Genomic DNA, 115,343 nt, shown 5'->3' with positions numbered 1-115,343 from the left:
CCGGATAGAGACGAAGGCTGCCGGAATCTTCACCGAAGAGGGTGAGGATCCCGGCTTTCCCGGCCGCTCGCCACGTCTGCGTGCTGTCCTGGCTTGGAGGGTCGGGCTGTTCAGCGGGGGTGGGCTGCGGTGGCGATGGGTTCATGGTCCGGGCGGGAGATCCCGGCGCTGACCGCGCGGATGGCTCGGGCGAGCAATCCGCGGGGCACGGCGGCGATGTGGGTCCGGGATCACCTGGAAGGTCTGTTCACGGACGACGACTTCGGGGAGTGGTATCCCACCGACGGGCGTCGTGGTCTGTCGCCGGCTTGTCTGGCGCTGGTGTCGGTGCTGCAGTACGCGGAGAATCTCACCGATCGGCAGGCCGCCGAGGCCGTTCGGTGCCGGTTGGACTGGAAATTACTGCCTGGGGCTGGAGTTGGACGACCCGGGCTTCGACTTCTCGGTGCTGAGCGAGTTCCGTGACCGGATGGCCGAGGGCGATCGGGCGGACCGGCTTCTGGCGGTGATGGTCGAGCGTCTGGCGGAGGCCGGGTTGGTCAAGCGGCGCGGGCGGCAGCGGACCGACTCCACGCACGTCCTGGCGGCAGTGCGGCGCTTGGACCGGATCGAGCTCGTCGGGGAAACACTGCGCGCGGCCCTGGAGGAGCTGGCCGCCTCCGATGAGGAATGGGTGTCCGCCCTGGTCACCGAGGAGTGGGCCCGACGTTACGGCCGGCCGGTGCGCTACGACCGATTGCCCAGGGAGACCAAGGAGCGAGAGCAGTACGCGCTCAGGGTCGGCGAGGACGGCATGCGGCTGTTCCAGGCCCTCATCGCTCCCGACACCCCAGCCAGGCTTCGGCGGCTGCCGCAGGTGGAGGTGCTGCGGCAGGTCTGGGTCCAGCAGTACTGGTTCGACGAGCACGACGCTCTGCGATGGCGTGGGCCGAAGCAGACCCGTGACAGGCAGAGCCGACGCCATACCGCCCGCCGGACGACTTCCTCGGGGGCGGCAGCCGAGGGCAGACCGGATCCGGCGACGGCACGGGTCCCCTGGTCGTCGGTGGAGATCGTCTCTCCTCACGATCCTCAGGCGCGCTTCAGCCACAAGCCCGGCAAGGCCGAGTGGTCGGCTACAAGGACCACCAGACCGAGACCTGCGACGACGGCCTGCCCAACGTGATCGTCCACGTCGCCACCACGCCAGCGCCAGAGCAGGACATCGACGCCCTGGAGAGGATCCACGCCGATCTCGCAACGCGCGGTCTCGCCCCGGCCGAGCACCTGGTCGACGGCGGATACGTCACCCCGGCCACCATCCACCGGGCCAGGACCCAGCACGGGATCGACCTGGTCGGCCCGGTCCGCCTCGCCCCGACCTCCCGCGCCCACCCAGGGTTCAACAAGGAAGACTTCGTCCCCAACTGGGAGGAAAGAACGTTGACTTGCCCGAACGGCGCGACCAGCCCTCCATGGAAGCCGACACTCTCCGACGGCCAGGAGCGCATGTCGGTGCTCTTCCCCCGCGCCACCTGCCGGGCCTGCGAGGACCGCCTCAAATGCACCGGCAACGTCGACGGCAAGGGCCGGCACATCCTCCTCCTGCCCCAGCCTCTGCAAGAGATCCAGAACCGGGCACGACGTGACCAGCAGACCAGGCCCTGGCGCGAGCGATATGCCCTCAGGTCCGGCTGCGAAGCCACCGTCTCCGAGACCGTGCACGCCCACGGCCTACGCCACTGCCGCTACCGCGGCACAGCGAAAACCCACGTCCAACACGTGCTCACGGCGGCCGGAACCAATCTCATCCGCCTCCACCAGCATCAGCCGGGCAACACCCGGACCAGCCCCGCAACCCGCTTCACACGCCTCTGCCGCCAGACGATCGACCGGACCCAAACCGACAGCTGCTGAAGATCACCAACAGCATCACTTCCTTGCTCCCGTTACGGCTAGTCAGATCTTCGGAGCCATGCGGTGGCGGTTTGGATGGGCACGAAGCCGAGGCGAGGTCAGTTCCAGGGCTCGATTGTCGCGTCCGGCGCTCATGTGGTTGAGCCAGCGTTCGTACCAGTCTAGGAAGTCGGTGGCGGGGGAGACATTGGGGCCCCAGTACCCATCGCTGTTACCGATGAGGATGCGGCCGGCGAGGGGACCGGTTACCGCGATGACGCATACGTCGGTGCAGCCCATCCTGACCGCCGCTCGGCACTCCTTGGCAAAAAGCGCTGCCAGCTGGGCGGTCGCCGGGCAAGGATGCAGCTGTGCGCCATGCCAACACTGACCCTGAGCTGCAGGACCTGGTCCGCCGATTCGTCGCCCCCGGACGGCGGTACCTGCGTTTGGGTGGGAGCCTGCTGCGCTTGAGCGGGCCCGAGCGCGCGGTGCGCGCGCGAGAGTTGGTCCAGGCTGCCGCAGAGGTCACGCCTGCTGAGCTCCGAGTCCTTCTCGAAGGCGGGTGGCGAGAACGCAAGACTGCCTCCTGGCTGGTTGTCGTAGCCGGCAGGACCGAGTTCCGTAGCCGTATCGGCGAGCTTCTACTGGCCAGCGAAGGCCCCTATGCCGGCGCGGCGTACTGCGTTGCCCTCGCCACCTTCGGCAGCCGCGCGGACGCCGATCTCCTGTGCCAATACCTTGATCGTTACTTGCCGCGGCCCGACCTCGACTACGACCAGGCCTTTGCTCTGGGGGCGCTGCTCCACCTCGACACCGCCCTCGGAACCGAGCATGCCTCCCGATTCCTCGACGCAGGTGGCTTGTGGGAGCAGTGGACCGACGCTCCGCCGCGCAGGGGCCGGAACCCGCAGAGGTACCGGGAGGTCGTGGACCAGCTCTGCTCCTTCGCCCACGAGTGCGCTGAACTCTTCGCCTCGCTGGAACACGACCACTGACACGTGACCACTGACCGCCCCGACGGGGGCGGGGATCTCGATGGAGTCGGGGCGATGACAGGAAACCGAGGCCGCTGGCCGAAGACCGACCAGGACAGTGGAATCGAGGACGTGACGTTGCTCATCCTGGAATGGCTGGGTGAGCAGGGCGTGAACGCCATGATCAGGGTGGACGCGGAGCGGGTGGCTGACAACGCGCCGGCGTGGACGTTCGCCGCCAGCGGAGGTCCGCTGGAGCACGGCATGCGTGCGGATGGGAGAACCGTGCAGCAGTGCATGTCCGCCGCTCTGTCCCGGCTGCGCGAAGCCGGATTGTCCGTTCCGTTTTGATCTTCGTTCGCCGCTGACTCCGATCACGGGGTGGGCCTCCTCGCTTCTGCCCGGGTTCGGCGATACGCGCGACGAGGTTGCCGCGGATCTCCTCGATGCGAAGGCGCTGGTCAGGGTACGGCCAGTGCATCGAACATCGCAGGCCGGCTTCTCCGAATTTGGCGGTCAAGGGGTCCGGTGGCCTCAGGCCCCGCGGTGCTCAAGGAAGAGGCGGGCCAGTCCGGGAAGACGGGCCTGCATTTCCGCGGCGTCGTCGAAGGCGAAGTTCTCGCCCATATCGGCCGGCTCGTGGTCGGCGCGGGGTCCGCAGAACCGGTCGTAGTCGTCGTAGAACGTGCAGGCGTCTTCGCCGCCGGTGATGCGCTCGTAGGCGTAGACGGCCGCGTAGTTGACGGATTCGTTGAACAGCGCCTCGTCGCTGCCTTCGGCTGCCGCAGCGATGACGTCCGGATGCTGGGCGAGAACGTCGGGTGCGGTGGCGGCCCGCTCGTACCACTCTCGGCCCCGGGAGATGAGTCCGGCGCGGAAGTCCGTGAAGGCGTCGTCGGAGCAGCCTCCGCCGATCAGATAGCCAGCAGCCCACACGTCCCAGCGGTAGATCGCCCCGTGGAGCTGATCGAACCACTGCTGGTATTCGAGGACCGTCTGCTTCGATGTCGCCGCAAGCCGCTCGACCAGGGCCGATGCGAACGCTTGGCCCGGGTCTTCGGGGGCCGAAGCGGCGTCCGTGCGTGCTGTTTCGATGACGGCCCAGAACTCGTCGATGTTCACGGCCGGACCCTCTCACCTGGCCCTGACAGCCGACTCCGGGGCTGGTCGTGGCAGCAGGTTTCTGGGCTTGCCGGTTGCGGCCTCTCGATCGCCTCCAGGGTCCCGATAGAGCCGGGGCGATGACGACTGGGAACCGAGGCCGTTGGCCGAAGATCGGTGAGGAACGCCGAGGACGTGACTCTCCTGCTCCCTGGAGTGGCTGGGCGAGCAGGGTGTGAACGCCGTGATCAGGACGGACGCCGAGAGGTTGGCCGGCAACGCGCCGGCGTGGGCGTTCGCCGCCAGCGGCGGCCCGTTGGCGAGTGGGATGCGAGCTGACGGGGCGAAGCGAAGAGTCGCACGCCCCGGGCCGTCGTCGGCGGGCGTTCTGGCGTCGGCAGGGGAGGGCTTCCGGGGGACGGGCCGGCTTGGGTCGGGCGTCGTGTCAGGTTCGGGGTCGAGGGGTGAGGGCGGCCGGGGCGAGGATGACGGGGTGGGCCAGCAGGTTCTGGACGGCGACGAGGTCCCGGTAGAGGCGGGGGCGGCTCGGGACGAGGTCGAGGACGCGGCGCAGCGCCAGGTTGGCGGCGTGCATGCCCGGGGGCCGCCGCTCGGTGCGCCAGGCGGTGTCCGAGAGCGCGGCCAGCAGCCAGGGTACGCGGACGATGCCGGCGGCCTCGCGTTGGAAGGTCCGGGCGAGGCCCGGTCGCGGGTCGTGCGCCAGCAGGTCGCGCAGGGCGAGGGCCTGGAGGGCGCTGACGGTCAGGCCGTGTCCGTAGATCGGGTTGAGGGCGGCGACGGAGTCGCCGAGGGCGATGACGTTGTCCGGCCACCGGGGCGTGCGGTGGTAGCCGTTCCAGCGGTTGTCCAGTCCGCCGTACCGGTGCGCCCTGCCGACGGGTGTTCCGCTGTCGATGGCTTCCAGCAGGTGGGGATTGCGCAGGGCGGCGGCGTGGGCGCGGAACCCGGCGGCGTCGTGGGGTGGGCGGGTGCCGTCCGCGCCGATGAGGGTGACCAGGGTCTGCTGCCCTTCGATGACCTGGACGAGGCCGCCCCGCCGGATCGTCGGTGCGTAGGTCGCCTCTGCGGACAGGTGCCAGTCGGCGGCGGGGGCGCCCTGGAACCGGCGGGTGACGTAGGAGAGGCCGGCGAGGACGCGGGTGACCGGTGGTGCGGGGAAGCCTCCCTGGCCGAGCCAGCCGGCCAGCCGCGTGGTGCGCCCGGACGCGTCGACCACCAGGTCTGCGGGGAAGGTCCGTCCTGAGCCGTCCCGCACCCCGGTGGCCCGGTGCCCGGCCCACAGGACGGCGCTGACGGTCGCGGGGACCAGGTCGACGGCGGGTAGGCCGGTCACCCGTTCGCGGAGCGTGCCTTCGAGGAGGGTGCGGCTGCAGGCCAGGTGCCGGACGCCGGTGGGCCCGACGGGGGCCCAGCCGGCGGGGAAGAGGATGCGGGCGCCTTCCCCGAAGTCGAAGAGTGCGGCTCCCCGGGCGCGGAGCTCGTCGCCGATGCCGGGCAGGAGCGCCTCGATCGTGGTGGCGCCGCGTTGGAGCAGTCCGTGGGGGTGGGGCGTCTGCGGTACGCCCCGCCGGTGGTTGTCCGGGCCTGGCCGCGGGTCGCGTTCGATCACGGTGACCCGGGCGAAGGTGTCGCTGAGCGCCCGGGCGGCGAGCAGGCCGGCGAAGCCTCCTCCGATGACCACGGCATGTCCTGGGGCGGTTCTCATGGGCGTTCCTCTCCGTACCCTCGGCGTCCGGGGTCACTCTCGGCGTCCGGGGTCACCCTCGGCGTCCGGCGTCACCGGAGGTGTGTGGGGAGCTCGACCGCGGGCGCACGGGTGAGTGCCGGGATCAGGGCGTAGCCGGCGGCCAGTGCCAGGAAGGCGGTCTGTGTGACGCCGACGACCGCCAGCAGTGCCGTCCAGGGGCGGACCCGTGGTGGCAGTGCCGCCAGCCCGCGGAGGACGGACGCGCCGCGGGGCCGGTGCCGGTGGTGGTGGCAGAGCAGGGCGGGCAGGACGCCGTACACCGTCGCCGCGATGACCATCGCGTAGACGGGGACCTGGTACCAGTGCCCGGCGAAGACGGTCAGCTGGGGGACGGCCCGGGCGTAGACGTACGCGCCGCTGAAGACCATGACGGGTTCCAGCACCACCTCGACGGCCATGGCCGCGGTGAAGGCGATCAGGGTCAGCCGGGCCGCGGACAGCCCGGGCCGGCGGCGTTCGGCGCGATCGAGGACCCAGAGGGTGGGCAGGGCCCACATCACGGCCTCGGCGAGGGCGAACCATCCGACGAAGAGCGGCTGGGGGTGGGTGGCGGGGGAGGGCCCGTGCCACCCGGGGAGGTAGGCGCCCCAGTCGTCGGTCGCGATCAGGTGCTTGCTGTAGGCGGCCACCTGGCCGTGGTAGTCGACGACCGGCATCAGCCAGAAGGCCGACAGGTATCCGAGGAGCACCATGGTCTCGACGGCGAGGGCCCGTTGTCGCAGGCTGTACCAGGCGGACCAGGCCGTGCTGCCGACGGCTCCCGCGATGCTGAGGAGCTGGTAGGCGTCCAGGATCCGGGCCCGGCCGGGGCTGAGCCCGTACGTGCCGGCGGGGAACCACCGGGCACCGCCGACGGCCCAGCGGCCCATCACCCAGGCTTCCGCGGTCAGGAGGACCGCCCCGGTCAGGGCCCACGCCGTGACCGGGGCACGCCACCGTCGTCCGGTCGCGGAGGCGGGCTTCCGGGTGTGTTCGTCGGCGGGACTCGCCGATCGGGACCGGTCCATGGGCGGGCACCTCCGGTGGTGGCGGGCGGCGGTGGGAGCGTGGCGGCGGGTCACTTCCGGACGGCTGAGAGGTAGACCGACTCTTGCGGTTTGAGCAGGCCCTTCATGAAGCCGCTGACGATCCTCGGGAAGGTCCAGGCGATGAGGGGGCCGAACTCCTCGCGCAGGGCCGCCGTTGCGCGGGTGTCGTCCGCGAAGGGGAGGCAGTGCGCGGGCGGGTGGATGTCGAACCGCAGCGGGCGCAGGCCGGCCTCGTCGAGGGCGGTGCGGAAGTCCGCGCCGCTCGGGTACCAGCTGAGGGAGCTGATGAGCGCTCGCCGCATGAAGGGGGAGAACGGCCGGGTCCGGTAGGCGTCGAAGACCAGGAGCGGGCTGCCGGGTTTGAGCATGGCGGCCATCGCGCGGAGGCCTTCCGCCTTGCGGGGCGGGGGGAAGTGCGGGATGACGCCCATGGCGGTGACGGCGTCGGCCTGGCCGGCCAGGTCCTGGGTGGTCCCGGGGGAGAAGACGTCGCCCACCCTGAACCGGACCCGGTCGTGGAGACCGAGTTCCCGGGCGATGCGGCGGCCGATCTCAGCCTGGTCCCGCTCGATGGTGATCGTCACGATCCGGGCCTGCGGCATCAGGAGGGCGAGGCGGGCCCAGCCGTCGCTGAGTCCGGTGCCGACCTCGACGAGGAGGCCGTCGGGGGGAGCGCTCTCCACGGCGGGCCGCCAGCAGGTGTCCACGGAGTTGACCTGGGAGAGGTGGATGCGCTGGAGCGGGTCGGGGAGCTGACGGATCGCGGGGGTGTAGGGCCCCCAGTTCAGCGCCAGCCAGATCGCGGCGAACAGCCGGTTGTAGTACAGCCGGTACAGCTCGGGGACGGTCTCGTCGGTGCGGGTGCCCAGCAGGCGGATCGCCGCCCGCCATGCGGGGGCCGCCGTCCGCGGGGCCCGGTCGCGGGTGCGGGGCCCGTGGTAGAACTCGCGGAGCACCCGGTTGCGGACCGGTAGGAAGGTGTCGAGGAACCGCTGTTGCCCTTCGAGGGTCAGGAAACCGTCCGGCAGTGGACGTTCGGGGGCTGAGGCCATGGGAGTCCTCCTGTGTCGTTCGGTGGAGCGTCCGGTGGGGCGTCCGGTGGAGCGTCCGGTGGGGCGTTCGGTGGGGCGTCCGGTGGGGCGTTCGGTGGGGCGTCAGGGTGGCCCGGACGGGCGCACGGGCGCGTTCGCCCGTGCGCCACGGTGTCGGCCCTATCGCGTGGTCGCGCCCGACGGCGCGTCGTCGAGGGCCATGGCGTCCAGCAGCCAGTCGGCGAGGGACGCCGCCGTGGGCTTGGTCCAGATGACGCCGGGGGCGATCGTGGTGTGCAGGGCGCGGGTGAGGCGCTGCTGGAGCTGGACGGCGCCCAGGGAGTCGAGGCCGAGGAGCACCAGACTGGTGTGCGGGCCGATGTGGCGGCCGGTGGTGCCGAGGAGTTCGTGGACCTGGCGGACGACGAGGTCGGTGAGGATGCGGTGGCGTCCGGAGGAGGTGGCCGCCGAGCGGAGCTCGTCGAGGACGGGCGAGGCGTCCGGTTCGTCGGCGGCGTCGGCGCCCGCCCCGGCGAGGAGGTCGGCCAGGAGGGCGGAGGAGCGCACGGCGGGGTAGGAGGCCGTCCACCGGGCCGGGTCGATCGGGGAGTACGCGACCTGGTGGTGGCCCTCGGCCAGGATGCGTTCGAGCGCGTCCATCCCGTCCTGGGGGCTGATCATCACGAACCCGCGCCGGGCGAGGTGCTGTCCGCGCCCGACCTGTGACCAGGCGCCCCAGTGGATGCCCGTGGCGGGCAGGCCCTGGGCTCGGCGGTGGGCGACGAGGGCGTCGAGGTAGGCGTTGGCGGCCGCGTAGGCGCCCTGGCCGGGGGATCCGAGCAGCGCGGCGACGGAGGAGTAGACGGCGAAGAAGTCCAGGTCCACGTCGCTCAGGTGGCGGTGCAGCGCCCAGGCTCCCTCGGCCTTGCCGCGCCACACGCGGTCCAGGAGGGGGTCGTCTATCCGGTCGAGGACAGCGTCTTCGACCACCCCGGCGGCGTGCACCACTCCGCGCAACCGGCCTGCCTTGTTGGCGAGTTCGACGGCCCGGCGGATCGTTTCGGGCTCGGCGGCGTCGCCTCTGAGCGTCTCGATCACGGTGTCGCCGGCCGCGCGCAGGGCGTCGAGCTCGCGCCGGGTGGCAGCGTCGGGCGCGGAGCGGCCGACCAGGACCAGTCCGCGGGCGCCGCGTTCGGCGAAGCGGCGCGCGGTGAGCAGTCCGAGGCCGCCCAGCCCGCCGGTGACCAGGTAGCTGCCGTCGGTGCGGACGACCTGCCGTTCGGCGCGGGCGGGTGCGGTGGGGTCGGGGCCGGTGCGGATCCGGGCGACGGTGCGCTGGTGCCGGTGCCAGCGCACCTCGACCACGGGAGTGTCCGCCAGCAGGTCGGCGAGGACGTGGTCCAGCGGGGTGTCGTTCGAGAACTGCAGGCTGCTGGCCCGCAGTTCGGGGACCTCGAAGGCGGCCACGCGCAGCAGGCCGCGCAGGCCCGCGCAGGCGAGGGGCTGGTCGCCGCGCCAGGCCACCCACAGGCGTGGCGGTGCGGTGCGGGCGGCGAGCGACCGAAGGGCGGCGAGGGTCTGCCGGACGGCACGGAGGGCGGCCTCCGGCGTGGGGTCGGTGTCCGGGGTGCTCAGCACGAGGAGGACGTCGGTGACCGGCTCGCTGGCCTCGTCCAGGGCGTGGGTCAGCACGGCTGGATCCGGCGGGGCTCCCGCGGGCTGCCGGAGCAGCCGGCAGCCGCCCGCGCGTTCGCCGAGCATGGCGGCCAGTCGGGAGGCCCAGTGGGCGCGCTCGGGGGAGAGGACGAGCCACTGCCGGCCGGTCGCGGTGGGCAGGGCCGGCGCGGGTCCGGGCTGCCAGGCGAGATGGGCGAGGCGGTCGGCGTAGCGCTGTTCCCGGGGGGTGATGTTGGCCAGCCGCAGGCCGGTGATCGTGGCGACCACCGTGCCGTCGGCGTCGGTGAGCGTGCCCGAGGCGGTGCAGCCGAGGTCGTCCGCGTGCGCCAGCGTGACGTCGGCGAACCGGGCCTGGCCGGTGGGGCCGTGCAGGCGGACGGCCTCGAAGCCGGCGACCACCACCGGGCCCGGACTGGTCGCGCAGTGGGCCAGCCAGGCGGCGACCGCGGTCTGCACGAACTCGTCGGCGAGGGCCGGGTGGAGCCGCAGCGCGGCGGCGGAGACCCGGGCGCTGTCGGCGGTGCGCAGGGCGGCGACGGCGCGGGCGTGCTCGGGGTGCAGCCGGATGCGGTCGATGGCCGTGAAGGCGGGGCCGTGGAAGACCTGGTGACGGTCACGGAAGTGGCGGTGCAGCTCGTCCGGGGTGAGGTCGGTCCACTCGTCGGTGGGTCCGGCGGCCTGCGGCGACGGCGAGCGGTCCTCGGCCCCGGGCGCGTGCGGGTGGCCGCCTTCGCGTCCGGCTCCGGATTCGGCGGCGGCGTCGTGGGCCGAGTCGTCGGCGGACTCGGCTCCGGATTGGGCTCCGGATCGGGCTCCGGATTGGGCTCCGTTTTCGGCTCCGGATTCGCCTCCGGCGTCGGCTGCGGAGGCGTCGGCTGCGGAGGAGTCGGGTGCCGGGTGGAGGGTGGCCCGGGCGTGGACCACCACGCCGTCGGAGGAGCGGGTGAGCACCTGGCCGGAGAGGACGCCGTCCTGCTCGGTGAGCCGGGTGACGACCTCGGGCTCGGGGTCGAGGACCAGCGGTGTCTCGATCCGTAGGCCTTTCAGCACGATCCGGTCGCTGCCCAGGACCTCGCAGCCGGCGGCGAGCAGCATCTCGGCGAAGCCGGTCCCGGGCAGGACCGGTGTCCCGGCCACCCGGTGGTCGCCGAGCCAGGGCAGCCGGGCCGGGCTGATCGGCGCCTGCCAGAGGTGTCTGCCGGGCTGCTCCGGGTCGTGGACGTGGGTGCCGAGCAGGGGGTGCTGTGCGGCTGCGGGGAGCCCGGGGGCGACCAGGGTGTAGGGCGTGGTGGGGTCGCCGTGGCGGGAGCGGTTCCAGCAGGTGGTGGGGACGTCGGCCAGCCGGCCGTCGCCGTAGCGGGTGGCGTAGTCGATGCCGTCGAACCCGGCGGCGTGAACGGAGGCCAGGTGGGTCAGGAACGCCTCGCCGTCGTCGGGAGCGTCGCGGCGCAACGAGCCGACCGCGACCACGTCGCCGATCCCGGCCTCGGTGGACGCCTCGATGATCGGCCGGGTGGCGAGCGGGTGGGCGGTGCACTCGACGAACAGGCGGTGGCCGTCGGCGAGCGCGGCGCGCACCGCGCGCAGGAACTGGACGGTGTCGCGCTGGTTGCGCACCCAGTACGAGGCGTCCAGCGGACCGGGGTCGCGCGGCTCGTCGCTGACGGTGGAGTAGAGGCGCACCGCCGTGGGCGGGGTGCCCGCCACCTCGGCCAGGGCGTTCCGCAGCTCGTCGACGACCGGGTCCACCTGGTACGAGTGCGAGGCGACGTCCACGTCGACCAGGCGGGCCACGATGCCGGACGCCTGCCACCCGGCCACCAGGGCGAGGACCTGCTCGGCGTCGCCGGAGACGACCGTGGTGCTCGGAGCGGTGACGACCCCGATGTCGACCCGGTCGGCACCGGCGGCCTCGATGGCGGCGCGGGTGTCGGCGGCGCCGAGCATGACGGAGGCCATCGCGCCGTGGGCGATGCCGGCCAGGATCCGGGAGCGGCGGCAGATCACCTGCACGCCGTCCCGCGGGGTGAGCGCCCCGGCCACCACCGCGGCGGCCACCTCGCCCAGCGACTGCCCGATGACCGCGGCGGGTTCGACGCCCCAGGAGCGCCAGAGTGCGGCCAGTGCCACCTGTACGCCGAACAGCACCGGCTGGATCCGGTCCACGCCTTTCAACTGCTCAGGGTGGAGGATGAGTTCACGCAGGGAGAGGCCGGACTCGGCGCGTACCAGCGGTTCGAGCCCGTCGATCGCGGCGGCGAACGCCGGCTCGCCGGTGAGCAGGCCCCGGCACATGCCCGGGTACTGCGAGCCCTGGCCGGTGAACACGAACACCGGTCCGCGGTGGCCGGGCGGCAGGACCGGCGATCCGCTCACCACCCCCGGCGCATCCGACCCGTCGGCGAACCGCCTTGCACGTCGGGCCAGTTGGCGGGCCCCGTCGGCGACGATGCCCAGCCGGAACTCGGCGTGGCGGCGACGCAGCGCCAGGGTGTGCGCGATGTGACCGGCCGGCACCGACGCACCCTCCGCCTCGGCCCAGTCGGCCAGGCGTCGGGCCGACCCCAGCAGCGCGGGCCGGGAGGCGGCGGAGAGGAGGAACAGGCTTTTGCCCGGGGCCGGTCCGGCCGCCGCCGTGGCGGCCGGTCTGCGGCGGGGAGCGGGCGGTGCCTCCAGCAGGACGTGCCCGTTGGTGCCGCTGACCCCGTAGGAGCACACCGCGGCGAGCCGGCCCCGGCCGGGGACGGGCCAGCGGGTCAGCTCGGTCGGCACGAAGAGCCGGGACCGCTGCTCCCGGTCGATGCTGGGGTTCCAGCCGGTGAAGTCCCGGTTCGGCGGGATCGTGCCGCGCCGTAAGCACTCCACCGCCTTGACGAGTCCGGCGAGTCCGGACACCGGCTCGGTGTGCCCGATGTTCGTCTTCACCGAGCCCAGCGCGCACCGGCCCCGGCCGTCGCGGCCGTACACGGCCTGGATCGAGGAGTACTCGACCGGGTCGCCGACGGAGGTTCCGGGTCCGTGGGCCTCCACCAGGCCCACCTCCCCGGGATCGACGCCCGCCAGGCTGACGGCGGTGCGGAACAGTTCCTGCTGCATCTCGCTGGACGGCGCGGTCAGGCGGGTGGCTTGTCCGTCGTTGTTGACCGCGCTTGCGCGGATCACCGCGAGCACCCGGTCGCCGTCCCGGCGGGCGTCCGCCAGGCGCTTGAGCACGACGGCTGCCGCTCCCTCGCCGCGCACGTACCCGTCCGCCCGTCCGTCGAAGGCCCGGCAGGCCCCGCTCGGGGACAGGAGCAGCGGTGCCTCCATCAGGTGGGTCAGCGGTGACAGCATCAGCAGCACCCCGCCGGCCAGGGCGAGGTCGCACTCGCGCAACGACAGCGCGCCGCAGGCGGTGTCCAGCGCGACCATGCCCGACGAGCAGTGCGTACTGATCACCATCACCGGACCGCGCAGGTCCATCGAGAAGGCGACCCGGCCGGCCGTTGCGGCGGGGAAGTTCCCGAACAGGAAGGGGCTGTTGGGTGCGTCCTCCACCGGGCGGGCCGCCCGGAACAGGTTGTCCGGCGCGTAGGTGCCGACGTACACACCGGTGCGCGAGCCGCGCACCCGGTCCAGGGGGAGGCCGGCGTGTTCCACCGACTCCCGGGCGACCTCCATCATGACCCGCGACTGCGGGTCCACCCAGGCGCGTTCCGCCGGGGCCACCGCCAGCGCCTCCGGCTCCCACGCCCAGACGTCGCCCTCCAGGAAGCAGCCCACGGCCGCCCGGTCCCGGAGCGCCGGATCGTGCTGGGCCGCGAGGCGTCCGGCGTCCCACCGGGACGGCGGGACCGGCCCCGCCGTCCCCCGGCCGTCGGCCGCGAGCCGCCACAGCCCGCCGGGGGTCTCGACTCCGCCGGGAAACCGGCAGCCCATTCCGATCACCGCGATCGGTTCCGCGTTCGATGCCGACATGTTCGGTCCCTCCCGTTCCGAGGCCGCGCTACTCCGCGACCGCTGTGCTGTAGGTCCACTGGAAGACCGGTAGCTGCACGTCGCGCACGGACTCGGTCCTGCGGGTGCGCTCGAAGTGCTGGTGCCGCCCGTAGAAGGTGATGACGACCCGGGAGGGGGCCGGCTGGGCCTCCGGGATCCGGTGCAGGGGCGAAAGCCCGGGCGGGCCGCCGCGCAGGACCACCAGCCCTGCCGGATTCGGCCGGGGCGCTGGGTCGGGCACGGGCGGGGGGTCGGGCATGGCCGGGGGATCGGACGGTTCCGGCGGATCGGACCTGGCGTGGGCAGACATGACCACCACTCGACACTCGAATTGCGCGTCCGCGAACTGCGCGGACGACCACCGCGTCGCGAGCCGCGACGCAACCGGTCACGCTGATCGGGCAGCGGTCCGCACGGGAGACGGCCGGAAGGCCGCGGCAGAGGCCGCCGGCAACGGCGGCACCGAACCCGCTACGGAGAACCGGCGGCGAGACTCCCTGCAGTCAACAGGCGTGACGTGTAAGGGATTTCGCGAAGGCCGGGACGGCGACCCGATGGAGACACCACCGAGGAGCGTGATTGGGGACCATCCAGCCGCACGGACGGGGATTTGGCAAGGGGCCCGGCGCAAAGCCAGTCGGACGTGCCCCCTCTGCGCGCCCAGCCACGCAACTTAGCGCCCTGCTAACGCTCCTATGCGCCCTTGTTTAAGAAAGCAAAATGTGAATACCAGTTGCTGCACCCGGCGTGGTCGAGCAGCCCCACCCGGTGCCGCGAACCGTGCAGGCGGCCGGAAGTCGCCACGGTGACCCTGACCGACTGCCGACGGGGTGTGCCGGGCGGCAGGTCGGGTCCGGGCGGCAGGTCGGGTCCGGGTGGTCGGGCGGGGCCGGGTGGTCGGGCGGGCGGCGCGGCCGACCTCACGAACTCGGCCTGGCGCCGGTCGACTTCCGGCTCGCTGACGCGGGTGAGCAGGCATGCGGCGCCTTCGCGGCCCGGCGGGCAACCCCGGCAAATATTTGCCGATCCGGTAATCTTGCCGAGACGGCAAGATTTTCCTATGCTGCTCTCATGGCACCCACAGACGAGGCCCGCACGACGGGGCAGCCCGGACTCCGGGAGCGCAAGAAGCGGGAGACCCGGGTCGCGCTGAGCCAGGCGGCGATCCGGCTCTGCGTCCTGCACGGCTGGGCCGACGTGACGGTCGACCGGATCGCTGCCGAGGCCAACGTCTCCGTCCGCACCTTCCGCAACTACTTCGCCGGTAAGGCCGAGGCGATCGCCGCCAGCCACCTGGAGCGGATGCTCCGGGTCGCGGACGACCTGCTCGCCCGCCCGGTCGGCGAACCGCTGTGGGAGTCGCTGCTCCACGCAGTCCTGGCCCAGTTCGTGCCGCCGGACAGCTCCGCGCCGCAGAACGAGCGGTGGCGCGAGGGGGTGCGGCTGATGCTGGCCGAACCCGCGCTGGCCGGTGAGATCGTCAAGGCCAACGCCGCCGCCCAGCAGGAGTTGGCCAAGGCCGTCGCGCGGCGCACCGGCACCGACGCCGAACGCGACGTCTACCCGAAGCTGGTCGCGGCCGTGGTCGCGGCCGGCAGCGCCGTGGCCGTCGAGCACAGCCTGCGCGCCGACGAACCCGTGCCGCTCGGCGCGGTCCTGGCCCAGGTCTTCGACCAACTCGCCGCCGGCCTGCCGGTCCCGTAGCGAAGAGCGGCGACCCCCTGACTTCCGGTGCCACCCATTCCCGTTCGCACCAAGGAGACGTGACCGTGACAGCCGACGTGATCATCGTGGGAGGCGGCCCCAACGGGCTGATGCTGGCCTGCGAGCTGAGCCTGGCCGGCATCCGCCCGATCGTGCTGGAGCAGCTCCCACAGCCCAGCACCGAACCCAAGGCCAACGGCCTGCTCGGCCAGGTGGTGCGCCTCGCCGACCACCGCGGCCTGTACGAACCGCTCAGCGGCAGCCCGGAGCCCCCGCTGCCGAACTCCGCCTACTTCATGTTCGCCGCCATGGGCCTCAACCTCGGCCTGCTGGACGACAGCCCCGTCTTCGGCCTGGCCGCCCCGCAGCACCGCATCGTCCAGGTCCTGGAGGAGCGCGCCCGCGCACTCGGCGTCGACCTGCGGCGCGGACACCGGGTCGGTGCCGTCACCCAGGACGAGGACTCCGTCACCCTCGACATCACCGGCCCCGACGGCGACCAGCAGCTCCGCGCCCGCTACGTGGTCGGCGCGGACGGCGCGCGCAGCGTCACCCGCAAGCTCTCCGGAATCGGGTTCCCCGGCGTCAGCTACGACCGCCGCACCAACCGCACCGCCCACGCCACCGTCCCGGCCGACTGGGTCGACCCGGTCAACGGCGCCCTCGTCATCCCCGGCCACGGGCCGGTCCTGCCCTTCCTGCCCCACCGCACCGACCAGGGCGGCTTCTCCTACGCGCCGTTCCCCGGCCAGCCGCCGCTGGTCAGCACCACCGAGTGGGACCAGCCCGCCTCGGACAAGCCGATGACCCTGGCCGAAATGGAGTCGAGCATCCGCCGGGTCCTCGGCGTCGACCTGCCGCTCGGCCCGCCGGACGGAACGGGCCCGCACGTGCTGCGGCGGCTGACCGGCGGCAACACCCGGGTCGCCGACCGGTTCCGCGACCGCCGGGTCTTTCTGATCGGCGACGCCGCCCACGTCTACACCTCCGGCGGCGGCCCCGGGCTGAACCTCGGCCTGCAGGACGCCGCCAACCTCGGCTGGAAGCTCGCCGCCGCACTGCGCGACACCGCCCCGCCCGGCCTGCTCGACAGCTACGACACCGAGCGCCGCCAAGCCGCCCGCCGCATGGTGCTCAACGCCGAAGCACAGTCCGCGCTCACCGCACCGGGCAGCGACACCACCGCCCTGCGCGAACTCTTCGCCGAACTCCTCACCCGCAAGGAGGTCGTCCAGCACCTCGCCGACCTCACTGCGGGCACCGACGTGCGCTACGAGATGGGCGTCACCGATCCCCACCCCGCAGTCGGCTACTTCGCACCGGAGTTGGAGCTGACCACCGGAACGAAGAAGGTCCGGCTCGCCGAACTCGCCCGGACCGCCCGGCCGTTGCTGATAGACCTGACCGAGGACCAGTCACTGGCAGCCGTACTGCCGAAGGAACAGGACGCCGTCGACCTCGTCATCGCGCAGGGCGGCCCGGCCGACCTCACCGGCCTGCTGATCCGCCCCGACGGCTACGTGGCCTGGGCCTGCGGCTCACCCGTCCCGGACCCGGCCGAGCCGGCCGCCCTGCGGGCTGCCGTCGAACGCTGGTTCGCGGTCTGAGCAGCAGCTGCCCGGATCGCCGGCCCCCTCCGGACCGCCGACGCGGGCTCCGACCAGGGTGAGCGCCGAGACGGAGGATCCGCGGACCAGCCCGCCGCGGCTCAGCGGTGCGACCAGTACGGGTCGTCCCTGCTCGGTGGCGTCACGGTCAGCTGGTGCGAGTAGTCGTCCAGCCGGCGGCCGGGCTGGGAGGGGTCCTTCCCGTACACCTCGGTGCCCGCGTACCGGACGCCGTCCACGGAGGCCTGCAGGCTCACACCCGGGGTGTCCATCTCCAGGGTCACCTGGACGCCGTCGGGCGAGGTGGCGGAGATCTGCCGTTCGTCCGTCGGGAAGGTGTCGGTGTTCGCGCCGACGAAGTTCCGGAACTTGCCGACGGCGTAGCCGTGCGCCGTCCAGTACTGGGCGAGCTGGTCGGCGAGGGCTTGGTACTTCGAGCGGTCGACCGGGGCCTGGAGCGACCACATGCGGTAGACGGTGGAGGTCTGCACCGGCTCGCCGTCCCAGTGGTCCGGGTCGCGGACCACGTAGTACCAGCCGTCGGAGTGCGCGACCTGCGGGGTGATGGCGCCCACGGCGCCCTCGAGGGCGCTCTGGATGCTGTCCCGGGCCTTCCCGGCGTCCGTCCCGGGCCTGTCGTGCCTGGCGATCGGACCGTGACCGTGGTCCCAGGCCCATGTCCCGGATGCGACCGCGCCGATCAGGAGGAGAGGGAGCACCATGCCGAGGATCACCGGCCACCTGCGGGTCGTGGTGCGGTCACTGGTCTGCATTCGTTCGCCCCCCGTGTCGGCCGATCTGCTTGCGGTCTTGATCACGACGCTACTGGGGCGCAGCCCTGCGGACCTGAGCATGGGTACTCAGATCGGGGCTCAGGCCGTGCGGTTCGGCGGGAGGCCGCCCGGTTCGGCGGGAGGCCGTGCGGAAGAGGACCTGCCACGGCGGGCACCTCGCCGCGCGGCCGACCCAACCCTCCCGGCTCGGGGCGTTCCGCCGGCTCAACCGATGCCACGAACGCCGACCCGACCATGTCCTCGCCTTCACAGCCCTCGCAGCCACCCTCATCAGACACCCGTCAGCGATGGGCCGACTCACATGAGGCCGACACACTCAGCGTCACCTCGTCACAGAAGTCGGACCAGAACCCGTTCGCATGAGCAGAGCCAACCGCTGCTCGCGCGGCACCGCCAGTCCTCTGGGTGCCGCCGGTATTCCTCCGGGACTGAACGCCAAGAGCTCGAAGTGCCGGGCTGGCACCGCCCTCTGCGACGCGCATAGCCTGGCGCGGGAGAAGGAACGTACGTCAACGCCCGGCATCGGAGGGGGAATCCGTGGAGCAGGGGTGGGTGGTCGAAGGGCGCTACGGTGTGGAGCGGCGCCTGGGGGCGGGCGGCGGGGCCGGGGCGGGGCGGGAAGGGGTGTGGCAGGCCGTCGACACTGCCGCGCAGCGGCCCGTCGCCATCAGGTTCGTGGTCGGCACCGACGCCGCACAGCGCTTCCAGGACCGGGTCCGTGTCCTGTCGCAGCCGTCGCCCACGATCGTCACCTGCCACGACAGCGGCACGACCGCCGGGCCCGACGGGTCCCCCGCCTCCTTCCTCGTCATGGAGCGCCTCGAAGGCCACACCCTCGCCGCCGAACTCGCCGACACCGTGGGCAATTGGGCCCCGCGCACGGCCGGCACCCTGGTCACCGACGTCCTGCGCGGGCTGGAGCACCTGCACGCCGGCGGCCTCGCGCACGGTGGCGTCCGGCCGTCGAACATCCTCCTCACCGATGACCTCGACCGGCCCGTCATCCTCCTGGACGCCGGGCTCCCCGGCCTGCCGGTACCCGCCGCGGACGACAGCTTCTTCGCCGCCCCGGAGCGGCCGGCCGACGCGCGTTCCGACTTCTACGGCGCCGGGCGGGTCCTGGTGGCCATGCTGCACCACGACGACGACGGACGCCTCGCACCTCTGCCGTACCTGGCCGTGGTGCAGCGGCTCACGGCCCGCGACCCGGCCGAGCGCCCCCAGGACGCCGCCGCGTGCATCGCGTTGCTCCGGGACGCCATGACCGACGGCAGCACGCTGCGCCCCGAGATGCGGCCCCGGACCCCCGGGCAACTGGAGGCGCTACGGCGCCGCGAGGAGGAGCAGCAGGCCGACAGCGCGCGGCAGTAGCATTTCACCCGGATGTTCCTCGAAGAGCACCGGCAGATCAGCGCGGCCCAGGCCCGTGCCCGGACGGCAGAGGAGAAGGCGCAGCAGAAGGGCTCGCTGCGTGGTCTGTGGGGATGCCTCACGGGAAAGGGCCATTGAGGCTGCAGCGGCCGGTGACCTGATCTCTCCGGCGCGTCCGGAGCTGCCGGGACCAGGGCGACCAGCGGGTCCACCAGCGCAGAAGCCCAACCACCGTCCGCCGGCCGCCAAGCCGCTGCCCTCGGTGGCCCGCTGCGACCAGTTGCTCCGACACCGTCGCGCCGGCGGCCTACGGACCGGGCATTTGACGCCTGCCGTCGCGGCTCGGAGCCGTCCGCAAGGCCGAACGTCGGTGTGTCAGAGCCGTCTCGTGGTGAACAGGGTGGTCCCGTGCACGGCGTCCACTTCCTTCCGCTCGGTCTCGGTGAACCCGACCTTGGCCAGCACGCGGCGAGAAGCGGTGTTCCAGTCCCAGACCGTGGCCCACAGGCGTTCGTGTCCAGACGATCGCGCCCAGTCCAGAACCGCGAGTGAGGCCTCGGTCGCGTATCCCCGACACCAGACCCGGCGTAGCAGCTCGAACGCCAGCTCCGGTTCCCCTTCCGATCCTCGCCCGCTGTCGACCAGCCCGCAGTAGCCGATGACGTCGCCAGAGGCCTTCCGCTCGACCGCCAGCAACCCGGTCGACCACAGCTGGTTGGTGCGGATCGAATCCTCGAGCTCCGCGACCGTGGGGTGTCCGGCCGCGTCGATTCGGCGGTGCAGCGGCACTCGTGGATCTCGTTCGGTCCACAGCTCACGCTGGACGACAGCCTCGGCTACCCGCCAAGGTCTGAGCAGCAGGCGACTCGTCTCGAGTTCGACTTCGCTGCCCAGAGTCGCGCCGTCTGCCATGACAGCAACCCTCTCACGGGCGAACGCAACCAGGTAGTCAGCACCTCCCGCACAGCGGGGGAGCTCACCGACGGCTCAGCGTGCGGTGGGCCCGGAACAGAGCTCGTCAGTGTCGACCGTCGTCAGCGCCACGCTCAGCGGCACGCCCGTGCCGGCCGCGGCGGCCAGCCGCTCGCGCACCTCACGCGGTGTTCGAGGCCGCCGGCCGGGCCCGGCACAGCAGCTCGAGTGGAACGTAACACCCGCGTTCAGCAAGGTGGTCAACGTCCGCCACCCGGCGGAGTCGCTCCGCTTCGGCACCGCGAGGTCCTGGCCCGCATCGATCGACTCTCCACCGCAGCGCGGGCACCGGACAGCCCACGTGCCGGGTCCACGGCCGCCTGCTGGAACGGCTGCCCGAACAGGTCCTGGGTCACTTCCAGCCCGGTAAGCGGAGCGGCAGCCCCGGCCAGTGTGACCGCTCCTGCCCGCCAACGGCGCGAGAACAGCTTCGGCACCGAGGTCCGGTTGCCGACGTCTCTGCCGAGGAAGACGCCCACATTGCCGGTCTCGGACATCGCACCATTTCAGAGGAGTTTGACTCTGCCTGACCTCAGCTTCGGGTCCTTTCTCCTGCTCGTCACCGGTCTGCAGCGCCCGCGTGCGTGCGTCCCCTGCGAAACACGGATGGGGAACGTCTCGAGTTTCACCGCTCTGCCCTGCTCGGCGGTACGTCCGGACGGGCACATACGGGTGCAGGGCCCCTTGCCCTTGTGGGCGCTCACGCACTTACGGGAGCGCCGACACCGGCCCCTCCGGCAGGATGACCGACATGCCCACGCCTTCGGAACGCACCCGGCTCTGACTGGAGTCGCGCCTCGGTGACCGCACCCGCACCGCCTGGCCGCAGCTGGACCACTGCAGGTCCGCCACCGCGGAGCCGCGCCTATGCGATCTCTGCGAAGACGAGCACCTGGGGTTGACGACGCTGGCCTGGCTGACAGGATCGGCTCGTGCTCAATGCCTCAGTGACCATGCGCGAGCTCGCTGTCGGCGACTGCCTCGCTCTACATGCTTTCTCCAGTCTTCCGGAGGCTTGCCGCTTCCAGGTGTGGGGGCCGAACACCGAGGAGCAGACGCGGGACTTCGTCCAGGGCGCGGTGGACGCCCGGTTGCAGTCCCCGCAGGCGAGGTACGTGTATGCGGCCTGTCTGGACGGTGATCTCGTCGGTATCGGCGAGCTGAAGGTCCGCAGCCGGGCCCACCGCCAAGGCGAGATCTCGTACCTCGTCCATCCCCGGGTGTGGGGGCGAGGGGTGGGCACCGCCATCGGCGGGGGACTTCTCGCGCGAGGATTCGGGCCGTTGGGGCTGCACCGGATCTACGCGACCTGCGATCCTCGCAACCTCGCATCGGCCCGGGTGCTCGCCAAGCTCGGCATGGCCCACGAGGGCCGCCATCGGCATACCGCGTTGATCCGGGATGGCTGGCGCGACTCCGACGTCTTCAGCATCCTCGACGAGGAGTGGGGGCGCATGCCCGGTGCTGGATGATCGGAGCGTCGGTCATCAGGCGCTCGGCAGCCGTCCACCCTGGTGCCGGAACATGCGCCGGACGGTGCCGCCTAAGGTGCCGGCGCTGCTGTTCGGGGTGTCGGCCTCCACCGTCGACCGGGCGGTGGCCGGGGTGTGTCCGCTGCCGGCCGCGCGGGGTTTCGCGGTTCCGCAGTCCCGGGCCGACCCGGCGTACGGCTGAAGACCGTGGCGGACGTGTTCGCCTATGGCGCGGGTGGTGTGGTCGAGGACGGCGTGGGCGCGGGAGCCGTGACGGCGCGCGCACCGGTGCGGGGCGCGGGTGTGTCACCAGGCGGCCGGCAGGTGGAGGGGGCTGCGGGTGGAGGTGCCGTGGCGCCAGGTGATCGCGGTGGTTGGCGTGGTGAGGTGCAGGTTCGGCAGGCGGGCGGCGAGGCGGTGGAGCGCCAGCTGCATTTGGAGGCGGGCCAGCCATGCGCCGGGGCAGAAGTGCGGGCCGGCTCCGAAGGCGAGGGTGCCGGCTTCCAGGGGGGTGAACAGCCGGCTGAGCGAGTGGGGCGGGAAGACGTGGGGGTCTTGGCTGGCGGCGGTTCGGTCGGCTGCGACGATGTCGCCGGCCGGGATGGTCACGCCGCCCAGTTCGACGTCCTCGGCGGTGCGCAGGAGGCTGCCGGGGCGTTCGGGGTTGATGCCCAAGGGGATGCTGTGCAGCAGCCGTTCGGTCGCCAGGGCGGCTGCGGTCTCGTCGGCGCCGATCCGGCGCCAGGCGTCGGGGCGTTCGGTGAGCAGGTAGAACACGGCGTTGGCCAGTGCGGTCGCGCTGGTTTCCTGGCCGGCCACGAGCAGTCCGCAGAGGAGGTGGACGAGCTGGTGCTCCGGAATGTCGCCTTCACGGTCCGTGGCCTGGACGATGGTGCTGAGGAGGTCGTCTCCGGGATCACGGCGGCGCGTTGAGACCAGCTGGGCCGTGTATGCCGTGAAGTCCTTCATGGCTCGGGTCACGTCGTCGGGGTCGCGTTCGGTGGTGGCGAAGCCGAACTCGGCCCAGTGCCAGAGTCGTTCGCGGTCTTCACCGGGGATGTCGAGGATTCTGGTGATCACCGTGGTCGGCAGCAGCCGGGTGTATCCGGCGACGAGGTCGACCGGCGGGCCGGGCCGAACGAGGTCGTCCAGCAGTCGGTCGACCACGGCGGCCACCAGCGGTCGCCACTGTTCGGTCGCGGCGGGGGGTGCCTCTATGAGGTTCGTCAAGGGAATCGGGCTGCGTTCGGCTGGGTTAGCCGGGCAGCATGGCGGGATGCCGGATCTGCTGTGGGACGACGTCAAGGACTTCTTCAACCCTGACCTGATGGGGTCGCTGCCGGACGTGCGTGTCGCAGACACCTCGGTAGAGGACTGGCAGGCGGTGCTTGATCTGGTGCGGTCGCAGGGGTGGTCGTGCGAATACTCCGAGGACGGTGTCGTGGCTCGGCTGCCGCGAGCTGCGGAGATGCTGGTCCGCGGCGAGAGCGCCGACGCGTTGTTGAGGGTCTGGCCCGCGACTGGATTCCTGGTGATCTTTCGGGCTTATGAGGCTGGTTCGATCGACTTCGACGTTGATCTGCGGGAGTTGCGAGGCCAGGACGGCGTCAATGTGCTGTGCCGTCTGCTTCGGGCGATCGGGCGCCGGCTCGGCAAGCCGGTGGTGTTGGCCCCCGAGTCTGATCCGCTCCACCCGGTGCTCGGGTTCGATCCTGAGGCCGATCGCGTGGTGTTGCTGGCGGAACCACCTCTCAGCTGACCGCGCTGGCTGGCCGGGACTGGTAGAGGGTGCCGTCGCGGAGCATGGCGAACAGGACGTCGACCCGGCGTCTGGCCAGGCAGAGGAGCGCTTGGGTGTGCCGTTTGCCTTGGTTGATTTTCTTGTCGTAGTAGGTCCGGGAGGCCGGGTCGCTGAATGAGGCGAACGCGGCCAGGAAGAACGCGCGTTTCAGCTGCTTGTTGCCCCGGCGGGAGGGTTGCTCGCCGCGTATGGAGGAGCCGGAGCTGCGGGTGGCGGGGGCGAGGCCGGCGTAGGAGGCGAGGTGGGCGGCGGTCGGGAACGCGCTCGCGTCGCCGACATCGATCAGGACGCGGGCACCGGTCCTGGTGCCGATGCCGGGCATGGAGGTCAGGATCTTGGACAGTGGGTGGTCGTCGAGCAGTTCCTGGATGCGCTTCTCCAGGATTTTGCGCTGGTCGAGGACGGCCCGCAGGGAGCCGGCCAGGCTCGGCACGATCAGCGCGGCCGCGTCGGTGCCGGGCACGGTCACGGTCTGCTCGTCGAGCGCGGTGAGGATGTCCTCGACGAGGCGCTCGAACATGCGCGGGGCCAAGGGCCGGGCGACGCCGAGCAGGCGGCGGCGTCCGGCCTTGCGCAGGGCGTCCGGGGAGCCGAACTGCTCCAGCAGGGCCTGAACCGCCGGGTGGTCGAGTCTCGGTCCCAGGACGCGTTCCAGGTGTGGGTGGATCTGGGTGAGCAGCCCGCGCAGGCGGTTGGCGATGCGGGTGGCCTCGCCGGCGAGGTCGTCGTCGAAGCCGACGATCATCTCCAGCTCGGCGATGGTCTCGTCGGTGAGCTCGATGCCGCGCAGGGTGAGGCGTCGCGGGCGTCGGTCTTGGCCTCGCCGGGGTAGAGGTCGGCGATCCGTCGCATCGTCAGGCCGGGGAGGTAGGCGACGCGGCAGCCGGCGTCCCGGGCGACCGCGAGCGGCAGGGCGCCGATGGAGGCGGGCTGGTCGACCACGACCAGGACCGTGCCGTGCTTGGCGGTGAGCTTGTCGAGCACCGCCCGCATCTTGGGCTCGCTGTTCGGCAGCCGCTTGTCGACGACCCGCTTGCCTGCCCGGGTCACCGCGGTTCCGTGGTGCTCGCCCTGCCTCTATCAGCGGTCTACCGATGCCTCCGGCCCGGTGACACCACCCCCCGGATCATGCGAACTACAGGGGGGAACAGTCATGCCGGACCGGAGGCCGGGAGCCCCATTGCGGGGCCACCAAGAAGGTAACGGGGGGTGAAGGACCGCTGGAAGACGCGACGCAGCCGGTGGTGCTCGGCGCCGTCCTTGTGGAACATCGAGTCCTGGTTGCTGCCCAGGTTGGGGTTGTCGCTCAGCCGTGGGGCGTCCGGGGCGAACAGCAGGGACCGCTTGTACCGGCCGTCGACGAGCGCCTGGCGTACGTCCGGGTAGCGGGTGACCAGCCAGATCGGTGTGCCGTTGGGCAGGCGGTCGCGCCGGGGCGGCCCCACCGGCGGCAGCTGCAGGCAGTGCATCGGAACCAGCGGACCCCCGACCGGTTCGCCTTTCTCCGTCTCGGGCATGACTCCTCTTTCGCGAACTTCGGTGGCGCGTACCGGGCCACGGCAGTCTTTGGCAACCGTAGACCGGGGCCTCGGTGCTTGTTCGCATGCACGCCGACGACGGCTCGCCACGTTCAGCCTCCGTGCCCTCGCGGGTTTCCCACAGGTCCGGCAGGGCTCGTGGCGAGCGGTGTCGTCGGGCCCGCCGAAGGGGCCGCCGAACCGGCGAACGTGCCCCCTCCGGCCGCACGCGCCGACTGCCCACAGCCCGCGCAGCCCGCGCACCCTACGATTGCCCGCCCGGGGCGCGGCACGCGCCGTCGCCCGGACGTCCCTCGGGCACGCCGGGATCCGTGCCCTGGTCGGCCGCCGCGCGTTGACCGTCGACCAGCGGCTGCGGGCGGTCCTGCCCGACGCTGCTGTCCGCCATGAGGCGGCGGCGCGTTGCCGGTTCACGATCGACGTGGACCGGGCTGCGTCTGCGTCCCACGAATGAATGACACCCCGGTGCGGCGGGTGGAGCTGTCCGGTCCGCGCCGCGAGCATGGGCGAACCGGACCGTGAGCCGCGGTGCCCCGCATGTTCCTTCTCGAACACCCCGCCCGCCTCCCACAGCACCCGGACCCCGGGGGAACTGTGGCATCCACCTCGAAAGGCCACGGCATTGCCCTACGCCATGAGCGTCTGCGAACGTGAAGACTTCCTGGCCGCTCCCCACGTCGGCATCCTCTCCGTCATCGGAATCGCCCCCGACCCCGCGGCCGGCCTGCTCGCCGTACCGGTCTGGTACACCTACCGACCCGGCGGTCTCGTAACGATCATCACGGGCAGGAACTCCATGAAGGGCCGCCTGCTACGCGCAGCAGGACGATTCGCGCTCTGCGTCCAGCAGGAACGGGACCCCACCCGCTATGTCAGCGTGGAAGGCCCGGTCACGGCGATCGACGACCCCACCGACCCGGCCGAACAGCTCGCGATGTTCCACCGCTACCTGACACCCGCCCTGGCCGACGCCTACCTCGCCACCGCCGCCGAGCACCTGGTCGACAACATCACCGTCCGGATGCGGCCCCAGCGATGGAACAGCGCCGACTTCGCAGCCCTCGCCACCGACCTCGAAGCCAGGGTCCTTCCCGCCGAAGGCGGCGTGGGGCCCCGTTCACGACCAGTGGATGCGCCGCCCGGGTGACACCCGAGCCAACCCCGAAGAACGGGGCCGGGCGGTAGGCCGCCTCGATCGGCCGGGCTTTCAGCGCCTGGAGCGGTAGCGGAACCGGCCGTCACGGGGGCCGGGGCCGACAGCCTCCCCGGCTCTCTCCTCCGCCCGAACCGGACCGGGCCCTGGTGGACAGCTCGACGCCGAAGCCGAGTCCACCGCGGCCGCACGCGGAACGTGCCTGGTCGGCAGCTTCCCGGCCGACACCCCAAGTCCTGCTCGCCGGTGGATCCCACCGGGCGATCAGCGAGGTCCGCACCGGCGACCAGGTCATGACCACAGGTCTCAGGACGGCCGGCCTGCACCGGCAGCCGGTGACCGCCACGCTCGCCCATGACACCGAACGGCCCGTGGACATCGGCTTCGCCGACGGCAGCACCCTGTCCACCACCGCCGGCCACCACCTGTACGTCGACGGCGCCGGCTGGACCCTCGCGTCGAATCTGCGAGTCGGCAACAGCCTGCGCGGCGCGGACGGCTCCCTGCGCGAGATCACCTCCTGTACGACCGCTCACCTCCTGTACGACCGCACCGGCCTTGCCCCGCAGCAGGTCCACGACCTCACCGTCGACGGTGGCCACACCTTCTACGTGTGCTCCGGCGGCGGCAGCGGCCAGGACGTACTCGTCCACAGCTGGACCTCGGGATGCGGGCGGCCGTGCCGGCGGAGTGCCAGGGCGTCGGACCGACGCTGGCCGAAGCGGCCGCCACCAGCCTCTACGTCCCACCGCTGCCCGGCCCGGGCCCCGCCCTGCCGGTCGGCCCGCCGTCGGCGGAACCCGTCGCACCCACTGGGCCCGGTTCGGGGCGCCCGCCCGGTCCGCGTCGCATGGGCCGGTCGCGCCCTCGTCGCCACCCGGGCGTCCGTCTGCCTGTCGGGGCCGTCGCCACCGTCCTCGTGCCCCCGGGCCGTCGACGGCGACCGTCGGCGCCGGTGCACCCCGTCTGCTGCGAGCGCAGTAGACCCAAGTGTCTGCGAACGGCCGACGACGAGAGAACGGGGAAGTGCGAGCGTGAGGTCGGGCCGTGATCGTCGGCCCGACCCCATGGCCCCCTGGAAAGGCTCGTCGATGTCCCCTCTCGCCCGCTGGTGCCACCGGCACCGGCTCGCCGTCGTCCTGGCCTGGGTGGGCCTGCTGCTCGCCCTCGGCGCCGGAGTCGGCGTGGCCGGCAGCGACTTCGGCACCAGTCCGACCGCGCAGAACACCGACTCGGCCAAGGCGACGGCGCTGCTCCAGCAGGCCTCGAACAGCGCGGCGGGCAAGAGCGGCCGGATCGTCTGGCAGCTGACGGGCGGCAAGGTCACCAAACCCGTGGCCGAGCGGGCGATGACGGAGGCGTTGGAGCACATCGCCGACGCGCCGGGGGTCGCCGCGGTGACCAGCCCCTACCTGCCCGGGGGCACGGGGCAGGTGAGCAAGGACGGCAGGACGGCCTACGCCACGGTCGCGTTCGACCGGAACGTCGCCGACTCCCAGATCGACCACGTGAAGGAACTCGCGACCGCGCCGGAGTCGGGCGACCTGCACGTCGCGCTCAACGGGCAGGCGTTCACCGTCAACCCGAAGCCGAACGCGGTCGCCGACGCCATGGGCATCGTCCTCGCCTTCATCGTGCTGCTGTTCGTCTTCCGGGCGGTGTGGGTGGCGGCCTTGCCCGTCATCACGGCGATCGTCGGCGTCGGTACCTCCGCGGTCACGGTGATCCTCCTCAGCCATGTCGTCACGCTCTCCGACACCACCCTGACCCTCGGCTCGCTGATCGGCCTGGGCGTGGGCATCGACTACGCCCTGTTCATCGTCAACCGGCACCGCGCCAACCTGATGGCGGGCATGGGCGTCGCCGAGTCGACCGCCAAGGCCCTCAACACCTCGGGCCGGGCCGTGGTGTTCGCCGGCCTCACCGTCGTCGTGGCGCTGCTCGGCATGCTCACCCTCGATGTCGGCATCATCAACGGGATGGCCGTCGGCGCGGCCGTCACCGTCGTCCTGACCGTGCTGACCGCCATCACCCTGCTGCCGGCGCTGCTCGGCATGATCGGTCCGCGGGTCCTCAGCCGCAACGAGCGCCGGGAGTCGGCCGGGCGGTCGGGGCAACGGTCCTCCGACCGGGCCGGTCTGTGGGGCCGGTGGGCCGCTCGGGTCCAGGCCCGGCCCAAGGCCCTGGGTCTGGTCGCCCTGGTCGCCCTGGTCGCCCTGGTCGCCCTGGTCGCCCTGGTCGCGCTCGCCGCGCTCGCCTTCCCCACGCTCGCCCTGCGCCTGGGCGCGTCCGACGACGGCAACCTCCCCACGACCTCGACGAACCGTCAGGCGTACGACATGATCGCGGACGGTTTCGGACCCGGCTTCAACGGGCCGCTCGTCCTCGCCGTGCAGGCCCCCACCGCCGCCGACCGGGCCGCCGAGGCGAAGCTGGTCACCGCTCTCCAGCAGGTCGACGGCGTCGCCAGTGCCACGGCCGCGCCCCTGAAGGACGGACAGACGGTGGGCGTGATCTCCGTCGTCCCGACGACCTCTCCCCAGTCGGAAGCCACCTCCGACCTGATCCACCACCTGCGCGACGACGTCGTCCCCGAGGCCGAGCAGGGCACGACGATGAAGGTCTACGTGGGTGGTGTCACCGCGAGCAACGACGACTTCGCGTCGGTCCTGATGGGCAAGCTCCCGGTGTTCGTGCTCGTGATCGCGGTGCTCGGCTTCCTGCTGCTGACCGTCGCCTTCCGCAGCCTGCTCATCCCCGCGGTCGGCGCGGTCCTCAACATCCTCAGCATCGGGGTGGCCTTCGGAGCGATCGTCGTCGTCTTCCAGTACGGCTTCGGCGCGGGGCTCCTCGGGCTGGGCGCCGCCGGACCGATCGAGTCGTTCGTGCCCATCCTGGTCGTCGGCATCATGTTCGGCCTGTCCATGGACTACCAGGTCTTCCTGGTCAGCCGGATGCGCGAGGAATGGACGCACACCGGGGACAGCCGGCGCGCGGTCCGGGTCGGGCAGGCCGAGACCGGCAAGGTGATCGCCGTGGCCGCCACCATCATGGTCTGCGTCTTCGGCTCCTTCGTCTTCGGCGGCATGCGGGTCATCTCCGAGTTCGGGGTCAGCCTCGCGGTGGCTGTCGCCGTGGACGCCCTGCTGATCCGCATGGTCGTCGTCCCCGCGCTCATGCACCTGTGCGGTCGGGCCAACTGGTGGCTGCCCCGCGGACTGGACAAGGCTTTGCCCCGCGTGTCCGTGGAAGGCCCGGCGGAGGAGCCGGCCCTGCCGCGGCAGCAGCCGGTGCAGGAGCCGCAGAGCGCCGACGTGGCCTGACGCGACACACCACGTGACGCCGCCCCCAGCGCGTGCCGGCCGGTCGGGTCGACCCGGTCCACCGCCGGCCCGCGCTGCTTACAGTGAGAGGATGGACGTGAGAACGGTGTGGCGGCAGTGGCTGACCCGTCATGACCGGGTCAGGGACGCGCTCCCGGCGGTGCCACTGATCGTGATCGCCATGGCGGCGACCGCCGTCGGCAAGTCCGAATGGCACGAGCCCCGTTGGGGCGAGGTGGTGTGGACGGCCCTGTCCTGCGTGCCCCTGGCCGTCCGGAGCCTCTGGCCGCTGCAGATCGCCCTGCTCACGCTGGCGGGCGACCTCACGCTGATGGCCGTCGCCTCGCACATGTCCCCGGCTCCGGCCGCGAGTCTGGTCGCCCTGTACACGCTCGCCCTGCTCGGCGACCGGCGCACCGCGTGGGCCGTCGGCCTCGCCGCCGCCGTGGCGATCACGGGCGTGTACGCCGCGACCCACTCGGACTCCGTCGTGGGAGGGGCCAGCCTGCTGCGGTTCGACTTCGCGGTCGCCGCCACCGCGCTGGGCCGCACCGTCCGCAGCCGTCGCGAGCACCTCGCGGAAGCCAGGGCCCGCGCGGAACGGGCCGAGCGCATGCAGGAGGAGGAGACCCGGCGCAGGGTCACCGCGGAACGCGTCCGCATCGCACGCGACCTGCACGACGTCGTCGCCCACCACATCACCCTGGTCAACGCCCAGGCGGGGGTGGCGCACCATCTCATGCGCGCCAACCCCGACCAGGCGTACGAGGCGTTGGCCCACATCAAGGAGAACAGCCGCGCGGCACTGGACGAACTGCGGGCCACCGTCGGCCTGCTGCGGCAGCCCGACGACGGACCCGGCACACGGGCCCCCATTCCCCGCCTGGCCGATCTCGACGCCCTCGCCGAAGGATTCCGGGCGAGCGGGCTTTCCGTGGGGGTGGCCCGCCGTGGAACCCCCGCACCGGTGGCGCCCTCCAGCGAACTCACGGCCTACCGCATCGTCCAGGAAGCCCTCACCAACACCCACAAGCACGCGTCCGCGACCCGGGCCGACGTGGTCCTGGACTACGGACCGCACTCGCTTCGGGTCACCGTGACGGACGACGGACGCCCCGGCGTGCCCAAGGGCGCGGGCCCCGGCCACGGCCTGACAGGCATGCACGAGCGGGCGAGCGCCGTCGGCGGGACCGTCACCGCCGGCCCCCGGCTGGAAGGCGGCTTCCAGGTCGTCGCCGAACTGCCGCTCTCGCTCGACCCCGCCACCGCCTGACACACCGTGAGGAAGGACCGACCCATGACCGTTCGCGTCGTACTCGCCGACGACCAGGCCCTGCTCCGCGGCACCTTCCGGCTGCTCATCGACGCGCAGCCGGACCTGGAGGTCGTCGCCGAGGCCTCCAACGGACGGGAGGCGGCGCAACTGGCCAGGTCCGAACGCGCCGACGTGGTGGTGATGGACATCCGGATGCCCGAGGTCGACGGCATCGAGGCGACCCGGCTGATCGGTCAGGACGAGGACATGGCGGGAGTCAAGGTCCTCGTCCTGACCACCTTCGAGGAGGACGAGCTGGTCATCGAGGCGCTCCGGGCCGGCGCGAGCGGCTTCCTGGGCAAGGGGGTGGAACCGGCGCAACTGCTCGACGCCGTCCGCCTCGTCGCAACCGGCGAGGCCCTGCTGTCCCCCGCGGCCACCAAGGGCCTCATCGCCCGTGTCCTCGCCCACCCGTCCCCCGGCGACCTCGTCGACCCCCGCCGTCTGGCCTCGCTGACGCCCCGGGAACGCGAGGTGATGACCCTGGTGGCCACCGGCCTGTCCAACGACGAGATCGCCGAACGGCTCTTCGTCACCCCGGTCACCGTCAAGACGCATGCCAACCGGGCCATGGCCAAACTGGGCGCCCGCGACCGCGCCCAGCTCGTCGTCATCGCCTACGAGACCGGTCTGGTCCGCGCCGGGGAACCGCAGGGCTGAAGGTCCTCACCGGCGTCCTGCTGTCGTGTGACCATCGGCTTGTCTGCTCGTTGATCCATCCGTGGGGAAGAGGGAGTCTCGTCCGCGGATCGGGTCGGACGAACTGCGGGGACCGGCCGAACTGCGGGGACCGGCCGAGCCGTTGCCGCCTGAGCCGAGTCCGAGGCTGAAGCCGGGGCGGCCTCGGGTGCCGGACCGGCAGGCTCCGTCCGGCATCCTGTTCGTGCTGCACACCCGCATCCATGGGAGTACCTGCCCCAGGAGCTCGGCTTCACCGCCGCCGCAAGGTCGGCCGCCCGGTCCCCGGCCGCTCTGAAGTCGATCCCGGCAGCCCGCCCGGACGGCGCCCCGGTCTCCGTTGCTCCGGCTCGGTCGGCATGACGCCCGACCGCGACACGGTCGACGGCAACGGCCCTCCCGGCGCCCGCTCAGGAGTGCGGTTCGAGGAATTCGAGTCGGTTGCCGAACGGGTCGACGGTGTGGAAGCGGTCCTGCCCGGGCACTTCGTCGCTGAAGGTGACGAGATGTCCGTGCTCGGCCAGCCGGTCCGCCAGCGCCCGCAGCCCTCGGACCTCGAAGCCGGGATGGGCCCTGAGCGCGGGCCGGAAATCTTGCTCCACGCCGAGGTGGACCTGAAAGCCGGGCCCCTGGAACCAGCAGCCGCCACGGGCGGCGAGCGGTGGCGGCTTGGGGATCTCGGACAGGCCGAGCAGTTCGCCCCAGAAGGCGCGGCACTCCTGCTCGCCACCGGCCGGAATGGCGAGCTGGACATGGTTGATGGCAGTAAAGGAGAGGGCGGCGGTCACAGCACGGGCCTCCGGCGGGTTCGGTCTCGCAACATGTATCTCGACATCAAGATACATTGCGCGCCGTGGGGCGCACACCGGTTCGCTGCGAACGTCAGCCCTGTGCAACGGGGCAGAGCGCTCGAACCGTCACAGAACCCTCTCTGACAGCCGAGCGCGGGGGAGGAGAGTCCGGTCAGCCCGCGAGCGGTTGGGCGACTGAGACGGTGAGTCGGTCACCGAAGCGGCCGCGAAGGTCTGCCTGGGCGCCGGCCAGGTTCCCGCTGACGCCGACCTCCACCACACCGTGGGTGAAGCTCGCCTCCGATCCGTCGCCCACCATGACGATGCTGTAGCCGCGCGTGTGCCCTATCAGTGCCTCGACCCGGTTGCGGGTGGCGGCCAGTTCGCCGATCGAGCGCGGCGCGTCGCGCAGGTCCACGCGCACGCCCAGACCCAGGTGGGCGAGCGAGGCGTCGAAGCCGCCACCGCCCGCTTTCCGGTAGACGATGACCTGACCGCCTGGAACGTCCACCACCAGGCCCGTGAAGACGTCCTGGTAGGAGCTGCCGAGGTGGGAGACCGCATCCGCGGCCGTGTCCAGCTGCTGCTGGTCCGGTCGGCCCGAGCTCGGCCGAGGGCTTGCGGCGACGCTCGGCGGAGGGCTTACGGCGACGGCAGACGCGGCGGTACTCGTCGACACGGGAGCGGACGGCACGGGAGCGGACGGCACGACATCGGTCCGTCCAGCGCAGGCTGCGCAAGCCAGCAGAGCGGTCAAGGCCACGCTGACAGCGGCCAGGCGTATCGGCGTTGGGGTACGGGGCATCGATCCAGTCTCACTTCATCGGCGACGGCTGGTGATCGTACGCGGACGCGAAGCCGGACGTCCTGGACGAGTTGTGGTGCCCGGAACCGGACTGGAACCGTTCCTACCGGCGCCTGCTCGCCCACCTCGCCGCCGGCGGCCGGACGCCGCTCCGGCCGCCCCGCCGACCAGCGAACTCCGCTCCGGCCGATCGGATCCCGTGCAGCCCTTCTGGGCAGCCCAGGCGCCAGCCCCCTTCGGGTCGGCCGGCATGGACACCGGACCCGCCGAAGGGCTTGCCCAAGCCCCAGCGATCGTCCACGCGCGGCTACGGCCGCAGGATTCTGGACGGTAAGCAGGCCGGGTGGCCGTGCCGCCCGTGGACGAGGAATGGGTCACGGTTGGGGGCGGACCCGCAGGATCGGTACGGGTCCGCATCGTCCGGCCTCCCGGAGTCACCACGGTGCCGTGCCGCCCGTGCTGCTGTACCTGCCCGGCCGGGGCCGGGCATTCGGCAACGCTCACCGCACGACCGGCCCGGGGCGGCGGGCCGGAGGCGGCTCTAGATGACGGCGCCGGCCTTGACCACGTGCCTGAGGTGCTTCTCCGGGCGGGTCAGCACGGTGAGGTCGGCCAGCGGGTCGCCGTCCACGACGAGCAGGTCGGCGTGCGCGCCCGGAGCGAGGGTGCCGATCTCTCCCGCCATGCCGAGCAGGCGGGCCGCCGTGGTGGTCGCCGAGCGGAGGACGTCGGCGGCCGGCTGGACTTGGGCGCGCAGGGTGAACTCCTCCAGCTGGGCCGGGTGCAGCGGGCCGAGCAGGTCGCTGCCGTAGACCAGGCTGACGCCCGCGCGGTGGGCGCGTTCCAGCGCCTCCAGGCCCCGGTCGCGGACCTCGGCGAGCTTGCCGATGGAGGCCGGCGGCAGGCCCGAGGCGGCGCCGAGCCGGGCGGTCTGCTCGTAGGCGACCAGGGTGGGGACCAGGAAGGCGTCCTTCTCCAGCAGCAGCGCGACGGTGGTGTCGTCCAGCAGGTTGCCGTGCTCGACGCAGCGCACACCGGCCCGCAGAGCGCGGTCGATCGCCCGTGGGTGGTAGGCGTGCACGGTGACGTAGCGGTTGTGGTTCTCCGCCTCCTCGACGGCCGCCCGGATCTCCTCCTCGCTGTACTGGACGGCGGCGATCTCGTCGTGCGGGGAGGCGACGCCGCCGGAGAGCAGCACCTTGAGGTGCCGGGCGCCCTTGCGGAACTCGTCCCGGGCGGCCGCGCGCACCGCGTCCACGCCGTCGGCGATCCGGCCGAAGTTCGGGCGGGCCTCGCAGCAGGGCAGCGCGTCGTCGCCGAGCGGGCGCAGGTCGCCGTGCCCGCCGGTCTGGGAGAGCGCCTTGCCGCCGTGCAGCAGGCGGGGGCCGGGCACCAGGCCCTCGGCCAGGGCGCGGGCCATGCCGTGGTCGGCGCCGCCGACGTCGCGGACGGTGGTGAAGCCGCGGCGCAGCATGCGTCCGGCCTCGGCGAGGGCGCGGACGGTGGCGTAGCCCGGGGTCCAGTTCGCGAAGTCGTGCCGGTCGAGTGAGGTGACCAGCAGGTGGACGTGGGCGTCGATCAGGCCGGGCAGGACGGTGCCGCCCCGCGCGTCGACGACCCGGACTCCGTCGGTGGCGGCGGGTGGGCGGCCGGTGCCGGTGGCGGTGATCCGGCCGTCGGCGGCCTCGAGCCAGCCGGGGTCGGTGCGGGTGCCGTCCTCGGGGTGGAGCAGGTGGGCGTTGGTGATCAGCAGTCGGTTCATGCCGTGGTCCCCTCCGGTTCAGTACGGGCCGTATTGAATACGACTCGTACTGAATACACCATGTATCGTGCTCCTGTGAACCCACCCCCCACCGATCCCGACGCGCCCCGACCGCCCCGCCGCCGCGTCCACACCCGGGCCCGGCTGCTCGCCGCGGCGAGCGAGCTGTTCCTCACCGTCGGCTTCGCGCGGACGAGCATCGAGGACGTCTGCGCCGCCGCCGGGTACACCCGCGGGGCCTTCTACTCGAACTTCGCCAGCAAGGAGGACCTGCTGCTGGCGCTCTTCGACGACCGGGCCGCCGAACGGATGGCCGAGCTGGAGCGGCTCGCCGCCGTGGGCGAGGCGCTGGTGCCGCAGGAGCGGGCCCGGCTGCTGGTCGAGGCGCTGCTGCGGGTCGAGGCCGCGGAGACCGGGTGGATCCTGCTGTTCCTGGAGTTCCGGCTGGTCGCGGCCCGGTCCGCGGCGCTGGCCGAACAGGTCGCCGAGCACGACCGGACCCTGGCGCGGGCAGCGGCGGACGTCCTGGAACGGGCCCTGCCCGAGCTGGTGCCCGCGGGGGCGGACGCCCGCCAGGCGGCGGCGGTGATCCTGGCGGCGCGCGAGGGGCTGCTGGCCCGTACGGCGGCGGGCGGCGCGGTGGCCGAGGAGCTGATGGCGGCGACGGCGGCAGTGCTGTCGGGCCTGCTGGGGCGCTGACGCGAACGCCGAGGGGCGGCACCCGGACCGTTACGGGGGCCACCCCTCGCGAAGGCGTTGGGCGGCGGGCCCGCCGCCGCTCGCGGGCCGAGAGCGTGACCACCAGCGATACGTTCCGACCCACCCGCTTGATGATCTGCGCGGCCCCTGGTCCACGCGGCTCGATCCGGCTCCTCTGCGGCAACGCGCCCCAAGGTCGCCATCGCTGCCAGAAGGGCCCTGACCACTCCGTCTCCTTGAGCCGCAGCGCCACCATCGTCGATCCCGCCGCCTGAACGAACCGTCACAGGCCCGGCCGGACGGTGCCGCCTGCCCAGCTGACGATCTGCCTTCCGTTCAGAGCTCGAGCCGGTACCAGTGGGAGTTCTCCTCCGGGCTGTTGTCGTGGGCCCACGGCCCTGGTCCGGGCAGGTGGGTCAGTTCGGCTATGGCGATCCCGTTCACCTCGTGACCCTGGGACTCGAAGAACCGCCGGAACACTCCGTGCGGGTCGTTGCCGAGGTCACGGAGTGTCGCGTCGTCGGGTTCGAGGCGCACCTCGTAGATCGATACGGCCGCCACCCGCAGGCGTTCGACGCTGCCCCGCACCACGGTTTCGTCGGACATGGAAACTCCTCCTCACGTCCTCAGGTCCTCAAGTCCTCACGGAAGGAGCCGGGTCCATGTCGAGGCGTACTTCCCACTCAGGATGTGGACGAACTCCGGCCGGTACGGCTGGCCCTCCACCGGAGCCGGCGCCGTGAGCCGGTTGACCGTGTACCCCTGGGCCTCGAGGAACCTCCTGACGGCCCCGCTGGGATCCTTCTCCAGATGCCGCCGCACCAGGTCGTCCTCGACATCGATCGTGACGCGGACGACTTCGAACTCGCTGTCCTCCACCTTCTCCATGGTTCCCCGTGGTTCCACTGCGTCTGACATGGGTTACCACCTCGCTCCCCCTGGTATGCGGCCCCGTGTCCCAGTCTGCGCCGACCCCCCGCACCCGCAACCGGCTGGAGCGCCCGCAGTGCGCGGATGACCGGGAGGTGGGCGAGCTGCGCACCGTCCAGACACGGCTCCTGGCGCTGCTGGAGCAAGTACGCCGACGGCCCGCCGAGCATCGACTACCGGTCCGGGCCGGACGAGACCACTCAGCGGGCGGTCCGCCTGCTCGCGGCCCTCCTGACCGTGCCTCCCGGAGTCGTACGCTGCCACGCCCGCTGCTGCCGCTGGCCCGCCGGCCGCAAGTTGCGACTGGCGGTGGACTTCCGGACGGAGGAGTTCTGCCCCGCGCGCCTGGCCGAGCGGGCAGCGAAGCAGGCCCGTGCGGAAGCAGCTGATGCCCGGCGGCGAGCCGCGCGTGCGAGCCACGGCGGCGAGTAGCGGCGAACAGCTCCGCGAGGACGTCTGTACAGGCCCGTCCCGCGCGAACTGGCGGTCTGCGAGCCGCTGTCCATGCAGGGACGATCAGCTGCGGGCCGCTGACTTCCTACGTCGTCGGTGGCATGGAGGCCGAGGCCGGGCTGCGGGAGGTGGTGGGGGCGGCCGGACGTCCAGGAGGCGCTGTCGCACGTGGATCGGACGGAGGACCTGCGGCAGTCGGCGACGCCGATGGCCTCCGCGACCGGCTCGGTGATCCACCAGTGCTTACGGGGCAGGCCGGCGTGGTCCTTCTGCAGCGTGGAGGCGATGGCCGGCGAGTTGTAGTGCTCGACCACGTTGTCGTGCACGATCGACTGGATAGACGGTGTCCGTCCGCGCCGAGCGGGTCTTCGCACCGATCCGCCGCCCGAGTTTGGTTGTGGCTGTCCAGGTGTCCCGCGATGGTGAAGTCGTTCATCGTACGCGAACGCCGGCCGTGCCTGGTCGGGGCTGGAGGAGATCCCGCCGGGCAAAGCCCGCCCGCACATGTTCCGCCGCACCATGGCGGTGCTGACCGAACAATCCCGGCTCAGTGGGACGCCCACCTCGCCGAGCACGGCACCGCCGCACCAGGTGGGGCCCGTCGCGACGAGGAGATCCTGCGGCTGTGCTGCAAGCTCGTCGAGAAGACCCGCGAGTACACCTCCCTCGCCCGCCGACTGGACGCCGCGGCCACGGCCATCGCGGCCCTGCAGCACGACAACACCCTCCTCCGGCAGGAGATCGCAGCCAGCGGAGGGCGCGTCACACCCTTCGCCCGACTTCAACAACAACGGGACGGACATGGCCCCGGACGACTCGATGCCCAGCACCGATCCGGCGCTTTGGGAGCCTCCGACGGTGTTCCTCGCCGGAGGCATCACAGGCGTCGAGGACCGGCAGGTGCAAGCAGCCGAAGCCCTGACCGAACTCGGAGTGATCGTCCTCAACCCGCGACGCCGACACTTCCCCGTCGACGACCCGGGCCAGACCCCCGCAGTGCGGGGTGCAACGCAGAGGTTTGCGTTGCACCCCGGAACTGGGCCTCCGTCTTCTCCTGGAGGGCTGCGGGGCCGGGGCTCCGTCTACGAGGGTCGGGAGTGCTGGGCGGGGACGGGAGGCTTCGGGTTCACCTTGTGACAGGAACACCCGCAGGTCTCGGAGTTGTCCGTGTGGAACATCAGTTTTCTTCTGGTGTCCTCGTCCGCGGTGTCTGCGAGGGACTCGCGCAGTTCCCTGAAGGAAACGGCATAGCGGCCGTCGAAGACGGGGTCGTTCTTGTTGGAGTCTTCCAGCTTGGCTCTGAGCTCGTGGAAGGTACAGGTGTAGTCCACAACGTGGGTCTGGATCTGGCGGTCCAGGATGGTCAGGGCGATGTCGTGGACGTTGTTGTTCTCTTCGAGGAGTACCTTCCTGCCGGCGTGCAGGCGCTCGAAGCGCCAGAGCATGGCGAAGTAGGCGCACATCACCTCGCCGCGCTCGGTCCCATCGGAGGAGATGGGCCTGTTCTGCCAGTGGATGGTGCCGAGGGTGTGGCGGTCCTTGATAGCGGCGTCGCTGATCAGTTCGCTGTGGAGGTTTCGGGCGATCTCCAGACGGGTTATCTGGCGCTGTCGGCGGTTGAGCCGGATGGAGATGATGAGGGCCGTGATTGCGACGATGCAGGAGAGCGCCGGGGCTCCGTAGCGGAGCAGATCAGCCATCTCTGTGTATCCCTTCTCCTTGATGTGGTCCGTGCTTGCTGGGCCCGTGGGCGCCCTCCGGATGGTGGGCACCCACGGGCCGAGCTGTTCCGCTCCCTCGTTCACGGCCGTCACGGCGCATCGGGGCGGGGCGCGATGGAACTTCATGCGATGCCTGGTGGTGTCCGTCGGGTGATCAGACGGCACACGATGGGACGCCGGCCCTCACAGGCGCTGGATGCCCTCCCAGTTCGCCTGGTCCAGGCCCTCACGGAAGTAGTTGTTCGGCGCGTTCCACGACGGGTGCCGGTAGAGCGGAGGGATGGGAAGCCGGGGGTCGCGGGCGAGAATAGTGCTGTAGCCCTTGAGGATCTTCAGGGACTTGGTCAGGCAGTTGTTGTCGGCCACGTTGTAGCCGTTGTCCCGCTCGTGCCGGTACGCCTCCTGAGCCTTGCCGACGTCACCGTCGCGGGTGTCCTCGCACCGCCAGTGGCTGTACTCCTGCACCCAGTGGTCGCCCTGCTTGACCTTGAGGCCGCGGAAGTAGCCGAGCATCTTGCTCCAGCTGCTTCCCTTGATCCACGAGCTGTTCGTGTTGGGTCCCGGGTCGATCGTCAGGCTTCCGCTGGCCTCGGTGGCGCCGTAGATCCAGTGGTCGCGGTCGCCGCGGACCTTGAACGCCCAGCCGATGTGGCCGAAGGTCTGCGCGCCGTCCACGGAGTTGATCATGCAGACCCTGCCGAGCGGGGCGGCCTGCGCCTGCACGGGCGCCGTCACCGCCCCGGCGGCCAGGAGCACGATCGCGCCGGCTACCGACGCGGTTGCCCGCGCCACCTGCGTACGGATGTTCCTCATGGGTGTCCTCTCTGATGGCGATCAAGCCGGCTGATGTCCCCTGCTGCGGGGATGTCCGGCTTGTTGACCTCAGATTGGTGTAGGGCTTGATGACCAGCCACACTTGTCCCGGACTAATCAACGGGTCATCAAAAAAGGTCGGGTGAGGGCTGGTTGGCCAGCAGGCAGGGGCGTCAGGAACGCCCGATCGATCCCGAGGGCGGACCTCTGGCGGCGTTCGCATCCGCTCTGCGTGCGCTGCGCGAGGAGTGCGGGAGTCCGACCTACAGGGAGTTGGCGACCTGCTCGAAGAGGACCGGCACGAAGAGCTATTCGGATACGACGTTCTCCAACGCGGCCCGCGGTGACAGTCAGCCGTCCCGCGAAGTCACCCGCGCGTTCGTCCTCTCCTGCCACTGGTACGCGAAGTCCGACCGCGCTCGCGCCGAAGCCGCCGCCGCCGAATGGGACGCGCGCTGGCAGGAACTCGAAGCCGCTCTCGCCCCGGCCGCCGAGCAGCCGCCAGCGGACACATCCCAGGATCAGACCGCCGCGCCGGCCGTTCACGGGCTCGACGACCCGCCCCGGACCCTCCCGCACGCGCACCCCCGCAGGCGATGGATTCCCGCCAGCCGGAAGGGACGGCTACTCCTCGGCGCCGCCGCACTCGTCGTCGCCGCCGGCGTCCTCGCACCGATCATCAAAAGCATTGTGGCGCCCGGATCGGCGGCCGCCGACGTCCTCCCCGCGCCGGAAGGCACCGCCAGCATCCGAACCGAAACTCCCGGCAACGGCCCCGGCACGCCCCAGCCTGCCGTGCCCTCGGAGCCGCCGGGGCTGGAGAAGGGCACTCTCGGCGAGGACAGCCGGTGCAGTGCCCCGATCCAGGGACCAGAGACGGTCACCTGGCGCGTGTGCGCCCGGGTCGAGGCCGAGTGGGTCTCCTTCGCTCTCAAGATCACTAATCGCGGCAGTCGGCCGATCGCACTCAAGACCCGCCTTCAATACGCGAGGGAAAACACCTTCCATCCATGCCCGGGAGACTCCGGTCCGCGACAGTCGACCGTTCCGTCGGGCCAGACCATCGTCACCGACACCAAGCAGTGCGCCGTGGCACGTGAAGAGAGGCCTTGGGCCTACCAGGGAGTCGGATGGGTAGTCCCCGCAGACGCCACCGATGGCACGTACAAGCTGGCCCCCACCGCGCACGTCTATCCGGATCGCGTCATCTGGCAGCCTGACCTGCTGTGAGAGGAGCGGGGCCGGCCAGCCACTCAGCTGCTTCTCGGCAGGCCTCGGGTGGCCGGGTCAGTGCCAGTCGAGCCCGAGCGCGGCGAGCCGCTGCGGCTGCTCGGGGGCCGAGTTCGCCCGGCGGCTCTTGGCGCTCGCGCTCCGGCGTCAGATCGCCCGGGCTTCCGCTTCCGTGGTCTGCCGGAGGCTGTCGCGCCCCCTGCCGCATGCCCTGCCGTCGCGTGCTGTGACGTGGGCGGACGGGAGCTCTCTCCCCACCCCCCGTGTGGCCGGGGCGCGACAGCGACAGGGCCCCGGCGTGGCTACGGGCCGGGTGGCGTGGTTCGGCTCGTGGTTCGGAACAGGGGTCGGCTCGTGGTTCGGTTCGGTGTTCGGCCCCGGCCCTGTTGTCCTGTCTGTTCGCCCTGGGGAGGGGCGGCGTCGGGTGGTTCTCACTCCTCTGACTTACCGTCCGGGGCCCTGCTGCTGGTGGTGGGTGGGTTTCGGACTGGGGGGCTGGTCGGTATGGTCGGGCGCCGCGCTGGCTGTTCTTCTTCGCGTGCGGCTGGTGCCGGCCGCGCCCCCGCTTCCACCCCGGGGTGGCGGCCCGGGCGGGGTTTCGTGCGCCTGCCTCAGTGAGTGACCGCGCTCTCGTGGAGGTCGAGACCGCGGGCGGCGGCAGCCGGCCGGCGCCGGCCGAGGAGTGCTCGGCGGGACGACGGGGGACGAACGCGGCCCCGTCGTAGGGTGGGCCGACCGGCTGCGGGTGACTACTTGAGCGGGGTGCCGCCCGAGTTGCGGTATGCGATCGTCTTGTTGATCAGGTTTCCGCCGTCGGTCTCGGGCGTGGTCTGTTCCTGCCAGCCGGCGCCGAACAGGATGCCGCCGACGTGTGCGTTCGCCACCTGGTCCAGGTGCGAGAAGAACCAGTCGACCTTGTCGTCCTTGTAGTGGTTGGGCGTGTTGTTCTGCGCCATGTTGCCCACGGGGACCTGCCACAGGACCACCGGCTTGCCCACGGACTCGGCCATCGTCTTGTAGAAGCCGAGCGCGGCGAAGCCCTTCTGGTCGTTCCAGTAGGTGTCCTTGCTGCCGTGGGCGGGCAGCGCGTACCAGCCGGCGTCGCGGTCCGTCACGTCGGTGACCAGGAAGTCGGCGTTCTTCGCCCCGAGGTCCGCGTAGTCCTTGACGCACTGCGGGGTGTTCTGCTGCCAGTCGAAGCAGGACAGGTGCATTCCCACGCCGGTGTTCGGCGCGTACTTGTGCCCCATCGCGATCAGGCACTGGGCCAGGCCGGAGGCGCTGTTCTCCTGCGAGCCGCAGTCCGTGGGGTTCGCGGCCTTGACCTGCGCGGCGACCTGGTGCGGGTTGCCGAGCGAGCGGACGTAGCCCCAGAAATCGGGCTCGAGGTCGATCATGTCGTGAGAGGTGCCGATCTTCTGGAGGAAGAAGCGGTAGTCGTTCAGGTAGCGGGTGAGCAGGTCGGTCCTGTTGATGGCCTGGACCTCGCCCGGGCCGTCGCCCTGGCCCGCCGCGTCGCCGAGGTCGCGCAGCGAGTACCAGGTCCAGAGCTGCTTCTGCGGGCGCGGCTTGCCCTGGTAGGTGGCCTGGGCCGCCTTGGCGTCCCGGTAGGTCACGTACGTGCCGGGCGCCGTGGTGCTGCCGGTCCAGCAGCCCCACCAGCCCGACCACGCGTCCTGGCAGCGGGCCGCCGTGTAGTAGTCCGACGAGGGCGCGGGCTGACTGTGCACGTAGGCGTACTGCACGTCGAACGGTGCGGCGCTCGCCGAGGCGTCGGACATCGAGCCGCCGATGAGCACCTTGTTGCTGCCCAAGAAGCTCTTCGCCGGGTTGTTGCCGCCGGCCGGAGCCACCGGCGGCGCCGACGTCGGGTGGCTAGCGCCCGGGGCCTGGCTCGTCGGAGCGGTGCCGCCCGGCGTGGCAGGCTGGGCGGGCGCGGCGCTGCTGCCGGAGCCCCCCGTGTTCCCGGTGCCACTGATACTGCCGACCGGGACGAGCTGCCACTGCTGGTTGGCGCCGTTCCAGTCGTGGTACTGGGCGATCCGGCCCCCGTCGGCCTTGGAGTCGAGCGGGACCTCGACGGCCTTGCCGCTGTGGCGGTTGATCAGACGCACGTAGCCGTCCGACGAGTTCTCCAGGTGGAACTGCTGGTTGGCGCCGTTCAGGTCGCTCCACTGCCCCACCTGGGCGCCTTCGGTCGTCGACCAGCCGTAGTCGTCCAGCACCTTGCCGGAGAACCGGTTCTGCAGCCGGTAGTTCCCGTCACCCGCGTCGACGAACCTCCACTGCTGGTTCGCCGCGCCGGTACGGCTCCACTGCACCACCGAAGCGCCGTCGTACGCGCCGTAGCCGTAGTCGTCCAGCACCTGGCCGGTGTTGTGGTTGACCAGCACGTACCAGTTGCCCGTGTCGACGGACACGGTCCCCGCTGAGGCCGTGTTGATCACGACCACGGAGCCGCCCACGACCGCCAGGCCGACGGCCGCCCAGAAGCTCCTGCGCTGGTACAACCGAGGGCGGGCGCGACCACGGCGGGCGCGGCCGGCGGGCGACGCCTCCGACGACGTGGATGGGCGAGGGAACATGTCGATGCTCTCTTTCAGCCGTGACCTCCGTCCGGACCGCTTGTCCGGACACCACCCGGTTGCCACCGCCCCCGGAAAGGTTGCCCCGGACCACGAGAATTTTTTCTCGGGCACCGCTGCTCGCCCGGCCGCGGCCACAGGGGGCCGTCGAACTCGCGACCAGCCCACCCGCCCAGGGGCGTTTCGAAGTCCCCGCGAGCGGGTGAGTGCGCAGGTCGTCGCGGGCGGGACGCGGGTCCGTCACGAACGCAACGAAACTCCGGTGGGTACGGGGCGATCTCCCGAAGTCGCCTCGGACCCACCGGAGTTCCGATGCGCCGTAGTTCTGCCACCGTCTGCCTGACCGGGTCGCCGATCCCGGACGGCGTGGCGGGACTGTCGCTCGCGGAGCGGCTGCACGTGCTTGCCCGGTCCGCGTCGGAGGCGAGGTGACCGCCACCCCACCGTGGCAGTGCTGCTGATTGCCGCCTCCGCGGTCGTCGCCGGAGCGCAGTCCTTCCCGGCTGTCGGCCGGTGGGCCGGACGCGCCGCAGCATGCCCTGGCCCGGCTGGGTGCCCGCATGGTCGGCGCGCTCGGGGTGCGGGTCGCTCCGAGCGCCGCGACGATCCGCCGGGTCGTCGGCCTGGCCCGTCCGGGCGGCCTCGCCGATCCGACCGGCGCCGATCCCGCCGGCTCGCCCGCTCGCAGTGGGCGACCGGGAACCGGCTCGACGTCGTCCGCGACACCACCTTCCGCGCGGACGCCTCGAAGACCCGCACCGGCCATGGCCCCGAGAACACGGCCGCCCTGCGCAACCTGGCCGTCGACACCCTCCGCGGCGCAGGACACCGGTACGTCTCCGCCGGCCTCCGACACGCCTCCTACGATCCGTTCACCGGCCCGATCGACCTCCTGAAGATCGCCTGACCGGCCCCCTCGCAAGTTCGTCAGACTGTGCGACGCCCCTGGCCCTGGCCCGGGTCGACCGGTGTGAGAACTCCGAGCCGGTCCTCGATCGCCTCGGCCGCGGCCAAACACAGGTCCTCGCGGAACGCGCGCCCGACGATCTGCACTCCGGACGGCAGCCCGTCGGCCATCCCGGTCGGCACGGCCACCCCGGGCACGCCCACGAAGCTGGTCACGGTGCACAGGCGCCTTCCCGACTCGAAGCGGTCCCACCCGGCCCGGTCGCGCGACTCCAGCCCGGGTTCGACGGGCGGTTCGGTGAACGACGGGCCGAGCAGGAGCGGGTGGTCGTCGAGGAATGCGGCCCAGGAGCGGCGGATGTTCATCCAGGCGCCCATGAGCTTCATGAACTGCTCCGCGCTCGCGGGCGGGGTCTGCTCCATCATCATCTCGATGAAGCGGTCACCGCCCTCGCCGAGCAGCGTGCGCACCGCCGGCCAGCTCGGGGCGAACTCGGTCGCGGTGATCCGGCCGTAGGCGTCGAGTGCTTCGTCCAGCCGTGGCACGTCCGGCACTTCGCGCACGTCGTACCCGGCGTCCCGCAGCGCGTCGGCCGCGGTCGCGACGGCCGTGCGCACCGTGGGGTGGACGCCGCGCCCGCCTGGGTCCACCACGACCGCGACCCTCACCGGCCCGGGGAGGGACTCGCCGTACACGGGCACCGGCACGGCCCGAGGATCCCGCGGATCGGCGCCGGCCAACACCTCGTACGCCAGCCGAAGATCGCCCACGCTCCGGGCGAACGGGCCGTCGGTGACCAGCAGTTGGGACGCAGGGCCGGGGTCGTCCGCCCCGGGGATCCGGTGGTCGGCGGGGAACCGGCCGGTGGTCGGCTTCAGCGCGGCCACCCCGCAGAACTGGGCCGGGATCCGCAGCGATCCACCGGAGTCGTTGCCGAGCCCGAGCGTGGCCATGCCCGTGGCGACGGCCACCGCGTCACCCCCGCTCGATCCGCCGGGGGTCCGGCTGCGGTCCCAGGGGTTGACCGTGTCCCCGAACAGTTCGCTGCGCGTGTGCATCCCGGCCACGATCAGGGTGGGCACGTTGCTGTGCCCGATCGGGATCGCCCCGGCCGCGCGCAGCCGGGCCACCGGGGGCGCGTCCGCCGGCGCCACCAGGTCGCGGAAGCGCGGGGTGCCGAACGTGGTCGCCACGCCCTCGATGGCCGTGGACTCCTTCACCGTGAACGGCACCCCCGCGAGCGGTCCCAGCTCCTCGCCGGCGGCCCGCCGCCGGTCCGTCCATTCGGCGGCCTGCCGGGCGCGCTCCGCCAGGAGCTGGGTGACCGCGTTCACCTCCGGGTTGACCTCGGCGATGCGCTCCAGGTGGCTCTCCACCAGCTCGACGGCGGAGACCTCACCGCCGCGCACCGCCTCCGCCTGCGCCGCAGCCGTCAGCTTCCACAGGGCATCCCCCATGATTCCCGTCCTCCTCGTCCAGGGTCCGATGCGCTTGCATCGGAACGGTATCCTGGAACCGATGCGCTCGCATCGAATAACGCCCCGCATCGAATAACGCCCGCATCCGACACCGCATCGACCAACGGAGGCCCCGGGCATGCCCAGACAGGTTGACCACGAGGAGCGGCGCCACCGCATCGCCGAGGCCGTCTGCCTCCTCGCCGACGAGCACGGACTGGAGGGCGTGACCCTGCGCGACGTCGCCGCCCGCGCGCAGGTGTCGATGGGCGCCGTGCAGCGCTGCTTTCGCAGCAAGGAAGAGATGCTCGTGTTCACGCTCGGGAACATCGGCGAACGGATCACCGAACGCGCCCGGGCCCGCCTCATCCGGAGCCCGGCCCAGTCGGCCGCCACCGCCCTGGGCCACGCGGTCGCCGAAGTCGCACTCCTCCGCGAAGAACATCACGCCGAGGCACGGGTCTGGCTCGCATTCATCGCGCAGGCCGTGGTCAGCGAGCCGCTCGCCGACACGCTGAAAGCCAACTACGCAGCCCTGCACGAGACATTCACCCGGCTCATCCGGGAAGCCGGCGAGAGCGCCCGACGCACTGCGCCCATCGACCCGCAACGCGAGGCCCACACCCTCCTCGCCCTCGCCGACGGCCTCACCACCCACGTCCTCATCGGCCGCCTCACCTCGCAAGAGGCGCAGGACGTCCTGCACGCGCACCTGGGCAACCTCTGGGAGCGGCACGTCCTACCCGGTCACCCCACGTCGAACGTCCGGGCCGCCGACGCGTGATCCGACCCGCCGTCCACCCTGCGGGCCCGCCCTCCCACCGTGGGCAGGCGGAGCAACCCGAGCCCGGGAGCGTCGGATCGGCGCTCTGGTGCAGGCATCGGGCGAAGTCCTGCCACGTGGACGGTGTGAGCCCGTAGCGCTCACGGCCGCCTTTGGCGAAGGCATCGCCATCCCGGAGGGTGATGTCGGATCTGCCGAGGGTGAGCTGCTGCCAGCCGGTGAGCAGGGCAGAGGTGAGGGGGCGTCGGTGGGCGGCGTCTGCACGGGCCAGAACGCTAGCCTGAAGGAGCCGGTCGGCGCGTTGAGGGCACCGGCGCCGGACCTGGCCCTCGAACCAGGCGGTGAGCCCGTCGACGGCCGGTGCCACGGGAGTCCGGTGCCCAGCACCGGCGGACGCCCAGTCGACCTCGTCCCTGATCGTGCACCACACGGCGAGGGAGTCAGTAGTCACGGTACGGCCGATGCCCGGTCACACCGAGTGCCAGGTCCTCCACGACCGCGTCGACCGTGGTGCAGCTCGGTACGGCCCAGCTCTTGAACCGTCCGCCGATGGCGCCCTTCACCAGTTCGGCGGCTTCCTCTCCCGCCATGCCCGCTGAGGAGAGGTACCACGTCAGCACTCGTTCGCAGAGGCCGTACCAGCTGTCCTCGGCGCATGTGCGGTCCACGGCAAGGGTCACCAGTCGGGTCGCCGCGCGCTGCACGTGCCAGCTGCGGTCCTCCGCATCCGCGTCGGTCGCCGGCGCCAGCTCGACGAAGCGCTCGGCCAGCTCTTCCAGCCAGTCGCGCCATTCCAGGAGCGAGGCCACGACGATGGCAGCTGAGGCCTCGGGGCCGTCCCGCAGCGAGTGGCCGTGACAGCACCAGCTCTGGACGACGCCGCCGTTTCCGCCCTCGCCGACCGCCCAGTGCCATCCGCAGGCCCACCGGCCGTAGCGGGCCACCAGGAAGTCCGTCACCTGGCACACGAAGTCGAACCCGTCCGCAGAGCCGACGGGGGGAAACAGCGCGAGTACCTCGGCCGTGACCTCGGCTTCCTCCTCGCTGCTCCAGGTGAAGCCCTGCTGGCCAGGGTCGACAGCAGACCAAGGTAGGAGACGAGGCATCAGGTACGGGTTGATGGACGTGGCGGTCCTCCGATGATCAGTTCGGTCGGTGCAGCCGGCTGATGCTGCCAGGACCACGTGGCGTCTGTCATCCGGTTATCCGGAGTGGCCCATCCCTGCCGACGACGGCGCGAGTCGGCCTGCACGGGCCGGTCAGCGAACGTAGTTCGCACGCTTCCCGAGGCAGGCCCGACAGGACCTGGGCGATTGCGTCGGGACAACACGCTGGTCAATGGGTCGGACAATCGGACAAGGGGCCCCGCCCCACCTCCACCGACGCCTCCGCCCGCACCTCCACCGACCCGACCGGCGACGGGCCCGTTTCCGCAGGCCAGCAGCCGCGGCCAAGTGGCTGCCGAAGTGGTGGCAACCCTTCTACCGCTGCTCCTGGAAACCGGAAGGGCAAGCAGCGTGCGACGGTGCGGCCCGGCGGAACGTCATGGTGGCCCTCGTCCTGGTCCAGCGCGCCACCGCCCGTGAGCTCTGGCACCTGGCCCTGCCCGGCCAGGCCTGCGACGAGGCGGCCCGCGACGCGCTGCTCGACCTCCATGACGCGGGCAGGGCGCGCCCGACGGCTGAGCGCGCGGCCGCAAGCTCTGGTGCCGTGGCTACTCAGGTTGAACCTGTGCGGGCGCGCAACACGTCCACGCGCAACACGTCCACGCCCACCAGGGCTCCGAGCAGACCGGGTCAGCTGCCGGGGTGGGAGGCCGCCCAGCCGTGTTCGAGCAGTGCGAAGGCCTCGTCGACGGCGCGGCGCGGCTCGGGGTGCCGCAGGACGAGGCTGCGGGCCTCGAGGGCGAAATGGGCCAGGGCGGCGCAGCTGACGTCGTCGTCGGGAGCGCCGACAGCGTCGGCGATGGCTCGCGTCAGGGCCGCTTCGTGGCGCGTCCACATGCGGTGGGCGTAGTCGCGCAGCGCAGGGGTGTCCTGCACCATGCGCGTGAAGTCGGCGAACCGCGGGTCCGTGGCGTGGACGGCGAACTGGGTCTGCGTCAGCAGGATGTGCTCGCGCAGAGCCTGCGGGATCGACGTGCCGGGGGTGCGGTTGCGTACGGCGGCGACGAGCGCTGCCTCCAGGTCGTCGTCCTGGTCGAAGACCAGGGCTTCCTTGCCGGGGAAGTGCTTGAACAGGGTGGTCACCGAGACGTCGGCGGCGTCGGCGACGTCCTTGACGCTGACCTGGTCGTAGCCGCGGTCGAGGAACAGCTCGAGTGCGGCGTCAGCCAGGGACTGGCGGGTCTGGGCCTTCTTGCGCTCGCGGCGCCCGGTCGGTTCGGTCACCCGCATACCGTACCCCAGGGTGTACCGAATAAAAAAGCTTAGTCATTGCACTTATGTGGTGAGTGTGCTTTCTTGGTGAGGCCGGACCTCCCGGCAGCTCCCCACCTCTTGAGGGACACCTCCCATGAACCCTGCTCGTGGTCCCCGCATCGCGATTGTCGGCGCCGGCCTCGGCGGCCTGACGTGCGCCCGAGTCCTGCAGCGACACGGCCGCTCGGTAACCGTCTTCGAACGCGAGGCCTCCGCCGACGCCCGCCCGCAGGGCGGCACCCTCGACCTGCACGCGGACACCGGTCAGGCCGCCCTGCGTGCGGCCGGGCTCCTCGACCGGTTCCAAGCCCTCTCCCGCCCCGAAGGCGAGGAGTGGCGGGTGCTCGACTTCGCCGACGCCGCCCTCCTGGCGCATCAGGGGCCGTCCGGCGCCGGCGGCCGGCCGGAGATCGACCGCGGCCAGCTGCGCGGCCTGTTGCTGGACTCGCTCACCGAGGGCACAGTGCGGTGGGGCCGCGCCGTCACCGCGGTCACCCCGCTCGCGGACGGCACCTGCCGGATGCTCTTCGGTGACGACACCGCCGCGGACTTCGACCTGGTGGTCGGCGCCGACGGCGCCTGGTCGCGCGTCCGCCCGGCCCTGTCGGATGCCGCGCCCCGCTACACCGGTGTCACCTTCGTCGAGACCGGGTTCGACCACTGCGACACCCGCCACCCCGACCTCGCGCGGCTGGTCGGCAACGGATCGATGCTGGTGAAGGGCGCCGGCAGGTCCCTGGTCGCCCAGCGCAACAGCAATGGCCGTATCCGCGCCTACATCGCGCTCCGCGCGCCGCAGGACTGGCATGTGGCTGCCGGTGTCGACCTCGGCGACCAGAGGGCCGTGCGGACGCATCTGCTGAGGATGCTCGACGGCTGGGACGAGAGCCTGCGCTCCATCGTGCGGAACAGCGACAGCACGTTCATCAACCGGTCCCTGTTCGTCCTGCCCGTCCCGCACACCTGGGAGCACGTTCCCGGCGTGACGCTGCTCGGCGATGCCGCGCACCTGATGCCCCCGGCCGGCCTGGGTGCCAATCTCGCCATGCTCGACGGCTCCGACCTCGCCCACGCCCTCGTTGCCGAATCCAGCGTCGACGACGCCGTCCGCGCCTACGAGAGCGCCATGCTGCCGCGCTCGATCGAGGCCGCGACGGGCAGCGCGCAGGGACTCGACCGCCTCGTTCCCGCCACGACCGCCTGAGCGGACTCCACCGCCCCGGCCGGGCGGCCGCTCCCGCGTCGGTCGTGTGCACTCTCCCGGCGGTCGCATCCGCCCCGGGGCGGCGTCGTCAGAGGGTCTGTCCCAGGGCGGCGTCGTTCAGAGGATCTGTCCGGGTTGACGCCGGTTCAGATGGCTGGGGTGATTCATGAGTCACCCCTGTCACTCGAAAAGAGGCCACCCGGGGAATCTATTGAACGCGTTCAAATATGCTGCGAGGATGATGCTCCTGCTGGAGCTGCCGAAGGGGCGGAATGGCCATGGGTGCCGTGCTGAGAACCGAGAGCGCCCTGGCGTGGTTCACTCGGGCCGCCGTCCGCTATCTGTTCGCCCTCGGCTGTGGATGGAGTGCCGCAGCCGGTGGTTGCGCGCTCCGGCTGGCACATACCGGTGAGCTCACCGGATCGGAGTTCCTGACCGGCTTCACCGAGCTGGGGCTGTTCCTGTTCGGGTGGTTCGGTATGCCGTCACTGCTGCTGCTCCTCCTCTCCGCACCGATGAGGGAGAGCGAACTCCATCGGCCCGTTGTCACCGTCCTGTGGTGCGGACCGCCGATCTTCGTGCTGTTCGTCAGCGGGTGGACGCTGATCGGCATTCTGTTCCAGATCGGCTGCGCCGCCTTCCTGCTGCCCTCACCGCGCCTGCGGATCGTGCGCCGACCGGCCCGCCCCTGAGGAGGAACCCACGCCCGCCGACGGCCCGCGCAGCGCCACACAGTGCCCGCACAGCGCCACACAGTGCCCGCGAGCCCCGCCGGGTTTCCGGTCGGGGTCAGGCATGCGCTGCCGAGGTGGACGAACCTCGCTTCACTGTTCGCGGGATCAGGCTGAACGGAGGCGAGCATGGCCTCCGGGTGACCATGAGGTGTCGAAGCCCTGGCCGCTGCAACGGAAGACCGTGCCCGCCCGCCAGCCTGCGCAACCTCGCCCTCGGCGCACTCCGGCACGCCGGCCACGACGACATCGCCAACATCGCCGCCGGACTCCGTCACCACGCTCGCGACCCCCGCCGCCCGCTCTCCACCCTCGGCATCAGCCGGGGGAGCGGAACTGATGTGGGATCACATCCCTCGGCTCGTTCACGCTACGTCAGTTCGCTGTGCGCACATCGACAACTCGCAGCTTCGATGCGGCTCTAGCGTCGTGTGAGGCCGCGCCGAGTCTTCCGTTCCGGCCCGCCTGTGACGATCGGGGACGAATTCCCTGAGCGAGTGATGAGGGAGAACAGATGCCGGGCTTTCAACACGCCCCGCACCGCACCATGCGCAGACGCCTGGCACGGGCACTGATATCGCTGTTGGCAGGGTTGACTCTGCTGCTCGGCTACTCGGTCGCGCCCGCATCGGCGACCGAGGGTGACTGGATCAACGAAGGCGGCCCCGCAAGGTCCGCAGAGGCGATGTCCGCAGCGGTGTTCCAGGGCGACCGTTTCGAGATCCTGCGGGGCACCGACAACCGAATCTGGTGGCGCTACCGCAACGGCGAATGGCGGGTAATGCCCGGAGGCGGCATCACGGAGCACCGCCCGGAGCTAGCCGTCATCCTCAACGGAAGCACCCCGCGTCTGGCCGCCTTCCACCTCGGCACTTCCCGCGAGGTGTACTACAGCTTCCTCGGAGGCGCCGCCGGCAACATCTGGTCACCATGGGCCCAAGTTCGCGGCACCGCCCATGCCAGCGGAAACCTCGTTGCCAGCTCAGGTGTGATGGGCATTCTCCTCACGACCATCCGGGACAATCGGGTCATCGTGCAGGAAATGCGTTACCGGAGTGGCCAACTGTACTTCGAGCCCGACTGGGAAACGATGGACGATGTACACACCCATGACAGAACTCTGTACTACTCACAGCAAGTTACTCTTCAGAGTCAGGTGGTCAACCACAGGGTGACCGTCAACGACCGGGATTACGACACCAGTGTCGTGGTGGGCCGAGACCAGCACGTCTACATCGCCCACACCATCGCAGACGCAGACGGTCTGAGGGGCGGCGTCTACTCGGAGCTGCCGGGCGGCGGTCTCTGTGAATCCGTGGCGATCGGCCGTGGGGGCGACGAGGTGCCTACGTCCGACCCCGGAGACCCGGCCTATGCGGCACAGCAGAACGTCTCCATCGCCTGCATCTCGCCTCAGGACCACACGCTGTGGGTCAACCGCTCCAGCAACGGCGGCTTCGCCTGGAGCGGCTGGAGCCGGACCGCCGGCGGCAACGCGTACAGCACGGCCGGGCCCGAGGTCGATGGAGATCCCGGAGGCCAAGTCTTCGCCAACATCTCCTGGAGCGGCGGCGAGAACTCCAACCTGAAGCAGCGCATGATCCTCATGAAGCGAATCCAGTGACCCCACAACCGACGCTCGCCCGCCACGGACGGCAGAAGACGCTCGAAGGGCGATGAGACGTCGTTTGGACGCGGGGGAAGGTGTTCTCCATGGACCTCTTCAGCGGGGCATGCCCCCGGTAGTCGCTCTCCTGGGAACGACCCCACCCCCCCGGTGCACAGGAAGTCGGCGCCGTCGACTTCCTGTGCAGTACAACGCCAGATGGTTGCGGCCGGAGACGAAGGGCGTCCTGAGGACGATCTCGGCGTCGAGTCAACCGTGCACGGTGAGGATCAGGCCGGTCTCCGGCAGATCGCCGGCGACCATGGCGCGCATGGGTCCGCTTGGTCGTGGCCGCGTCTCCTGTGGTCGCCTCGGCCGGGGCCGCGATCGCGGTGGCGGCGCTCTCGTCGCCGGCGGCCGGTCGTCAGTCGCGCCGGGCAGGTGCTCGACGCCTGACCCTGGGAGGACGCGGCACACGTCGTAGGAACGGTCCGGGTCGATCCGGAGCGTGCCGCCTGTCGCCTGTCGCCTGTCGCCTGTCGCGTGTCGCGTTGTCGTGGGTACCCGAGCGCCCGCGTCCGGGGGGCCCGGGCCGTAGACGTGCTTTCGGGGGCAAGCGGGACCGGCGATGGCGTCGGCCGGCGGATTCATTCGCCGTCGGCGCCGTCGGCCTCCCAGCGCAGCAGGTCGCCCGGCTGGCATTCGAGCACCTCGCAGAGCGCGGCGAGCGTCGAGAAGCGCACCGCCTTGGCGCGGCCGTTCTTCAGCACCGCCAGGTTGGCGGGCGTGATCCCCACGCGGTCCGCGAGGTCGCCGACGGACATCTTCCGCCTGGCCAGCATCACGTCGACGTCCACGACGATCGGCATCAGATCACCTCGTCCAACTCGGCCTGCATCTGCGCCGCTTCGACGTCGCGCGCGACGGCTTGGGCGAGCAGCGTCCGCAGCACGAGCACGATGAGCGCGACCCCCAGGATGGCCACGCCGACCCCGGCCATGATGACGGAGACGCCGGGGTCGTCCCGCTGGCCCGGCGCGTTGAGGGCCGTGACCGCGAACCACACGAGGGCGGCCGCGACGATCGCGCCGATCATGACGTCCACGTAGCGGAAGGCGGCGTGGGAGAACACGGTTCCGCGTCGCACCATCGACACCAGCCGCCATACGCAGACCACGGCGACCTGGACCGACACCATGCCCAGGATCGTGACCACGCGCAGCGGGGTCAGTGGGAGGGACCCGTCCTCCGGATCGCTCCCGGTGACCAACACCCACACCAGCCCGGCCTGTACGAACACGGTGCCGGTGAGCATCACCACGAGCACGGCGCGCAGCGCACCGACTGTCAGCTTTCCCACGGCCAATCCTTCCATCGAGTTGCGATGGAAAACTATCGAATTTCGATAGATCGAAGCAAGGGCTGTGCCAGAGGTGGACGGCGTCGACCTCCGGCAGCCAGCTGGTTCGACGGCCCGTTCAACAGCGAGCAGCAGCAGGGCCCGCCGTTCGGCGAGGTAGCCGGCCAGCCGGTCCAGGGCGCGCAGGGCGCCGAGGTCGGGCACCCGCAGGGCACTCGACGCCACGGCCGCGACGGCGGTGGGACCGGTCACGGGGCGAGGTCCACCAGCCAGACCCCGTCCGGGAAGGACTCCCGGGCGTCGGCGGACACCTCCAGGGCCAGCCGCGTCTTGCCCACGCCGCCCATGCCGGTGAGCGTCACCAGTCGCCGGGTGTCCAGCAGACTCCGGATCCCGTCGATCTCCCGCCGTCTGCCCGCGAACCCGGTGAGGGGGACGGGCAGGTTCCCCTGCTCAGCGCTGCTCATCCTGCTCCGTCTCTCTCCCGCGCTGCTCGGAACCACTCTCCACCGGGGATCCGTACGGCCACGTTCCCGCCACGTTACGGAGACATGGCGGGACGACCGCAGTGCCGGAACACCGCGCCCCTCGCACCACCGGCCCGGATCGGGAACCGGCTCGCCGCCTGTTGCGGACGCCGACGTCGCCGCCGCGAGCAGCACCAGGCTCTTTGAACTCTGGGCGGCGCGCCGCACGCCCCGGAGGGCGGCCCGCGGCGACGCCCGGATCCTCGCCTCGCCTTGCCGGGTTCGCCACGCCGGGCTCGTCTCGCCGCGCCTCGCCTCGCCGCGTATGCCTCGCCCCCTTCGCCTCGCCGCGTCATGCGGGGCGGCCCGGCGCGTCCCGTTGGCGGGTGGGCGCGCCGGTGGGGCCGGAGCGATGGCGCCTCGCATCCGCTCCGTCACACCTCCCACCGGTGCGCAATTCTGATGGCGCCTCAGTGACGGGCAGGTTACGGCGTCGTGCTTGACGACCTCTCGCGCCCCATGGTTTCCTCCCTGCAACGCGCCGGATGTTCGACTTTCAAGTTGTTAGCGCTAACAGTAAGCCGAACACCCGGTCCGCCCCCCACCTCGCAGGGGTCACGCCTGCCGCCGCCTCAGCCGTGCCGTGCCCGGTCCGCACGCACCGAGAAGGACGGATCCCTGCCCAAGTCGCCCCTAGGAGGGTGCAGATGAACGCTCTCGGTACAGCTCCGCGAAGCTCGACACGGCGAGGATGGCGGCCTCGGACGGCCGCCCTGCTCTCGATGGTCTTCGTGGCCGGCTTCCTGGCCATGGTGAACCCGTCGTCCGCCTCGGCGGCCTCGGTCGACGCCGGCAAGTGGTACGTGCTGGTCAACCGCAACAGCGGCAAGGCGCTGGACGACTACAACTTCGCCACCGCCGACGGTTCGCCCGTCGTCCAGTGGACCCGGACCGGCAACGAAGCCCAGCAGTGGCGCTTCCTGGACTCCGGGAGCGGCTACTACCGCCTGCAGAACCACAACTCCGGCAAGGTCCTGGACAACTACAACTGGTCCTCGGCCGACGGCACCGACGTCGTCCAGTGGAGCGACCTCAACGCGGCCAACCAGCAGTTCCGCCTCGCCGACTCCACCGACGGCCACGTCCGCCTCCTGAACCGCCACAGCGGAAAGGCCCTCGAGGTCCAGGGCGCCTCCGCCGCCGACGGCGGAAAGATCGTTCAGGACGCCGACCGGGGCGGCAGCAGCCAGCAGTGGCAACTCGTCCCCGTGGCCAACGTCTCCACCGGCACATGCGCTCTTCCGACGACCTACCGCTGGACATCGACGGGTCCGCTGGCGGAGCCGGCGAACGGGCAGCTCGCGCTGAAGGACTTCACCACCGTGAAGTACAACGGCAAGAACCTGGTCTACGCGACCACCTCCAACGGAACGTCGTGGGGCTCGACGGCGTTCAGCCCCTTCACGAACTGGTCGGACATGGGAGCGGCCACCCAGACCGGGATGAACCAGCCCGCGGTGGCGCCCGAACTGTTCTACTTCGCGCCCAAGAACGTCTGGGTGATGGTGTCCCAGTGGAGTCAGTGGCCGCTCTACTACCGCACGTCCAGCGACCCCACCAACCCCAACGGCTGGTCCGCCGCGCAGCCGCTGTTCACCGGCAGCCTCCCGGAGGGCCCCGGGGCCCGGCGGGACGCCCCGATCGACCCGACCATGATCGCCGACGACCGGAACATGTACCTCTTCTTCGCCGGTGACAACGGCAAGATCTACCGGGCGAGCATGCCGATCGGGAACTTCCCCGGCAGCTTCGGCTCGTCGTACACGACGGTCATGAGTGACACGGAGCAGCGCCTGTTCGAGGCGCCGGAGGTCTACAAGGTCAAGGGCCAGAACCAGTACCTCATGATCGTCGAGGCGCAGGGCGCGAACCGCTACTTCCGCTCCTTCACGGCCCCCAGCCTGGACGGCCCGTGGACCGTCCAGGCCGGCAGCGAGAGCAACCCCTTCGCGGGCCAGGCCAACAGCGGTTCCACCTGGGCTCAGGGCGTCAGTCACGGTGACCTGGTCCGTGACAGCGCCGACCAGACCAAGACCATCGATCCCTGCAACCTGCAGTTCCTCTACCAGGGCCTCCTCAAGAACGTCCCGACGGGCACCGAGTACCTGGACCTGCCGTACCGGCCGGGCCTGCTCACCCTGCAGCGCTGACCCGCCCGATCAACGGTGATCATGCGGTGGTGCGGTCCGGCGACGTGCGCGTGGACGAGCGGTTCACGGCGTGGGTGGTTCCACCTGCTGACCGATACCCACCGCACCGAGGGACCCCAGCCGCACATCGGCTGGGGTTCCTCGTGAAGGCGACGCTGCCCATGGGCTGTGCCGATGGGGCGGGCCGGGTCTGCCCGGCCTGCGGGGTGTCCGCCCCCCGGGGTGAAGGGCTCACCGTCCCGGCACGACAGGGTCGCGGGTCGGTCAGCGGTGCAACCGGACGACGGCGATGGCGTAGGGCGGCACGATCTGGCTGGTCACACTACCCGTCCTCGCCTTGGTGACCGAGGTGCCGTTCTTCGCGTACGAGTACACCGTGGGCGTGACGGGGCACGGGGAGAAGCCGCTGTAGGACAGGGAGACGGTGGCGCTGGTGTTCGGGTCCTCATTGATCAGCATCACATTCACGTCACCGTTGCCGCGACGCACTGCGTGGGTGATGAGCAGCGGGTTCGAACTGTTCGCACGCACCAGCCTGTCGCCGGCCGAGCCGAGCTTGGAGACCATCGCGATGCCGTAGTACGGGGCGAACGGCGTGTTCACCGGCGGCTCGCACGGGGCGCCGCTGGAGAGGAAGCCGCCGTCGTCGTAGTCCTGCGCACCCTCGACCGTGGTGACCTTGCTGCAGTCGGTGCCGTTGTGCATGTCCCACCAGTCGACGTTGAACGCGCCGTTCTCCATCAGGGTCAGGTAGTCGTCCGCTGCGAACAGCCCCGCGGGGGACGTGTCGGAGTCGATGGTGCTGTTCGTCTCGGTGATCGCGATGCCGACGTCGCGCGCGTGGCTGCCGGCCCACTTGTCGACCAGTGAATGCACCGCGCTCATCATGCCCGGAACCTGCGCCTGGGGCTTGGCCAACATGTCCGCTGCGCTGGAGCCGCCCGGGTAGTAGTGCACGATCACGAAGTCGATCTTCGAGCCGGCGATGGAGAGCACCGTGTCGTTCCAGTCCGCCGTGTCGCCCGGGCCGACGATGCCGTCCGGCCAGGAACCCGGCACGCAGAGCACCGCGCCGATCTTGACGGTCGGGTCCACCGCCTTCATCGCAGAGGCGAACTGCAGCAGGTTGTTCGCGTAGGTGGTGGCGCTGTGGCTGGCGTGGAGGTCGGTCTCCCACGCCGCGCCGTACTCGCCGTTGCCGGGGATCTCGTTGCCGATCTCCCAGTACTTCACCCCGTAGTGCTTGGTGACGTTGGCGTACTTCACCCAGTCGGCGGCCTCTTCCGGGGTGCCCGAGCCGTAGTCTGCGGTGATGATCGGCTGCGCGTCGGCCGCCTTGGCCGTCGCCATGAACGCGTCGAAGTCAGTGTTCGGCGCGACGACGCCGCCGTCTGCGGTGTTCGTCTTCCAGTGGTAGATGTCGGCGTACGAACCGCCCGGGTACCGCATCGCCTTGACGCCGGCGTGGCTGAGCAGGCCGGGGATCGCCGGGCCGTTCATGTTGGCGTCGTACACGGCCGTGTTGACCCCGATGCCGGCGGACGGGAACGTCGCCAGTGTCTGGTCGACGTTCACCGACACCGACACCGATGCCGAAGCGGATCCCGACGGCGACGCCGTGTTCGCGGCGTCAGCAGGCCGCGCGGCCGCCGCGGTCACCGCCGCGGCCAGGAGCGAGGTGACTGCGGCCAGCCGAGCCAGACGACTGCGACGCAAAAGTATGAACTCCCGCATGGGTGGCGCCTCCAGAGTTGCGACGGGTGGGATCTCGGAGCTGTGGATCACGGATCATCGGTGCCGGTGGCCGGGAGGGTCGGGGCGCAGCAGGGAGGCGGCGCCGGTTCGACTGCGGCTCGCGCCTGCCGGGATGTCGGGTCACTGAGGGTCAAGTTGCCGTAGGCGCCAGCCGTGTAGCCGATCGGCGAGCGCGAGGCGGCGGGAGTCGCGTCGTGCCGAACACCGGTGGCCGGCGCCCTCCCCAGGCCGGCGGACCTGTCACCACGGACAAACACATTCGATCGCAACGACGCACAATCAAACGTGATAACAGGGAAGCGCTTCCGAAGCGCACGGTCAAGAGTCTCGCCAGTCCTCCTTTCCGTCCGGGGCAGGCACCGAGCCGCGAATGCGCAAGAGAAGCCAAACATCCTATGTGTCATGCGATACGGCGCTGCGGAACCCTTGACCGTCCTCGCGGGATCACGGCATGCTCTCGGACTGTTTTCCCGGCCACACCTGACGTGGAGTAGGGCCGCACGCCGAGCCCCACCTGGACAGCCCCCGTCGGATGCATCCCATGTCTCGATCGTCATCATCGCCGCCGCCATCGGCTGCGGTCCGCCGACAAGCAGTCCAGCGCGACAGGCAGAAACCAACACAAGTGAACATGTCGGCAGGGTCGCGCGCGACATCCGCGAGGGATCCTCGCCGTCGGACATGACCGCCCCGCGCAGAACAGGAGCGTCAACAGTCGAGTCAGCCCTGGCACGGAGTCCGGTTACGGCCCGTGTCGCCGCGGCAGGGCCGGCGCCCGGGCCGGCAATCGCGCGGCTGCGGGAAGCGGGGTGTTCGCCGACCACCGGCTCGACATCCTCAAGGGCTACCAGGCGCTCGGCGCCAACACCGTGCGCATGGGGTTCAACCAGCAGACCGTCAGCGGCAGTTGGTGGAACAGCTATACCGCCGCCGTTGACGCGGCCACCGCGCTGGGCATGAACGTCGTGCTCACCCCGTGGCTGCAGAACGGTGTGGTCGGCGACACCGCCTCGTTCCACGCGATGTGGGACACCGTGATCAACACGTACGCGGGCAACAGCCGGGTGTACTTCGGCATCATGAACGAGCCGTGGGGCTACAGCGCCACCGACGAGGACGACATCGCGGCGGCCTGGGTGGCGCGCTACTCCCAGGTGCCCAGTGGACGGATCCTGGTGCCCGGCGCCTGGGAGACGAACCTGTGCACCGTCGGCGCCGACCCCCGCCTCGCCGGCACCCTGCTCTCGCTCCACGCCTACACCCCCGGTGGGGAGACCCATCCCACCGAGGCCGGTTGGGTCACCAGCTTCGAGAACAACGTCTGCGGATACGACAGCCGCGCCGTGCTCACCGAGTTCGGTGTCCCGATGAACACCGGTGTGGACTACGACGGGCCTCGCGACGGCGTCAACGACGTGTCCTACCTCTACGCGCTCACCGACACCGTGCGCAACCAGGGCATGGGGGGCGATCCTGTGGACCGGTGTGAAGTTCGCCGACCAGAGCCAAGGCCCCGGCCCGTGCGAGAACGCCTCCTGCGCGATCACCTCCCTCCGGGGCAGCGCGCCGAACTACGCGCTCAGCATCAACAACCAGTCCGGTCTCGACCGGCTGCAGTACGCCTGGGGCGCCGGCAGCACGGGCGCTGCCACCGGTCCCGTCCACGCGGTCGCCGCGGGCAGGTGCCTGGACGTTCCCGGCGCATCCCAGACCAACGGAACCGCGGCACAGATCTGGGACTGCACCGGCAACGGCAACCAGACCTGGACGCACACCACGAGCAACCGGCTCACGGTCTACGGCGGCGCGAAGTGCCTGGACGCCACCAACAACCAGACGACCCCCGGCACCCCGGTGGCGATCTGGGACCGCAACGGCGGTGCCAACCAGCAGTGGGTCCTCGACAGCAACGGCACGATCACCGGTGTGCAGTCAGGCCTCTGTCTCGATGTGACCGGGGCGTCCACCGCCGACGGCGCCAAGGTCGAGCTGTGGACCTGCACCGGACAAAGCAACCAGCAGTGGAAGCTCGGCTGACGCCACCGCGCCTCGGCCACCGTCCGGACTCGCGCCCCGGACATCCCGCGGTGCGCGGGACAGGTTGCGCATCACCGTCCCGCACACCGCGGCCACACCGGGTATGACGTCCCGTCCCCCGTCCCCCGTCCCCCGTCCCCCGTCCACGACCAGCAGCGGGGCCGCGATACGGGGTGCCAGGGCGGAGAGGTCCACCTGGCGGGCGGCGATGCTCATCGGGTTGCTCCTGTCGTCCGTACGGCCTTGCCGTGTGTCCGGCGCTCCCGCACGCCGGCCGGCGTGTCGGCGGTCTTCGGCCAGGCGGTGATCCGGCCGATCTCCGGGTGCGGCCGCTCGCCCCGGTTCGGTGCGAACGCCTCGACCTCGACCAGTGCCTCACCGGGCTCCGGGACGGGCGGCTGGGAAACCTCGGCGAAGGCGACGGGACTCGCCGCTTCCCCGGTGGGAATCAGTTTTGCCGGCCGAGAATGCAACCTCCACGGCAGCCCGGTGATTCAACAACGCCCACGCGCATCCGACAACTCTCGGTTGTCACCTGTGGTCGGAGCCGTGGAGCTCGACGTGCCCCACGTACGCGTCTTCGTACAAGCCGTACAAGCCGCCGAGGAACCGCAGCGGGCGCGAAGAGGCGCGGCGCGGGCACCAGATCGGGCACCATCGGCCGCCGAACCGGAAGCCGGCGGTGCCTGCCCGCGCAGAGACCGGCGACAACACCCTCCCTCCCGCGCTCACCGCAGAGATCTACCGGTTGAAGGGGGCGAACCGGGAGGAGGTCCAGGGCCCTCCGGCAGGCCCCTCCGGCAGGTCCCTCCGGAAGGCCTGAAGGTCGCCCACGGAGAGAACCTCGCCCCACGTCGTGAACTGCAACAGCTCAGCGGACAGAGACCGAGCGAGGGCCGCAGGTAGTCAGCCGACCGCATACGCTGGGGCGGTGAACCGCACCGATCGCCTGTACGCGCTGGTCGAAGAGCTTCGAGCGGTGGCGCCCCGGCCGCGCAGTGCCCCGTGGCTGGCGCGGCGATTCGAGGTCAGCGTCCGCACCATAGAGCGAGATCTTGAAGCGCTGAGGCAGTCGGGCCTGCCGATCCGCAGCGACACCGGTCGGGCCGGCGGGTACAGCCTCGACCGGGACCGCACGCTGCCGCCGGTGACACTCAGCCCCGCTGAGGCCCTCGCCGTCAGCGTCGCGCTTCGAACGGCGGCGTCCACGCCGTTCGCGGCGGCCGCGCACCGCGCCGGCCAGAAGGTGCTGGCAGTGCTGCCCGCCGACGTGCGGCAGCGGGAGGAGTCGCTGGCGCGGCTGGTGCACCGGGTCGGTGACCACGCTCCTGGCGGGAGCAGCACGCTGAACGAGATCATCGTCGAGGCAGTGGTCTCAGGACGTGTCCTGAACCTCACCTATACGGACCGGGCCGACGCGGCGACGACGCGCGAGGTCGAGCCGTTGGGGCTGCTGTGGGGCCCGAGTGGCTGGTATCTGGCGGCGTGGTGCCGGCTGCGGTCGGCGGTCCGAGGCTTCCAGCTCGACCGGATCTCCTCGTTGGAACTGTCGGACGAACGAGTGGCGTCCCGGGAGCCGCAGTGGGGGGCCGAGCTGAAGCGCTTGGATGCCGAGCCCTTCGCGAGGTGACGTGGCGGGACGCAACGTGATCCGAAACACCGACAGGACGGTGTCGCGAGGGCCCGCGATGCTGTCCGTCATGGACAACGAGAAGCGCATGACCACCTGGTGCCGCATGTGGAGCGAGGACCCCTCCCTGGCGTACGGCCTGATGACCGACGACTGCGTGCAGTGGTCGAATCGCACGGCCGGCCTGGACACCGTGGTAGGCCCAGCCGAACAGGAACGGTTCGTCACCGAGTACCGCGCACGGCAGGTGAACGTCTTCAGCCCGCGGGTACTCGTCGACGCCGGTGACCGGTTCGCCTACCTGTGGGATGTGCGCAAGGCCGACGGCGAGGTGTGGACCGGCATCGACGTCAACGTTCTCAGCGGCGACCGGATCAGGGAGAACTGGACGTTCGTCGCGGAGCGGCACTGCGAGCAGTCCGATCCGGCACCCGAGGCGGCCGGTCGGACCGACGCCGCCACGATCGAGGAGCTGTGCCACCGCTGGGTTCAGCTTCGCAACGGCCGGGCCGAGCTGGCCACGGACCTGGTGATGGGCGACTTCGACCTGTTCTCGGGCGCCGGGCCGGACAGTGACGCGCACGGCCCCGCCGAGCTGGCCGACCTGATCGAGCGACAGGCCGAGACCGACGACCGGTCCGCCGTCACGATCCACCGGCAGCCCGTCGTCGACCCCGCCCGAGGGTACGTAGCGTTCCTCTGGAACGCCGAGACCAGGGCGGGCGGTGCCTCAGTCGGCGGCGTCGACCTCCTGACGGTGCGCTCCGGCCGGCTCGCCCGCGCGTGGTCCATGACGGGCACTCGTCCGTTCCGGTACTGAAGCCCGGCGCCTCTCCCGCCTGGTCGACACGACATCGGTGGTCGCGTCCGTGTGCCCGTGTGCCCATGTGCCCATGTGCCCATCTGCCCGTGTCGGCTCCGTAGGCGTGGACGCCGACCCAAGCCGCTGGTCGGAGGACATCTCGTTCGGGCTGGTCGGCTGCTCCCGTGACGGCCGTGGAGCGGCTCGGCCCGGACGAGTTGTGGGAGCAGTTCCAGCCGGTGGTACCGGAGGCCCCCCGCGCCGGTGGGCGGTAGGCCCACCGCGCGCCGGGCGTAGGAGCATGCTGCACAGGTCAGGCCCAGGGTGTGAGCGCCGTCGCGCGGCACCGCGTGGGTCGTCAGGCGGGTGCGCCGGCGCGATCGGACGGTGCCGGGGTGGGGCGGGCGACAGAGGCGAGCAGCAGCACGCCCGGGACGATGCCGGCGACGGTGGCGGTGACCGCGAAGGGGGCGTCCGCCAGGGCCAGGGCCATGCCGAGGGCGCCACAGGCGCTCAGCGCGGCGGCGAGCCGGCGGACCACCGGCATCCCCCAGGCCGCGGCCAGGCCGAAGAAGTGCAGGCCGACGACCAGGCTGATCCAACCGACCGACGCCTCCGGCAGATGCAGCACCGGGTTGAGGACGACGAGACCGCCCAGGCCGGCGACGACCTCGGCCGCGACGACGAGGCGGTAGCCCTTCCCGAACACGGCCGTCGCTCGACCGTCGTCGGCGGCGGGCGGGGTGCGGCGGATGGCGAGAAACACCCTCAGGAACGCGAGGACCGCCAGGACCCGCAGCGGAACGCTGACGAGGGTAGGGAAGGCCCCGGCGTTGCGCAGCAGGAAGACGAGACCGAAGGAGGCGCCGATGAGCCGGCCGAGCTGGTTGTTTCGCACGGCGCAGACTCTCATCAAAGTCGATCATGACGCAACGGCCGCCGCCCCGACGTGCGCCGGCCTGTGCCAGACTGCCCGGATGCCCGCCTTCACGACCGTCGCCGCGTACGTCCCGCCCGGTGTCGGCATGCTCGCCGTCGGCATCGTCGCCGAGGTGTTCGGCCCGCACGGGGCGGCGCTGCCCGGGTTCGACTTCGCGCTGTGCGGGGAGCGACCCGGACCGGTGCCCACCGACTGCGGCGTGCCGCTGGCGGTCCGGCACGGCCTGGACCGGCTGGCCGCCGCCGACCTGGTGATCGCCCTGCCGGGCGCCGGGTTCCGCACGCCGCCCGCCCCGGCCGTCCTGGACGCGCTGCGCTCCGCGCACCGGCGCGGCGCGGTGGTCGCGGCGCACTGCGTCGGCACGTTCGCGCTCGCCGCCGCCGGGCTGCTCGACGGGCGGCGGGCGACCACCCACTGGCGGTTCGCCGACCTGCTCGCCGAACGCCACCCGCAGGTGGCGCTGGAGCCGGACGCGCTCTACGTGGACGAGGGGTCCGTCGTCACCGGCGCGGGCGCTGCCGCCGGCTTCGACCTGTGCCTGCACCTGATCAGGCGCGAGCACGGCGCCGCGATGGCCAACGCCGTCGCCCGGGACATGGTGCTGCCCTCGCACCGCGAAGGGGGCCAAGCCCAGTACCTGGCCGCGCCCGTCCCCGAGGACGCCCGTGACGAAGGCCTGGCCGACGTCCTGGCCTGGGCCCGCGAACACCTCCACGAGCCGCTGCCCGTCGCCGAGTTGGCCCGCCGCGCCCTGATGAGCAAGCGGTCCTTCGCCCGCCGCTTCACCGCCGCGACCGGCACCACCCCGCACGCCTGGCTGCGCAGCCTGCGACTGAGCCGCGCCGAGGAGCTGCTGGAGACCACCGACCTGCCGGTCGAGGAGGTCGCCCGCCGGGTCGGGTACGCCGGCGCGGCCGTCCTGCGCGAGCAGTTCGTCCGCCGCCGGGGCGTCCCGCCCCGCTCGTACCGCCGCGCCTTCGCCGGCACCCCGTAACGGCGGGACTCGCACGCCGGCTCGCACGCCGAACCGCGCCGGCAGCTCGCACTGGCAGCCGACACCGGCAGCCCGCACCCGCACCGGCAGGCCGTGCCCGTAGTGGACGATGCCCTGGCCCCGGCGGGCGGAGCCTGCGCGGTGGCCGGTCGGCGTCTCGCGGAGACGGACGGCCTCTTCGCCTTGGTGCGGCCGCGAGAAGGGCTCTCGCGGTGGCGGTGGCGGTGGCCCGGGACTGGCCGGGCCCCGTGGTCAGCGGGGGGTGGTGACGGTCGGGGTGAAGGGGGCGCCGTGGCCGGGGACGACGAGGGTGGCGGCGGCGAGGACGCGTTCCCGGGAGGAGCGCAGGAGGTCGCGGTCGGGGGCGACGGGGTCGTCGGCCGGGCCGTCGGCGTGCCACCAGAGATCGCCGGCGAAGGCGACGACGCCGGTGGGGGTGCCGGCGAGGAGGGTGATGTCCTCGGCGCTGTGGCCGGGCGTGCGGATGAGGCGCAGCGACGGGGTGAGTTGGTAACCCTCGGCGTCCCGGTTGGTCCAGTGGTTGCCCTGGTACTCCACCTTGTGGTCGTGGACGCGGGCGCGGGGGAAGAGGCCGGCGTTCACGGTGTTGTCGGGGTGGTGGTGGCTGAGCACCACGTCGGTGATGTCGTCGGGGCCCGAGGCCGAGTGCGGCGAGCGGGGCGAGGATGTCGTCGCGGTCGGCGACCATGCCCGGGTCGAAGACCACGTGCCGACCGGCGTCGGTGACGTAGGAGACGGTGGCGGCGACGCCGGGGCCGGTGGAGCCGACGTAGCCGGTGGTCAGGACGGTGAAGGTGGCGCTACGGCCGAGCGGTGCGTCTGTCATGGCCTCGATCCTTCCGGCTGCCGCGACCGTTCACGAGTGGCAGTGCTGCCGCCGATCGCGGGTTTCGTGCCAACCGCGGCGCGGTGTCGGGCGGCGGCGACAGGCGCAGAGCGGAATGCTCCGGCGGCGGCCGAACCGTGCGTTCTTCCGGCGTGGGCGTGCGTGGGCGTGCGTGGGCGGTGCTCCTTGTCCGGTGGTCCCGGTGTCGTTGTCGGGCGTCGGAGCGGGCATCAAGGTCGCGGAGGGGAGCCACAGGGTCGTGGCGAGGGGTCACGGCGTGGTCAGCTCGGTGAGGTCGGCGATCACCTCGGAGGCGATCACCGGGTCGAGCTCGGCGAACGTCGGGAAGGTGCGGTTGCGGGGCCAGTAGTCGCCCGGACGCCTGTCGAGCCACACCGTTTCCACGCACTGCTCGGGGTAGGAGTCGAACATGCCGACGGCGATGCCCTCCTCCGGGGCGATCACCACGTAGAGGTCTGGCCCGACCCGGCGGGAGAGCCACTGCTCGACGCCGTTGTCCTGAGGCTCGCCGCGCCGCCAGCCGCGCCGTTCCATGCCGACCAGCCGGGTGGTGGGCAGCACCGGACCGTTCTCGAAGCGGGTGAGGCGGTGGCCGGCCCGCTCCTCGTCGGTCAGCGCGTACACCGGGCGGCCGAGCTGACGGAACGGCTGCACGATCTCGTGGCCGGCGAACAGCTCCGACCAGTCGGCGAGGCCGTCGCCGAGCAGGAGCGGATGTGCCAGCCGGACCGAGGCCGTGGCCGGCAGCGCGAACGCCTCGTCCCGGACGTCCGTCAGGGTGCGGTCCCCGGCGACGCGGAACGCCGTCACCGTGCCGCCCGTCTCGCAGAGCCACACCAGGCGGCGCACCAGGTGCCACAGCAGCGGATGCCCGACGAGGAGCTGGTCGAACTCCTGCGCCGTCCACGAGCGTTGGGTGACCATCGCCTCCTCCAGGCGGCGGAGCTGGTCCCCCGCGACCGTGCGGACGTCCTTCTTGAGCGCGGCGAAGCGCTTGCGCTCGGCGGGCGCCAGCTCGGCGTCGTCCCGTGCTCCCGGGGCGGGCAGGTCCTTGCGGCGGGCGCCGGCCGCGTCCAGCACGTACGGCTTGAGCTGCTCGTCGAAGCCGACCGTGAACGTCCGGGTGCCGTAGTCGATGACGGTGGTCCCGTCGGCGTCCAGCCCGAAGTCCGGGACCAGGCGGTCCGCCAGCTGCTCCCCGGTCAGGCCGAGACCGGCCGCCACCTCGGAGATCTTCTCCTGGGCCCGGGTCTTGAGCGCCTTGAACCTCACCCGCTGCGCGATGCTGTGCAGGTGCAGCAGTGCCGTGTCGGTGCCGATGGCGGCCAGCACCTCCAGGCCGTCCACCGCCCGGTGGTGTGCCCCCTCTCCCGGCCAGGCGCGGAGCACCGGCGTCAGTCGCCGGACCGTCTCGTCGTCACCGAACCGGCCGAGTACGTGCAGCGCCCACCCGTCCTGGGCCGGCATGCCGGCCAGCCGCCACTGCTCGAACACCGCCCAGCAGAATTCCGTCAACGACCGCGGCTCGCACAGCCGGGCCACCTCGTCGAGGCCCGGGTAGAACGCCCGGGGCGCGGACAGCGCGAGCATGGTGAGCACGTGCCGCACCGCCTCGGCGGGCAGGGCGCCCTCGCCGCCGCGCAGCAGCAGCTGCGGCAGCATCACCGGCTCCGTCCAGTCGCAGGGCGGGGGCAGCTTAGCCGGGAGCGCGATCACCAGCGGGTCGGCCGACAGCAGGGCGCCCACGGCCTCTTCCGCCTCCGGCCCGTACTCGCCGGCCACCGTGCGCACCGCCGCCGCGCCGTGCGCCCCGGCGATCACCCGCAGGGCCTGCTCGGCGCCGTGCCGGGCCGCCCCGGCCTTCCCGAGCGCGGCGGGCACCAGCAGCCGCGCCGCGTCCACACCGTGCCGGGTGAGCCAGGAACGCGCGGTGTTCCCGGCCGACCTGAGGCGCACCAACCAGTCCGCCATGGTCTCGGCCACCCGGACGTCGAGGTACGGAAGCAACAGGGGCGCGTGCGTGGCGGGCTGCGGCAGCGCGGCGGCCAGGACCGGCGTGAGTGCGTCCGGCCCGAAGCGGGCGGCGATCCGGCGCATCGCGTCCCGGACGTCCCACATGGACTCGCCGCCGCGCCATTGCGAGATCAGCGGTCGACCGAGGTCCTCGCTGCCGTACGCGAACAGCGCCAGCTCATCGCGCCGGTCGTGGCGGGGAGGCGTGTCCTCGGACCTCCCGCTCGTGGCCCGGATCGTGTCCGCGATCCGCTGCCAGTCGTCGTCCGACCAGTGCGCGTAGAAGGTCTCGGAGGTCGCCGCCCACGCCTCGCGCTCACCCGGCAGCCACCGCACCTGCGGTTCCTGCGGCGCGCTGAGGCCGGTCAGCACACGGGGCTTGCCGGCGGAGCGCGGCCGCGTCCACGGCGGGCTGGTGAACAGCTCCGGCAGCGAGTCGGGGCCGACCTCCGGCACCCGCTCGCCGAGGTCGGTGAGCGGCTCGACCAGGGCCGCCTGCTCCGGCGTCAGCTCCGGCAGCAGTTCGAGCGCGGTCACCCGGTGGGCGGCGACGTGTCCGGTGAGGAGCTGCCGGGCGAGCTGCTGCGCGGCCGGGTCGGTGGAGGACGCCGCGGCCTCGGCGAGCAGGCGCAGGGCACGCCGGGGGAAGCGGCGGAGACCGGCCAGGAGGGCGGCGCGGGTGGACTTGATGCCGTCCTGCTGGGCCAGCAGCCCCCGGAAGCCCTCGTCGGAGGGGAGTTCGGCGAGCGCGTCCAGGATCCGCTTCCTGCCGTCCTTGTGGTGGTAGCTGGCGGTCAGGTCGTGCAGCATCACCGGTGCCGTGTCGCCGCCGAGGCCCTCCGCCACGGTCGCGATGATCTCGGTGGACCAACCGTTATGGCCCAGGCTCGGCAGCTGGGGGAGCTTCTCCAGCGGTTCCGCCGAGGAGAGCGAGCACAGCAGCATCGACCACTCGACGGCGGCCAGTCGGGAGCCCGACGCGACGCACTCCCCGACCCAGGCGGTCTCGGCCGGCACCAGGTACGCCGCCACCACCAGGCGGGTCAGGTCGTTCCGGCAGCCCGCCAGGGCCTCGACCGCCGCGCGGTGGGTCTCCTCGTCGCAGTCCGCCAGCAGCGATCGGACCCGGTCCGCGGCGGGGCGGTAGACGCCGTGCGTCCGGGTGGCCCCGCGCCGGACACGGGGATGGACGGATCTCTGGTGGATCCAGTCGGTCTCGACGGCCGTCGTGAACAGCTCGACGGTGGCCCTGGCCGCGAACGGAAGGCCGAACTCCGCCACCCAGGCGTCCACGGCCGCGCGGACCCCGTTGTTGCCGGGATACGAGAACACGGCAGCGAGCACCGCCGCACCGAGGGGATCCCGGCTCCCGGACCGGTGGGCGCGGGCGGCCGCCACCAGCTCCGGGTCGCTGCGCTCCGAGGTGAGCGCCTGCTCCAGCCAGTCGCCCATCTGCCGCAGCCCGTCGCGGTACGAGGCCACCGGGTCCTTCCCCGACGCGGACGGCTTCCGGGGAATACCGCCCCGGCGCGGGATCAGGGCCCGACGCCAGGCGTCCGGCATGACGAAGACGTCCTCGTCCTCGGGGCCGGCGGGCTCGGCCGTGGGCGCGGACACGCCGGGCGGCGCCACCGGGACCGGATCCGCCGCTGCACCCGGCTCCGTACCCGCCGCTGCACCGGGCTCCGCACCCGCCCCTGCACCCGGTCCCGTACCCGCCCCTGCACCGATCTCGCGGTAGCCCTTGCGCTCCTTCTCGGCGACCACCCTGGCGAAGTGTGCCTGCGCCTCGTCCACGGTCGGGAACGCCTTGACCTGCTCCCGCCCGTCCGTACCGGACCGCCCGAACCGCACGGTCACCGCGGCACCGTCGACCGCGGCCTCCCAGAACTTGTCCGAGCCGCCCTTGACGAACTCCCAGCGCCGCACAGCCCCGCCCCTCTCGTCGAACTGGTGATCAGGAGAGGAACGCTAGCGAGCCCCACCGACAAGTCCCCGGCCGACCGCCCCCGCACTCACCTCCCCGCCGAGGTCACCGTGCGCCGGCCAGATCGCCAAGCTCGACGCCCTGGACGAGCTGTGGCGCCTGGACTCGGACCGGACGGGTCGTACCACCGCCTGCGCGCCCACCCCGCCGCCGGCGGCACCCCGGACGGCCCGGCCGACCGCACCGGCCTCCACGCGGCACCGTGCGCGGCCGGCTGCGGATCAGCGGCATCCGCCCGGGCATGCCCTTCCTGCCCTTCCACTACGGCTGTTGGGACACACCCCGAGGGCTCCGGCCCGCCGACGCCCACGGGCGCGCCGCCAACGAGACCACCGTCACCGACTGGGATCCGGCCTCAGGGCGCGGACCGGCGGACCGGCTACCAGCCCTGACCGATCTGGGCGCGGGCTCCCAATGCCGTGCTGCCGGTGCCCGGGTAGAAGTAGAGGCCGCCGGTGGAGCCGGTGGGCGCCTGGACGGCGTCGAGGTCGCCCTTGCCGTCGCCGTTGAAGTCCGCGCCGACGAGCTGGCGCATGCTGTTCCAGCCCGTGCCGATCTGGACACGGTTGCCCAGAGTGCTCGTTCCGTTGATGGAGCCGGAGCCCGGGTAGGCCCACAGCACGCCGTCGCGGTCGACCGCGACGAGATCGGCCTTGCCGTCGGCGTTCAGATCTCCGGGGCTGGCGAGTTCGGTCATGGTGTCCCAGTCGACGCCGATCTGACGGCGACTGCCGAGGGTCGAGGTGCCGTTGAGCGTCCCCGTGCCGGGGTAGACCCACAGGGCACCGCTGCGGTCGATGGCCAGCACGTCCGGCTGGCCGTCGTCGTCGGCGTCCAGGACGGTGACCTCCCGCATGCTGTTCCAGCCGGAGCCGATCTGCGTCCGGTCACCGAGGGTGCCCATTCCGGTCTCCGTGCCGGTGCCGGGGTAGACGTACAGGTTCCCGGTGCCGGTGTCGACGGTGAGCAGGTCGGCCTTGCCGTCGCCGGTGACGTCGCCGGCCGCGAGCATGCCCATGGAGCCCCAGCCGGAGCCGATCTGGATGCGGTCACCGAAGGTGCCGTTGCCGTTGCCCGGGTAGAGCCACAGCTTCCCGGTGGCGGCCTCGGTGCCCAGGAGGTCGCTCCTGCCGTCGCCGGTGAAGTCGGCGGAGGTCAGGTTGACCATGCCCGCGGGGGCGGGCTGACGGGGCCAGACGGTGTGGACGACGATGCGGTTGAAGTCGTTCTCGTTGGCCATCCAGAGCTCGTCGGTGCCCGGCCAGTAGGAGAGGTTCTCGATGTTGACGCCGGTACGGGTGATGAGGCGCACCGGCTCGCCGAGATGGGCGTGGTAGAGGCAGCTGGGGATGTTGGTGCCGCCGTGCGAGGCGTCGACGAACTCCGGGCACGGGCCCGCCAGGGCGAACCGGCCGTTGTTCATGGCGACGCCCTGGACGCCGCCCATCGGGGAGGCGAAGGCGTCCGAGGCCTGGACCCGGCCCGACGCGTCGGCCTTCAGCTTGCCGGTGACGGGATCGATGGGCCAACGGACGATCGGCGCACTCGCCCTGCCGAAGTCCCCTTCCACCTTGTGGGGGTCGCCTTCCGAGGTGACCAGGGCGGGCTGGGAGCCCGTGAGGTCGAGCGAGGCCGAGGTGAGGCAGGGGCGCTGGGGGACACCTGCGTAGGCGCCGCAGTCGCCGGGCGAGCCCGTACCGATGTAGGTGTAGCTGCCCACGCGCGGGAGGGCGTAGGTGTGGCCGGCCGCGTGCGTCCTGCCGTTCGCGTCGACCCCGACTGCGGTGTCGGAGGTGTCGTCCATCTGCCAGATGTCGTTCAGGTCGAAGACGTCGAGCCGGTCGCCCCGGCTTGCGACGTACAGCCGGGTGCCCGACCAGACGACGGAGTTGGCGTGACCGCCGAGCGCCGCGAAGGTGGTGCTGTCGTTGGAGAGGCCGACGAGCAGGGCGTGCTTGTACGTCACACGGGCCGGGTCGGTGACATCGGCGAAGGTGATCCGTTCCGCGCTGTCGGAGGGGCCGTGCCAGCTGGTGATGAGCACCTTGCGGCCGCTCACCAGGGACTGCGCCTGGGGTGACTCGCCGGAGCCGGTGAGGCCCTGCGGTACCCAGGACGAGGTGCCGTCGTCCTCGGCGGACCAGCAGAACCCCTGGGCGCCGGTGATGTTGGAGGGGTGGCACAGGGCGCGGGCCGGGGTGTCGGTGGTGGCGAGGACGCTCTTGATTCCGATGCGTTTGAGGGAGGGGTGGGCGGACTCGAAGGTGGTGGCTCGGGCCGCCTCCCGGCCGTTGTCCCACTGGAAGCCCAGCCCGTCGGTGCCGATCCGGGTGACCGTGTTGTACGTCGCGACGGCCCCGTTCGGGACGGTGGCCGCGGCGATGGTGGCGCCAGGGCTGCTCGTGGCTCCCACGGTCAGCGACAGGAGTGCCGCGACCACTGCGGCGGTACCTCGTACTCGTGCCGTGCTGCGGGGCGGGATGGTCATGGCGGCTTGTCCTCTCACCGTGCCTGAAATGCTTCACCGGCCCGGAAGTTCGTCCTGCGGAAGACGGCACCGGGCCGTCCGTGCATCGGAGCGATGCCGTGACGACCCTGTGCCCACCCCTGGGAAGAGCTGAGACGGTGTCAGCTCTGTCTACCAGCCGGTGCCGATCCGGATGCGGGCACCCGGGGTGTTCATCCTGCGAAGGCCGCGCCCCGGCCGTCGCCCGCGCGGTCGACGCCCTGGGGTGGCCGGGTGGCCGCCCTGGTGGAGGGCGGCGTCGTCTTCGGCGCCCGCCCGGGCGGTGGCCTGCCGGAGCCAGGGGCTCACTCGGAGGTGAGCTCGTCGACGAAGTCCTCGACGCTGCTGGTGAGGTCGAGCGGATGGGCTACGCCCTCGAAGTCGGCGAACCAGACGGTCTCCACGTCGGGTGCCAGGCGCTGCAGTAGGTGGAGGACCAAGGCGGCCGGTGCTTCGAGGTCGTCGTGCTCGCGGAACACCAGGACGGGCTCGCCGGAGTGGAAGAGGACGCTGTCGTCACCCTGCTCCGAGGGCAGCAGGATCTCGACGGTGCCGTGCGGGCCGGACGGGCCGGACACCATGGCGTCGGGGCGCAGTTCGCTCGCGGCACCCATGAGGTCGTCGGCCGTGAACTCCCAGCGTGCACCCTGCGCCTCGTTCGCGCTCACGTAGTAGCTGCCTGACATCAGCCGCGTTCCCCTTCGTCGTGCGGTGCTGCGGTCACTGTACGACGCGGGTCTGGCCCGGCACCCCGTACGCCAGGCGCATCGCCTCGAAGTACGCGGCGGCCTTCGGGTCGTTGGTGTCGATCTCCACGTGGTTGACCTTGTTGCGCGGGTCGTTGATCGCAGAGCCGTAGCGCTCCATCTCCCACTGCTGATCGACTTGGTTCTTCCGGTACAGGAAGTCGGGCACCCCGTCGACGTTGTCGATCCGGTACGGCGAGCAGTTCCCGGGCTTCTGGCTGACGTACTTGGCTTCGATCGCCGCGCCGTCCTGGGGGCGGATGCCGTCGGCGTCCATCGCCCACTGGCTCCCGTCCGGCTTCGTCTCCGTCGTGTACAGGCTGTACTCGGTGTCCCCTGCGATGCGCAGCTGGTAGGCGCGGGCGTCGATGATCTGCTGTTTCGTGGGCTTGCCCTTGGCGTTCAGCGCCGGGGGCATGCTGATGGACGTGGTGCGGCCGTCGGCCTCCATCTGTGTCATCCACTGCTGGAACTCGGCCAGTTGCTGCGGTGAGAGGTTGTGGAACGGGGAGGTCGGGTCGGGTGCGATGGGCCCGATGACGCCGGGGCCCGGGACGGGGCCCGGGGCCGGGGCAGCGGCCGAGGCACTGCCGGCCGAGGCGAGGACCACGGCGGTGCCGCCCGCGGTGACGGTAGCGGCAGCGGCGACCGGCGACAGGCCGGCGGCGGCCTCGTTGACGATGGCCTCCGCCTCGGCGAGGACGGCAAGCTCGGCGCTGCCTTCGATCCCGGCGGTCATGGCGAGGGCTGCCGCTCCCGCCTCTCCGGCGATCGCTGCCTCACCGCCGGCCGCGGCAGCGTCGGAGATACCGAGCGTGAAGATCGTCAGGCCGATCCCGACACCGGCCACGATGCCGGCACCGACGGCGAGGTCCTGCAGTTTGGACCGCAGGTCGTCGATGGCCTGGGCGTAGGAGTTGCAGGCGGCGGAGAGCTTGGAGGCGGCGTCGGAGATGCTGTTGAGCAGCGGGCCCCGGACGACGCAGTCCTGGTACATCTTCGACCAGTTCGCGGTGAAGCCGTCCACGGCCGAGGACGTGCTGGTGGCGGTGACGGTCTGGACCTGATCGTTGCCTTGGAGGCCGAGCGTGTTGACGAGGCGCCCCAGGTTCTGCCAGTCGGAACCTGCCTGACGGAGCTTGTCCGGGTCCCCCTGGGGCCAGAACTGGGCGATGATCTCGTCGACGGCCGAGCTGTTGTGACCGACCGCCGAGGGGATCCGGACGTTGAGCGGCTCCTGGTCGCATCCGGGCGCGGTCGCCTGCGGCAGCTGCTGCGGCTGCATCAGGTCGGCGGCGACGTCGGCGTCGGTCTTGATGTAGTTCATGGCCATCGTGTACAGGCCGTTCGCGGTACCGCCCAGGTGTGCGACCGCCTGGCCCACCGCGGTGACGACAGCCTGTGCGACCGGGTCGTACTTGGCCGCGAAGCTGTGCCCGGCGTCGTCGTCCCCGGCCATGCCGGCCGCGGCGTCCATGGAGCCGACCAGGCCCCGGTGGATCTGGGACGCCCAGGTCTGCAGGTCCGTGAAACCCGCGCTGGAGATGAGCATGTCGGCCGGTACGACGTGGAACCCGGTCCCCGGACCGGCCGGGAAACCGCTGCCGGCCTGAACAGCGTTGGACCCCATCGGCTGCCCCCTTCCCCGAACGACCGTAGCACCGCCCGCCTCCACCGCCACCGGTCATGCCGGCGATCCGCTGCGCGGCCGGCCACCTCCTGCCACACGGCCCTCTGACGCACCGCCGATCGCCGTCCGAACCGGCGGCTGACGCGCCGCTGCCAGAAGGCGAAGGCCACCTCCAAGGACTCCCGAACGCACCCCCGGACGTGGTCGGCGCTGACCAGCACCGTGGCGATGTGCACCCGTGCGGTGCTCATGAGACGTCAGATCCGCTCCGGGCGAGGCCGCAGGGCGTGCGACGATCTGCCAACCGGGCCGGGAACGAGCAGGGCCGGCTGATGGCGTCCGCCGCGGACGTCCCTCACTGGACCAGGTCGGTGCGCGGGTGTCCGCCGCTCGCCGGGCAGGCGTACAGCTGGAGGTGATTGGCGTCCAGCACCGTGATCTCGGGCGGGTTGCACCGCCTGTACTCGGACGCGCCGGGCACCCGGTCCTCGGAGGGGATCCAGCTCGTGCTGTTGCGGTTCCATTCGGACGAGGCGATGGTCAGCAGCGGCGTCATCGCGGTACCGCAGGCGACACAGAACCGCGGCACGGGGTCGGTGAGTCCCCAGGGGGCCCAGCCACCGATCTTCCAGCCGGGGGCGTGGGACAGCGCGTGGTCGTAGAACTCCTGTGGGCAGGCATCGTCGACCGCGATGCCCGCTGCCAGCCAGCGCGCCGGATCCGCGATCTGCTGCTTCAGCTCTTCGGGGAGTTCCAGGAAATCGGGGTACTCGGTGACCTGCTCAGGCGCGAGCGCGCACGGTTCGGGCAGGTAGAGGTCCTCGTCCGCGTCGAACGGCTCGGGCGGCGCGGCCGGCACGTCGGTGACGTCCGCGGCGGTCCGCCAGAACGACTCGACCGGAATGCTCGAGTCCGGCGCGTGCTCCGAAGGACACCAGAGGACCTGCAGCAGGTCGGTCTGCCCGGGGGGCCGCAGCAGGGGTATGTCCCGCGCGTACAGCTGGGCCACGGGCACCAGGGGGTGGGGGCCGTCATGCCCGACGCGGCAGTGCGGCCAGGGCTGCCGTGCGGGCCACAACAGGGGCCCGCCGATCGAGCTGTCGTGCACCGTGGGAGAGCCGGGACGCGGGTGCAGACGGACCGCCGGGCGGGCCAGCGGGGCCAGCGCGGGGAAGACCGCGGCGATGTCGACCGGCCGCGGCGGAGTGGTACGTGTGCCATTCATGGCGATGATCTTGCCAGCTCCCTCTGACAGTGGACCCCGTCGGAGGTCGCCCGGAGCAACGGCGTGAGCAGATCGCCCGCCTCGAACGGAGCCTGCGCACCACGGGCGCCACCCTGCCGGGCCCTCGACGCCTGCCGGGCCCTCGACGCCTGCCCGGGCACCGCCCGCTGCGCCGGCCGGGGCCGCGCTGCCCGGCCGTACGAGGCCGCTGGGCCGGTCGGCTCTCCGGTGATCGGCCGGTCGGCCGTCAGGCCGTCCCGCTCTGCTCGGCCTGGGCCATGTCAGGCCGATCTTGCCGGGTTTGCGACGCCGGGCAGCCTTTTCCCGGCCCGCCGCCAGGACGGCTGAGGGCGGACCCTAGGGTGAACTCATGGACGTGGGGGCGGTGCTGATCGCGATGACCGGTGTGGCGGGCACGTTGGGCGCCGCGCTGCTGACCCAGCGCGGCGCGGATCGGGTCAAGAAGCGCGAGCTGGAGATGGGCCACGCCATCCGGGAACGCCGCGAGAACCGCGAGCTGCGGCGGCGGTGCTACACCGAACTCCACCGGGACGCCCGACAGTTCGCCACGGCGCTGAGCCGCCACCTGTACGTCATGCGGGACCGCGCGCCCGGGGACGAGGACGTCCAGGTGCTGGAACGGGCGAAGGACGCCCACCGGGACCGCTGGTCCGAGACCCTGATGATCGCCCCCGACACCGTGATCGGTCCGGCCAACAGGCTGAACGACGCACTGACGCGGGTGTACGGGCAGGTCAAGCGCATCGAACAAGGGAACCCCCGGCCTGGCGAGACGCTGCGATCGGCCGCCGAGGCGCAACACGCGCTCTGGCCCCTGATCCGGGCCACCCGTGAGGCGATGCGCGCCGACTTGGGTGTCACGGGCGCCGCCCCCTGGCCCGAGTCGACCTCAGCCGACGATCCGGCCATGATCGGTGACTTCGAGGAGACGGGCGGCGAAACCTCCTGACTGATCATTTCAGAATGAGATTCGGAGCCTTCGCCGGCAGATGATGCTGCACGCGAGATGGCTTCGCCCAGGACCCGCTCCTCCTGGAGGCCGCAGCCGGCCTCGCAGCCGGCCTCGCCGCCGTCATCCCCGGTACCTCGCCGCCGCTCAGAGCAGGCCGGTGTCGATCACCGAGACGGTGTGCGACCGGGTGTCGGTGACGAAGACGTGCCGGTTGTCCGGGGACACCGACACTGCCCAAGGGCCGCCGCCCACGGTGACGGTCGCCGTCACCTTCCCGGCGGCGACGTCGATCACCGACAGGGTGTCGTCGAAGAAGTTGGTGACGTAGGCGTGGTGACCGTCCGGCGACACCGTCAGCCCGAGGGGGTTGGCGCCGACGGGGATCGGCGCGCCGGCCACCTGCTTCAGCGCGGTGTCGATGACCGACACGTTGCTCGTACCGGCGTTGGCGACGTAGGCGCGGCCGTCCGGGGCGATGGCGACCGCCGAGGGCCTCTTCCCGACGGTGATCTTGCTGATCTGCTTGCCGGCGGTGTCGACCACAAACACGATCGGCTCGCTGTCGGGCGAGGCCACACTGGGAACGTAGACGCTGCGGCCGTCCGGGGTCACCGCCACTCCGCTCAGACCAAGGTGTTCTCCGAGGGCGATGGTGTCGACCACCTGTGCCGTACCGGTGTCGATGACGACCAGCGAGCTCGACCCGACGACGTAGAGGTGGTGCTCGTCCGGGGCCAGCGCCACGGCGATGGGGGTGATCGCCACCGGGATGGGGGTGGAGACCTGGTTGTCCGTGGTGTCGATCACCGACACCGTGGTCGAACCGGGCTTTTCGATCCGGCCGGCGTTGCCGACGTACACCCGGCGGCCGTCCTTCGTCGCGGCCAGGCCGAGGCAGTTGGAACCGGCGTTGATCGTGCCGTCCACCTGGTAGCCGGTGGTGTCCCTGATCACCGACACCGAGTTGGCACCACCGTTGGTGACGTATGCCGTACGGCCGTCGGAGGCCGCCGCCACCCCGAGGGGGCTCTGCCCCACGGTGACGGCGGTGACGTGGCCGGTGCCGGTGTCGACCACGGACACGGTGTTCGTGCCGGCGTCGGTGACGTACAGGTGACGGCCGTCCTTGGTCACCGCCACGCCGACCGGCGTGGCGCCGACGGTCATGCTGCCGGTGACCTGCTCGGTGCCGGTGTCGATCACCTTGACGGCGTCGTCACCGGCCACCGTGACGTAGGCGTGCTGCCCGTCGGCGGTGACCACCACCGCGGCGGGGTTGTCGCCGACGGCGATGGTGCCGGTCACCTGGCCGGTGGCCGTGTCGATCACCGACAGGGTGCCCGTGTTCGGATCCGAGGCGGCGCCCTTGTCCGGGGTGGTGACGTAGAGCCGGTGGCCGTCCGAGGTCAGGGCCAGGCCGCGCGGCCCGCCGTCGACGGGGAGGGTGGCGCTGACCTGGCCGCCGGCCGTGTCGATCACGGACACCGAGTTCCCACCGGAGTTCGCCACGTAGACGCGGCTGCCGTCCGCCGACACCGCGACGCCTCGGGGCCCGGCACCCACGGTGATCGATGCCGACACCTGGCCGCCGGCCGTGTCGATCACCGACACCGAGTTCCCACCCGAGTTCGCCACGTAGACGCGGCTGCCGTCCGCCGACACCGCGACGCCTCGCGGCGCGGCACCCACGGTGATCGATGCCGACACCTGGCCGCCGGCCGTGTCGATCACCGACACCGAGTTCCCACCGGAGTTCGCCACGTAGACCCGGCTGCCGTCCGAAGTGACGGCGATCCCTTCGGGATTCGCCCCGACCGGAACCGGGTCACCTGCGCCGAGCCCGCCGGTGCCGCGGAGCACGGTGACGGTGTCCGTGACGCCGCACGCGACGTAGACGCGCCCGTCCGGGAGCACCACCGACCCGTTGGGTTGTCCGCCCATGGGAACGGTGACGGTCGCCACGACCGGCGAGGTCTGGGCGGCCGCCTGCGTACCGTCGAGGGCCGGGCCGCCGGCGGGGGTGCTCACGGCACGCTGACGGCGGGGGAATCGAACGCCCACGGCTGTCTCCTGATCGATCGGTCTGTCGGGTGCCGTCCGGCGGCGCCCGCGCCTCGGGCACCTGCGCCACCGGTCGGTGGCGTCAGGACGGGCCGGTGCGGATCACCGACACGGTGCCCGAATCACTGTGGCTGACGTACGCGTAGCGGCCGTCCGGGGAGACGGCCACCTCCCAGGGGTCGGCGCCGACGGCGACGCCGCCGGTGACGAGGTTGGTGCCGGTGTCCACCACCGAGACGGTCTGCGAGCCGACGTGGGCGACGTAGGCGTGGCGGCCGTCCGGGGTCAGCGCCACCCCGACGGGGCGGTGGCCGACGGCGATGGCGGCGGTCACCCGGTCGGTGGCGGTGTCGATCACCGACACCGTGTCGTCGTCGGTGTTCGCCACGTACGCGTGGCGGCCGTCCGGGGTCACCGCCACCGCGGCGGGTCCGTGGCCGACGGCGATGGTGGCGGTCACCTGCACGGTGCCGGTGTCGATCACCGAGACCGTGCCCGACGCCGAGCGGGTGACGTACGCGTGGCGGCCGTCCGGTGACACCGCCACCCAGCCGAGGGCACGGTCGCCGGCGGCGATGGTGGCGGTCACCTGGCCGGTGGCGGTGTCGATCACCGACGTCTGCGTGCCCGTGGCGAACACGTGCCGGCCGTCGGGTGTCACCGCCACGCCCAGCGGGGCACCGTCGACGGCGATGGCCGTGACCTCGCTCGTCGTCGTGTCGATCACCGACACGGTGTTCGAACCCGCCTGCGTGGCGTAGACGTGGCGGCCGTCCGGCGCGATCGCCGCTCCCCAGGCGAACCTGCCGGTGCCGATCGATCCGGTCACCTGGTGGGCGGTGGTGTCGCCGATGACGGACAGCGTGTCCGCGCCGCCGTTGGTGACGTACACCCGGTGGCCGTCCGGAGTGACGGCCACCCCGACGGGGCCCTTGCCGACGGTGATGGTGTCGCTCACCCGGCCGGTACCGGTGTCGATCACCGACACGGTGTCGGATCCGCCGTCGGCGACGTACGCGTTGCGCCCGTCGGGGGTGATCGCCACTCCGACGGGGATGGCGCCGACCGCGATGGTCGCGGTCACCTGGTGTGCGGTCGTGTCGATCACCCTGACGGCGCCGGCGCCGGCGACGGAGACGTAGGCGTGGTTCCCGTCGGGCGTGAAGGCCGCCTCGGCGGGATTGGCACCGACGACGACGGTGGCGATCACCTGGTTGCCGCCGGTGTCGACCAGCGAGACCGCGTCCGTGTCGGGAGTGGTGACGAGGAGTCGGCGGCCGTCCGGGGAGAGGGCGAGGCCGCGCGGGCCGGCGCCCACGTCGATGGTGGCGGTCGTCTGACCCGCGGTGGTGTCGATCACCGACACGCCGGTCGCACCGCCGTCGGCCACATAGGCGTGGCGGCCGTCCGGGGCCATCACCAAGCCGGTGGGACCGGCGCCGACGGGAACGGTGGCGACCACCTGCTTCGTCGCGGTGTCGATCACCGACACGCTGTTCGAGGCGGAGTCGGCCGTGCACGCCCGCGTGCCGTCCGGGGACAGGGCCACCGCGCGCGGGCCACCGCCGACCGCGATGACCCCGACCGCCCGGTCGGTGGCGGTGTCGATCACCGACACCGTGTCGTCACCGGTGTTCGCCACGTACGCGTGGCCGCCGTCGGAGGCCACCGCGACCCCGCCCGGCCGCGCACCGACGGGTACGGGGCTTCCCGCCCCCGGACCGCCGGTCCGCTCGATGACGGTGATCAGCTTTCCGTTGCCGCCGGCGACGTAGAGCCGGCGGCCGTCCGGAGCGACCGCCACGGCGCCCAGCTCACCGCCGACGGTGATCGTCTCGACGGCGGCCGGCATCGTGGGATCCGCCGGACCGCCGCCCGCGACGGTCGGATCGGCCGGCGCGTCCGCGCCGACGACCTGCTCCGAGCGGCGACGGCCTTGATGGAGAACGCCCACAGCTGACTCCTGATCCGTCGATCCGTGGTGTGCTGTCCGGCGGCGCCCGTACCTCCAGCATGGGCGCCCCCGACCGCGCCCGCAATCCGCACCGGATACCCCGCGCGGGTACCGGTCAGCGCGGGAGTCGGTACAGCTGCACCACCGACTGGCCCTGGGACAGGGCCGCACCCAGTTTGCGCACCAGCTCGTCCGAGGACGGCGGCCAGGTCGTCGGGTTGTCCGGGAAGTACCCGGTGGAGATCAGGCCGGTCGGTGCGGCCGCCCAGAACAGCTCACCGTCCGAGCCCACGAGTTCCGCCCCCTTGCCGGTCCGGCCGAACACCGCGGTCCGGGTCATGACGCGGTGCACGTAGTCGCCGTAGGCCTGGCGGAACCGCTCGGTGATCTCCCAGCGCAGCCTTCCGTCGGCCGCCGTCGTCGACCGGAGGAGCGACTGGTACCGAGTCCGGTCGAAGCCGTAGGCCCGCGCGATCCCCAGGCGCTCCGCCCATTTCCAGGCCTCGTCGGGGTAGCCGGCGCGCCCCAGCACGTGGCGGCCGAAGTGATCGGTCAGGTTCTCCTGGTTCCAGCGGAACGCCGCGATGTCGGGCACCGTCGTGCTGAGGCGGTTGAAGGCCTCGGCCCTCGTCTGCAGGGTGCCGAAGGTGGTGATGCGGTTGCGCAGCCAGACGGGCTGGGTCTCCAGGAAGGCGGCCAGTTCGGTGAGGCTGCCGCCGTCGGCGAGGAACGACCGCAGGGCCTTGAGGTCGGCACCTCCGGGGCGCATGGTGGCGAGCACGAGCGCCCGCCGGTCCTCGCTGAGGGAGGCGAGGGCCTTGTTGATCCCCCAGGCCGATCGTGCGGACAGGGCCTGCGCCGATGCGGCGCCGCCAGGATCGGTGGTCAGCCCGAGCCGCCGGGCCGCCTCGTCGCTCTGGCGCCGCCGGAAGCCCCCAGGGTCCTTCCGGAAGTCGGCCTCGGGGAACTGTTGGAGGACCGTCCCGCCGCGCTCGGCGGCGAGCCGCACGGACCGACCGGCCGCGACGGCCTTGGCGGTGCCGCGGACCGCCACGACGGTCAGCAGACCGTTGACGGCGGCGCGCGCCAGCACCCCGAGGATCCGGGTGAAGCGCTCGGCCTCGAACCGGCGGCGGCCCTCCTCGTCGCCGTACTCGCGCTGCAGGCGGGCGAGCGCGGTGTCGGACATCGCGGCGTCGACGTCCCGCAGTTGCAGATAGGTGTCGTAGGACAGCAGGACGGCGTCGGTGAGGTGGGCGCCCAGGTCGACGTAGAGCACGGCGCGCTGGAACTTGAGGATCCCGGCCAGCCGGGCCGTGGCCTCGATGGTCAGCGGCGCCCCGGCGGCGATGGCCCGGCGGGCGACCGCTCCGCCCACCGAGGTGAAGGCGGTGGCGACGGCCAGCAGGTCGAGGGCGGTCTCCCGGTCCCACTCGAAGGCGTCGTGGTGCAGCCGCTCGGCCAGGTTGACCGCGCTGAGCACCCCGCCGGTCAGCGCTCCGGCGAGGACGATCACGCCGACGGCCACCGGCGAGGACACCGGGAAGGCCAGCGCGAGCGCGGTGCCCGCCACGGCCAACCCGGTCGCGACCACGGACAGCCACTCCCATGCGGTGCGCTGCCAACTCTCGGTGTCCGTGGCGAAGTCGAAGGGCTTCAGCTGCAGCCGTGCCATCCCGGGCCACTCGATCCGGGCCAGGATCCGGCCCGGCGGGTAGCTGCCGCGGAAGGAGGTCCGGGCCTCCTCGAAGGCGGCCCGCAGCGCCGCCTCGGCGGTGGGGCCGGTGCCCCGGTAGGTCCGGTGGAACGCGGGGTACGTCACGTCGATCAGCAGCCAGGTGTGGCCCGGGCCGGCCGAGTCCGGCGCCGGACCGACGAACAGCGAGATCGGCCGGGAGTGGGCCGTGCGCCGGTCGGTGAACAGCGCCCGCAGCGGGAACGGCCCGGCACCGGTGGTGCCGACCAGTCTCTTCTCCAAGGCGGCGACGCTGTCGCGCAGTTCACGGATCAGCGGCTCGTCCCGGGGGGTGGCCTGTTCGGCCCGGCGCAGCCGTTGCCGGGCGGCCGTCAGGAGTTCGTCGGCGCTGGTGGACCAGACCGGCTCGGCACCGGCCGCGCGGGTCGCCTTCTCCAGCCCGGCCAGTTCGAGGGCCATCCGTTCCTCGAGCCGTTGGGCCCGGTCGGTCCGCCGCTCCGTCACCGGCTCCGGGGAGGCGTCCTCGTAGGAGAGACGGACCTCGCACTCCACCTCGAACTCGCCGGCCCGGTCGAAGCGGTGGGTGAAGGAGGCCCGGGTCGACTGGCCGGTGTCGACCGGTACCCGGTACCGCTCGCCGTGCCGGTCGTGCTCGATCCGGTACACCCGCCAGCGGTAGCTGATGAACGCGTACACCAGCGCCAGCTCGTACACCGGTGTCCAGCGGCCGGACTCCTCCAGACGCCAGATCTCCACCTCGGCGAGGTAGGTGGTGTCGGCGCCGACGACGGCGGCCCCGTCCTGCTGGTCGACCCGCAGGATCCTCGGCCGGGGCCACAGGTGGTACCGGGGGGTCGCGCGGACGGTCACCTCGGGCACGTCGGAGACCGCGGTGAAGTTCACGGTGAGGTCGAGGTCCTGCGGGTTGCCAAGGTCGGACAGTCGGCGTGGTCCGCGGTACAGCTGGGCCGCGCTGTGCGGGCGCGCGACGACGGTGTAGTCGCCGCCGGGCAGGTCCACGACGCGCGGGGTGCCCGGCGCCCGCACGGCGAGCCGCAGGGCGCGCAACACCGGCCCCTCACTGTCGGGAGCCAGGTAGAACAGCCGCGGGGTGGATTCGCCGGCGCCGGCGGTGTACACGCCGTAGCGGACGCCGGCCGGGTCCGCGAAGCCGGCGGCGGGCCAGCGTTCACGGATCAGCCGGACGATCGGCGCGGTGCCGGGCCCGGCCGTGACGGCGGACCGGTCGGCCCCGAGGGCGGCGCCCTCGTCGGTCGTGGCGGCGGACGCCGACAGGGGTGCGACGCTCCACGTGGCGGTCCCGGCTGAGCCGGCCTCCGCGGGCGGTTCGGGCACCGGTAGCACCGGTCCCGTCCCCGTACGGTCCGGCGGTGCCCCGAGCCGCTCCGCCGCGCCGCCGGCGGCCGGGAGCAACGGGACGCCCACCGGCCGCCCCTGCTCGTCGTAGCTGGGCACGGCGTAGCCGCCCTCCGGGGTCCGCCGCTCCTGGGAGTACCGCTCCCGGGCCGGCTCCCCGGGCCGTGGCGCGACCACCTCGCCCGGACCGGCGGCCGCGAGCGCGCGCTGCACCGCCGAGCGCACCACGGCGAGCAGCCGTTCCCGGTCGGCCGCGGCCACCTCGCCCGTCACCGTGTCCGGCAGGTGGTAGCGGCGCCTCACGGCTTGAACTCCACGACCCGGCCGCTGCCCGGCACGATGAACTCGTTCAGCTCGGAGATGAGCTCCTCCGGGATCTGGAGCTGGTCCTGCCCGTACCGGGTGTCCACCACGCGCGGCCGGCCGGTGACCTCCTTCAGTTTGGGCGGCGGCGGCAGCGGGACCGCGCCCTCCGGCGGTGTGCCGGGCGGACGCCCCAGCAGGGACGCGGGTTTTCCCTGCTCCGGGACGGCGTGGCTGCGCAGGGCGCGGAACCACCCCTCCTCCACCTCGAACACCTTCAGCCGTGCGCCCGGTCGTGCCCTGATCAGGAACTCGACGGCCCGCTCGAACAGCCCGAAGTTCAGGTTGATCGGGTCGGTGCCGCTCGTGAGCACCCGGGCCTGCCCATGGGCGTCGATCAGGACGCGCTCCCGGCTCGCCGCCGGCGGGGTACCGCCCTCGATCCGGAACACCACCCGGTTCCCGGTCCGGCTGCGGAAGACCGGCCGTACCACCCGCTCCAGCAGTTCCGGGTGGTCCCGGAACCGCAGCCCCGCGGGCAGGCGGATCCAGGTCTGCGCGCTGCCGCGGCTCTCCAGTTGTCCCAGCGCCCGCTCGATGTCCGCCGGGGCCGGAAGCTCCGGCAGCCGGGGCGTCGCCCGCCCGGCCTCGGCTCGGGCCTCGACAGCCCTCGCCTTCTCGGCTTCGATCTTGGTCCGCAGCACCTCGGCCTCGTCGCGGAGCGCGCCGGCGCGCCGGGTGTTGCCCCGTGCCTCGGCCGCACGGGCCTTTTCGAGCACCTCGGCGAGTTCCTGTTCCAGCCTGCGCGCTTCCATCTCCGCCCCGGCCGCCTGGATCCGCAGTGACGCGCCGAACTGGCGGCGCACCAGGTCGGAGGGGGTCCCGCTCGGGACCGGCCGGCCGGCCACGATGTCCAGCTGGGCGAGCAGTCGCAGCACCGCGCGCTGTTCGGCCGGGGTGTACTCGGACAGGCGCCCGAGGAACGCGGCGAGGTCCTCGGTGGAGGCGAAGGTCCCCGCGACGAGCCGGCGGGTCGCGGCCCGGTCGAGCGAGGTCAGGGCCTCCAGCAGGTGGACGGTCTCCGCGGGGTGCTCACTCAGGATCCGGGCGACGGTGTGGGCCCGGGCCGGGGCCGCCGCCTCCAGGGCCGGGAGCAGTCGCGCCAGTCCGGCGCTCGCCCTGAGGGTGAACCTGGCCCCGGCGAGTTCGAGGACGTGCCGGGCCAGTTCGCGGCCGCCGAGTTCGGTGGCGACCTCCGCCAGCCGGCCGGCCATCGCCTCGGCGAAGCCCCGGGCGGCGACGTCCCCCATGAAGGTCCCGAGGGTGGCCCGCAGGTTCGCCAGCGCCTCGGTCGAGACCTGGACCCATTCCCGGGCGCCCCAGCCGGCGGCCCGCAGTCGGGCCGCGGTCCCGGCGGCCGTGGTGACCGCGCCGCGCGCTCCGACCAGTGCCTCCCGCAGGGCCGGGGCCAGGACGAACTCGGCGACGATCCCGATCACCGCGCCCAGGGCCAGGTTGGCCACGTAGGTGCGGATGCCGGACCAGGAGCCCTCGCCGGTGGCCACGTGGACCACGTCGTGGGCGAAGGTGGTCAACGCCGACGAGGTCGCCCCGCCGACGGAGCCCCGGACCAGCGCCTGGGCGGCCCAGCCGGCCACGGTCTGACGCAGCGTCCCGGTGCCGACGGCCTCGGCGGCCCACCGCGCGGGCACGCCCCCGAACCGGAAGCCGACCGCGAGGAGGTAGCCGTCGAGGGCGGCGATCAGGATGCCGCCGGGCGTCAGCTTGGCGTCGCCGAAGATCACTCGGAAGAAGTAGACGACCTCCGAGATCGCGATCCCGCCCAGCACCGGGCCGCTTCCACCCCCGAGGCTCACCAGCGCGGCGACCACGCCGGCCTCCCAGGCCAGGAGGACCGCGCCGACGGCGGCGACGACGATGCCGGCCGCCCGGTACACCTCGCCGGCCCGGCCGAGCCTCCACCAGGTCAACCGCTCCTCGAAGCTCCCGGCGCGTTCCAGAACCGGGCCGCCCACCCGGGTCCAGCCCTTCTCGCCGACCACCCGCTCCACGAACTCGAACTGCACGTGCAGGTCGGGCAGTCCGCCCTCCTCCTGCCGTCGCACCTCCAGCAGCCGGATGCTCCGCTCGACGGTGACGTTCACGAAGTCGGCCCCGGTCAGCCCCACCCGCCGGACCGCGCCGGCCAGCACCGCGGTGGCGAACCGCTCCTGGTCGTACGTGGTGCGGTCCTCACCCCGGGCGATCCGCCCCACCAGCTCCACCCGCTCGGCCTCCAGGGCCTTGCGCAGCGTCTCCACGCGAGCCGGGCGCAGCCGTTTGAGGTCACGACGGGTGGTGTAGATCGACTCGACCTCACCGAGGACGCCCCCCGCGGCGACCGCCCGGCCGGGCTCGCGGTCGAGCAGGATCCGGGTGGGATCGGTCCGGTACTCGTTGCGGGTCCCGGCGAGCCGCTGTCCGGTCAGCGACTCCCGGAGCTTCGCCACCCTGGGATCGGCCGCCCTGGAGGTGGCCAGGCTGAGCCGCAGCAGGCGGTGCCGCAGGCGGAAGTGGCGGCTCGCCTCCACGACGTCGTACAGCCTGGCGAAGTCCCCGGCCAGTTCGGCCAGTACGTACTCGAACAGCGTTCCGCCGTCGGGCCGCTCGGACGGCGGGTCCTCCTCGAACTCGTGGTCCAGGAAGGCGGACATCGCCCGCTGCCAGGACCGCTCGGTCGGGTCGCCGCCCAGCAGGCCGCGCAGCCGGGCCGCCAGCGGGCGGGCGCGCGGCCGGTACCGGGCGGCGCCGAGCCGTTCGGTGTCCACCGGCAGGACCGCCCTGGCGAAGAGGCAACGCCGGCCCGGTTCGAGGTGGTAGGTGTCGGCCCGGTCGTCCAGCCGCCGGGTGGTCGGGTTGGTCCAGGCGCCGGCCCGTTCCCGGACGGACGCCGGCAGCCGGCTCAGAGCCGGGTCGGTCAGCACCAGGAGGCGGTCGCCCGTCACCCGGTCGTCGCCCGAAGGGATCCGCTCCTCGGCCCGGCGGGCCAGCAGCAGGGCGAGCGCGGCGGGCCGGGTACGGCGGCGCACCGTCAGCGGCTGGAGCCACACCGGTACGGGGAGGGTGCCGAACTCGCCCAGGTACTGGGCCGTGGTGAGGCCGTAGCGGGATTCGAAGTCCCGCACGTCGAGGCAGAAGGCCGCGTCGGCGGCGGGCAGCCGCAGCACGGTGTCCCTGCCGAGGGTCGCCAGGTCCGTCAGCTCGACCTTGGGCAGGACCATGGCGGCGTACAGCGCCCAGCCGCCGTGGCGGAGCACGGCGGTGGCGCCCCGGCCCTCGATCCGACGGGCGTTGTGCGGGCCGATCCGCCCGATCCGGTCGCCGAGCACCTTGTCCTCGTCCAGGGCGAGCAGCGCGGCCCGGTTGTCGTCGGTGACCCAGACCGCCGTGGCGAGGACCTGTCCCGGGCCGAGCCGGACCAGCCGGGCCGCGTGCGCGTACAGTCCGTCGGACAGCTCGGCCAGGGTGTGGTCGCGGCCGGTCCGCACCCACCAGAGCACCACCCGGCGGAGCTCTTCCCGCCGGTCGCCGTAGAGCGTCTGCTCGGGCAGCCGCCCGCCTTCGTGCAGGCGCTCGACGAAGTCGAGGAACCGGCCGACCCGGGCCCGGAAGTCGACGGCGCGGAGCACCGTCCACGGCCCGGCGGCCCCGCGCACCGGTACGCCCTGCGGGCGTCCGCCGTGCTGGTAGGAGGCCACGGCGTAGCCGCGGTCGCCGTCGCGGGCGGGGTCGTACCGCTCCCGCGCCTCGGCCGGTCCGGCCGGGGTGCGACGGCCGAGGCGGGCGGCGACCAGCCGCTCGGCCTCGGCCGTCCGGGCGCGCACGACTTCGGTCAGGGTCCTTGCCAGCTCCTCCAGTTGGGCCTCGCCCAGGGCTCCGGTGAGCCGGATGGTGATCGGGATGTGGCAGTCGACCCGCACGGCGGTTCAGCCCGCGTAGGTGATCTGGAAGCCGCCGAGGGTGATCACGTCCGCGGCCACCGCGCTGTCGACACCGGCCACGAGGTAGTAGCGGAAGTGGCTCACGTCGACCTGGGAGAAGGCGGCGGAGGTGTTGGCGGTCACGTCGAACGGCGAGGTGCTGATGACGCTCCTGACGAGTGTGTCGGGCACCGTGGAGGAGGTGACGACCAGCGGGATCCGGTTGAGGGAGACGGAGAACCTGGCGACCGTCGAGCTGTTGGTGGCGGTGATCCGCAGCGATTGCACCACCGCCCCGCCCGGCAGGACGACGTTCATCACGCCCGCGAAGCTGCCCGACAGGCCGGGCGGCTTCTGCGCGATCCCCGTGGTCGAGTCGATGCTCCACCCGGCCGGGGAGGGCTGCGGGCTCGCGGCGGACGGCAGGGCGGGTGTGAGCAGCGGACTCAGGCTGATCGTCTTCGGCGCGGTCGTCGGGTGGGCGCTGAGCGCGGTGATGGCCTGGTCGATGGTGCCGACGACGGCGGAGAGGTTCTTCAGGTCCGCTTCCACCGCGTTGAACCGGTTGTTGAAGCCGTTCTGGCCGGCGGCCTGGACCCGGTCCCGGTTGTCCACCCAGTCCGTGTGCTGGAAGGTCGGGGTGAAGCTGATGCCGGTCATGGGCTGCTCTCCTTGGTGCGTCGCGACGGCACTGCGCCGACTCGGAACTTCGGGTACGTGTAGTCGGGATTGGCCGTCGCGGCGTCGCGGGCCTCGACGACGTGTGCGCGGAGTGCGCCGGTGAGCACCTCGACACCGACCGGGTGCAGGGTGTTGAGGATGTTCATGATCAGGTCGTACTTGTCCTTGGGAACGACCTGCCCCGCCGCCACCAGCTCCGGCCGCAGCCGGACCTTGAAGGTGTACGGCGGGACCTCGGCGGTCTCCGGCTCCGGCCCGACGTCCATCAGGTAGGCGGCCTGGACCCAGACCGGCCCGGCCTGTTCACCGGTCAGGCCCGGCGTCGACTCGTCCGTCGCGCCGTTGAGCGCTGCCCGGCCGTCGGCGAACGCCCCGGTGGCCAGGCTCAGTTGCCCGAGGGCACCGACCACGGAGGGCGGCGGCACGATCGTGAGGTCGAGGGTGGAGCCCTCGGTCACGGTGTCCGGCCCGGCGAGGGCGACCAGCGGTTCCGCCGGGTGGTGGAGGATCACGTCCGCTCCCGAGCGCTGTACGTGCCCGAAGCCCACCAGGTGTGCGACGACGGCGAGTTGACCGGCGTCGAGGCCGGTGCTCCGGACGGTGAGCGCCCGGCCCTGCCGGGCCAGCGGGTCGGTGCCGGCGGGATCGTAAGCGGCGGCCACCGTCACCGGGCCGGCCACGCCGCGCCGCTGCAGCTCGTCCAGGAGGGCGTCGAGCCGACCGGCCACGGCGATCTGCATGAGGTGGTGATCGGGGTCGGTCCCGTACGCCGCGCGGGCGTCGTCGTGCCGGTGCAGGAACACCGGGTCGAAGTCCGGGTCGGGGCCGCCGACCACCGTCACGGGGGCGCCGAGCGTGCCGTCGGCGGCGATCCGGGCGCCGTCGGCGAGGTCGGCCGGCGCCGCCCGGAGCGTGCGGGTGGCACTGACGGTGTGGCTGCCCCGGGTGACCTCCACCTTCACCGTGATGTCGCCAGGGGCGGTGGCGGTGAGGAAGGCGCCGGTGGCGGAGGTGTCGGTCAGCGTGGCCCGGCCCGGGCCGGTCGGGATGGTGAGCCAGTCGGCGAGGGCCCCGACCGGCAGCGCGGGTCGGATGGTCAGCCGCACGCCGGTGCTCGCCCCGACCACCAGATCGGCCGGCCCGCTGCCCGGCGGAGCGGCGTCCAGGGCCAGGTACTCCCCGACGGCGCAGGCGGCGTACACCTGGTCCGCGTCGGCGCGGTGCTCGACGTAGTCGAAGCCGGCCCGGTGGGCGAGGGCGGCCAGCCGGTCCGTCGCCACCGTGCCGTGGGTGAGCAGCACCGCGCGGCCGGTGGCCCGGAGGTCGTCGGCGCGCGGATCGAAAGCCGACTCCACCCCCAGCCGGCCGTCGGCGCCCTCCGCGGCCGCCAGCGCGACCAGTCGGTCGAGCGGGGCGGTGACCACCAGCTGGACGAGACGGGGATCCGGTGGCGGTTCGCCCGGTTCGAGGACCCGCGGCCCCGGTGCCCGGTAGTCGACGGCGGGGTTGTCCTGGGCGAGCAGGTAGACCGGGTCGAACCGCGGTTCGTCCGCCACGGTGCCGACGGTGTCGGCTTCGGACACCCGGCGGCGGCCGTCCCGGGCCATGCGTTCCCCGGGCGCGAGCCGGGCCGGGAGGACGGTGACCGCGCGGCTGCCGCGGACCACTCGGCCGTTGCCATCGTCGACCACGAGCGGGTTGTCGCTCACCTCGGGATCCTGGGACGGCCCGATCGGGCGCACCGTGGCGTTGAGGACCCGGGTCAGGTTCGCGGGCGTGGGCAACGTCCACCGGCGGAAGATGCGCAGCCGGTTCCGGTAGTGCGCGTTGCCCTCGCCGAGGGCGGGGAAGAAGTCGGCGCGGGCCACCGAGGACAGCCGAACCTCGTCGACGATGCCGCGGAACCCCGTGTGCCCGGGGCCGATCCGCAGGTCCGCTGTGTTGCGGACGGCGCCGAGTCCGCCGTCCGGCTTCCGGTCCCGGAGCACTCCGTCGACCCACAGGCCGAGGTGGCCGGTCGTCCGGTCGAGCACGGCGGCGAGGTGGCTGAACCGGTCGGTGGGCAGGGAGAGGTCGGCGAACAGCTCGACCGTGGTGGTGCCGTCGCCGATGGCGAACCGCACGTTGCCCGGCTGGGCGCGCCCGAACACGCCGATCTCCAGCACCCACCCCGGCTGGGGCGTCGTCGGGTCGGGGTGCCGGGCCAGGACGAGTCCCGCCGCCAGGCCCGGGTCGGGGCGCACGAAGCACTCGACGGTCGCCCCGCCGTCCACCGGGATGTCGAAGTCCGGGCTGGTCGCCGCGGTGACCAGTGCGCCGTCACCGGTGAAGGCGAACGCCTGCCCGAACCTGCCGACGCCCTGGACGACCGGGCCGGTGATCGTGCCGCGGTGGTCGTTGCGGCCCGGGTAGCGGGCGGTCAGGTCCTCCGCCTGCGCCGTCGTGCGCGGGTCCTCGTCCAGGTGGTACAGCGCCACGGTGGCCGGGTCGAAGCCGTACGGAAGCGGCGGGAAGCGCGGCACCCCGAGGTCGCTGCCGATCAGGTCCAGACTCGCGCCGGTCGCGGTCTCCAGGTGACGCTGCGCCACGGTCCGTTCGAGGTGGTGGCGCAGCTGGTCGCGTTCGGCACCGATCGCCCACAGCAGCTTCGCGGTGGTGCCCAGCAGGGCCGTGAGCGCCCAGCGGCCGGCCGCGGTGACGCCGGACGGCGGCGGGTTCGCCGTCAGGGTGGCCAGCCGGGCGGCCTCGGTGGCGCCGGACGGCAGCGGCACCACGTAGGACGTCCCGGCCCTGGTCCCGGCCGGGACGCCGACGACGGCAGGGTGGAAGCTGCTGCCGGGCTGGTCGACGGTGAGGGCGACCGAGGTGTCCTGGTCGCAGTCCGTCAGGAGGGTCAGCACGTAGGCGGGGTCGGCGGTGTGCCCGTACGTCGCCCGGTGGTCCGCGAAGTCGTACGGTGCGATCGACGCGGAGCCGGTGTCGGCCCCCGGAAGCAGCGTCAGGGCGAGCGAGTCCGCTCCTCGCCCGAAGGGCGCCGTCAGGTGGCGGGCCATCCGCACGGCCGACAGCGTGCTCACCGGACCACCACCGTGACGTCGACGAGCAACCCGTCCGGCCGGAACACCGCCATCTCGGTCGGCCCCATCACCAGGTTCTCCCCGACCGCCGCCTCGACCACCCCGCTCTGTTGCGGCACCGCGCCGAAGGTGATCCGGCCGAACGCGGGCGGCAGGCGTCGCAGGTGCAGCTGCTGGACGTCCACCACGCCGGACTGCTCGGCGAAGGCGCACATGACCTGCGAGTAGCGGATCACGCCGCCCAGCCGCGGGCCGCCGGTCTCGATCGCCAGCCGCTGGAGGATCGCGGCCCGCAGCGCGGCCGTGTCGTAGCCGGTCTCCACGGTGACCCTCGCCCGCACCCCGACGTCGATGTGGTCGGCCTCGACGATGTTGGCGTGCACCCCGACCGGGCGGACCCGGTCGACCGCCGCCGAGACCCGCTCGTACACCCCGGTCACGCTCGGCGCGGCCTGTCCCGGCACGGGGGCCGGGGTCCGCCAGGGCCACCGGAAGTCGTGCGCGACCAGCACGTCGAAGAAGTACGGTTCGCCGATGTGCCGCTCGGAGTTGAAGAGCCGCTGGTCGAAGTCGAACTGACCGAAGTAGCTCTGCGACACGTCCACTCCGCCGAGCGGGTCGGAGGTCGCGACGTCGATGACCCCGTCCACGTCCAGGACGGCCTGGCGGACGCTGTCCAGGGTCCAGATGCTGCGGGCGAGGCCGCTGAGGCGGGCGCGGTAGTCCTGGTCGGATTCGGTGTCCAGGCCGCCGGTGGTCACGTCCGGGTTGGTCACCGTCAGGGTCGCCGGGGCGAAGTCGGCGAGGTACACCGCCTGCCAGGCCGGGTCGACCACGGTGATCAGGTCCTTGCCGACGTCCTGGTCGTGTCCCCGTCCGACGGCGACGACGCCGACGTCGGCGGTGCCGGCCGCGGCGCTCAGCCGGGCCGCTGCGGTGGTGGCGAAGGCCTTCGGCGGGGAGTCCGTCGTGGTCACGATCGTGCCCTCGGGCACGGTGTAGATCCGTCCGAGGGCAGCTCCGGCGAGGGTGAACCGGACGGTGCCCGTACTGAACAGGTTCCGTCGGGCGAGGCCGACGTCGTCACCGAGCAGGTCCAGGGCGTCACCGAACGCGGTGGAGACGAAGTTGGCGTAGTAGAGGTCCTCCATCCGCTTCCACAGCTCGGCGTCCTCGTGCGCGGCCACCTCCAGGAGTTTGCGGACCGGACTGGTGCTGGTCAGGTCGATCTGTCCGTCGTCTCCGCCCTTGCCGTCCCTGCCGGACAGGTCGACCCCCAGGACGGCCCTGACCCGCTCGACGGCCTCCCGCAGGAGGACGTCGAAGGGCTTGAGGACGAAGCCCTCCTCGGTGACGCCGTAGTCGGTCATCGCGCTCAGACCCCCAGGGTGACGACGAGGGTGGCGGGCTGTTCCGCCACGGTGTCCAGCTCGACCCGGACCGACTGGTTCCGCAGGTGCCGCGCCTCGTCCGACTCGTCGAACGTGATCTGCCGGACGTCCACCACCCGCGGATCCGTCACCAGCGTGCGGACCAGGTTCAGCTTCAGCACCTCCCGGACCGACCGGGCCGAGTGGGCCCGGGTGAACGCCTCGGTGACGTCCAGTCCGTAACTGACGTTGAACTCGTCCGAGCCGTACGGGGTGAGCACCCGCAGCTCCAGGGCCTGCAGCAGGTTGTCCACGCCGGCCACCTCGGCCAGTCGGCCGTCCCGCACCACCAGGTCGCCGTCGAGCAGCAGCAGGCTGCGGCCGAACGGTCCGTCCTTCATGTCCATCCTCCTCGGTCCGGCGGCTACTGGGCCGTCAGCTTGGTCTGGCCGGCCGAGGCGACCTGCCACATGACGGGTGCGGGCGGAGTCGCGTTGGTGAGGCCCTGCGCGGTCTCCAGCAGCACCGGCCGGCCGCCGACGGTGAGGTTGGTGCTGAGCCCGGCGAGGACGGCGGTGACGGTGAGGCAGGGGGTCTGGCCGGCGGCCGCGTTGGTGTTGGTGCAGCCGGTCACGGTCGCACCGGCGAGGTCGCCCTCGAGCAGCACCGGCCGGTCGTCGACGGTGAGTGCGGTGCCGCCGGCCGGCACGGTCAGCCGCCCGCCGTGGATGCACTGGAGGACGGATGCGGTGGTGAGCACGTGGGGCATCAGCTCACCTTCACCGAAGGGCCGTCGAGGGCGAGCGTCACCTGTCCGTTGCTGAGCTTCAGCGAGGCGGAGGCGGTGGTGGTGATGCCGACGTTGCCGTCCTTGTCCACGGTGATCTTCGTCCCGCTCTGGTGCTCGATGGTGATCGTGCTGTCGGTCGGGGGCTTCGGCCGGGTGCCGAGAGCCGGCAGCTGGTCGGCCCCCACCTGCAGGCGCAGTCCTGCGGCCTGTACCACCCGGTGGCCGCTGCGGTCGGTCAGGTCGTTGGCGCCCTTGCCGGTCGGCAGGCCGTCCTGGCCGAGCTCGGTGGGCAGCGCGAGCCAGTAGTCGCCGACCTCGTTGGGCGGGTGCGCCTGGGCGGGGTTCTCCGGCCAGACGAACCCGGTCACCACCGCGTCGTTGACCAGGCCCCCGTTGTGGGCCAGGACGGCCCGCATCCTGGGGTAGACCGGGGTGATCAGCCCGCAGTTGTGGAACGCGAAGGGGGAGACGATCGGCTTGTCGTGCAGGTCCACCGTGGTGTCGACCGGGGACGCGACGCTCGGCGCGACGATCTCGGCCGAGGGCGACTGGCCGTAGTGGAGCGAGGCCAGGTGCTTGCCCTCCTTGCCCGGGGCGTAGCCGCTGATCTCGCCGACGTCGATCGCCGGGCGTTCCCGCTGCTGGCGGTCGACCACGTCCCGCCAGCGGTCCACGACGCCCTGCACGCCGCCGCCGAGCTGGGCGCGCCTGCCCCGCTCGGCGACCACCAGTGCCACGTCGGCGACGTACCCGGAGCGGGTGCCGAACCGGTGGGTGACGGCGGTGATGCGCATGGTCCGGTCGGGGACGCCGTTGACCCCGGTGACCGAGGCGACCTGGCCGACCCGCAGACCGGGGTGCCCGAGCGCCACGAGGCGGACCGACGCCCTCATCGGGACGCTCTGGGAGGTGGGCGATGCGGGATCCTGCGCGGGTGTCGGCGAGCTCGGTGCGGAGCGTGCGCCGGCGTCCTCGGTGCGGCTCTGGTCGAGCGAGACGAGGTTGCCGTCCGGGTCGAAGGCGACCGGTGCGCGGTCGGCCGGGTCGCCGACGGCCGGGCCGAGGTACACCGTCTTGTCCCGCACCACGAGGGGGACGTCCGCCTTGTCGGCCAGGTCGCGCAGGACGTCCAGGGCGGAGCCGCCGCCGGCCGTGTAGTTGGTGAGCTTGCCGGTCAGCGCGGAGCCGGCGGCCAGCTGGACGCCGGCCTGCGCGGCGACCGTGCGCGCGAACTCGGTCACGTCGGTGGCCGGGGCGGTGCTCTTGGCGACGGCGGTCCGGCGCAGCAGGTACCCGCCCTCCTCCTGCCCGGTGAGCACCGTTCGGGAGGAGCCGTCCTGGTCCACGCTGCTGTTGATCGCGGTGAGGCGCCCCTGCAGGACGGGCTTGGCGCTCAGGGTGGTGGCGGGCTCGTCGAAGTAGCCGAGGTGGATCAGGACCTGCAGCGGACCGGTGGTGACCTTCGCCCGGATCAGCTCCACCGTCGGGTCCGGCAGGTTGACCAGGGTGAGCTGGAAGGTGTCGGCGGAGGCGCCTTCCGTCATGGTGACCGTGATCTCGGCGTCCAGGATGAGCGAGCCGCCCAGCAGGTCGTTGGAGACGGTCACCGGGAGTCCGGCACCGACCAGCGAGGCCGCCGCCGAGAGCAGGCCGCCCGAGGGCTGGAGCTCGTCGATCACGACCCGGTACCAGATGACCAGGCTCACCCGAACGCCACCCCGCCCACCATCTCGGAGCCGAACTCCCCGACGCCGTTGAGGTTCCGGCGGGCCACCCGCATGGTCGGGAAGGTCAGCGAGAGCTCGGCGGCGCGGTACTCGACCCCCGGGACGAGCTTGCGGCGCAGGATCGTCCGCGGACCGGAGGCCTCCTCCCGGGCGACCCGCAGCACGACGAACGCGCCGGCCGCGGGCAGGTCCAGGACGGCGTCACCCGGTGCGGTGGCCAGCAGGTCCTCGGCGACGTTCACGTACAGGTGGAACTGGTAGACGACGGATCCCAGTTGGAGGCGGAACGCCTGCGGGAAGCCCTCGGCGGGCTCGATCGGCAGGCGGAGGTAGCCCGGCGTTGCCACAGTGCCTCCAGTCACATCGGGTCGCGCGGCGTACGGGGAATGGGGTTCGGCGGCGGCCCGCTCGGCAGCGCGGCCGTCGCCACGGCCAGGGCGAGGTCGGCGACCTCGCCGAGGGCGGCGGTGATCGCCGCCCTCGGCACCTGTTGCAGGGTCAGGCTGACGTCGAGGGCCTCCCGCTTCTGCACGTTCTGGGTGAACCGCAGATCGGTGATCTGCATGTCCAGGCTGATCGTGAAGCCGGACACCACGGGAATGCCGGCCACGGCCAGCAGCGGCGCGGCGGTGGAGACCAGCAGGCGCGACGTCAGCGCCATGACCTCCAGGGCCTTCTTCAGCAGCAGGCGCTCCGGCCCGATCAGCATCGCCTCGATGCCGATGGTCTTGGTGGTGGGCTGGGTGAGCTGGGAGAAGCGGCCCCCGGCGATCCGCTCGACCCGGTAGCCCTCGCTGATCGTCATCGACTGCACGTACAGCAGCGGGACCGCGCCCACCAGCACCGGAACGTTCGGCCCGCTCACAGCCGACTCGTCAGCTCACGCTCGAACTCGCCGAAGACGTACGCCGCGACCTGCTGGACGTGGTCGTCGCCGAGCTCGCCGACCACCCGGACCTCCACCGGGAAGTGGAAGTTGATCGTCGTCCCGCCGTCACCGGCCGGGGCCAGGACCGCCTCGGCGGACACCGCCGGGACGACGTACTCGCCCTCGTGCACCAGCGCGATGCCGGTCCGTTCGACCCGCCCGCCGCCGTCGAAGGCCGGCAGCACGACCTGCCCTTCGTCACCGCCCACGGATCACGCCTCCAGCCCCACGGACAGTGCCAGGCAGTTGAAGCTCGCCTGCGGCACGCCGTCGATGACGACGTTGCTGGGGCTGGCCGAGGTGACGACGCAGCGCGCGAACTTGATCGACTTGAAGGCCCAGTCGGTGCCCTTCTTCTCGGCGACCGCGATCGAGAACTCCTTTCCGTTGGTCGCCAGTTCGGTCAGGTCCGCGACCGCGGACGCCACCGCCGGCACACCCATGGTGAAGGTGAAGGTGAACGGCTGACGGACGTAGCCGACGTTGTCCGCCTCGATGCTGTGGATCACGGTGTGGGGCACGTTGAACGTCGGGGTGAAGGTCGAGATCGGCGTGATGGTGGCGTCGCCGAGCTTGACCTCCAGCCTGGTGTTCCAGTCGGCCATGGCGGTCCTCTCCTCCTCTGCGTCCTCTACGGGGCCCGCTGCGGGCTACTGGAACTTCAGCGTGATGTCGAGCCGGTGCACCGCGGCCGCGTACTCGACCGTGACCAGGGCCTCGACCACCCGCTGGGAGTGCGCGTTGGTGATCTGCGCCCCCTGCGAGGGCGTCAGCGTCGCCGGGTCCTTGTCCAGCAGGGCGAGCAGCGGGAGGACGACGGTGTACGAGTCGATCACCTCGGCCTGCTGCAGGGGATCGAGCACCGACTCCATCTGCCCGATCAGGGCGCGCAGCCCGGACCGACTGATCCGCAGGTTGCCGATGGTCTTGATCATCTGGGCCTTGAGCCGGAAAGAGACGTCGTCGAGCGTCCGGACGACGTCGATGAACTTCTTCCCCGCCGGATTGCCCGTGTAGCCCTCGCCGAGGTAGACGCCCTGACCGGGGATCAGCGACGGGGAACTGAGCCAGTTGACGCCATGGCCCGCCGGGCCCGCGGGCAGCGGGCCCTCCTGGCTCTCCTCCCCGTTGATCGTCTGGATCTCCGTCGGGGTGAAGGACGGGCTGGTGATCAGGACCTGCTTCAGCAACATCGAGATGTGCGGCGGATAGCCGGCGATCGCGCCGGTCACCGCCGCGGCGGCGTCCTCGTCGCTCTTGTGCGCGATGTACACCATCCGGTCGGTGGCCAGCGCCCCCGAGACGACGGTCGGGTCGGAGACCCCCTTGGCCAGCATCGCCACGCCCATCCGCTCCTTGCCGTCACCTCCCGTCCCCGAGACCGTGTCCACATGGGCCGCCAGCTTGCCGATCGGCCCCGCCGCCGCCGCGGACGTCGCGTCCAGCGGCAGGTCGGCCAGCACCACGAACTGGACGTCTAGCCCGGCCACCGCGGCGAGGGCCCCGTCGTAGTCCGGGCTGCCGGAGTCCACCCGGACGCCCCACACCGTGGTGGGGCCCGGCGACTGGGCGAAGGCGAGGCCGATCGACGTGCCGAGGGGACCGGGGGCCCGACGGGCGGCCTCACCCGGGTCCGTGAACACGGCCGGCACCTCGACGCCCAGCAGATCTGCGGGAGGCGTCGCCGGAGTGGTGACCTTGCCGATCACGGCGATGTCGCCGAACGCCCGGGTGACCGGTGCGAACAGGTCGACCGTGGGGGTGACTCTGATGTATCTGACGGCCATCCGCCGCCTCCGTTCTGTCGGGCCCGCCCGAGAAACGCCGGCTGGCTCAGTGGAACTTCGCCCGCAACTTCTCCTGCAGGGCGCGCAATTCGCTCGGGGACAGCTCACCCGGCACCGGCCCGGCCCCGGGAGCCGCGGCCCCGCCGGGCGGAGGGGCGTCGAAGGCGGGGGACGGCTCGAAGGCGCCGCCGGGCTCCTCCGCAGGGGCGCCGAGGGGCGCGGCATCGAAGGGCGGTGTGTCACCGCGGGCTGGCATCGGTACTCCTCCGGTCGTGGCTAGGGGGTGGGGAAGAAGAGGCTGAGCACGCCCTCGCCGGCGAACAGCTTCGTCACGTCGCCCGTCGTCGGATCGGAGGCCGCTCCGGGCGTCGGGAGCACGACCGCCACGGCGTACGGCGCGACGGCCTCGCCCGGCACGGTCGCCCCGGCGGGACTCAGCAGGTGACCGGTCGCCGCCCGGAATTCCTTGGCGGCCCGCAGGCCCGCGGTCAGGTCGAGGGAATCCAGGACCAGCACGGCCACGGCGATCTCGATCCCGTACGCATTGGCCGGATCGGCCGGATCGAAGACCGGCGGCGCGCGCATCCTGAACTCGGCGACGAGGTACTCGTACGCGTCGCGCAGGTCCTCGATCGTCTTCAGGTGATGGTGTTTCATGAATTCGTCGACATCGAGGAAAGGAACCTGGGCGCGGAATTCGTCCAGCGTTCCGCTGGTGTCGACCAGGCGCGTCACCACGTCCTCCACCCCGCCCGGATCGACCTCCGCGACCAGCTCGACCCTGACCCGGGCCAGGATGTCGGCCCAGACCGGATCCCCGGCGATGCCGAGTCTCAGGTCCGTCCGGGCGTGGCTCGGCAGGATCCGGCTGAGGTCGCCCTCGACGCGGCGGGGCGGGACGAAGGGCACCTGCAGCGCGATGTCGCCCACCGCGACGTCCTGGACCCTGTCGACCCTGACGAGATCCGAGTCGTTCACCGCTCCGACCAACGTCCGGACGCCGGTGGTGTCACCCTGCGGGGTCAGTGCGGACTTGAGGCCGTCCGAATTACCCAGGGCGAGCAGGACCGCATCGGAGAATTTGGACAAGATCACCCCTTGTATATTCAGACCGAGAGCGCACGAACCTTCCAGAGCGGTCCAAGTAGAGCAGAATCAAGGCCATCTGCAAGCCATTTTCCGACGGCGGGCGTGGCGCGAAAACATAGGATTGATGTATTTCTATTCTTGCGACCACCCTATTGAATCCGTCAGGTCGTTCCCGCCGCTTGCGCCGTGCCTTCGCCGCCGGCTGCCGCGGCCCGCATATGGGCGCACACGGCTCGCCGCCGTGCCCGGCCTGTGCTGCCGTTGGACCCATGCTCACTTCATCGCCGGCCCGCCTGGCCGTCCCCCTCGCCGCCGCCGTCCTCCTCCTCGCCGGCGCGGCCCCGTCCTGGGCGCTCCCGTACGACGTCACCGCCGAGCAGTGCCAGGCAGCCGGCGGCACCGTCCAGGGCGGCGGCTACTGCGTGGGCGCCGTCGGCGAGGACGAGTGGGGGGCGGACATCGACGGGCAGGGCATCGCCTAGACGAGTGTTCCGATGTCGGTCAGTGGTCGTGGGCGATCAGTGAGCGGGTGACGGGCCGGCCGGTGGTGCGGTCGCGCCAGGTCGCGCAGGTCATCGCGAGCAGTCGCGAGCAGTCGCGGGCCGGCGCGGGCGCCGACGCCTTCGATGCTGCGTCCGCCGTGCTGTTCGAGGCCGAGCTCGGGTATGGCTGCCCCGCTCCGAGTTCTGCGTGTCCTCGGTGAGCGCCCGTTCGCCGAGGCCGGTGAACCTGCCCCGGCCGTGGCCGACGAGGGGCGTGGCCTGCTCGCCGTGGCGGGTGAGCCCGGGTTCGCCCAGCGCCGTACGACGACCACAAGGACGAGCCGCGAATCGAACGACCGCGCCCCCAGGTACGGGACCGGCCGGGCGCGCGCCGTGGGTACTCACCAGTGCCAACGCGCTCGGGTGAACTCCGGGCACGACCCGACTCCGCTTCGAACGAAGTGAGTCTTGGGGAGCCTATGCGTCGGGGTTCTTGCCGGTCGCGGCGGTGGCGATGCGGGTGACCCGGACGGTTGTCGACGCCTTCCTGGTCGACTCCGGCTGGGGCGCCGCCGACGGCGTTCCCAAGCGCCGCCCCGGCGCCGGCAAGCACTCCCTCGAGTTCAGTCGAGGGTGACGACCATCTTGCCGAGGGCTTCTCCGGCCTCCATGGCCCGGTGGGCTTCGACGATCTCGTCGAACCGGAAGACCCGGGTGGGGCGGGCCCGGAGGGTACCGACGTCGACCTTGGTGTAGATCTCGTCCAACGGCACGTCGGTGAGCGGGAACGCGGGGGTGCCTAGGACGAAGGCGCTGCCGAAGAAGCTGAGCCGGACTCCGCTGGGGAGGTCGGTGATCGGGTCGAAGTCCCGCACCGGCTCGAATCCGCCCAGGAAGCCGAGCTGGCACACCTGGCCGCGGGGCCGGACCAGGGCCAGCGAGTCGCGCAGGACGTTGTTGCCGACGAGGTCGAACACCGCGTCGACGACGACCTCCCGTTCCGAGACCTGATCGGCGAGCGCGCCGTCGTCGATGAGCACGTCGGCGGCGCCGAGCTCCTTCAACAGCGGTGCGTGTGCCGGGTTCCGGGTCGTGGCGAGCACGGTCGCGCCGTGGTCGACCGCAAGGTTGACGGCGGCTTGGCCGAGCGAGGAGGTCGCTCCCCGCACCAGGACGGTCTCACCCGGTCGGAGGTCCAGATTGCCGAACAGGCCACTCCACGCCGTCGCGTACACCTCGGGCACCGCTGCCAGATCGGCCCAGTCCAGCGACGAGCGCACGGCCACCACGTTGGTCGCCGGCACGGTCACCAGCTCCGCGTAGCTTCCGTTGCGCGTCCGCCCCATGCCGCCGAGGATCGCCACCACCCTGGTGCCGCGGGGGAGTTCGCCGGAAGGGTCTGCCTCGACCACCCCGGCGCACTCGATCCCGGGGACGGCGGCGACCTTCCCCCAGGCGCCGCTGCGCATGTATGCCTCGGCGTGGTTGAGGCCGAACGCCTTGACCCGAATCAGGACTTCGCCGTCGGCGGGCACCGGGTCGGGCAGTTCGGTGAGGGTGAGAACCTCGGGGCCGCCGTGGGCGGAGATGACGATGGCCTTCATGGCCCGGCTCCATTCTTGAGTACCTATTCAACTATTGGGGCGAAGAAAGAGCCACCGCGTACGGTGGCTCGCGTGCCCGGCCGTCAGACGAGAGCGGCAAAGGCGTTGTCGACGATCGCCCGCAGGAGCGTCTCGTCAGGATTCGCCTTCCCGACGACCATCAGTCCCTGGCATGTCGCAACCAGCAGCTTGGCGCTGCCGGCGCAGTCCAGCGAGGCGCGTACCTGACCCCTGCGAGCTGCGTTCTCCAGCGCGTGGGTCATGCACCGTTCGAGCCGGGCCAGGTGGCCGCGCACAACGGCCGCCGCCTCGTCGTCCTCCGCGGCCTTCTCGATCGCCGTGTTGACGAGCAGGCATCCCTGTCGGCCCTCGGGGCTGAGCAGGTCGTGCACCAGCCCGTCGAAGTAGCCGCGGACCTCGGCCACCGAGGCGCCCGCGGCCTCCAACTCGCCCAGCTTCTGGGGGACGACCAGCCTGGAGTAGCGCTCCAGCGATTTCAGGAACAGTGCGTGCTTGCCGCCCGGAAAGGCGCTGTAAAGGCTCCCCGGCTTGACCCCGGTCGCCTTCACCAGATCCTCGATGGACGTCGCCCGGTACCCGCGCTCCCAGAACCGCAGCATGGCCGCGTTCAGGACGGTGTCGGGCTCGAACTCTCGAGGTCTGGGCATGGGGCAAACATACATGAGTGACTATTCAAGAACAACCGCCGGCGTTCGGAGCGAGGATCCTGCGGCCACGTGAGCCGTGACCTCCGCCGGCACCGCCGGCGTCCGACCCCCGGGCCGGCGAGTTCCGGGGCGCGCCGCACGTCCTGGACGAGGCGCTGCCGCCACCTCGCCGGACACGTACGGAGAACCCCCGCCCCCTGGAGAATCTCCGCGAGATGCTGCAGCGTGCCGTCGGTGGGCCCTGCCGACTGGCCGGTGGAGCCGGTCGCGGGAGACTTCGCGAACGACTGGCTGATGATCCCGGACGAGGACGGCGCCGGCGCGGAAGCGTAGTGCTCGCACGGGGAAGGGCTGTGCGCGGAACTGCTCGGCTCGGGCCGGCCGGGTTCATCCGGCCGGATCGGCTCGGCGCCCGCCGACCGGGCCGGTGCTCTCCCGGACGACCAGCTCGGGGCGCAGCAGCTGGATCGAGTTGGCCGGGGTGCCCGACCTGCTCAGGGCGCGCAGCAGCAGTTCGACGGCCTCCCTCGCCATCTCCCGCCGGGGGATGGCGACGCTGGTGAGGGCGGGCCGGGCGAGTCCGACCTCCGGGTTGTCGTCGTGTCCGACGATCGACAGGTCGTGCGGCACGGAGCGGCCCGCGGCCCGGGCGGCCTCCAGGGCGCCGAGGGCGAGCACGTCGTGGCTGGCGAAGAGCGCGGTGAGGCCGGGATCGGCCGCCAGCGCCGCGTTCGCCGCCGCGAAGCCGCCCGCGGGGGTGGGTGCGGGTGCCAGGTGGACGGCGTCGTCGGGGACGGCCAGTCCGTCGGCGGTGAAGGCGCGGCGGAAGCCCGCCACCCGCGGGGCGTGGTCGGGGCTGGCGAGCACGGCGACGCGTTCGTGTCCGAGTTCGCGCAGGTGGCGCCCGGCCAGGTAGCCGGCCCGCTCGTAGTCGATGGTGACCACCGGGAACCGGTCGGGGGCTTCGGTCTCCCAGGCGCACAGGGCGACGGGGAAGGAGGCCTCGGACAGCAGCGGCAGATGGTCGATCAGGTCCCGGTCGCCGGCGATCAGCAGCGCGTCCACCGAACGGCTGGTCAGGCCGGCCAGATGGCGTTTGGCGCGCTCTCCGTCCAGCCGGGTGGTGCAGAGCAGCAGGTGGTAGCCGTTCTCGTCGAGGACGTCCTCGACCGCCTCGACGATGTCGGCGTAGAAGGAGTGCGTCACGGTGGGCACGAACAGGCCCACCGTCCTGGTGGCGCCGGTGGCCAGCGATCGCGCCACCAGGTTGGGGGTGTAGCCCAGTTCCTCGACCGCGGCGCGCACCCGGGCGGCGGTCGCCGTGCTCACGGCGCCCCGCCCCCGGATCACGTTGGAGACGGTCTGCTTCGTGACCCCGGCACGCTCGGCCACGTCCTGCATCGTCACCATGGCTGGATCCTTCGAATTACCGGTCAACTTGCTTTCGGTGAAACGTAGGGCACCGCTGAAGGAGCGTCAAGGTCGGTCAGGACAGCCGGATCCTCCGTGACGTGAGGGTTCTTCGCCGAAGAGGGCACCGGATCGCCCTACGACCCCGGTGAATTCTGCAAGGACTCTTGATTTACCGGTCAACTCGACCGTATCGTCCCAGCCATCCAGCCGCCCCCCGTTCTCCGGGCCGCGGCTGACGACACGTCTGCGCGGCATCTCGCGCCACCGAGAGGAACCACCCATGGGGAGAACCACCATCTCCGCTGCCCGCGTCGTCGGCGCGGCCACCGCCGTCGCGCTAGCGTTCGGCGTGAGCGCCTGCGGCAGCGGCTCGGGAGGCGGCGCGAAGGCCGACGGCGGCTTCACCTACTGGTCGATGTGGCGCGCCGACGAGCCGCAGGCCCAGGTCCTGAAGGCCGCGATCGCCGACTTCACCGCCGCCACCGGCGCCAAGGTGAACGTCACCTGGGCGGGCCGCGACATCGCCAAGAAGATCGGCCCGGCGATCGCCGCCAACCAGGCCCCGGACCTGTGGGACGAGTCCGACGACAAGGTCTACGGCACCACCGCCGCGGCCGGTCAGGCGCTGGACCTCTCGGCGGTGCTGGACCAGCGGATCCCGGGGGAGGACGTCCCCGTCTCCCAGGTCATCCCGGCCAAGTACTTCGACATGCTGCCGAAGGACCCGTCCGGTGCGAACCACTACGTGATCCCGTACGAGGTGATCACCAACGCCGTGTTCTACAACGCGGCCGATCCCGTCCTCGCCGCGGCGATGCCGACTCCGCCCACCGACTGGGCCGGACTGCTCAAGGTCTGCGACGCCCTGAAGTCGGCCGGGAAGGCGTGCATCGCCTCCGAGGGCGAGGACCCGTGGAGCAACGCGCTGTACTTCGACTACCTGCTCAACGGTGCCGGGGTGGACGTCTCCCAGCTCGCCGCCGACAAGTCCGGTGCGACCTGGGACAACCCGGCGGTGCTCACCGCCGCCCGGCAGATCGAGCAGCTGGTCAAGGGCGGCCACCTGATCGCCGGCTACGACGCCACCAAGTACCCGGCGCAGGAGACCAACTGGGCGAACGGCAAGGCCGCGTTCTACATGGACGGCAACTACGTCACCGCCGAGGTCGCCAAGCAGGTCCCGGCCGACTGGAAGATGGCGTCGATGCTGCCGCCCACCGCGAAGGCGCCCGACGCCAACCTGATCGGCTTCGCCGTCCCCAAGCGGGCCAAGAACGCCGCCGCCGCGCAGAAGTTCATCTCCTTCTTCCTGCAGAAGAAGCACCTGGCGGGGATCTCCACCACCGCGCTCAACCTCACCCCGCGCGCCGACATCCCGGCCCCCGCCGAACTGGCCGACCTCCAGAAGGCCCTGGCGGCCCCGACCCTGCGCCTCGGCTTCGACGGGGTGTCCGGCGGCTGGCTCTCCAAGGTCCTGAACGAGAACTACCTGGACTTCTGGCACGGCAAGACGACGGCCGCCCAGTTCGTCGCCAAGTGCAAGGCCGACCAGGCCTCCTACTGGCAGACCCAGGGCTGACGGTGGCGACGACGATCGACAACCCGTCCCGGACGGACCCCGCCCGGGACGGCGCCGCGCCCGCCGCCCGTCCCGGCGTCGGCCCGCTGGAGCGCCGGCGCCGCCGGATGTTCTGGCCGTTCACCGCGCCCGCGCTGATCGTGTACGCGGTGCTGTTCATCGCCCCCGTCGGCTACGCCCTGTGGACCAGCCTGTACAGGTGGGACGGCATGGGCGACATGGAGTGGCGGGGTGCGGGCAACTACCTCACGCTCTTCCGCGACCAGCGGTTCCGCACCTCCCTGCTCAACACGCTGGAACTGATGGTCGTCGGCGGCGCGATCACCTTCGTGCTCAGCTTCGCGCTGACCCTGGTGCTGCGCGAGATGCGGGCCAGGCTCTTCGCCCGCTCGGTGCTGTTCTTCCCCTCGCTGGTCAACGGCATGGTCTTCGGCATCGCCGCCGGGTTCCTGTTCTCGCCCACCGGCCCGGTGAACCAGGCGCTGAAGCTGTTCGGAGTGACCACGCCGCCCAAGTGGCTGTCGACCGACAACCTGCTGCCGATGGTGCTGGGCACCCTGGTCTGGACGGCGACGGGCTACTACACCTCGATCATCATGGCGGCGGTCGACCAGATCCCCGACTACCTCTACGAGGCTGCCGAACTGGACGGCGCCGGCCCGTTCCAGCGCTTCCGGCACATCACCCTGCCGTGCGCCTGGGACGTCATCGCCGTCTGCGCGGTGCTGTGGACCGTCAGCTCGGTGAAGATCTTCGAGCTCATCCTGCTCTACGGCGGCAGCACCAACGCCTACCCGCCGGTGAGCAGTTGGAACACCGCCGTGTACGTGTACGCCGAGGCGTTCCCGCAGGGCACCGTCCCCCGGCTGGGCATGGCCACCGCCGCCGCGATGGTCAGCCTGGTCATGGTCACCCTGATCACCCTCGTGCTGCGCCGCCTGCTGCGCCGCGACCCGATCGAGTACTGACCCGCCCGGACCGCCGCCCCCGACCCACGAAACCCCCGAAAGGCCACCGCCCGTGCGAAGCAGTAGCGGAAGCAGAATCACGAGCCGGAGCCGCGGCAGCAGCGGCCGCGGCCCCACGGGACTCGCGACCCGGATCGGCACGGCCGTCGTCTGGCTCGTGGTCGCCGCCGACCTGCTGCTGGTCCTGTGGATCATCGTGACCTCGCTGCGCGGCGGCCCGGACATCCTGCAGCACGCCTTCGGACTGCCGGCGGCCCCGAAGACCGACAACTACGCCACCGCGCTCGACGAGGGCGGCTTCGCCCAGGCGGCCGTCAACAGCGTGCTCACCGCCGGCCTCTCCTCCGTGGTCGCCGTCGTCCTCGCCGCCCCCTGCGCCTACGCCCTCGCCCGGCGCCGTTCGCGGACCTCCTCCGCGCTGACGACGACCTTCGCCATGGGCCTCGGCGTGCCCGGCCAGGTCCTGGTGGTGCCGCTCTTCGTCGGACTGTCCCGGGTGAACCTCACCGACAGCGACCTCGGCCTCGGGCTGGTCTACGTCGGCCTGGCGATGCCCTTCACGGTCTTCCTGCTGACCGGGTTCTTCAGCAGCATCCCCGGAGCCCTGGAGGAGGCGGCCGTCCTGGACGGCGCCGGGCCGGTGCGCACCTTCGTGCAGGTGATCCTCCCCGTCGCCCGGGGCGGGCTGATCACCGCCTTCCTGCTGCAGTTCATCGCCGCCTGGAACGAGACCCTGTTCGCCCTCGTCCTGACGAACAGCCAGGACCAGCTCACCCTCCCGGTGGCGCTCTCCTCGTTCGTCGCGGCCCAGCAGTTCAACGGCCTGGACTACGGCACCATGTTCGCCGGAGTCTGCATCATCCTCGCCCCGATGATCGCGCTCTTCTCCTGGATGGGCTCGCGGATCATCCAGGGCATGACGGTTGGAATCGGCAAATGACCTCGACCCTGCGCACCGACCTGCTCCGCATCGACGGCACCCCCGACCCGCTCGGCGGCACCCTGCCGATCCTGCACGGCCTGCCCAGCCGGATCGGCGCGGGCGCCGGGGTGGACGGGGAGATGCGCCGCAACCTCGCCTACGGCGTGCCCGACACGCTGCTCCCGTACACCCGGCAGAGCGGCTACGACCGCGTCCGCACCGAGCGTGAACTCCCGTGCGTGGTCCTGGAGAACGAGATCCTCACCGCGACCTTCCTGCCCTCGCTCGGCGGACGGCTGTGGTCGCTGGTCCACCGCCCCACCGGACGGGAGCTGCTGCACCGCAACCGGATCCTCCAGCCCGCCAACCTCGCCCTGCGCGACGCCTGGCTGGCCGGCGGGGTGGAGTGGAACCTCGGCGCCACCGGGCACTGGCCGCTGACCTGCGAGCCGCTGCACGCCGCCCGGGTGAGCGCGCCCGACGGCACCCCGGGCCTGCGGATGTACGCCTTCGAACGGCTGCGGCGCGTCGTCCTGCGCATGGACACCTGGCTGCCCGCCGGCTCCCCGGTGCTGTACGTCCACATCGCCGTGCACAACCCCGCGCCGACCGAGACGCCGGTCTACTGGTGGTCCAACATCGCCGTACCGGAGGACCGGGACGTGCGGGTGGTCGGCCCGGCGGACCACGCCTTCCACTGCGACTACGTCAGCGACCTGCGCCGCGTCCCCTTCCCGGAGACCGGCGGTGCCGACCGCAGCTACCCGGGCCGGGCGCTGCGCGCCGCCGACTACTTCCTCGACGTCCCCACCGGCGAACGCCCCTGGATCGCCGCGCTGGACGCGGCCGGCACCGGACTCGTCCAGACCTCCACCGCCCGGCTGCGCGGCCGCAAGATGTTCTGCTGGGGCACCGGCACCGGCGGCCGGCACTGGCAGGAATGGCTCTCCGGCCCGGACTCCGCCTACCTGGAGATCCAGGCGGGCCTGGCCCGCACCCAGCTGGAGCACCTGCCGCTGCCCGGCGGCGCCACCTGGTCCTGGACCGAGGCGTACGGCCTGCTGGCGGCCGACCCCGAGGCGGTGCACGGGAGTTGGGACACCGCCCGGAAGGCCGCCGGGGAGGCGCTGGCGCAGCTCCTCCCGCCGCCGGAGCTGCAGCGGGCCCACGCGTCGGCCGAGGAGTTCGGCGAGCCCGAGGAACTGCTGGCCGAGGGCGGCGGCTGGGCCGCGCTGGAGATCGAGGCCGGCGCCCTCCCCGCCTCGCCGATCCTGCCGTTCGGCACCCCGGCCGCCGCCCAGGAGCCCTGGCGGCAACTCCTCCGGGCCGGCACCCTCCCGGTCTGCGACCCGCCGGCCGAACCCGTCACCGGCGCGCACTGGCGGCAGCTGCTGGAGGGTTGCGCCGCGGACTGGCACGCCCTCTACCAGCTCGGACTGCTCCGGCTCGCCGCCGGGGAGCCGGAGTCCGCGCGCGAGGCCTTCGAAGGCTCCGTCGCCGCCGAGCCCTCGCCCTGGGCGCTGCGCGCGCTCGCCTTCCTCGCACAGGACCGCCAGGAGGCCGCCGACCTCATCGCCGAGGCCCACCGACTCCGCCCGGAACTACGGGAGTTGACGATCGAGACGCTGGAGGCGCTGCAGCGCGCCGAGCGCCCCACCCAGGCCCTCGCGCTGATCGGGGACCTGCCCCCGGCGGACCGGGCGCACGGCCGGATCAGGCTGGCCGAGGCGGAGGCGGCGCACGCGGCCGGCGACGACGACCGGGTCCGACGCCTGCTGGCCGAGGGCATCCAGGTCGACACCATGCGCGAGGGCGAGCTCTCGCTGGACACCCTCTGGCTCGCCGTCCACCCCGGAACGCCGGTGCCGCCCCAGTACGACTTCCGCATGGCGGACGGCTGAGCCGCGCCGGCCCCCGTCCGCCCCCACGGACCACTCTCCCGTTCCGCCACCCCCACGACGAGGGGCGCGACGGCGCGCCCCCGTACGGAAGAGGAGCACCAGTGTCAGTCGCCCGAACACGATCCGCCCGAACACGATCCGCCCGTTCCGGACTCGCCCGCGCCGTGACCACCGTCGCGCTGGCCGCCCTCGGCGCCGGCACGCTGGCCGCCGCCCCCGCCCCCGGGGCGGCCCCCGGCGCCACCACGTACACCGTCTCGGTCGGCAGGACCAGCGCCTTCCCCAACCCCGACGACACCCCGGCCACCGCCTACACCGACAAGGACGGCACCTTCTACTACCAGGAGGCGCACGCGCTGTACGGCGCGAACGACCCGCGGGAGTGGACCTTCTACACCGGCAAGGACTTCGACACCGCCACCAGGTCGGCCGCGATCAGCGACGCGGTCAACCCCGCCAACCCCGCCGACCGCAACGACGACACCACCTGGCGGTGCGACAACAGCCCCACCGGCCGGCAGGCCAGCCTCGCCCCGCAGGGCTCCGGCTACTCACAGAAGAACTACTGCGACCTGACGGGCGTCTGGGTCGACCCGGACACCGGCTACTGGTACGGCCTCGTGCACAACGAGTTCACCCCCCAGCCCTTCGGCGACGGCCTCCACTTCGACGCCATCGACTACGCCGTCTCCACCGACCAGGGCCGGACCTGGGACATCAAGGACCACGTGATCACCTCGCCGTACAGCACCACGCGGGGCGACACCACGGCCTTCCCGGCCCAGACCTTCGACTACGGCGACGGCGACCAGCGGCTCTTCGTGGACACCGCCTCCGGCTACTTCTACGTCTTCTACGGCTCCCGGATCGTCGACAAGGGCGGCTCCTGGGGAGACTTCATGGCGCACGCCGCGCGCTCCCCGATCTCCGCCAAGATGGCGCCCGGCAGCTGGCAGAAGTGGTACGACGGCGCCTGGTCGCAGCCCGGCAAGGGCGGCCGGGAGAGCGACATGGTGCCCGTCGACGCCGCCGACCCCACCGGTTACGTGGCGCCCGCCAAGGAGTACGACCCGGCGAAGCCCGGCACCGTCAAGGAGCAGGTCGCGGCCGGCACGCTCACCCCGACCTCGCCGCTGTTCGCCATGAACGTCGCCTACGACGCCCACCTGGGCCTCTACCTCGGCACGCCGCAGGCCGTCGACCAGAGCGGCAACGCCCCGCAGCAGATCTACGCCACCAAGGACCTCGCCACCCAGAAGTGGACCCTGCTCGGCGACACCGGCGGCTACCACACCGCCTCCTGGTACCGCTGGTTCCTGGACAGCGCCAACCTGACCGACTCCACCATCATCGGCCGCGACTTCCGCCTCTACTGCGGGTACGGGTGCTCCAACGGCTCGTGGGGCGAGTACGTCGACCTCACCGTCGGCTCCGCCACGCCCGCCGCCGCGCCGTTCGACCTCACCAGGACGTACCGGATCGCCAGCGGCGACGGCCGGGTGCTGGCCCAGCGCCAGGGCAGCCCGGCGACCACCTCGGCGGCCCGGGCCACCGGCGCCAGGCTGGAGTCCTGGTCGTTCGCGAGCAACGGCGACGGCTCCTACCGGATCCTCAACGCCGCGACCGGCGGCGCGCTCGGGGTGGACGCCTCGACCACCGCCGGACGGGCCTGGGGCGCCGCCCTGACCGTCGGCACCACCGTCGGCGTCGGGCAGCAGTGGTTCATCGTGCCGGCCGGCACCGGCTACCGCCTGGTCAACCGCTACAGCGGCCTGGTGCTCGGCCTCACCGCCGCCGGCACCCCGGCCGAGACCACCCCGGCCCGGTACTGGACCGACACCACCGGCTCCGCCGTCGGCGGCGGCCGCACCGCCGCCGCGCAGACCCTCACGCTCACCCCGACCGGCAAGGCCCCCGAGACGGTCGTGCTCACCGGCCCGGGCGACCAGTCCGGCACCGTCGGCAAGGCCGCCTCGGTCCAGCTGACCGCGACCGACAACGCCGGCAAGCGGCTCACCTACTCCGCGACCGGCCTGCCCGCCGGGCTCACCCTCGGCTCCACCGGCCTGATCTCCGGGACACCGACCGCCGCCGGGGCCTCCACCGTCACCGTCACCGCCTCCTCCGGCACCGCGCGCGCCTCGGTGTCCTTCACCTGGACCGTCAACCCGGCCCTCGGCGGCACCCACACCCTCACCACCGGCGGCCGGGCCCTCGACGACGCCGACCACAGCACCACCGCCGGCAACCGGCTCATCACCTGGAGCCCGACCGGCGACAGCAACCAGAGCTGGCAGTTCCGCCCCCAGCCGGACGGCTCGTACGAACTGGTCAACGGCCTCTCGGCGATGTGCGCCGACGTCAGCGGCGGCTCCACCGAGGCCGGGGCCGCCGTCATCCAGTGGCCGTGCAGCGGCGGCGCCAACCAGCACTGGAACGTCCGGGTGCTGGCCGACGGCAGCCACACCGTCGCCTCGGCCGCCAGCGGACTGCTGCTCACCGCCGACTCCGCCACCGACGGCGCCGCGGTGACCCAGCAGCCCGACACCGGCTCACCGCTGCAGCGGTGGTCCATCGCCTGACCCCGGGCCCGTCCGGGGGGACGGGCCCGGCGCCGGGCCCCGGGGACGCCCCGGGTCCCGGCCCTCCCACCGCCCCTCTTCCCGCACGCACGACCGTGCACGACCAACCAGGAGGAACCCCATGGCCCACGTGGACGAGGAGATCGGCAGCCAGCCCGAGTGCTGGCAGCGCGCCCTCGACCTGACGCCGAAGCACCTGCCCGAGCCCGGCGAACGGGTGGCCGTGATCGGCTGCGGCACCTCGCTCTACATCGCCCAGGCCTACGCGGCCCTGCGCGAGGGCCTGGGCCTCGGGGAGACCGACGCGTTCGCGGCGTCCGAGTTCCCGGCGGCCCGGCGCTACGACCGGGTCGTCGCCCTCACCCGCTCCGGCACCACCACCGAGGTGCTCGACGCCCTGGCCCGCACCCGGGACACCGAGACGGTGGCCATCACGGCCGACCCCGGCACCCCGATCGGCGGCGCCGCGCGCCACCTGGTGGCCCTGGAGTTCGCGGACGAGCGGTCCGTCGTGCAGACCAGGTTCGCCACCACCGCCCTCGTCCTGCTGCGCGCACACCTCGACTCCGCCCCCCGGGACCTGCCCGAGCAGGCCCGCCGGGCGCTGGCCGACCCGCTGCCCCAAGGGGCCCTCGACGCCGGGCAGTTCACCTTCCTGGGCGCGGGCTGGACCTGCGGCCTGGCCCATGAGGCCGCGCTGAAGGTCCGGGAGGCCTCGTCCTCGTGGACGGAGTCCTACCCGGCCATGGAGTACCGGCACGGACCGATCAGCGTCAGCGGGCCCGAGAGCGTGGTGTGGTTCTTCGGCGAGCCCCCGGCGGGCCTGGTGGCGCAGATCGGGCGCACCGGCGCCCGGGTGTCCGTCTCCGACCTCGACCCCCTGGCGGACCTGATCCGCGCCCAGCGCCTGGCCGTCGCTCTGGCCACCGGCCGAGGCCTCGACCCGGACCAGCCGCGCCACCTCACCCGCTCCATCGTCCTGGACCAGCCGTGACCGGCCGGCACCCCGAGGCGGCCTCATGAGCGTCATCGCGCTGGACGTCGGCGGCACCCACATCAAGGGCGCCGTGGTCGAGGGCGGCGAACTCGTCGAGGGCGCGCAGTGGTCCACCCGCGCCGAGCGCGGGCCGGACGCCGTGCTCGCAACGGTGCTGCGGTGCGCGGACGAACTGGTGGCGTACGCCGAACGCCGGGGGTCGAAGCCGCAGGCCGCCGGGATCGTCGTACCGGGTCTGGTGGACGAGGCCGGCGGCACCGCCGTGCTCGCCGCCAACCTCGGCTGGCGGGACACCCCGGTGCGCCGCCGGGCCGCCGAGCACCTGGACCTCCCGGTCGCCTTCGGGCACGACGTGCGGGCCGGCGGACTCGCCGAGGGCCGGCTCGGCGCCGGCCGCGGCTGGCCCGACTTCGCCTTCGTCCCGGTCGGGACGGGGATCGCCGCCGCACTGACCATCGGCGGCCGGCCGTGCGCGGGCAGCCGCGGCTTCGCCGGCGAACTGGGCCACCTGGTGGTCCGGCCCGGCGGCGAGCCCTGCGCCTGCGGCAACCGCGGCTGTCTGGAGACCCTGGCCTCCGCCTCGGCGATCGCCCGCCGCTACGCCGAGGCGTCGGGCGGGACGGGCACGGCCGCCGGGCCGGTCGCGGCCCGGGAGGTCGTGGCCCGGGCCGTGGCGGGCGAGCCGCTGGCCGGCCGGATCTGGACCGAGGCGATCGAGGCGCTGGCCGACGGCCTGGCCGCCCTCACGGTGCTGCTCGACGTGGAACGCGTCGTCCTGGGCGGCGGGCTGGCCCAGGCCGGCGAGCCCTTCCTGACCCCGCTGCGCGGCGCGCTCGCCGAACGCCTCACCTTCCGCCCCGCCCCGACGCTGGCGGCCGCCGTGCTGGGCCCCCGCGCGGGCTGCCTGGGGGCGGCCCTGCTCGCCCAGGACCTCCTGGACGGAGCCGACGCATGATCCTCACCGTCACCCTCAACACCGCCCTGGACGTCACCTACCGGCTGCCCGAGGCCCGGCTGCACGCGAGCAACCGGGTGCGGGCCGTCACCCGGCAGGCCGGGGGGAAGGGCGTCAACGTGGCCCGGGTCCTCGCCGCCCTCGGCCACGAGGTGGTGGTGGCCGGGCTGGCCGGCGGTCCGGCGGGCCGGGCCGTCCGGGCGGACCTCGCCGACTGCGGGCTGCGCGACGAACTCGTCGAGGTCGCCGGGGAGACCAGGCGGACCGTCGCCGTGGTGGACGACCTGGACACCACCATGCTGCTGGAGCCCGGCCCGCAGATCGAGCCGGCCGAATGGCAGCACTTCCTCACCCGCTACGAGCGCCTGCTGCACGGCGCCTCGGCCGTGGTGCTCTCGGGCAGCGTGCCGCCCGGGCTGCCGGCCGGCGCCTACCGCGAGCTGGTCGAACGGGCGGGCGCCCGCGGCGTCCCGGCCGTGCTCGACGCGGACGGCCCCGCCCTGCTCGACGCGCTGCCCGCCCGCCCGGCCGTGGTGAAGCCCAACGCCCACGAACTGGCCGGGGCGGCCGGCACCGAGGACCCGGTCGCCGGGGCCGAACTGCTGCGCTCCGCCGGGGCGCGGGCGGTGGCGGCCTCGCTGGGCCCGGACGGCCTGCTCGCCGTGACGGACCGGGGCCGGTGGCGCGCCCGCCCGCCCGGGGTGCTGGCCGGCAACCCGACCGGGGCGGGGGACTCCGCCGTCGCGGCCCTCGCCCTGGGCCTCGCCGGCGGCGAGGCGTGGCCCGACCGGCTGCGCCGCGCGGTGGCGCTGTCCGCCGCCACCGTGCTGGCCCCGCAGGCCGGCCGCTTCGACTCGGACGCCTACCACCGCCTGCTCGACCTCGTCCGGATCGAGGACCTCGACCCGGCACACCCTCAAGGAGAGTCATGCCCCTAGTCGGGACCGGGGAGATCGTCGCGCCCGCCGCCCAGGCCGGTCACGGCGTCGGCGCGTTCAACGTCATCCAGCTGGAACACGCCGAGGCCATCGTGGCGGGCGCCGAGGCCGCCGGAGCGCCGGTGATCCTCCAGATCAGCGAGAACGCGGTGCGCTACCACGGCGGCCTCGCGCCGGTCGGCGGCGCGGCGCTCGCGGTGGCCCGGGCGGCCGCCGTACCGGTGGCCGTCCACCTCGACCACGCCACCGAGCGGGCCCTGGCGGAGGACGCCGTCCGGCTGGGCTTCGGCTCGGTGATGTTCGACGCCTCGGTGCTGCCGTACGAGGAGAACGTGCGGGCCACGGCCGAGGTGGTGCGGCACTGCCACGCGGCCGGGGTCTGGGTGGAGGCCGAGCTCGGCGAGGTCGGGGGCAAGGACGGGGTGCACGCGCCGGGTGCCAGGACCGACCCCGCGGAGGGCGCCGAGTTCACCGGGCGCACCGGCGTGGACGCGCTGGCCGTCGCGGTCGGCACCTCGCACGCGATGCTGACGCGGACGGCGAGCCTGGACCTGGAGCTGATCGCCGCCCTGCGGGCCGCCGTGCGGGTGCCGCTGGTGCTGCACGGCTCCTCGGGCGTCTCGGACGACACCCTGGCGGAGGCGGTCGCGCACGGCATGACGAAGATCAACATCGCGACGCACCTCAACAAGGCCTTCACCGAGGCGGTCCGGGACCGTCTCACGGCCGACGCCGGCCTGGTCGACACCCGGGTCTACCTGGGCGCCGGCCGGGAGGCGGTGGCCCAGGAGGTGGCCCGCCTGCTCGCGATCCTGACCGCGCCGCGTCCGGCGGTCGCCGCCCCCTGACCCCGGACACTCCGCGGCCGCCCGCCCCGGAGGGGGACGGGCGGCCGTCGGCGTTCTGTCAGGCGGGCTTGACGGGCTCAGGCGGGTGTGACGGTGGGGAACCTCTCGCCGCCGAGCACCCAGCGGCCGCGGCGCATGACGGCGACCAGGTCGAAGGTCTCGGAGTCGACCACGACGAGGTCGGCGAGCTTGCCGGTCTCCAGCGAGCCGATCGCGTCGCTCAGACCGAGGAGCCGGGCCGGGGTGGCGGACAGGGACTCGACGGCCTGGTGGAGCGTCAACTTCCCGAGGGTGAGCGCCCTTCGGAACACCCGGTCGAGGGTGAGGGTGGAGCCGGCGATGGAGCTGCCGTCGGGGAGCATGGCGACGCCGTCCTTGACGTCGACCTGGAGGGGGCCGAGGGGGTAGAGGCCGTCGCCCATGCCGGCGGCGCCCATGGCGTCGGTGATCAGGGCGACGCGG

General features: G+C 72.2%; 91 protein-coding genes and 6 pseudogenes. 41 read left to right on the top strand and 56 right to left on the bottom strand.

The genetic code is table 11. From position 1 onward, the window contains the following. The first annotated feature begins 135 nt into the window (after nucleotides 1-135). The 3 genes from IF30_RS46940 to IF30_RS46935 are packed head-to-tail and all read left to right on the top strand — an operon-like array spanning nucleotide 136 to nucleotide 1,896. Nucleotides 136-465: a transposase gene (locus tag IF30_RS46940; RefSeq protein WP_324605649.1), complete on the top strand. Its 330-nt coding sequence runs from the start codon at nucleotides 136-138 to the stop codon at nucleotides 463-465. Then, complete coding sequence (locus IF30_RS48055; protein WP_051710949.1) at nucleotides 419-1,165, top strand: hypothetical protein; 747 nt, start codon at nucleotides 419-421, stop codon at nucleotides 1,163-1,165. Before IF30_RS46940 ends, IF30_RS48055 begins: the two co-directional genes overlap by 47 nt. Beyond that, nucleotides 1,108-1,896, top strand: a complete 789-nt coding sequence (locus IF30_RS46935; RefSeq protein WP_051710947.1) for a transposase — start codon at nucleotides 1,108-1,110, stop codon at nucleotides 1,894-1,896. The genes IF30_RS48055 and IF30_RS46935 overlap by 58 nt, the downstream gene beginning before the upstream one ends. Before the next feature lie 42 nt (nucleotides 1,897-1,938). On the opposite strand, the pseudogene IF30_RS49555 reads toward IF30_RS46935, so the two are convergent. Continuing rightward, a pseudogene (locus IF30_RS49555) lies at nucleotides 1,939-2,181 on the bottom strand (SMI1/KNR4 family protein); the annotation flags it as partial. Between the two features lie 65 nt (nucleotides 2,182-2,246). Between IF30_RS49555 and IF30_RS0123765 the strand changes: the two are divergent. After that, the gene (locus IF30_RS0123765) at nucleotides 2,247-2,873 is read left to right on the top strand and encodes a DUF6000 family protein (protein ID WP_030241933.1); all 627 of its coding nucleotides are present in this window, start codon (nucleotides 2,247-2,249) and stop codon (nucleotides 2,871-2,873) included. A gap of 3 nt (nucleotides 2,874-2,876) precedes the next feature. Next, nucleotides 2,877-3,203 carry a hypothetical protein gene (locus IF30_RS0123760; protein ID WP_234322818.1) on the top strand — a complete coding sequence of 109 codons (327 nt, stop codon included), beginning with the start codon at nucleotides 2,877-2,879 and terminating at the stop codon, nucleotides 3,201-3,203. A 183-nt stretch (nucleotides 3,204-3,386) separates the two neighbouring features. Here IF30_RS0123760 and IF30_RS0123755 read toward each other — a convergent pair whose 3' ends face one another. The 6 genes from IF30_RS0123755 to IF30_RS41880 all read right to left on the bottom strand — a co-directional run bounded on the left by IF30_RS0123755 (nucleotide 3,387) and on the right by IF30_RS41880 (nucleotide 13,694). Next, a complete protein-coding gene (locus IF30_RS0123755; RefSeq protein WP_030241926.1) occupies nucleotides 3,387-3,974 on the bottom strand; it encodes a DUF4240 domain-containing protein in 588 nt (195 codons plus the stop codon). Nucleotides 3,975-4,398: 424 nt separating this feature from the next. Then, the gene (locus tag IF30_RS0123750; RefSeq protein ID WP_078891626.1) at nucleotides 4,399-5,679 is read right to left on the bottom strand and encodes an FAD-dependent oxidoreductase; all 1,281 of its coding nucleotides are present in this window, start codon (nucleotides 5,677-5,679) and stop codon (nucleotides 4,399-4,401) included. A gap of 71 nt (nucleotides 5,680-5,750) precedes the next feature. Continuing rightward, nucleotides 5,751-6,728, bottom strand: a complete 978-nt coding sequence (locus IF30_RS0123745) for a spirocyclase AveC family protein (protein WP_030241921.1) — start codon at nucleotides 6,726-6,728, stop codon at nucleotides 5,751-5,753. A 50-nt stretch (nucleotides 6,729-6,778) separates the two neighbouring features. Then, the gene (locus IF30_RS0123740) at nucleotides 6,779-7,801 is read right to left on the bottom strand and encodes a class I SAM-dependent methyltransferase (protein WP_030241918.1); all 1,023 of its coding nucleotides are present in this window, start codon (nucleotides 7,799-7,801) and stop codon (nucleotides 6,779-6,781) included. Nucleotides 7,802-7,960: 159 nt separating this feature from the next. Further along, nucleotides 7,961-13,414: a type I polyketide synthase gene (locus tag IF30_RS41885; protein WP_037900967.1), complete on the bottom strand. Its 5,454-nt coding sequence runs from the start codon at nucleotides 13,412-13,414 to the stop codon at nucleotides 7,961-7,963. Nucleotides 13,415-13,442: 28 nt separating this feature from the next. Then, complete coding sequence (locus IF30_RS41880; protein WP_158835414.1) at nucleotides 13,443-13,694, bottom strand: DUF5988 family protein; 252 nt, start codon at nucleotides 13,692-13,694, stop codon at nucleotides 13,443-13,445. An 812-nt stretch (nucleotides 13,695-14,506) separates the two neighbouring features. On the opposite strand from IF30_RS41880, the gene IF30_RS0123730 reads away from it, so the two are divergent. Both IF30_RS0123730 and IF30_RS0123725 read left to right on the top strand, forming a co-directional pair. After that, nucleotides 14,507-15,139, top strand: coding sequence for a TetR family transcriptional regulator (locus IF30_RS0123730; protein ID WP_030241913.1), 633 nt, complete (start codon nucleotides 14,507-14,509; stop codon nucleotides 15,137-15,139). Between the two features lie 65 nt (nucleotides 15,140-15,204). Continuing rightward, nucleotides 15,205-16,746, top strand: a complete 1,542-nt coding sequence (locus IF30_RS0123725; protein ID WP_030241911.1) for an FAD-dependent monooxygenase — start codon at nucleotides 15,205-15,207, stop codon at nucleotides 16,744-16,746. A 101-nt stretch (nucleotides 16,747-16,847) separates the two neighbouring features. Here the strand turns inward: IF30_RS0123725 and IF30_RS0123720 are convergent, their stop codons facing one another. Then, on the bottom strand, nucleotides 16,848-17,519 hold the full coding sequence (locus IF30_RS0123720; RefSeq protein WP_030241909.1) for a hypothetical protein: 672 nt from the start codon (nucleotides 17,517-17,519) through the stop codon (nucleotides 16,848-16,850). Nucleotides 17,520-18,077: 558 nt separating this feature from the next. Between IF30_RS0123720 and IF30_RS0123715 the strand changes: the two genes are divergently transcribed. Both IF30_RS0123715 and IF30_RS50285 read left to right on the top strand, forming a co-directional pair. Then, complete coding sequence (locus IF30_RS0123715; protein WP_030241907.1) at nucleotides 18,078-18,911, top strand: protein kinase domain-containing protein; 834 nt, start codon at nucleotides 18,078-18,080, stop codon at nucleotides 18,909-18,911. Between the two features lie 12 nt (nucleotides 18,912-18,923). Further along, nucleotides 18,924-19,049: a hypothetical protein gene (locus IF30_RS50285; protein ID WP_267884564.1), complete on the top strand. Its 126-nt coding sequence runs from the start codon at nucleotides 18,924-18,926 to the stop codon at nucleotides 19,047-19,049. A 237-nt stretch (nucleotides 19,050-19,286) separates the two neighbouring features. On the opposite strand, the gene IF30_RS0123710 is transcribed toward IF30_RS50285, so the two are convergent. After that, the gene (locus tag IF30_RS0123710) at nucleotides 19,287-19,823 is read right to left on the bottom strand and encodes a GNAT family N-acetyltransferase (protein WP_030241906.1); all 537 of its coding nucleotides are present in this window, start codon (nucleotides 19,821-19,823) and stop codon (nucleotides 19,287-19,289) included. A gap of 992 nt (nucleotides 19,824-20,815) precedes the next feature. Here IF30_RS0123710 and IF30_RS0123700 point away from each other — a divergent pair. Beyond that, nucleotides 20,816-21,355 (top strand): GNAT family N-acetyltransferase, encoded by a 540-nt coding sequence (locus tag IF30_RS0123700; RefSeq protein WP_234322817.1) that lies wholly within the window; start codon nucleotides 20,816-20,818, stop codon nucleotides 21,353-21,355. Between the two features lie 306 nt (nucleotides 21,356-21,661). On the opposite strand, the gene IF30_RS0123690 is transcribed toward IF30_RS0123700, so the two are convergent. Then, nucleotides 21,662-22,585 carry a cytochrome P450 gene (locus tag IF30_RS0123690; RefSeq protein WP_158835411.1) on the bottom strand — a complete coding sequence of 308 codons (924 nt, stop codon included), beginning with the start codon at nucleotides 22,583-22,585 and terminating at the stop codon, nucleotides 21,662-21,664. A 46-nt stretch (nucleotides 22,586-22,631) separates the two neighbouring features. Here IF30_RS0123690 and IF30_RS0123685 point away from each other — a divergent pair, with 46 nt between their 5' ends. Beyond that, the gene (locus tag IF30_RS0123685) at nucleotides 22,632-23,114 is read left to right on the top strand and encodes a hypothetical protein (RefSeq protein WP_030241900.1); all 483 of its coding nucleotides are present in this window, start codon (nucleotides 22,632-22,634) and stop codon (nucleotides 23,112-23,114) included. Here IF30_RS0123685 and IF30_RS41875 read toward each other — a convergent pair. Both IF30_RS41875 and IF30_RS0123675 read right to left on the bottom strand, forming a co-directional pair. After that, nucleotides 23,107-24,221, bottom strand: a pseudogene (locus tag IF30_RS41875) (IS110 family transposase); the annotation flags it as partial. The gene IF30_RS0123685 and the pseudogene IF30_RS41875 overlap by 8 nt on opposite strands. Before the next feature lie 86 nt (nucleotides 24,222-24,307). Further along, a complete protein-coding gene (locus IF30_RS0123675; protein ID WP_158835408.1) occupies nucleotides 24,308-24,625 on the bottom strand; it encodes a hypothetical protein in 318 nt (105 codons plus the stop codon). A 703-nt stretch (nucleotides 24,626-25,328) separates the two neighbouring features. Here IF30_RS0123675 and IF30_RS0123670 point away from each other — a divergent pair. The 5 genes and pseudogenes from IF30_RS0123670 (at nucleotide 25,329) to IF30_RS0123655 (ending at nucleotide 31,145) form a co-directional block, all read left to right on the top strand. Then, nucleotides 25,329-25,841: a pyridoxamine 5'-phosphate oxidase family protein gene (locus IF30_RS0123670; RefSeq protein ID WP_051710940.1), complete on the top strand. Its 513-nt coding sequence runs from the start codon at nucleotides 25,329-25,331 to the stop codon at nucleotides 25,839-25,841. Nucleotides 25,842-25,996: 155 nt separating this feature from the next. Beyond that, nucleotides 25,997-26,488, top strand: a pseudogene (locus IF30_RS50845) (polymorphic toxin-type HINT domain-containing protein); the annotation flags it as partial. 450 nt (nucleotides 26,489-26,938) lie between these two features. Next, the gene (locus IF30_RS0123665) at nucleotides 26,939-29,170 is read left to right on the top strand and encodes an MMPL family transporter (protein ID WP_030241893.1); all 2,232 of its coding nucleotides are present in this window, start codon (nucleotides 26,939-26,941) and stop codon (nucleotides 29,168-29,170) included. A gap of 91 nt (nucleotides 29,171-29,261) precedes the next feature. Next, nucleotides 29,262-30,443, top strand: coding sequence for a sensor histidine kinase (locus tag IF30_RS0123660; RefSeq protein ID WP_030241891.1), 1,182 nt, complete (start codon nucleotides 29,262-29,264; stop codon nucleotides 30,441-30,443). A 24-nt stretch (nucleotides 30,444-30,467) separates the two neighbouring features. Next, nucleotides 30,468-31,145, top strand: coding sequence for a response regulator (locus IF30_RS0123655; protein ID WP_030241888.1), 678 nt, complete (start codon nucleotides 30,468-30,470; stop codon nucleotides 31,143-31,145). Between the two features lie 428 nt (nucleotides 31,146-31,573). On the opposite strand, the gene IF30_RS0123650 is transcribed toward IF30_RS0123655, so the two are convergent. The 3 genes from IF30_RS0123650 to IF30_RS0123640 form a co-directional block, all read right to left on the bottom strand. Further along, complete coding sequence (locus IF30_RS0123650) at nucleotides 31,574-31,951, bottom strand: glyoxalase (protein WP_030241885.1); 378 nt, start codon at nucleotides 31,949-31,951, stop codon at nucleotides 31,574-31,576. A gap of 175 nt (nucleotides 31,952-32,126) precedes the next feature. After that, complete coding sequence (locus tag IF30_RS0123645) at nucleotides 32,127-32,633, bottom strand: hypothetical protein (RefSeq protein ID WP_051710938.1); 507 nt, start codon at nucleotides 32,631-32,633, stop codon at nucleotides 32,127-32,129. A 667-nt stretch (nucleotides 32,634-33,300) separates the two neighbouring features. Next, the gene (locus IF30_RS0123640) at nucleotides 33,301-34,521 is read right to left on the bottom strand and encodes a metal-dependent hydrolase family protein (protein ID WP_030241879.1); all 1,221 of its coding nucleotides are present in this window, start codon (nucleotides 34,519-34,521) and stop codon (nucleotides 33,301-33,303) included. A 75-nt stretch (nucleotides 34,522-34,596) separates the two neighbouring features. Between IF30_RS0123640 and IF30_RS0123635 the strand changes: the two genes are divergently transcribed. Beyond that, the gene (locus IF30_RS0123635; protein ID WP_051710936.1) at nucleotides 34,597-35,220 is read left to right on the top strand and encodes a TetR/AcrR family transcriptional regulator; all 624 of its coding nucleotides are present in this window, start codon (nucleotides 34,597-34,599) and stop codon (nucleotides 35,218-35,220) included. A gap of 336 nt (nucleotides 35,221-35,556) precedes the next feature. Here the strand turns inward: IF30_RS0123635 and IF30_RS0123630 are convergent, their stop codons facing one another. Both IF30_RS0123630 and IF30_RS0123625 read right to left on the bottom strand, forming a co-directional pair. Beyond that, a complete protein-coding gene (locus IF30_RS0123630; protein WP_030241874.1) occupies nucleotides 35,557-35,826 on the bottom strand; it encodes a hypothetical protein in 270 nt (89 codons plus the stop codon). Nucleotides 35,827-35,862: 36 nt separating this feature from the next. Next, nucleotides 35,863-36,108 carry a hypothetical protein gene (locus IF30_RS0123625; protein ID WP_030241870.1) on the bottom strand — a complete coding sequence of 82 codons (246 nt, stop codon included), beginning with the start codon at nucleotides 36,106-36,108 and terminating at the stop codon, nucleotides 35,863-35,865. A 126-nt stretch (nucleotides 36,109-36,234) separates the two neighbouring features. On the opposite strand from IF30_RS0123625, the gene IF30_RS48050 reads away from it, so the two are divergent. Beyond that, the gene (locus IF30_RS48050) at nucleotides 36,235-36,582 is read left to right on the top strand and encodes a hypothetical protein (protein ID WP_030241867.1); all 348 of its coding nucleotides are present in this window, start codon (nucleotides 36,235-36,237) and stop codon (nucleotides 36,580-36,582) included. 189 nt (nucleotides 36,583-36,771) lie between these two features. Continuing rightward, nucleotides 36,772-36,906 (top strand): hypothetical protein, encoded by a 135-nt coding sequence (locus IF30_RS50280; protein ID WP_267884563.1) that lies wholly within the window; start codon nucleotides 36,772-36,774, stop codon nucleotides 36,904-36,906. Between the two features lie 779 nt (nucleotides 36,907-37,685). Here the strand turns inward: IF30_RS50280 and IF30_RS0123610 are convergent. Beyond that, complete coding sequence (locus tag IF30_RS0123610; protein WP_234322816.1) at nucleotides 37,686-38,303, bottom strand: hypothetical protein; 618 nt, start codon at nucleotides 38,301-38,303, stop codon at nucleotides 37,686-37,688. Nucleotides 38,304-38,507: 204 nt separating this feature from the next. Next, nucleotides 38,508-39,137: a hypothetical protein gene (locus IF30_RS43850; RefSeq protein WP_158835400.1), complete on the bottom strand. Its 630-nt coding sequence runs from the start codon at nucleotides 39,135-39,137 to the stop codon at nucleotides 38,508-38,510. 153 nt (nucleotides 39,138-39,290) lie between these two features. On the opposite strand from IF30_RS43850, the gene IF30_RS0123600 reads away from it, so the two are divergent. After that, nucleotides 39,291-40,367 (top strand): helix-turn-helix domain-containing protein, encoded by a 1,077-nt coding sequence (locus tag IF30_RS0123600; protein WP_030241860.1) that lies wholly within the window; start codon nucleotides 39,291-39,293, stop codon nucleotides 40,365-40,367. Between the two features lie 749 nt (nucleotides 40,368-41,116). Here the strand turns inward: IF30_RS0123600 and IF30_RS0123595 are convergent. Together IF30_RS0123595 and IF30_RS0123580 are read right to left on the bottom strand one after the other, a co-directional pair. Further along, a complete protein-coding gene (locus IF30_RS0123595; RefSeq protein ID WP_234322815.1) occupies nucleotides 41,117-42,787 on the bottom strand; it encodes an RICIN domain-containing protein in 1,671 nt (556 codons plus the stop codon). A gap of 1,092 nt (nucleotides 42,788-43,879) precedes the next feature. Next, nucleotides 43,880-45,316, bottom strand: coding sequence for an amidase (locus tag IF30_RS0123580; RefSeq protein WP_030241854.1), 1,437 nt, complete (start codon nucleotides 45,314-45,316; stop codon nucleotides 43,880-43,882). Between the two features lie 139 nt (nucleotides 45,317-45,455). Between IF30_RS0123580 and IF30_RS0123575 the strand changes: the two genes are divergently transcribed. Continuing rightward, nucleotides 45,456-46,100 carry a TetR/AcrR family transcriptional regulator gene (locus tag IF30_RS0123575; protein WP_051710934.1) on the top strand — a complete coding sequence of 215 codons (645 nt, stop codon included), beginning with the start codon at nucleotides 45,456-45,458 and terminating at the stop codon, nucleotides 46,098-46,100. A gap of 440 nt (nucleotides 46,101-46,540) precedes the next feature. Here the strand turns inward: IF30_RS0123575 and IF30_RS41865 are convergent, their stop codons facing one another. Both IF30_RS41865 and IF30_RS0123565 read right to left on the bottom strand, forming a co-directional pair. After that, the gene (locus tag IF30_RS41865; RefSeq protein WP_051710932.1) at nucleotides 46,541-47,206 is read right to left on the bottom strand and encodes a hypothetical protein; all 666 of its coding nucleotides are present in this window, start codon (nucleotides 47,204-47,206) and stop codon (nucleotides 46,541-46,543) included. Nucleotides 47,207-47,896: 690 nt separating this feature from the next. Beyond that, complete coding sequence (locus tag IF30_RS0123565; protein WP_030241847.1) at nucleotides 47,897-48,490, bottom strand: TetR/AcrR family transcriptional regulator; 594 nt, start codon at nucleotides 48,488-48,490, stop codon at nucleotides 47,897-47,899. A gap of 124 nt (nucleotides 48,491-48,614) precedes the next feature. Between IF30_RS0123565 and IF30_RS0123560 the strand changes: the two genes are divergently transcribed. The 3 genes from IF30_RS0123560 (at nucleotide 48,615) to IF30_RS0123550 (ending at nucleotide 52,079) form a co-directional block, all read left to right on the top strand. Continuing rightward, the gene (locus IF30_RS0123560) at nucleotides 48,615-49,724 is read left to right on the top strand and encodes an FAD-dependent oxidoreductase (RefSeq protein WP_030241844.1); all 1,110 of its coding nucleotides are present in this window, start codon (nucleotides 48,615-48,617) and stop codon (nucleotides 49,722-49,724) included. A gap of 278 nt (nucleotides 49,725-50,002) precedes the next feature. After that, nucleotides 50,003-50,416 carry a hypothetical protein gene (locus IF30_RS0123555; RefSeq protein WP_158835397.1) on the top strand — a complete coding sequence of 138 codons (414 nt, stop codon included), beginning with the start codon at nucleotides 50,003-50,005 and terminating at the stop codon, nucleotides 50,414-50,416. Between the two features lie 553 nt (nucleotides 50,417-50,969). After that, nucleotides 50,970-52,079 (top strand): hypothetical protein, encoded by a 1,110-nt coding sequence (locus tag IF30_RS0123550; protein ID WP_030241839.1) that lies wholly within the window; start codon nucleotides 50,970-50,972, stop codon nucleotides 52,077-52,079. Nucleotides 52,080-52,708: 629 nt separating this feature from the next. Here IF30_RS0123550 and IF30_RS0123545 read toward each other — a convergent pair. The 3 genes from IF30_RS0123545 to IF30_RS0123535 form a co-directional block, all read right to left on the bottom strand. Then, nucleotides 52,709-52,930, bottom strand: coding sequence for a helix-turn-helix domain-containing protein (locus IF30_RS0123545; protein ID WP_030241836.1), 222 nt, complete (start codon nucleotides 52,928-52,930; stop codon nucleotides 52,709-52,711). Then, entirely contained in the window at nucleotides 52,930-53,421 is a 492-nt protein-coding gene (locus IF30_RS0123540) for a DUF2975 domain-containing protein (protein ID WP_030241833.1), read from the bottom strand. The genes IF30_RS0123545 and IF30_RS0123540 overlap by 1 nt, the downstream gene beginning before the upstream one ends. 248 nt (nucleotides 53,422-53,669) lie before the next feature. After that, on the bottom strand, nucleotides 53,670-53,888 hold the full coding sequence (locus tag IF30_RS0123535) for a hypothetical protein (protein ID WP_030241830.1): 219 nt from the start codon (nucleotides 53,886-53,888) through the stop codon (nucleotides 53,670-53,672). Nucleotides 53,889-54,595: 707 nt separating this feature from the next. On the opposite strand from IF30_RS0123535, the gene IF30_RS0123530 reads away from it, so the two are divergent. After that, the gene (locus IF30_RS0123530) at nucleotides 54,596-56,098 is read left to right on the top strand and encodes a non-reducing end alpha-L-arabinofuranosidase family hydrolase (protein ID WP_030241828.1); all 1,503 of its coding nucleotides are present in this window, start codon (nucleotides 54,596-54,598) and stop codon (nucleotides 56,096-56,098) included. A gap of 264 nt (nucleotides 56,099-56,362) precedes the next feature. Here the strand turns inward: IF30_RS0123530 and IF30_RS0123525 are convergent, their stop codons facing one another. Continuing rightward, nucleotides 56,363-57,673 carry an alpha-L-arabinofuranosidase gene (locus tag IF30_RS0123525; protein ID WP_158835394.1) on the bottom strand — a complete coding sequence of 437 codons (1,311 nt, stop codon included), beginning with the start codon at nucleotides 57,671-57,673 and terminating at the stop codon, nucleotides 56,363-56,365. 1,055 nt (nucleotides 57,674-58,728) lie between these two features. Between IF30_RS0123525 and IF30_RS50840 the strand changes: the two are divergent. The 4 genes and pseudogenes from IF30_RS50840 to IF30_RS41855 all read left to right on the top strand — a co-directional run. Beyond that, nucleotides 58,729-59,172: pseudogene (locus IF30_RS50840) on the top strand (cellulase family glycosylhydrolase); the annotation flags it as partial. A gap of 166 nt (nucleotides 59,173-59,338) precedes the next feature. After that, nucleotides 59,339-59,890: an RICIN domain-containing protein gene (locus IF30_RS50835; protein ID WP_051710928.1), complete on the top strand. Its 552-nt coding sequence runs from the start codon at nucleotides 59,339-59,341 to the stop codon at nucleotides 59,888-59,890. A gap of 931 nt (nucleotides 59,891-60,821) precedes the next feature. Further along, nucleotides 60,822-61,520: a helix-turn-helix transcriptional regulator gene (locus IF30_RS0123510; protein WP_037900959.1), complete on the top strand. Its 699-nt coding sequence runs from the start codon at nucleotides 60,822-60,824 to the stop codon at nucleotides 61,518-61,520. A gap of 70 nt (nucleotides 61,521-61,590) precedes the next feature. Further along, complete coding sequence (locus tag IF30_RS41855; protein WP_158835391.1) at nucleotides 61,591-62,340, top strand: hypothetical protein; 750 nt, start codon at nucleotides 61,591-61,593, stop codon at nucleotides 62,338-62,340. A 340-nt stretch (nucleotides 62,341-62,680) separates the two neighbouring features. Here the strand turns inward: IF30_RS41855 and IF30_RS0123490 are convergent, their stop codons facing one another. After that, nucleotides 62,681-63,220 (bottom strand): hypothetical protein, encoded by a 540-nt coding sequence (locus IF30_RS0123490; protein WP_063752754.1) that lies wholly within the window; start codon nucleotides 63,218-63,220, stop codon nucleotides 62,681-62,683. A 79-nt stretch (nucleotides 63,221-63,299) separates the two neighbouring features. On the opposite strand from IF30_RS0123490, the gene IF30_RS0123485 reads away from it, so the two are divergent. Then, a complete protein-coding gene (locus tag IF30_RS0123485; protein ID WP_037900953.1) occupies nucleotides 63,300-64,256 on the top strand; it encodes a GlxA family transcriptional regulator in 957 nt (318 codons plus the stop codon). A gap of 252 nt (nucleotides 64,257-64,508) precedes the next feature. Here the strand turns inward: IF30_RS0123485 and IF30_RS41850 are convergent. The 6 genes and pseudogenes from IF30_RS41850 to IF30_RS0123450 all read right to left on the bottom strand — a co-directional run bounded on the left by IF30_RS41850 (nucleotide 64,509) and on the right by IF30_RS0123450 (nucleotide 75,231). Continuing rightward, nucleotides 64,509-65,103 (bottom strand): annotated as a pseudogene (locus IF30_RS41850) (MBL fold metallo-hydrolase). A 270-nt stretch (nucleotides 65,104-65,373) separates the two neighbouring features. Further along, nucleotides 65,374-69,066, bottom strand: a complete 3,693-nt coding sequence (locus tag IF30_RS0123475) for a DUF4132 domain-containing protein (RefSeq protein ID WP_030241811.1) — start codon at nucleotides 69,064-69,066, stop codon at nucleotides 65,374-65,376. Nucleotides 69,067-69,503: 437 nt separating this feature from the next. After that, the gene (locus IF30_RS43840; RefSeq protein ID WP_158835388.1) at nucleotides 69,504-71,612 is read right to left on the bottom strand and encodes an FG-GAP repeat domain-containing protein; all 2,109 of its coding nucleotides are present in this window, start codon (nucleotides 71,610-71,612) and stop codon (nucleotides 69,504-69,506) included. A 323-nt stretch (nucleotides 71,613-71,935) separates the two neighbouring features. Beyond that, on the bottom strand, nucleotides 71,936-72,316 hold the full coding sequence (locus tag IF30_RS0123460) for a hypothetical protein (protein WP_030241808.1): 381 nt from the start codon (nucleotides 72,314-72,316) through the stop codon (nucleotides 71,936-71,938). 34 nt (nucleotides 72,317-72,350) lie between these two features. Further along, the gene (locus IF30_RS0123455; RefSeq protein ID WP_030241805.1) at nucleotides 72,351-74,006 is read right to left on the bottom strand and encodes a restriction endonuclease fold toxin-2 domain-containing protein; all 1,656 of its coding nucleotides are present in this window, start codon (nucleotides 74,004-74,006) and stop codon (nucleotides 72,351-72,353) included. 355 nt (nucleotides 74,007-74,361) lie between these two features. After that, nucleotides 74,362-75,231, bottom strand: coding sequence for a hypothetical protein (locus IF30_RS0123450; RefSeq protein ID WP_030241803.1), 870 nt, complete (start codon nucleotides 75,229-75,231; stop codon nucleotides 74,362-74,364). A 370-nt stretch (nucleotides 75,232-75,601) separates the two neighbouring features. On the opposite strand from IF30_RS0123450, the gene IF30_RS0123445 reads away from it, so the two are divergent. After that, nucleotides 75,602-76,201, top strand: a complete 600-nt coding sequence (locus tag IF30_RS0123445) for a hypothetical protein (RefSeq protein ID WP_030241800.1) — start codon at nucleotides 75,602-75,604, stop codon at nucleotides 76,199-76,201. Nucleotides 76,202-76,348: 147 nt separating this feature from the next. On the opposite strand, the gene IF30_RS43835 is transcribed toward IF30_RS0123445, so the two are convergent. The 17 genes from IF30_RS43835 to IF30_RS0123355 all read right to left on the bottom strand — a co-directional run bounded on the left by IF30_RS43835 (nucleotide 76,349) and on the right by IF30_RS0123355 (nucleotide 99,024). Further along, nucleotides 76,349-78,265 carry a YncE family protein gene (locus IF30_RS43835; RefSeq protein WP_158835386.1) on the bottom strand — a complete coding sequence of 639 codons (1,917 nt, stop codon included), beginning with the start codon at nucleotides 78,263-78,265 and terminating at the stop codon, nucleotides 76,349-76,351. A gap of 82 nt (nucleotides 78,266-78,347) precedes the next feature. Continuing rightward, nucleotides 78,348-80,219, bottom strand: a complete 1,872-nt coding sequence (locus tag IF30_RS43830; RefSeq protein WP_051710923.1) for a beta-propeller fold lactonase family protein — start codon at nucleotides 80,217-80,219, stop codon at nucleotides 78,348-78,350. A gap of 115 nt (nucleotides 80,220-80,334) precedes the next feature. Next, nucleotides 80,335-83,595, bottom strand: coding sequence for a hypothetical protein (locus IF30_RS0123425; protein WP_030241795.1), 3,261 nt, complete (start codon nucleotides 83,593-83,595; stop codon nucleotides 80,335-80,337). Further along, nucleotides 83,592-87,575, bottom strand: coding sequence for a hypothetical protein (locus IF30_RS0123420; protein WP_030241793.1), 3,984 nt, complete (start codon nucleotides 87,573-87,575; stop codon nucleotides 83,592-83,594). The genes IF30_RS0123425 and IF30_RS0123420 overlap by 4 nt, the downstream gene beginning before the upstream one ends. Before the next feature lie 6 nt (nucleotides 87,576-87,581). Then, complete coding sequence (locus IF30_RS0123415; protein WP_030241790.1) at nucleotides 87,582-88,235, bottom strand: hypothetical protein; 654 nt, start codon at nucleotides 88,233-88,235, stop codon at nucleotides 87,582-87,584. Next, complete coding sequence (locus IF30_RS0123410) at nucleotides 88,232-91,333, bottom strand: LamG-like jellyroll fold domain-containing protein (protein WP_030241787.1); 3,102 nt, start codon at nucleotides 91,331-91,333, stop codon at nucleotides 88,232-88,234. The genes IF30_RS0123415 and IF30_RS0123410 overlap by 4 nt, the downstream gene beginning before the upstream one ends. Next, nucleotides 91,330-92,703 (bottom strand): baseplate J/gp47 family protein, encoded by a 1,374-nt coding sequence (locus IF30_RS0123405; protein ID WP_030241785.1) that lies wholly within the window; start codon nucleotides 92,701-92,703, stop codon nucleotides 91,330-91,332. Before IF30_RS0123405 ends, IF30_RS0123410 begins: the two co-directional genes overlap by 4 nt. A gap of 5 nt (nucleotides 92,704-92,708) precedes the next feature. After that, the gene (locus tag IF30_RS0123400; RefSeq protein ID WP_030241782.1) at nucleotides 92,709-93,104 is read right to left on the bottom strand and encodes a hypothetical protein; all 396 of its coding nucleotides are present in this window, start codon (nucleotides 93,102-93,104) and stop codon (nucleotides 92,709-92,711) included. Between the two features lie 23 nt (nucleotides 93,105-93,127). Further along, complete coding sequence (locus tag IF30_RS0123395; RefSeq protein WP_030241780.1) at nucleotides 93,128-93,472, bottom strand: hypothetical protein; 345 nt, start codon at nucleotides 93,470-93,472, stop codon at nucleotides 93,128-93,130. Next, nucleotides 93,472-95,199 (bottom strand): hypothetical protein, encoded by a 1,728-nt coding sequence (locus IF30_RS41835; RefSeq protein WP_037900951.1) that lies wholly within the window; start codon nucleotides 95,197-95,199, stop codon nucleotides 93,472-93,474. Before IF30_RS41835 ends, IF30_RS0123395 begins: the two co-directional genes overlap by 1 nt. Then, complete coding sequence (locus IF30_RS0123385; protein ID WP_030241779.1) at nucleotides 95,196-95,567, bottom strand: hypothetical protein; 372 nt, start codon at nucleotides 95,565-95,567, stop codon at nucleotides 95,196-95,198. Before IF30_RS0123385 ends, IF30_RS41835 begins: the two co-directional genes overlap by 4 nt. An 11-nt stretch (nucleotides 95,568-95,578) precedes the next feature. Then, the gene (locus IF30_RS0123380; RefSeq protein WP_030241776.1) at nucleotides 95,579-96,085 is read right to left on the bottom strand and encodes a hypothetical protein; all 507 of its coding nucleotides are present in this window, start codon (nucleotides 96,083-96,085) and stop codon (nucleotides 95,579-95,581) included. Beyond that, nucleotides 96,082-96,357 carry a hypothetical protein gene (locus tag IF30_RS0123375; RefSeq protein ID WP_030241774.1) on the bottom strand — a complete coding sequence of 92 codons (276 nt, stop codon included), beginning with the start codon at nucleotides 96,355-96,357 and terminating at the stop codon, nucleotides 96,082-96,084. Before IF30_RS0123375 ends, IF30_RS0123380 begins: the two co-directional genes overlap by 4 nt. Nucleotides 96,358-96,360: 3 nt before the next feature. Continuing rightward, nucleotides 96,361-96,753: a hypothetical protein gene (locus IF30_RS0123370; protein WP_030241772.1), complete on the bottom strand. Its 393-nt coding sequence runs from the start codon at nucleotides 96,751-96,753 to the stop codon at nucleotides 96,361-96,363. Nucleotides 96,754-96,798: 45 nt separating this feature from the next. Next, nucleotides 96,799-97,935 (bottom strand): hypothetical protein, encoded by a 1,137-nt coding sequence (locus IF30_RS0123365; RefSeq protein WP_030241770.1) that lies wholly within the window; start codon nucleotides 97,933-97,935, stop codon nucleotides 96,799-96,801. A 46-nt stretch (nucleotides 97,936-97,981) separates the two neighbouring features. Further along, complete coding sequence (locus IF30_RS0123360; protein WP_030241767.1) at nucleotides 97,982-98,191, bottom strand: hypothetical protein; 210 nt, start codon at nucleotides 98,189-98,191, stop codon at nucleotides 97,982-97,984. Nucleotides 98,192-98,211: 20 nt separating this feature from the next. Then, nucleotides 98,212-99,024: a hypothetical protein gene (locus IF30_RS0123355; RefSeq protein ID WP_158835383.1), complete on the bottom strand. Its 813-nt coding sequence runs from the start codon at nucleotides 99,022-99,024 to the stop codon at nucleotides 98,212-98,214. A gap of 269 nt (nucleotides 99,025-99,293) precedes the next feature. Between IF30_RS0123355 and IF30_RS0123350 the strand changes: the two genes are divergently transcribed. Beyond that, nucleotides 99,294-99,506 carry a hypothetical protein gene (locus IF30_RS0123350; RefSeq protein ID WP_030241760.1) on the top strand — a complete coding sequence of 71 codons (213 nt, stop codon included), beginning with the start codon at nucleotides 99,294-99,296 and terminating at the stop codon, nucleotides 99,504-99,506. 19 nt (nucleotides 99,507-99,525) lie between these two features. Here IF30_RS0123350 and IF30_RS50830 read toward each other — a convergent pair. The 4 genes and pseudogenes from IF30_RS50830 to IF30_RS0123325 all read right to left on the bottom strand — a co-directional run. Continuing rightward, a pseudogene (locus IF30_RS50830) lies at nucleotides 99,526-99,685 on the bottom strand (IS982 family transposase); the annotation flags it as partial. A 444-nt stretch (nucleotides 99,686-100,129) separates the two neighbouring features. Then, nucleotides 100,130-101,110 carry a zinc-binding dehydrogenase gene (locus IF30_RS0123340; RefSeq protein WP_030241757.1) on the bottom strand — a complete coding sequence of 327 codons (981 nt, stop codon included), beginning with the start codon at nucleotides 101,108-101,110 and terminating at the stop codon, nucleotides 100,130-100,132. A gap of 83 nt (nucleotides 101,111-101,193) precedes the next feature. Beyond that, nucleotides 101,194-101,778 carry a TetR/AcrR family transcriptional regulator gene (locus IF30_RS0123335; protein ID WP_030241755.1) on the bottom strand — a complete coding sequence of 195 codons (585 nt, stop codon included), beginning with the start codon at nucleotides 101,776-101,778 and terminating at the stop codon, nucleotides 101,194-101,196. 387 nt (nucleotides 101,779-102,165) lie between these two features. Further along, on the bottom strand, nucleotides 102,166-103,188 hold the full coding sequence (locus IF30_RS0123325; protein ID WP_030241753.1) for a LacI family DNA-binding transcriptional regulator: 1,023 nt from the start codon (nucleotides 103,186-103,188) through the stop codon (nucleotides 102,166-102,168). A 283-nt stretch (nucleotides 103,189-103,471) separates the two neighbouring features. Between IF30_RS0123325 and IF30_RS0123320 the strand changes: the two genes are divergently transcribed. The 9 genes from IF30_RS0123320 to IF30_RS0123280 all read left to right on the top strand — a co-directional run bounded on the left by IF30_RS0123320 (nucleotide 103,472) and on the right by IF30_RS0123280 (nucleotide 114,881). Next, a complete protein-coding gene (locus IF30_RS0123320) occupies nucleotides 103,472-104,770 on the top strand; it encodes an ABC transporter substrate-binding protein (protein WP_030241751.1) in 1,299 nt (432 codons plus the stop codon). Nucleotides 104,771-104,772: 2 nt separating this feature from the next. Then, nucleotides 104,773-105,738, top strand: coding sequence for a carbohydrate ABC transporter permease (locus IF30_RS0123315; protein ID WP_234322814.1), 966 nt, complete (start codon nucleotides 104,773-104,775; stop codon nucleotides 105,736-105,738). A 52-nt stretch (nucleotides 105,739-105,790) separates the two neighbouring features. Continuing rightward, nucleotides 105,791-106,678, top strand: coding sequence for a carbohydrate ABC transporter permease (locus IF30_RS0123310; RefSeq protein WP_030241746.1), 888 nt, complete (start codon nucleotides 105,791-105,793; stop codon nucleotides 106,676-106,678). Then, a complete protein-coding gene (locus IF30_RS49530) occupies nucleotides 106,675-108,561 on the top strand; it encodes a DUF5107 domain-containing protein (protein ID WP_030241742.1) in 1,887 nt (628 codons plus the stop codon). Before IF30_RS0123310 ends, IF30_RS49530 begins: the two co-directional genes overlap by 4 nt. Before the next feature lie 164 nt (nucleotides 108,562-108,725). Further along, nucleotides 108,726-111,143 (top strand): RICIN domain-containing protein, encoded by a 2,418-nt coding sequence (locus IF30_RS0123300; protein ID WP_030241739.1) that lies wholly within the window; start codon nucleotides 108,726-108,728, stop codon nucleotides 111,141-111,143. Nucleotides 111,144-111,264: 121 nt separating this feature from the next. After that, on the top strand, nucleotides 111,265-112,137 hold the full coding sequence (locus IF30_RS0123295) for an SIS domain-containing protein (RefSeq protein ID WP_030241736.1): 873 nt from the start codon (nucleotides 111,265-111,267) through the stop codon (nucleotides 112,135-112,137). Nucleotides 112,138-112,162: 25 nt separating this feature from the next. Then, nucleotides 112,163-113,095, top strand: coding sequence for an ROK family protein (locus tag IF30_RS0123290; RefSeq protein ID WP_030241734.1), 933 nt, complete (start codon nucleotides 112,163-112,165; stop codon nucleotides 113,093-113,095). After that, a complete protein-coding gene (locus IF30_RS0123285) occupies nucleotides 113,092-114,033 on the top strand; it encodes a 1-phosphofructokinase family hexose kinase (RefSeq protein ID WP_030241732.1) in 942 nt (313 codons plus the stop codon). The genes IF30_RS0123290 and IF30_RS0123285 overlap by 4 nt, the downstream gene beginning before the upstream one ends. Next, nucleotides 114,024-114,881 (top strand): class II fructose-bisphosphate aldolase, encoded by an 858-nt coding sequence (locus tag IF30_RS0123280; protein WP_030241731.1) that lies wholly within the window; start codon nucleotides 114,024-114,026, stop codon nucleotides 114,879-114,881. The genes IF30_RS0123285 and IF30_RS0123280 overlap by 10 nt, the downstream gene beginning before the upstream one ends. 77 nt (nucleotides 114,882-114,958) lie before the next feature. Here IF30_RS0123280 and IF30_RS0123275 read toward each other — a convergent pair. Further along, a partial coding sequence (locus tag IF30_RS0123275; protein ID WP_030241727.1) for an amidohydrolase family protein occupies nucleotides 114,959-115,343 on the bottom strand: 385 nt, incomplete at its 5' end.

Origin of the sequence: Streptomyces sp. NRRL S-350 (assembly GCF_000719705.1) — a bacterium.
Lineage (GTDB): Bacteria > Actinomycetota > Actinomycetes > Streptomycetales > Streptomycetaceae > Kitasatospora.
Note: the sequence above shows the minus strand (reverse complement) of the source record. Positions and strands in the feature narration are given on the sequence as shown.

Coding starts and splice junctions, on each gene's coding strand:
- IF30_RS46940 (WP_324605649.1), top strand. CDS start 136: ATGGGTTCATGGTCCGGGCGGGAGATCCCGGCGCTGACCGCGCGGATG.
- IF30_RS0123750 (WP_078891626.1), bottom strand. CDS start 5,679: ATGAGAACCGCCCCAGGACATGCCGTGGTCATCGGAGGAGGCTTCGCC.
- IF30_RS0123745 (WP_030241921.1), bottom strand. CDS start 6,728: ATGGACCGGTCCCGATCGGCGAGTCCCGCCGACGAACACACCCGGAAG.
- IF30_RS0123740 (WP_030241918.1), bottom strand. CDS start 7,801: ATGGCCTCAGCCCCCGAACGTCCACTGCCGGACGGTTTCCTGACCCTC.
- IF30_RS41885 (WP_037900967.1), bottom strand. CDS start 13,414: ATGTCGGCATCGAACGCGGAACCGATCGCGGTGATCGGAATGGGCTGC.
- IF30_RS41880 (WP_158835414.1), bottom strand. CDS start 13,694: ATGCCCGACCCCCCGCCCGTGCCCGACCCAGCGCCCCGGCCGAATCCG.
- IF30_RS0123730 (WP_030241913.1), top strand. CDS start 14,507: ATGGCACCCACAGACGAGGCCCGCACGACGGGGCAGCCCGGACTCCGG.
- IF30_RS0123720 (WP_030241909.1), bottom strand. CDS start 17,519: ATGCAGACCAGTGACCGCACCACGACCCGCAGGTGGCCGGTGATCCTC.
- IF30_RS50285 (WP_267884564.1), top strand. CDS start 18,924: ATGTTCCTCGAAGAGCACCGGCAGATCAGCGCGGCCCAGGCCCGTGCC.
- IF30_RS0123710 (WP_030241906.1), bottom strand. CDS start 19,823: ATGGCAGACGGCGCGACTCTGGGCAGCGAAGTCGAACTCGAGACGAGT.
- IF30_RS0123685 (WP_030241900.1), top strand. CDS start 22,632: ATGCCGGATCTGCTGTGGGACGACGTCAAGGACTTCTTCAACCCTGAC.
- IF30_RS0123675 (WP_158835408.1), bottom strand. CDS start 24,625: ATGCACTGCCTGCAGCTGCCGCCGGTGGGGCCGCCCCGGCGCGACCGC.
- IF30_RS0123670 (WP_051710940.1), top strand. CDS start 25,329: ATGAGCGTCTGCGAACGTGAAGACTTCCTGGCCGCTCCCCACGTCGGC.
- IF30_RS0123665 (WP_030241893.1), top strand. CDS start 26,939: ATGTCCCCTCTCGCCCGCTGGTGCCACCGGCACCGGCTCGCCGTCGTC.
- IF30_RS0123660 (WP_030241891.1), top strand. CDS start 29,262: ATGGACGTGAGAACGGTGTGGCGGCAGTGGCTGACCCGTCATGACCGG.
- IF30_RS0123655 (WP_030241888.1), top strand. CDS start 30,468: ATGACCGTTCGCGTCGTACTCGCCGACGACCAGGCCCTGCTCCGCGGC.
- IF30_RS0123640 (WP_030241879.1), bottom strand. CDS start 34,521: ATGAACCGACTGCTGATCACCAACGCCCACCTGCTCCACCCCGAGGAC.
- IF30_RS0123630 (WP_030241874.1), bottom strand. CDS start 35,826: ATGTCCGACGAAACCGTGGTGCGGGGCAGCGTCGAACGCCTGCGGGTG.
- IF30_RS0123625 (WP_030241870.1), bottom strand. CDS start 36,108: ATGGAGAAGGTGGAGGACAGCGAGTTCGAAGTCGTCCGCGTCACGATC.
- IF30_RS48050 (WP_030241867.1), top strand. CDS start 36,235: ATGACCGGGAGGTGGGCGAGCTGCGCACCGTCCAGACACGGCTCCTGG.
- IF30_RS0123610 (WP_234322816.1), bottom strand. CDS start 38,303: ATGGCTGATCTGCTCCGCTACGGAGCCCCGGCGCTCTCCTGCATCGTC.
- IF30_RS43850 (WP_158835400.1), bottom strand. CDS start 39,137: ATGAGGAACATCCGTACGCAGGTGGCGCGGGCAACCGCGTCGGTAGCC.
- IF30_RS0123580 (WP_030241854.1), bottom strand. CDS start 45,316: ATGGGGGATGCCCTGTGGAAGCTGACGGCTGCGGCGCAGGCGGAGGCG.
- IF30_RS0123575 (WP_051710934.1), top strand. CDS start 45,456: ATGCCCAGACAGGTTGACCACGAGGAGCGGCGCCACCGCATCGCCGAG.
- IF30_RS41865 (WP_051710932.1), bottom strand. CDS start 47,206: ATGCCTCGTCTCCTACCTTGGTCTGCTGTCGACCCTGGCCAGCAGGGC.
- IF30_RS0123560 (WP_030241844.1), top strand. CDS start 48,615: ATGAACCCTGCTCGTGGTCCCCGCATCGCGATTGTCGGCGCCGGCCTC.
- IF30_RS0123555 (WP_158835397.1), top strand. CDS start 50,003: ATGGGTGCCGTGCTGAGAACCGAGAGCGCCCTGGCGTGGTTCACTCGG.
- IF30_RS0123550 (WP_030241839.1), top strand. CDS start 50,970: ATGCCGGGCTTTCAACACGCCCCGCACCGCACCATGCGCAGACGCCTG.
- IF30_RS0123545 (WP_030241836.1), bottom strand. CDS start 52,930: ATGCCGATCGTCGTGGACGTCGACGTGATGCTGGCCAGGCGGAAGATG.
- IF30_RS0123535 (WP_030241830.1), bottom strand. CDS start 53,888: ATGAGCAGCGCTGAGCAGGGGAACCTGCCCGTCCCCCTCACCGGGTTC.
- IF30_RS0123530 (WP_030241828.1), top strand. CDS start 54,596: ATGAACGCTCTCGGTACAGCTCCGCGAAGCTCGACACGGCGAGGATGG.
- IF30_RS41855 (WP_158835391.1), top strand. CDS start 61,591: ATGGACAACGAGAAGCGCATGACCACCTGGTGCCGCATGTGGAGCGAG.
- IF30_RS0123485 (WP_037900953.1), top strand. CDS start 63,300: ATGCCCGCCTTCACGACCGTCGCCGCGTACGTCCCGCCCGGTGTCGGC.
- IF30_RS43840 (WP_158835388.1), bottom strand. CDS start 71,612: ATGACCATCCCGCCCCGCAGCACGGCACGAGTACGAGGTACCGCCGCA.
- IF30_RS0123460 (WP_030241808.1), bottom strand. CDS start 72,316: ATGTCAGGCAGCTACTACGTGAGCGCGAACGAGGCGCAGGGTGCACGC.
- IF30_RS0123455 (WP_030241805.1), bottom strand. CDS start 74,006: ATGGGGTCCAACGCTGTTCAGGCCGGCAGCGGTTTCCCGGCCGGTCCG.
- IF30_RS0123450 (WP_030241803.1), bottom strand. CDS start 75,231: ATGAATGGCACACGTACCACTCCGCCGCGGCCGGTCGACATCGCCGCG.
- IF30_RS0123445 (WP_030241800.1), top strand. CDS start 75,602: ATGGACGTGGGGGCGGTGCTGATCGCGATGACCGGTGTGGCGGGCACG.
- IF30_RS0123415 (WP_030241790.1), bottom strand. CDS start 88,235: ATGACCGGCATCAGCTTCACCCCGACCTTCCAGCACACGGACTGGGTG.
- IF30_RS0123405 (WP_030241785.1), bottom strand. CDS start 92,703: ATGACCGACTACGGCGTCACCGAGGAGGGCTTCGTCCTCAAGCCCTTC.
- IF30_RS0123400 (WP_030241782.1), bottom strand. CDS start 93,104: ATGAAGGACGGACCGTTCGGCCGCAGCCTGCTGCTGCTCGACGGCGAC.
- IF30_RS0123395 (WP_030241780.1), bottom strand. CDS start 93,472: ATGCCCCACGTGCTCACCACCGCATCCGTCCTCCAGTGCATCCACGGC.
- IF30_RS0123370 (WP_030241772.1), bottom strand. CDS start 96,753: ATGGCCGACTGGAACACCAGGCTGGAGGTCAAGCTCGGCGACGCCACC.
- IF30_RS0123365 (WP_030241770.1), bottom strand. CDS start 97,935: ATGGCCGTCAGATACATCAGAGTCACCCCCACGGTCGACCTGTTCGCA.
- IF30_RS0123360 (WP_030241767.1), bottom strand. CDS start 98,191: ATGCCAGCCCGCGGTGACACACCGCCCTTCGATGCCGCGCCCCTCGGC.
- IF30_RS0123350 (WP_030241760.1), top strand. CDS start 99,294: ATGCTCACTTCATCGCCGGCCCGCCTGGCCGTCCCCCTCGCCGCCGCC.
- IF30_RS0123340 (WP_030241757.1), bottom strand. CDS start 101,110: ATGAAGGCCATCGTCATCTCCGCCCACGGCGGCCCCGAGGTTCTCACC.
- IF30_RS0123335 (WP_030241755.1), bottom strand. CDS start 101,778: ATGCCCAGACCTCGAGAGTTCGAGCCCGACACCGTCCTGAACGCGGCC.
- IF30_RS0123325 (WP_030241753.1), bottom strand. CDS start 103,188: ATGGTGACGATGCAGGACGTGGCCGAGCGTGCCGGGGTCACGAAGCAG.
- IF30_RS0123320 (WP_030241751.1), top strand. CDS start 103,472: ATGGGGAGAACCACCATCTCCGCTGCCCGCGTCGTCGGCGCGGCCACC.
- IF30_RS49530 (WP_030241742.1), top strand. CDS start 106,675: ATGACCTCGACCCTGCGCACCGACCTGCTCCGCATCGACGGCACCCCC.
- IF30_RS0123295 (WP_030241736.1), top strand. CDS start 111,265: ATGGCCCACGTGGACGAGGAGATCGGCAGCCAGCCCGAGTGCTGGCAG.
- IF30_RS0123290 (WP_030241734.1), top strand. CDS start 112,163: ATGAGCGTCATCGCGCTGGACGTCGGCGGCACCCACATCAAGGGCGCC.
- IF30_RS0123285 (WP_030241732.1), top strand. CDS start 113,092: ATGATCCTCACCGTCACCCTCAACACCGCCCTGGACGTCACCTACCGG.
- IF30_RS0123280 (WP_030241731.1), top strand. CDS start 114,024: ATGCCCCTAGTCGGGACCGGGGAGATCGTCGCGCCCGCCGCCCAGGCC.